Source organism: Pseudooctadecabacter jejudonensis, assembly GCF_900172275.1.
Classification (GTDB): Bacteria; Pseudomonadota; Alphaproteobacteria; order Rhodobacterales; family Rhodobacteraceae; genus Octadecabacter; species Octadecabacter jejudonensis.
In genome coordinates, this window is record NZ_FWFT01000001.1 from 962,193 (window position 1) to 1,043,057 (window position 80,865).

The following is an 80,865-nucleotide window of genomic DNA, read 5'->3' on the forward strand; positions in this document are numbered from 1 at the left end:
CCGGGGCGGCAGCCAAAGGTCTCCAGCGAATAGGCGATGTCTTCGTCGTTTTCCGCCAAATGCGTGTGCAGCATGACACCTTTGTCACGCGCCAGGGCGGCCGCATCCCGCATCAGATCACGGCTGACGGAAAACGGCGAACACGGTGCCACACCCACCCGCACCATCGCCCCCTCCGACGGGTCGTTATGGGCGTCGATGACGCGAATGCAATCCTCCAGAATATCGGCCTCCCGTTCCACGAGGCTGTCGGGCGGAAGCCCCCCGTCGCTTTCGCCAATGCTCATCGCACCGCGTGTGGGATGGAACCGCAATCCCACCTCTTGGGCGGCTGCGATCGTATCATCCAACCGCGCCCCGTTGGGATACAGGTACAGGTGATCCGACGTCAGCGTACAACCCGACAGCGCAAGCTCCGCCAAGCCGATCTGCGCAGACACAAACATCTCCTCAGGCCCAAACCCCGCCCAGATCGGATAAAGCGTCTTCAGCCACCCAAAGAGCAGCGCATCCTGCCCCCCGGGCACCGCCCGCGTCAGCGTCTGATACAGATGATGGTGCGTGTTCACCAAACCGGGTGTGACCACACAGCCCCGCGCGTCAATCACCCCCCGCGGGCCCTGCGCGGGATACGCCCGCTCAAGGTCCACCCCTACGCCAACAATCACCCCGTCGCGGATCAAAACATCCGCCCCACGCAGCTCTTCGCGGGCCTCATTCTGCGTCAGAATATAATCCGCGTTCCGGATCAGTGTCTCGGCCATACGCCCGATCTCCTCTTCCCCGTTCGGTCTACAAAAACGTGTCGCCAGAACGGAAAAAAGGACGCGACAGACCAATCATACGTCACGTCCATTGACGGGCTCAAGCCCCCGCTTCTTTGGGTCAAAAATACCTAAAACCGCGCGCTCTGCGCGCGCGGATCGGATCGGGCGCAGCCCGATCCGATCGCTAATGCCGCGCCAAAATCTCCAAGGCCTGCGCATGGATGGAGGCATTGGCCGCCGCAATGACCTGCCCCCCCTCATGGGCTGGCCCGCCGCCCCAATTGGTCACGATCCCGCCTGCGGCCTGAACCACGCTGATGGGCGCCTGAATGTCATAGGCGCTCAGCCCTGCCTCGATCACCAGCTCCACCTGTCCTGCCGCCAAAAGCGCGTAGCCATAACAATCCATGCCATACCGCGTTAGCTTGCAGCCTCGTGCCACCGCATGAAACGCCGCCCCCTCCCGTGCTGACCCCACTTCGGGAAATGTCGTCAGGATCGTGGCCTCGGCCAGATCCTCAACCCGTGACGTCGCAAGGCCCCGCGCGCCCAGCGGCCCCACCATGTCAGCTTGCCCGAAACCGCCCTCAAACCGCTCCCCGATATAAGGCTGATCAATGATGCCATAAACCGGCCCCCGCGCGTCCCGCAGGGAAATCAACACCCCCCACGTAGGCGTCCCGCTGATAAACCCACGGGTGCCGTCAATCGGGTCCAGCACCCACTGCAACCCACTCGTCCCGTCCGAGATGCCAAACTCTTCGCCAAAGATCCCATCCAGTGGCCTGCGGTCTGCCAGAACGGCGCGCATGGCCTGCTCTGCGGCGCGGTCCGCCTCCGTGACCGGATCAAACCCGTCTGCATCCTTGTTGTCTGACGCAAGGCCCATCCGAAACAGCGGCAAAATGACCGCCCGCGCCGCATCGGCCATGGCATGGGCACAGGCCCGCACCTCGGCCGCAGACGTGGGATCAAGATCAACTTCACGCAAAGACATCAGCGCACCTCACAAAGAAACATCGCCCCGCGGTAGCGGGGCGATGCCATAGACGTCAAGGTGCGATCGTGGCCGTCAGGCAGCGTCGCTCAGCACGCGGGCCAGATCAAACAGGCGGCGGCGCTGGTCTTCAGGGATGGAATAATAGCTGCGCAGCAGCTCCAACGCCTCTTTGTCCGTCATGATATCGCTGGGCATGCCGTTCAGGTCCGCAGGCATGCTGTCTTCGTTCAGACCTTCAAAGAAGAACGCGATATCCACGTTCAGCGCATGGGCGATATCCCACAAACGGGACGCGCTGACGCGGTTCATCCCCGTCTCATATTTCTGGATCTGTTGGAATTTGATGCCAACCTGCTCAGCGAGCTGTTGTTGCGTGGTTCCGCTGACCCAACGGCGATGGCGAATGCGTTTGCCAACATGTACATCTACTGCGTGTTTCATAAGTGTTCCCAAATCTGCTGTCCTCGCACGTTGCCTGTCTGACCCTGAGTGAAGGGGTCGACAACGGGCGCTATCGGCGATTGGTATTCCGCGCGCTCCAGCGACACGCAAGGGTTGTAGGACGGGTCCTGTCCTAAAGTGCAGGTCCAAAACACCTTTGCGTCATTTGGAGCGGCGAAAATTTGTGCATCCGACGCGGCGGCAAACCTGCGATGACCTTGCCAATTCAAATGCCCCCCTGCTATGGCCACCCATATTTTCTCCTTGTCGCCCCTTGCCCAGAAAGCCCTGCCAAATGCGCGCCTTTACGGTCACAGACCACGCCCAAGCCCCCACCCTGACACAGATTGAGGCCCCAACCCCCGGCCCCGGCGATGTGCTGCTTGAGGTTGAGGCCTGCGGTCTGAACTTCGCCGATCTGTTGATGGCAAAGGGCACCTACCAAGACACCCCCACCCCGCCCTTTACACTGGGAATGGAGGTGTGCGGCAAAGTCATCGGCCACGGCGACGGCGTCACAACCCCGCCCCTCGGGGCGCGGGTGGCCGTGTTCGGCGGCCAGGGCGGCCTGGCCGAGGTCGGCACATTTCCCGCAGCCCTTTGCCGTGTGGTGCCCGATGCCATGTCCGCGGCGCAGGCGGCGGGGTTTCAGGTGGCCTATGGCACGTCCCATCTGGCGCTGACGCGGCGGGCGCGGCTTCAGGAAGGGGAGACGTTGTTGGTGCTGGGCGCTGCGGGGGGTGTGGGACTGACCGCCGTTGAAATCGGCAAAGCCATGGGCGCGCGGGTCATTGCCGTGGCGCGCGGGGCCGCCAAGCTCGATATCGCCCGCGCCGCAGGGGCTGATCATGTGCTGGACGCCAGCGCCGACATCACGGCTGAGGTCCGCGCCCTCGGGGGGGCCGATGTGGTCTATGATCCTGTAGGCGGGGACGCCTTCACCGCCGCCTCCCGTGCGACCAACCGCGAGGGCCGGATCATCGTCATCGGCTTTGCCAGCGGCGATCTTCCGCAGGTGCGCCCCAATCATCTGTTGGTCAAAAACATCGACCTGATCGGGTTCTATTGGGGCGGCTATCTTCAGTTCAACCCCGCGGCCCTGACCGACAGCATGGGCGAATTGCTCGATTGGTATGCCGAAGGCCGCCTGAAACCACATGTCAGCCATGTTCTGCCGCTGGATCAGGCCGCCGATGCGTTGGATCTGTTGCGCAGCCGCAAAAGCACCGGCAAGGTTGTCGTCACCCCCTGATTGCGGTGCGCTGAACGGGCCGGATAAGCGGGCCGAGCCGGACAGGCCGCGTCGCGCCCCCTATGCCGTCCGCCGCCGCCCTCCGTTCATCCTCGCGTTCATCCCCGCACTCATCGCCGCCCATTCCGCCATATAAGACTGACGGATCAGGTCCTGCAGCGTGCTCTGCACCGCGTCGTCCCTGTTTTGCATATACAGCACGATCTGCGTCGACCCCGGATCGGGCAGGTTTGCCTCAGGGGGCAGAACGTCGGTCTGTTCGGGCATGGATCCCTTGATGATCGCGTTCACAGCCAAATCCGCGCTGATCACAGCCTCAACCGCCTTGTCGGCGGCCGATTCAATCACCATCGACCAATCCAGATCCGCGTCATCCAGCCGTTTCAGCACGCCAGACCGGAAAATACAGGACGAACAAAACGCCACCGGAAGGGGGCGCTGTTTCCACGCAGTGCCCCCCTTGGCCCCCACCCAGACCAACGGCAAGGTCACCAACGCCTCGCCCCCCTCGCCGGGGCTTTCTTCGGTGGTCAGGATGGCGTCCAGCTCTCCCTTGGCGAATTGGTCGCGCAGGCTGCGGGTCGGCGCGGACATCAGCCTGATCTGCATGCGCGGGAACAATTGCGCAAATTCACGCAGGACCGGCGGTACGTAAGGGTAGATGATGTCATGGGGCACGCCCAAAAGGATCTCCCCCTCATAGTCTTGTGACGTCAGCCGATGCAGGGCCTCATCGTTCAGCGCCAGCATCCGCCGCGCATAACTGAGAAGGTGTTCCCCCTGCGGTGTCACCGCGATCTGGCGGTTGGACCGGTCCAGCAATCCGATGCCCAAGGCCTCCTCCAGCCGTTTCAACTGCATCGACACCGCCGATTGCGTCAGGTTCAGCACCCCCGCCGCCCGCGTCACACCGCCCGCATCGGCCACCGCCACGAACGACCGCAAGGCCGTCAAATCCAGATTTCTCGCCATATCACAAATCCTGATACCAAATCCATCAATCATTCATTTCCATTATGTCATGGGATGGTCGATACATCAAGATATCGAATGCAATCCGCACTGACTATCACGAAAGGAAATACCAATGACCGCCCTGACCTTCGCACGCCCCCGTCCCTCCTCCGCTGGCCGTATGCGGTCTATTGCCTTGATGATCGCCGTCGTCCACGAACGCCGCGCCCTGCGCCGCCTGACGTCCAGGCAGATGGCAGACATGGGGGTTTCGGCCGCTGATATCGCACGGGAAATTCAACGCCCGTTTTGGGATTTTCCCACAAATCGCCCATAAAACAGGCGCTCCCGCAGGCCCCCGTGACATTCGCAACAATTTGACAAAGGCAAACCGGCGCACCTTGCCGGTTTCCCTTGAAAAACGGGGGCAACATGACAATATTCACCCCAAGGGAGTTCCGGCAGCCCACCTTGGGTTGGCCCTGGGGCCCGTGTAAATGACACACCACGCCATACACGATCAACCTTGGAGGGAATTCATTCATGGCTGACTACCGCAACCCGCAGATGACCGCCGCAACAGGCGCGCGGACTGCACACATTGACGAGGGCCTGCGCGCCCACATGAACAAAGTCTACGGGCTGATGTCCGGCGGCCTGTTCCTGACATTTTTGGCCGCCTGGGCCATCGGCACAATGACCGTGTCCGCCACACCCACCGAATACACATTGGGCGGCGGCCGTTACCTGACCGATCTGGGCGCCACACTGTACCTCAGCCCGCTGCGCTGGGTGCTGATGTTCCTGCCGCTGGTGATGGTTTTTGCCTTTGGCGCCATGATCAACCGCATCTCATCCGCCGGCGCGAACCTGTTTTTCTACGTGTTCGCCGCTGCAATGGGCGTTTCGATTTCGTGGATCTTCGTGGCCTTCACAGGCACTTCCATCGCGCAGGTGTTCCTGATCACCTCGATCGCCTTCGCCGGTCTGTCCCTGTGGGGCTACACCACCAAACGTGACATCTCCGGTTGGGGCAGCTTCCTGATCATGGGCGTGATCGGCCTGATCGTGGCCTCCATCGTCAACATCTGGCTGCAGTCTGATGCGCTGGGTTGGGCCGTATCCGTGATTGGCCTGCTGATCTTCGCGGGCCTCACCGCCTACGATACGCAGCGGATCAAGAATGAGTACGTCGCCCACGCGGCACATGGCGATCAGGAGTGGTTGGACAAATCCGCGATCATGGGATCGTTGAGCCTCTATATCAACTTCATCAACATGTTCATGTTCCTGCTGCAGTTCCTCGGCAATCGAGAATAGCCGCTGTTGGAGTGAGACATTTGGGGTCGCCTTCGGGCGGCCCTTTTTCGTTTGCCGTCAGGCCATACGAAAAAGGCGGATCGGATGGGCTTCGCCCATCCGATCCGTTGTCTGTGTTGAGAGGACTGAATGGTGGGGTATCCCTGCACCTGCCCATGTCAGACAAATTGGCTGGGACGGATTTTGCATATTTTTGAAACAGCGAAACGGGATCACAAGGCGCGCGACATTTCCACGGCCGGAAAGTCGATACCGGGTCCAAGGGGGACAGTGACCTTTGTCCCTGTTTCGAACCCCATTGCGGTGTAGAAGGGCTCGGCGGTTCGCGTGGACAGGCACATCATGCGGCGCAGGCCCTGGGCCTGTGCAGTCGCAAGGATATGATCCATCAACGCACGTCCCACACCCTGCCGTGTGGTGTCTGGATCGGTCGCGACGTGGCGGATGTGGCCCACGCCGCGCGTCACCGCCCCGCCCCCAGGTGCGGCGACCGTCCAGCCCCCTGCCCCCAACAGCCGGCCTGCGTGTTCGACACCATAATAGGTGCCACTCGTGATCAGATCAGGCTGGGCGCGACTGATCAGCGGCAGAGCCATCACCAAGATAGACGCCGGATAATCCCCCTTGAGGAGCCGCGGATAGGACCGCGCCAAAAGGGTGTCGACCTGTCCAATATCTTTTGACGTTGTTGGTCTGATCGTGAACATCGCGCCCTCCTTCCCAAACGAAAACGGGCCACCCGATGGGTGACCCGCTGTCTTGTTCAAAGTCAGGCAGACTTACTTGATCTTGCCTTCTTTGTATTCGACATGCTTACGCACCACGGGGTCATACTTCCGGACCACCATCTTTTCGGTCATGGTGCGTGCGTTTTTCTTGGTCACGTAGAAGTGGCCAGTGCCTGCGGTGGAGTTCAGGCGGATCTTGATCGTGGTTGGCTTCGCCATAGGCTCTCTCCGATTGCGCGCAGCCCGCGGCCACGCGTGAATTCATAATGAACCCGCCTTCTACGGGGTTTGTGGCGTGAGTCAACAGCCAAAGGATGGATTTCCGTGGGCGCAGAAAATTGGCCGCAAAAGCGCCCTGCGCACCCGCACGACTGCCCCATTGGGCAAACGTGCGCGGAGGGTCTATAAGCCGGATTTTGTTCCTTTGGGGCCGTGACCCCAAATTCGATGACCATTCATCTCAGACGTCTGTTGCCAGACGCCCTCTAGCTGCCAACCCGGACCTGCTCGGATCAAGGCGATCCTGGGGTTGCCCCCACGCGGTCCCTATTTGGCATTGCTCCCGGTGGGGCTTGCCATACCGTTGGTGTTGCCACCCCCGTGGTGGGCTCTTACCCCACCGTTTCACCTGTGACCGCGCGTGCGCGGCTGACTGTTCTCTGTGGCGCTGTCCGTCGGGTTGCCCCGCCCAGGCGTTACCTGGCACCGTGCCCTGATGGAGTCCGGACTTTCCTCCACGGCGCATTTCGCGAAGCGAATGCGCCGATCGCGGCAGTCGTTTCAAAGAAACGATGAGAGCGAACGTCGTCTACGCCGTGCAAAACAAGCCGCGGCGGTCATCCGACCCTCCGCGCGTCTTCGCCCTACGAGGTGGCGGACATTTGCGCAAGACCAAAGCGCGCGGCCAGATCAGCGGCCAGCGCGCAATCTGTCCCATCCAGCGGGCCAAGATAGCCCGCACGGTGACGCAGGCGGAAGGCGTCCAGCAGGACCTCAAACGCCACATCCGCCGTATATCCAAAGGCCGCCGCATCGCGCCGGAACGCCGCCTCGGTCGCGGCGCAAGGCGCGGTTGGGGCGGCGGTGATGGCAAGGTCTTGCCGCGCCAGTCGGGCCCAATCAAATCGCGGCCCCGGGTCGATCTTGCGCCCGGGCGCCAGATCGGAATGGGCGATAACGCGGTGGGGCGGGATGGTCCAGCGGCCCATGATGCCCCGCATCAGCCCCTCAAGCGCGTCCATCAGGGGCGCGGCAAAAGGGGACGCGCCGTCGTTCGACAGCTCAATCCCGATGGAGCGTGAATTGACGTCCGTGACATCACCCCACCGCCCTGCCCCCGCGTGCCAGGCGCGCATGTCTTCGTCCACCAAAGACACGACGTCCCCTTGGGGGGAGATGATGTAATGCGCCGACACCTCGGCCTCCGGGGCGCACAGCCAGTCGCGCGCGCGGGTCCAATCGGGCATCGCGGTATAGTGCAGCACGATCAGATCAGGCGTCGCCCCATCGCGCCGCGGGCCAAAGTTGGGCGAAAGGCCCATACCGGTTTAGTTGCCGGAGGCCAGCGTGCGGAACGGTTGTGGATCCCAACCGCAGGCGAACCCGTCCCCATCGGGGTCAAGGCCCAGCCGGTCGCGCTGTGGGCCGCCCCGGCTGATGAAATCGCGCTGCGCCTCATCCGGTGTGCGGTACTTGGCGCAATTGCGGGCAAAGCGGTTCGCCGCGTTGAAGCCAGTGCGGTTGAACACAGACTCGCCCAGATTGTTGGGCGCTTGCAGGGCATATTGCACGATGTTGGGGCCAGTGTTGCCATTGCGATCCGGCAGATCCGTGACCTCGATCAACTGATAGGCCGCCGCCTGCCGTTCGCGCCGCTGGGCATCGCTCTCGATGCTTTCGCGGGCTGACACGGCGCCAAAATCCTGCTCGTCCGAGATATCGCCATTAGACCCTGACTGAACGGGCAAAGCGCCGCCGCCTGCCGCCACAGGTCCGCCGCCGATGCCCGCCGCCGCCAGATCAGAGGCATCCACCCCGCCAGTCGCGGCAGGGCCAGTTCCCCCAGTCGGCCCAATTCCGGAAGCGTTTGGCGTTACGATTGCGCCATTAGGGGCCACGGTCGGGCCAACCTGTCCGCGCAACTCAGCCTCACGGCGGGCGCGGTCCAGCTCAAATTCAGCAAAGTCGTTGAAGCCCACGCCCTGCCCGCTGTCAGGCACCTGCGATGCACATCCTGCCAGAACCAATGCAAAGGTTCCAAAAATCACTGTCTTTTTCACGGGCTTGCCTGCCTATCTTGTCATCTGAACCGGTGTCGCTGGGCGGTTTACCACCAGCGACCCGGTTTTGCTACAAATTGCGCGGCCTGTTCCAACGCGTAGGCAGTATTCAGCAAATCGCCTTCTTCCCACGGACGGCCAATCAGCTGCAGACCAAGGGGCAGCCCCGCCGCATCCACACCCGTCGGCACCGCAATCCCGGGCAAGCCCGCCAGATTCACCGTCACGGTGAACACGTCGTTGAGATACATTTGCACCGGATCATCGAACTTTTTGCCAAGTTCAAAGGCCGCGGACGGCGTGGCAGGTGTCAAAATCGCATCCACCCCTTGGGCGAACACGTCGTCAAAATCGCGTTTGATCAGGGCACGGACCTTGCGGGCACGATTGTAATAGGCATCGTAAAAGCCTGCGGACAGCACATAGGTGCCGATCATCACGCGGCGTTTCACTTCGTTACCAAAGCCCTCGGCCCGCGTCTTTTCATACATCTCAGTGATGCCATCGCCCGCGTCCAGTTTGGCGCGGTGGCCGAACCGCACGCCGTCATAGCGCGCCAGGTTCGATGATGCCTCAGCCGGGGCAATCACGTAATAGGCCGGCAGCGCGTATTTGGTGTGCGGCAACGAAATATCGACAATCTTCGCACCTGCGTCGCGCAACATCGCCGTGCCATCTTCCCACAGCTTTTCAATCTCCGCCGGCATGCCGTCCATGCGGTATTCCGATGGAATGCCAATGGTCTTGCCCCGAATGTCGCCCGTCAACGCGGCCTCAAAATCCGGCACAGGCAGATCAGCACTCGTGCTGTCCTTTGGGTCATGGCCACACATGGATTTCAGCATGATGGCCGCATCGCGCACGTCTTTGGTCATCGGCCCCGCCTGATCAAGCGAGGACGCGAAGGCCACGATGCCCCAGCGCGACACACGGCCATAGGTGGGCTTGATGCCCGTAATGCCGGTAAAAGCCGCAGGCTGGCGGATGGACCCGCCGGTGTCGGTGCCCGTGGCCCCCAGACACAAATCCGCCGCCACGGCAGAGGCGGACCCGCCGGAGGACCCACCCGGTGTCAATTCAGCACCGCCCGCTTTCCACGGGTTCACGGCGTTGCCATAAACAGACGTCTCATTGGACGATCCCATGGCGAATTCATCCATGTTGAGCTTGCCCAACATCACCGCGCCGTCGTTGAACAGCTGCGTGGTGACGGTGGATTCGTATTCCGGCTTGAACCCGTCCAGAATGCCCGACGCCGCCTGCGACGCCACACCCTTGGTGCAGAACAAATCCTTGATGCCCAGCGGAATGCCGTTGAGGTCCCCGCCATCCTTGCGCGCGTCTGCGGCCTTCGCCTGCTCCATTGCGATCTCTGGCGTTTTGTGCACAAACGCGCCCAGCGCATCCGCGCCTTCGATCTGGGTCAGACAGGCCTCGGTCAACTCAACAGAGGTCACATCGCCCTTCTTCAGCGCATCGCGTGCGGCGGCGATGGTCAGTTTGTTCAGATCAGTCATTATTCCACCACCTTCGGCACGGCAAAGAACCCTTCGCGGGCATCGGGTGCGTTTTTCAAAACCGCCTCCGCCTGATCGCCGTCGGTCACAACGTCGTCGCGGCGTTTCAGGCGCTGCGGGGTTACGGATGTCATGGGCTCCACGCCCTCCACATCGACCTCATTCAGCTGTTCGATAAAGCCAAGAATGGCGCTGAATTCGCCAGCCAATTCAGGCAAATCAGCCTCTTCCACCTTGATGCGGGCCAATTTGGCCACGCGGCGTGCGGTTTCCGTGTCGATGGACATGGGATTCTCCGTTTGAACGTTTGGCGCTGCTTTACGCGTTTGGGCGGGGCGCTTCAACCGTGTGGCGGCGGTAAACCTCGATCATCCAGGCCAGCATAACCCCATTCAGGATGTGCCAGAAAATATGGGTGCCCACGGGGAAGACGTCACACAGCGGCATATCAAGGCTGCGCAGGGTGATCGACAGCGACAGGATCGCAGCCCCTATCACGAACCCACGCGCCGTGGCAGGCATCTGGCGGCGGTAGATCGCGGCATAGGCCAACAGCAAAATGGGCACCGACCAGTAGAAGTTCGAAATCCCGAAAAAGGGGACAGGGTCCAGTGCAAGGGTGACACCGGCGGCAAAGGGCGCAAAGCCCAACGTCCCAATCAGTGCGGCCCACAACGGCCAGCCCACCATGTGCCGGTTGACCACAAACAAATAGACGAGGATGAAAATGCCAATGGGGGCCACATCCGCCAACGCAGCCCAGGCCGTGGCGTGGGTGTGAAACAGGTAGCTGCCGACCCCGATGGCGAACAGAACGACGCACAGAACGCGGCCCCAAAACAGATGTGACACGCGGGTCCACATCAAAATGGCCGCGATGATGAATGACGCATTGGTCAGCGCGTTCAGCGGCTCCGACCAATAGGTGAAATCGGTGCGTTCGCAGTAGCCGTCGAAGTGTTCAAACCAGTCCATCGTTGGTCCTTTTTCTGTCCTGGCCACATCTTGGTCCCAACCGAGGTTGGCACAGCTGCCATACGCCAGCCATACGCGAGCCATACGCAAACCATACCGCTATTTTCAGCGTTTGGCGGCGAAAAAATCGAGAAGCAAAGCCTGCGCCTCTGCCTCTGCCAGCCCGTCATAGACCTCGGGTTTGTGGTGACATTGGGCATGCGAAAACACCCGCGGCCCCTGTGCCACGCCGCCCGATTTGGGATCGGCCGCGCCGTAATAAAGCCTTTGAATTCGGGCGTTTGAGATGGCAGCGGCACACATGGGACAGGGTTCCAACGTCACGTACAAATCGCACCCCGTCAGCCGTTCCTGGCCCAGTTCTGCACACGCCGCCCGAATGGCCAAAACCTCCGCATGGGCGGTCGGATCCTTGAGTTCCCGCGTCCTATTCCCCGCCGCGGCGATGACCTCGCCCAAGGGCGAAACCACCACCGCACCCACCGGCACCTCACCGCGAAGGGCTGCGGCGCGGGCCTCTGTAAGGGCCTGATCCATATGGGTTTTAAAGGTCATGGGTGTTTTCATGGCGGGCGTGGCGCTGTTTGGCAAGCGCGAGATTTAGGTATTTTTGACCCAAAGAAGCGAGGGCGCGCGCGATTGGATGCCCATTGCAAGCCGCGCGCGCAAGGCTTAGGCGGCATACATGACTGATGAGACCGAAAAAACACCGCCGGGCGACCGGATCGCCAAGGTTCTGGCCCGCGCAGGCGTGGCCAGCCGCCGCGAGGCCGAAAAGATCGTCGAGGCGGGCCGCGTGAGCGTGAACGGCAAGACCGTGCTGACGCCTGCGTTGAATGTGACCCCAAAGGACCGGATCTTACTGGATGGCGCCCCCTTGGCCACGCCTGAGCCGCCGCGCATGTGGTTGTATCACAAGCCCGCAGGTTTGGTCACAACCGAACGGGATGATCAGGGCCGTGAGACGGTGTTTGACGCGCTGCCCAATGACATGCCGCGGGTGATGTCTGTGGGGCGGCTTGATCTGAATTCCGAGGGCCTGTTGGTTCTGGTCAACGATGGCGACCTCAAACGCAAGATGGAGCTGCCCGCCACAGGCTGGCTGCGGCGCTACCGTGTGCGCATCAAGGGCAGCCTGAGCGAGGCCAAGCTTGATGTCTTGCGCAAAGGCATCGAGGTGGACGGGGTCCGTTACGCCCCGATGGAGGTCACATTTGACCGCCAACAGGGGGCCAATGCCTGGCTGACCGTTGGCCTGCGCGAAGGCAAAAACCGCGAGATCCGCCGCGTGATGGAAGCGTCAGGCGTCATCGTGAACCGCCTCATCCGCATTTCGTACGGGCCATTTCAGCTGGGCAATCTGAAGGCCGGGGACGTGGAAGAGGTCAAGCAGCGCATCGTCAAAGACCAGATGGGCCTGCGTGAGCGTCCCAAGCCGCAACGCACCCGCAAAGCGCCTCCCAAGGGCAAGCGTCCGACCCGCGCTGGCAAACCTACGGGGAAAACGCCGCCCAGATGACCCTTGCCCCGCCTTGACAGGTCTTGCATGGTGTTTTGAGCCGAAGATGGGGACCAAATGGCCGAAAGTGTGGGATATTTTGCCTGTTTCATGGCGGTTTTGACCGCTTTGACGGCTGTGGCCCCTAAAAACCGGCCGGCCCTTGGCTTACGTATGAGAGCATCTGAAACAGCGGATGCCCTGCGCAATGGCCCGTTTTATCATCTTTTTGGCCGTTCTGGCCGCTGTGATCGCTGTGATCACCGCCGTTCGCCGCGCGTGGCGAACCGCGTTGACCCACGCTGAGGACCCGAATTTGCCGAAATCCATGCAAACCCTGACCTATATCCTTTTGCTGCTTTTGATGCTGGGCGTTGTCACCGGCTGGCTGGAGGGGCTGTAGCGCATGGCCCAGAAGTTTGGTGGTAAATTCAGCCCCAATGCGACGTCGGGCGCGTCTGCGAACGCATCTGCCCCGGTTGCCCCTGCCCGCACGCCCGATGCCGCGGGCGCCAAGGCCAACATCCTGTTTTTGCCTGGGCTGTTGTTGGCGTTTTTGTCTCTGAATGAGGGGGCAGTTGGTTTGGCGATGGGCCTTGGCGGGGCGGTGTTGCTGGTTTTCGCGGCATGGCTGACGCGGGACGGCATTCGCGCCCAGGCGGCCTATGATGCGCGCAAGGTGGCGCGGCGTCCGGCCATTCCGCGCAAAGCCTTCGGGTCGGTCCTGACGGGCGCGGGGATCACTTTGGCGTCGCTTATGAATGACGGATCGGTTGTGGCGGCGGTGATCTACGGCGTGGTCGCAGGCGCACTGCATCTGACGTCGTTCGGCATGGATCCGCTGCGCGACAAACGCATGGAGGGGATCGACACCTTTCAACAAGACCGTGTCGCCAAGGTTGTGGATGAGGCCGAGGCGCATCTTACCTCCATGCGCGATCACGTCGCCCGCATCAACGACCGTGACCTGACCGCCCGCGTGGACCAGTTTCAGGCCGCTGCCCGCAAGATGATCCGCACGGTCGAAGAAGACCCGCGCGATCTGACCGGCGCACGCAAATTTCTGGGGGTCTACCTGATGGGCGCGCGGGATGCCGCCGCCAAGTTTGCCGATCTTTACAAACGTCAGCGGGACGCGGGCGCGCGCGCTGATTTTGAGGCCTTGTTGGCCGATCTTGAGCAGAACTTCGCCGCCCGCACCGAAAAATTGTTGCTCGATGACCGAAGCGACATGGATATTGAAATCAAAGTGTTGCGGGACAGACTGCAACGAGAAGGCCTGTAAGACAGGCCAAACGAAGGGGACATTATGTCAGATACAGTCGCAAAAAACATGCAAGCCGCGCAAACCCAGCTGGCCGAGGTTGAAAAGGTCACCGCCGTTGTGCTGGCCGAACCCAAGGGCGAACTGGTCACGCTTGAGGCCGCCGATGCGCCCACCAGCGCCGAAATCACCAAACGGATCGCGGAATTGAACATGGAAGACACCAATTCCATCATCTCGTTCGGGTCAGCCGCGCAGGCGGAATTGCAGGAAATCTCTCAATCCATGCTGCAGGGCGTGCGCAACAAGGACGTGGGGCCCGCGGGCGACAGCCTGCGCCAGATCGTGACAACCATTCGCGGCTTTAACGTCAGCGAATTGGACGTGCGTCGCAAACGGTCGTGGTGGGAAAAGCTGCTGGGCCGTGCGGCCCCTGCGGCCAAATTCGCCGCCCGCTTTGAGACGGTGCAGGGCCAGATTGACAAGGTCACCGATGATCTTCTCAAGCATGAACATGTGCTGCTAAAAGACATCGAAAGCCTTGATGTTCTTTATGAAAAGACCCTCGATTTTTATGATGAGCTGGGCCTTTATATCGCCGCAGGTGAGGCCAAGCTGGCCGAGATGGACTCCACCGTCATCCCCGCCAAAGAGGCCGAAGTCGCCGCAGCGCCTGAGGATCAAGGCGTGATGAAAGCGCAAGAATTGCGTGATCTGCGCGCCGCCCGTGACGATCTGGAACGCCGCGTGCATGACCTGAAACTGACCCGTCAGGTCACGATGCAGTCCCTGCCCTCCATCCGTTTGGTGCAGGAAAACGACAAATCACTGGTGACCAAGATCAACTCCACCCTGATCAACACCGTGCCCTTGTGGGAAACGCAGCTGGCGCAGGCCGTCACCATCCAACGCTCCGCCGAGGCGGCAGAGGCCGTGCGCGACGCCAATGACCTTACGAATGAGTTGTTGATGGCCAACGCCGAAAACCTGCGTAACGCCAACAAGGTCATCCGCACTGAAATGGAACGCGGCGTCTTCGACATCGAAGCGATCAAAAAGGCCAATGCCGATCTGATCGGCACGATCGAAGAAAGCCTTCAGATCGCTGACGAAGGCAAGGCCAAGCGCGCCGAGGCCGAGCAAGAGCTGCAAACGATGGAGGCTGAGCTGAAAACCACCCTCGCCGCCGCCAAAGCCCGCAGCACGGGCACCGGTGATGCCATCGGCACGGCCACAGGGGCGTAAGACCTTTTGGACCACACAGGCGGCATTTCGGGGACCCTTCGGTTGTCCAAGGCACTGGGCCTTTGGGCCCTGCTGTCCCTTGCCGCCTGTGACCTCATCCCACAAACGGCGACCTCTCCGGTGCCGCAGGCCCGGCCAGAGGTCGCACCGCCCCCACCGCCGCCTGTGGTCGCCAGCAACGCACAAAGATCTGACGCCAGCCGCGCCTTGTCGGTCCATTATCAGCGGGTGCAAAACGATCTGGTCGCGCGCGGGCTGCTGCGCACCGATGGGGGCGGGCCTGACACGGCCTTCACCGACACGGTTCTTGGGCGCAATTTCGTGCGCATCGCCTTGTTCGATGAATTTGTCGCCACCCCCACAGGGCTAGAGGCCCGGCCAACGATCAGCCGCCTGCGCCGCTGGGAACAGCCCATCCGGTTCACCATCGAACACGGGGCCACAGTGCCCGACGATCAACGCACCCGTGATGCCAATTCCATCACCAGCTATGTGAACCGGCTGGAACGTGTCACAGGCCACCCGATGTCCGTGGGCGCCGCCAACCCCAATTTCCACGTGCTCGTGCTGAACGAAGACGACCGTCTGGACTACGGCCCCCGTCTGCGCGCCCTTGTGCCGGGCATTGATGAAACCTCTCTGCGGGCCTTCCTTGATGTGCCCCGCGATACGCTTTGTCTTGTGCTTGCGTTTTCCGTCGATGGCAGCCCCAACTACAGCCAGGCCGTTGCGCTTATTCGCGGCGAACACCCTGATCTGATGCGGCTGGCCTGCGTGCACGAAGAACTCGCCCAAGGACTGGGGCTGGCCAACGACAGCCCGCGGGCACGGCCCTCCATCTTCAACGATGACGAAGAATTCGCCCTGCTCACCACCCATGATGAGCTACTGCTTCAAATGCTCTACGACAGGCGCCTGCAAACCGGCATGACCGCCGCCGAAGCGGCCCCCATCGCCCGCACCATCGCCACTGAATTGATGAACACGGGGCCAAGCTAGCCCCCCGCACGACTGACCCACCAAAGGAGGACCCCATGGGGATCTTGGATTTTCTCTCCGGCCAATTTATCGACGTCATCCACTGGACAGACGACACCCGCGACACCATGGTCTGGCGGTTCGAACGCGAAGGCCATGAAATCAAATACGGCGCAAAGCTGACCGTGCGCGAGGGTCAGGCAGCAGTATTCGTGCACGAGGGCCAGCTGGCCGATGTCTTCACGCCGGGTCTGTACATGTTGGAAACCAACAACATGCCGATTATGACGACGTTGCAACATTGGGATCACGGGTTCAAATCCCCCTTCAAGTCCGAGATTTACTACGTCAACACCACGCGCTTCACCGACCTCAAATGGGGCACCAAAAACCCCATCATGCTGCGCGATCCCGAATTCGGTCCCACCCGCATCCGCGCCTTTGGCACCTACACGGTCAAGGTCACTGATCCGCGGCTGTTCCTTACTGAAATCGTCGGCACCGACGGCGAATTCACAATGGATGAGATCAGCTTTCAGGTCCGCAACATCATCGTGCAGGAATTCAGCCGCGTGATTGCGGCCTCAGGCATTCCGGTCCTCGACATGGCTGCGAATACACGGGATCTGGGCAAGCTGGTCGCAGGCGCCATTGCCGATACCGTGGCCGCATACGGCATCACGATCCCTGAATTCTATATCGAAAACATCTCGCTCCCCCCCGCGGTAGAGGCCGCCTTGGACACCCGCACCTCACGCGGGCTGACCGGCGATCTGGACGCCCACATGAAATACGCCGCCGCCGAGGCATTGCGCAAAGGTGGCGAAGCCTCAGGCGCTATGGGTGCTGGCCTCGGGGCCGGCATGGGCATGGCCATGGCACAACAGATGGCCAACCCGTGGGGCAGCGCCCCAACGGCTGCCGCGCCCATGGCCCCCCCGCCCCCACCGGTCGAACACGTCTGGCACATCGCCGAAAGCGGCCAAACCAAAGGCCCGTTTTCCAAGGCAGACATGGGCAAAATGGCCGCCGACGGCAGCCTCAGCCGCGACACCCATGTCTGGACGCCCGGCCAAGACGGTTGGAAAACCGCAGATGAGGTCGATGAGCTGGCGCAGCTCTTCACCGTCATGCCCCCACCCCCGCCACCAGCATAACAGGGCGACACTTCCGACATCTCTTTCCACTCAGCAGATGAACACCACCTGAGTGGAAAGCAGCGATCTGCGTGAGATCGACGCTGATTTCACCGAACTCAGACGCGAACTTATCGCCACCTTCACCAAAAATCCGCCCTCCTTGTCCCGCCTTGACGTCCGAACCGACTGGCTTGGGACGCCCAACCTCTCACCCCAAAAACGGTCGCCGAGGACACAGAAAAGGACCTGTTTCTTTGGGTCAAAAATACCTCGGGGGTGAATTGGCGAAGCCAAGAGGGGGCAGCGCCCCCCTATATCTCTGGGGGCAGCGCCCTCGTCATCTCTGGGGGCAGCGCCCCCAGACCCCCCGGGGGCAAAACCTCCCATCACCCGGCGCGCGCAGCGCGCCCCCCCGCCCGCAGCATGCGCCGACCGTAGGTCGTCCCTTGCTCTGACACCCGCGCCACCTACTTCATCATCATGACACGCCGCCGCCTGCACATTGTCCTGCACTGGACCATTTTCATGCTGATACTTGCCATGGTTAAAGGCGGCACTTCCGCTGATTGGGTGCGCTGGGCTTTTGTCATCGCAACCGCCCTCTGGGTTGCGATTGCGATGGTCAAAGGGCTCATCGGCAAACCAGGCCCGAAACTGGGGCCTGCCACGCGCGCGGCCTACCCTTGGATGCACCGCGCGCTTTATCTGGCGCTCGCCATATCAGCGGTCCTCAACGCAGGTGAATTGACAGCCCTCATCGCGCCCGGCCCCGCGTGGACATCCCTTCTCGTGCTCTTGGGCCTTGGCGCCCTGCACGGGCTGTTCCACTTCTGGCGCCACACGGCCCTCTATGACAACGCCCTGCGGCTGATCACACCGCGAGCCTTTCACGGGCTGTTGTGAAACTCTAGGCCCCGCTTTCGCGTTACTCTCATATGCGCCACTTAATCCCCACCCGCCGCACCGCCCTCAAGGCCCTCCATTGGGGCATCATCCCCTTCTTTGTCTGGTTCATCTTCGCGGATCCCGACGCCCTGCGCCGCATGGGGCCACGGGTATTTCAATTCCATTCGATGATGGGGCTGATCTTCGTCACTCTGGCCCTGATCTGGACGGCCTGGATGCTGCGCGCGGGCCTTCTCAGCCGCCCCGGCCCCAAACTGCAAGGCTGGCCGCGCCGCCTCTTTCGCCCGCTGCACCTCACCCTTGTCTGGGGGCTGTTCCTTGTGGCCTTCGGCGGCTTGCTGCTTGGGCTGACAGCCTCGTTTCAGATGAAAGCTGGCGGGATTATCCCTATTGGCGTCCCCCTCAACAAACCCGCCGCCCACCACTGGATCGGGCTCGTGCACACCTATCAATTCTACGCGCTGGCCGCTGTCGTGGCCTTCCACGCGGGCTTTCACATCTGGCGTCACCTGAAATTGCGTGACAATGCCCTTCGCATCATGGCGCCCCGCATCTTTCACCGCTATCTATAGGGCATGACTGACACGACGACTGATCCCGCCCCAACCACAGACGACCACCGCTTCCCCTGTGATGCCTGCGGGGCCGACATGCGGTTTGATCCCGGCGAAAACCGCCTGATCTGTGAGCATTGCGGCAACACCCACGCGGTATCCGAGGATCCTTGGCGCGGCGGTGCATTGAGAGAGCTTGATTTCCGCCGCGCGGTCTCGGGCGATCTGGCCGCAGAAGAGATCGAGGAAACCCGCGTCAGCGCCTGCCCCAACTGCGGCGCACAAGTGGAATTCGACGCGGATCTGCACGCGACCGAATGCCCTTTTTGTGCGACCCCCGTGGTTACCGACACAGGCACCCACCGCCACATTAAACCCAAAGGTCTACTGCCCTTTGCGCTGGACGAAGGCCGCGCGCGCGCCGAGATGACAGACTGGCTCGGCAGCCTGTGGTTTGCGCCAAACGGCCTGCAGGATTACGCCCGCAAGGGCCGCGCCATGTCGGGCATCTATGTCCCCTACTGGACGTTCGACGCCGACACCAAAAGCCAATACACCGGATCGCGCGGCACCCATTACTACGAAACCCGCACTGTTGTGCGCGACGGCAAACTCAAACAAGTCCGCGTGCGCAAAACCCGCTGGCGGCCAGCATCAGGCCGCGTGGCGCGGTTCTTTGACGATGTGCTGGTGCTCGGTTCCAAATCTCTGCCCAAATCCTACACCGACGCGTTGGAACCTTGGGATCTTTCGGAAATGGAACCCTATCAGCCGCAATACCTCGCTGGCTTTCGCGCCGAAGGCTATCAGGTCGAACTTGAAGATGCCTTCGTCGAGGCCCGCGCCTACATGGACCGCATCATCCACCGCGATGTCAAATTCGACATCGGTGGCGATGATCAACGGGTCAACTCCGTCGATACCCAGCTCGGCACGTTGACGTTCAAACACGTGCTGCTGCCCGTCTGGCTTGCTGCTTACAAATACCGCGGCAAGACCTACCGCTTTGTGGTCAACGGCCGCACGGGACGCGTGCAGGGCGAACGCCCCTATTCCGCCATCAAGATCACCATCGCCGTGATCATCGGCCTGATCATCGCCGCCACAATTGGGTTTGTGATGGCCGCAAGCCAGTGATACACCGCCCCCAACTTTACGCGCGTAAACTTATTTGGAGGACACGATGATCTTAACCTGTGGCGAAGCCCTGATTGACATGCTGCCCCGCACAACGGAGGCAGGCGAACAGGCCTTTGTTCCTGTTTCAGGCGGGGCGGCCCTCAACACTGCGATCGGGTTGGGTCGGCTGGGCGTCGACACACAGCTCTTTTGCGGGATGTCCTCGGATTTTCTCGGCGATGTGTTGCGCAACGCCCTTGAAAACGCGGGCGTTGATCACAGCCCCTCCCCCCGGCTGGCCGCGCCGTGTACCGTAGCCTTTGTCAAGCTGGTCGACGGTCAAGCAACCTACGCGTTCTATGACGAAAACTCGGCCATGCGCACCGTGGGGGCTGCCCCTCAGACGCAGGCCGATGCACTTTTGTTTGGGGGAATTTCGCTCGTGGCCCCCGGCTGCGGTGACGTCTATGAGGCGATGATGCTGGATCACGCCGAAACCCGCGTCACCATGATCGACCCGAACATTCGCCCGTCCTTTATCTCGGACGAGACCGCCTTTCGCGCGCGGATTGCGCGCATGATGGGGGCCGCCGACATCATCAAACTCAGCGACGAAGACCTGCACTGGCTGCAAGGCAATGGCGATCTGGCCGATCTCGCCCGTGGTCTGGTGGCCAAGGGCGCCAAACTGGTCTGCATCACCGAAGGCGCCAAAGGCGTCACCGGATACAACGCAAACCATGAGGTCTTCGTGCCCGCCCCGAAAACCGAAGTCGTGGACACCGTGGGCGCGGGCGACACCTTCAACGCGGGCCTTCTGGCAGGCCTCGACCGTGCGGGCTGCCTGACCAAAGACCGCATCACCAACCTGACCGAAGACGAAATCCGTAATGCCCTGACCTTGGGCGTCACCGCCGCCGCCATCACCGTGTCGCGCGCTGGCGCCAACCCGCCTTGGGCCCACGAAATATGAGGGCGCTGATCCAACGGGTCACCTCTGCGCAGGTTCATGTGGACGGTGCGCTGGTGGGGGAATGTGGCGCGGGCATGCTCATTCTGGTGTGCGCCATGCAAGGCGATACGGAAGATCTGCCCGCCAAACTGGCCGCCAAAATCGGCAAACTGCGGATCTTCAAAGATGACGAGGGCCGCATGAACCGATCCCTGACCGACATCGGCGGCCAAGCTCTCGTCGTCAGCCAATTCACGCTGGCCGCCGACACCCGTCGCGGCAACCGCCCCGGCTTCTCTCAGGCCGCGCCCCCCGCCGAAGGCGAACGGCTCTACGCTGCCTTCGCAAAAGAAATGGCCGCCCTCGTGCCCACCCAAACCGGCCAGTTTGGCGCGGACATGGCTGTCAGTCTGGTCAACGACGGGCCTGTCACCCTCTGGCTCGACACCGACGCCTGACGCAGCACCTGCCAACAGCGCGCGCGCCCTGTTTCTTTGGGTCAAAAATACCTGAAAACGGCCCTCAGCCGCGCAAACGACCGGCAGCGGCTGTGACACAAAACAACGCCGCCGCTGCCACAATAATCGACGGCCCCGCAGGCGTGCCCACAAACCGCGCCGCATAAAGCCCCCCGGCAGAGGCCACAATCCCGATGCATGTGGCCCACACCGCCATCGCCTCAGGTCCGCGGGCGATCATGCGGGCGGCGGCGGCAGGGATGATCAACATCGCGGTGATCAACAAGGCGCCCACCACCTTGATCGACACCGCAACAACCATCGCCACCAGCAACGTCAAAAACAGCCGGTCGCGCGCTGGGTGCAAACCGGCAGCATGGGCCAAATCATTGGACAACACTTCAGCCAACAGCGCCTGCCAGCGCCACGCCAACACCGCCAGAACAACAGCCGCCCCGCCCCAGATCACGATCAAATCCATGCGCGACACCACCAGAATGTCGCCAAACAAATACGCATCCAGATCAATCCGCGTGCCCGGCATCAAAGACACCGCCACAAGCCCCAGCGCCAGCGCCCCGTGGGACAACACGCCGAGCAGGCTGTCCGGCGTGATCGTCGCCCCCGACAATGACCCCACCAACAGCCCCATGGCCAGCGCCACAATCAGCACGCCCAAGGGCACCGAAATGGAAAACATCAACGCCAGCGCCACACCCAAGATTGCCGCATGGGCCGTCGCATCCCCGAAATAGGCCATGCGCCGCCAAACGATAAAACACCCCAAGGCCCCGCAGGCCAGCGCCGTGCCCACGCCCGCCAGCAGCGCGCGCACCATAAAATCATCCAATAGGCTCAAGAGACGGGGTCTTCCGCTGAAAGGACCGATGCAGGATCATGGTCACAGCCATGCTCATGATGATCGTGATTATGTTCGTGCCGGTAAAGGGCCAAGGCGCCCCCCGTGCCCGTGCCAAACAACTCCCGATAGGCGGGGGCGGCGGTGACAACCTCAGGCGTGCCTTCGCAGCAGATGTGGCCGTTCATGCAAATGACGCGGTCTGTGGCAGACATCACTACGTGCAATTCATGGCTGACCATCAACACAGCACAGCCCAATTCATCGCGCAGCGCCTCAATCAGGCGGTAAAACGCGGCAGAGGCTGGCTGATCAAGGCCCTGCGTCGGCTCATCCAACACCAGCACCTGTGGCCTGTTCAAAATCGCCCGCGCCAAAAGCACCCTCTGCAACTGGCCCCCCGACAGTCCAGCCAATTGACGTTTCTCCAGATGATCCACGCCAGTGCGGGCCAGCGCCTCACGCGCTTTGGCCGTGGGCACCCGTTTGGGCAGGTTCAAAAACCGTCGCACGGTCAAAGGCAACGTGGGATCGATATGCAGCTTTTGTGGCACATAGCCGACCCGCAACCCCTCAGCCGCCTTGATCGTCCCACCATCCACCGGAACGGCCCCGATCAACGCGCGCAGCAAGGTCGATTTGCCGGACCCGTTGGGGCCGACAATCGTGACGATTTCCCCTGCCTCAAGCGTCACATTCACACCCTGCACCGCATGGGTCGCCCCATGGCGCACATCAATATGGGTGGCTTGGATCAAACTCATTTCGGCAAACTCATGCGGGATCCTGACAGGCCGGGCAGACGCCCGTGGCCTCTACCACCGTGCGGTCAATCTGAAAACCAGTGGCTGAGGCCGCAGGGCTCATCGCGTCGCCCGCCTCCCCTTCGGCCACAATGCCACACCTGTTGCAAATCAAAAACGCAGGGTCATGCACTTCGTCAGGGCGCGCACAGGCCACAAAGGCGTTCAACCGTTCGATCCGGTGCGCCAAACCGGCCTCAACCAGAAACGTCAACGCGCGGTAAGCGACGGGGGGTTTTGATCCGAACCCTTCCGCATCCAGCCGCGCCAGAACATCATAGGCCCCCAAGGCCTCATGCGCCTCTAACAAGATCTCAAGCGTGCGGCGACGCACAGGGGTCAGCCGCAGGTTTTGCGCCGCACAGGCCGCATCCGCTGCACTTAACGCAGTCGCAACACATTGGTCATGATCATGGTCATGAAAACTGGAAGGCTGATCAGCCATCGGAATACGTCCGCCCTTCGAAAGAGGAGTTGTAATGTTATAACATATCTATTATGCCATCCCACGAACACGCCGACAAGGAAGAATCCCATGCGCCTCCCCCTCGCCGCCACCCTGACCGCCCTGCCAGTCTTTGCCTATGCCGAACCGCCCAAAGTCGTGACAGACATCGCGCCTGTGCACTCCCTCGTGGCGCAGGTCATGGCGGGTGTGGGCGACCCGGATGTGTTGGTCGCAGGTGGCGCCTCTCCGCACGATTTCCAGTTTGGCTTTGATCAGGCCGCAAGTTTGCAAAACGCCGATCTGGTGATCTGGGTCGGCCCTGCCCTGACCCCATGGCTGGATGAGGCCGTGTCGACCTTGGGCGGCGACGTCAGCCAGCTGGTCCTGCTGGAGGCCGAAGGGTGGGAGCCCTTGATGCTCCGCACAGACGCCGCCTTCGATGACGGGCACGACCACGGGTCGCACGGCCACGGACATGATGACCACGATGAGCATAGCGAGCACGGGCATGACGATCACGGGCATGACGATCATGAAGAAAAGCATGATCACGATGAGCATGATCACGGGGACCATGACGAGCACGAAGAACACGGGGACCACGACGATCACGGCCACGAAGACCATGACGATCACGCCCACGAAGACGATCACAAAGACGAAGCCCGCGTGGATCCCCATGCCTGGCTTGACCCACAAGTCGCTCAAGATTGGGTCGTGATCATCGCCGAAGACCTCGCCGCGATCGATCCCGAAAACGCAGCCCTCTACGGTGCAAACGCCGTCGCCGCAGTGGCCGACCTGCAAGCCCTTGAGGCTGAGATCACAGCGACGCTGGCCGACGTCCCGGCCGGTTCGCTTGTCGTGCCCCACGACGCCTACCAGTACTTTGGCGCACGCTTTGATCGCCCCGCACTGGCCGCCATCGCCCTCGACGACGCCTCAATCCCGGGCCCCGACCGGATCGCGGAACTGCAGGACAGGGTCACCGCTGATGATGTCGATTGCGTGCTCTCCGACAACCAGACGCGGGCCGAATGGTCCGACCTGATCCGCGAAAACACCGACGCGGGCACCGCCGTAGCCGATCCCATGGGTGGCGCGTTTGAGGTGGGCCCCGCCCACTACCGCGCAACCCTGACAGCCCTCGCCGCCTCCTACGCGGCCTGCTTAAACGAGTGATCGAAACGCGGGCCGTTCAACCCGCAAGGCTTGCGGCCCCGTTTCCTACGCCAATGACTTGGCAAACAGATGCAGGCGGTGCATCCGCGTGCTGCCCGCCTTCTCCGCCTGCGCCAGGCTCATGGGGTTCACATCCGCAACCCATGTGTTGCCCACCGATGTGTATCCGGCGGCCTTGGCGCGTGTCAGCACATGATCCAGAATAACCGGATTGACCCCGCGCCCCTGAAGATGCGGCATGACGCCCGCAAAGATCAGCACCGCCCGCGTGTTGCTCCTGCGATGGCGCAGAAAATGCCACGGCGTGGACAGCCCGAGGCGAGACCGGATGCGCCGCAAAAACGGGTTCATATCCGGCACACAAATCACACAGCCCGCCGGCGCGCCCTTATGATGCAAAACCGCCGAGATGCGCTTGTCCATGACCCACTTCATGTCCTTGGCCTGAAAATGAAATTCCTCCGCGCTCACCGGCACAAACATCGGATTGTCTGCAAAGGACGCATTCAGGATCAGCCGCGCCTCCTCCAACCGCTGGGCCAGTGTGCGGCGCGTAATTGGCGCAAAGGCAAACTCCGGATCCTCTGAAATGGCGCGGTTCTTGTCCGACAAACGCACCGACGGGGCCTCTTGCACCCCCCGCACCTCCATCGTGGCCATGGGAAAGGTCGCAATGTAGCCATTGGCCTCCAAAAGCCGCGCAATATGGGGCGGTGACCAGACCTGATCCAGATACGGCGCATGGTCAAACCCATCCGTCACCACGCCAATCTGCTGCATGGCCGTCAGGTTGAAATTGCCCGCAATCTCGCGCAATCCCCGCGCGCGGCACCAGGCCTCAGCCGCCCGCAACAGCGCAGCCGCAACCGCATGGTCATCGACACAATCGAAATATCCGAAATACCCGCGCGACACCTCATGCAACCTGTTTGACGCCCCATGCACATGGGCCGTAATCCGCCCCAAGACGCGGGCCCCGCGATGGGCCGTGAAATAGGTCAACGCCCCGTCCCCGGCACCCGAAATCAGCGGATTGCCGTCCCCCAATAACCGCCGCAGATCCCCCTTCAGCGGTGACACATAAGGGCTGTCCGCGCCGTAAGCCTCAAATGGTGCCGCAAAAAACGCGTCAAAATCGCCGACCCGTATCTCCACCGTCACGCCACACCTCCTGCCTCACCCGACAGTACGCACCCCAGCTGACGCGTCCACACCAATCCAACGCCGCCGATCAACGACCCTGTTTCGCTGTTTCAAAAATATGCCAGGGGGACGCCGCGCAGCGGCGGGGGGACAGCGTCCCCCTCCCTCTTCCCTCTCATGCCGGATCGGTTTTCGAAGAAAACCGATCCCCCCGCCCGCCGCAGGCGCAAATTCTCAGAAATCGGTGGGCGCGCCGCCCTCGGCCTTCCGGCGCGCCACAAAATCCTCCAGCTCTGATCGGATCGCAGCATCCATCGGCGGCTCTTCGAAATTGGCGATGATGTCCTTGAACATGTGATGGGCGCGTTCAGCGGTCCATGTGCCACCCGCGACCTCCCAGGCCTCAAAGTTCCGCCAATCCGACACAAACGGCGAATAGAACGCACTCTCGTAGCGCTCTTGCGTGTGTTCAATGCCAAAGAAATGCCCGTTGGGGCCCACTTCCTTGATCGCATCAATGGCAATATCGCCAGGGCTCGTCGCGCTGATGGCAGGCTCCATATACCGCTGGATCATCTGCAACACTTCGCAATCCATGATGAACTTCTCAGGGCTGGCGATCAGCCCGCCCTCCAACCAACCGGCCGCATGATACACCATGTTGGTGCCCGATTGCACCGCCGCCCACAGGCTGTTCGAGGTCTCCCACATGGCCTGCCCGTCAGGCACATTGGCCGCGCACACGCCAGAGGACCGCATGGGCAATCCGTAAAACCGCGCCATCTGGCCGGTCATCTGTGTGGCGCGCATATATTCCGGCGTCCCAAAGGCAGGTGCGCCGGATTTCATGTCGACGTTGCTGGTGAACGTGCCGATCACACAGGGCGCGCCAGGGCGCACGTATTGAAACAGCGCAATCGCCGACAGCGCCTCGGCAATCGACAAGGTCACAGCCCCCGACATGGTCACCGGCGCCATGGCCCCCGCCAAGGTAAAGGGCGTCACAACCACCGCCTGCCCCCGCCGCACACAGCGCAAACAGCCGTCAATCATCGGCACGTCGTGTTTGAGCGGAGAGGTCGAGTTGATGTTGGTGTACATCCGCGGCGCCGCCTCGAAGTCCTCATCGCTCAGCCCGCCCGCGATGCGCACCATCTCCATCACATCCTCAACCCGCTCCTTGCCCAGCGAATAGGCGTGTCCAACCTTGTCGGTCAGGGTCATCTTGTCGAAGACCACATCCAGATGCCGGACAGAGGCATGCACATCCACCGGCTCCACCGGATAGCCGCCCGCAAAGTGGATACAGTTGAAATATTGGGTCAGCCGCAAAAGATCCGCACACTGCTTCCGGTTGCCCGCCACCTTTTTGCCGATCTCAAGGTCATAATAATTGGGCGGAGACGACACATTCCCGAACAGGATATGACCCCCGCCCAGCGTGATCGTCTTGTCTGGGTTGCGCGGAATTATGTCAAATTGTGCGGGCGCTTGCCCGATCATCTCCATCACCCAATCGCGGCCCATCTTCACATTTGTTCCGTCGACGGTACAGCCGGCCTGCTTGAACAGGGCAATCGCCTCTTCGTTCAGAAACTCGATGCCGATCTCTTCCAACACCCGCATCGCGCCATCATGGATGGCCTGCACGCCGCCTTCGTCCAACGGCTCCGTCGGGCGGTCGGTGTTGACGGGCACCCGCCACGGCATCTGGTTGATGCCGGCCGTCTGACGTTTTGCGGTGTTGGCAGCGCGCCCGCCAGAGCGGCGGCGTTTGGGGCTGGGTTGGGACATCCATCTGACCTTTCGACTTTTGTCCAAGGTGACAGCACCCCGTCGGCGCGCCCTGCAAACTGCGACATCTTTTGTCGCAAACCGCGTGCGATGGGCTTCAGACGCCCAACCAGTCGGGCAAATCCGCAATCGACGGCAGGACCACGTCGGCAAAAGGCGCCAGATCCCCCCGGCCAGCGATCCCCGTCAGGACGGCAACACAGGTCATCCCCGCCGCGCGGCCTGCGTCCAGATCATGGGTGCTGTCGCCGACCATTACGCAATGCGCAGGGTCCAGCCCCACAGCCTCGCAGAACGCCAGCAACTGGCCCGGCGCGGGTTTGCCCCCAAACCCGCTGTCGGACCCAGCCACAAAATCGAAACGGTCCAAGACACCGGCCGCCGCCAGATGCGCCCGCGCGGGGGCCTCGCCGTCGTTCGTGGCCACCCCCAAAGACACCCCTGCATGTTTCAGCCTTTCCAAGAACGGCCCCAACGGGGCCGCCTCGACCTGAGGGGCGGCGGCGGCCATGGCATTCAACCGCGCCAACAAGACGTCCACATCGGTTTCCTCCACATAGGGCAACGCCGCCTGCGCAATCTCGCGCGCGGTGCTGGCGATCACCAGCGATGTGGGGGCAAAGCGCAGGGTGTCCAGATCAAATCCCAACGCCCCCGCAAGGGCCGAACGGCGCGCGCTGTCGCCTCGGGTTTCGGCCTCCAACACCCCCTGCATCCACACAGCCCAGGTTGCGTTGAAATCAAAAAGGGTCCCGTCTTTGTCGAATACGACCCCGCGGATCTGCCGCGCGCTCATGTCCAGTGGACCGCTTCCGCGCCGGGCAAAGCATAACGCGCCATTAGGGGATCTTCATACTTTAGGCCCTCAGCGTCGCAAAACGTCATCACCCAAGTGTCATCCATCGTGATAAATTCCAGCACAGACGCCAGGAAAGCGGGGCTTTCCGCCTGGGCCCTCAAATCCTGCGCTGAGGCCCCTGAAGACCCAAGAAAAACAGGCAAAAGCTCTTCGTTGGTGGACAGCCAAATCAGGGCTGCAATGGCGATATGTTCGGCACGGTCTGGGGACATGATTTATGATTACCGATGTGGAAAGGGTTTCTTAACTATTTTAGCGCCAAACTAAGGTTAATCGAGATTGGGGGAAAGCTCGGAAGGAAGCAAGAATGGCTGGCGATATTCTTATCGTAGACTGTGTCGCAACAAATCGGATCGTGCTGAAGGTGAAACTTCTGGCCGCGCAATATCGCGTGCGCCCGTGTGCGTCCGTCTGCGAAGCCCGTACGGAGATGGAAGTTTCTCAGCCCGACCTCGTCATTGTAGACACCAGCAAAGACTGCGCCGACGCCTTGCAATTTTGCCGCGATATGAAGGCCAACAGCCGCACCGAACTGATCCCCCTGATCGCAACCGGCGGATTTGCGACCCCGCAAGACCGCGTCAACGCGCTTGAGGCGGGGGCCGACGACATTCTGACAACCCCCTTTGACGATCACATCCTGCAGGCGCGCATCCGCAGCCTGCTGCGCGCCCGTGATGCACGGCAAGAACTGCACATGCGGGAAGGCACGCGGACGGCCTTGGGCTTTGCGGAGGCCGTGGGCGGATTTTCAGCGCCCTCGCAACTGGTTTTGGTGTCACCGGCCAGCGAACAACGCACCCTGCACCATCTGCCCGGGATGATGGAAAACGTCCGAGCCCGCGTGGCAGACGTGCACCAGATCATCAGCGGCAGTCTTGAGGGCGGGACGAACGATCTGTTCGTGCTCGATTTCCGATCCGGGCTGAACGATCACAACACGCTTTACCGCTTGCTGTCCGAACTGCGCAGCCAATCGGCCACCCGTCATTCCGGCATCCTTGTTTTATTGTCCAATCAACACAATCATGCCGCCGCTATGGCGCTTGATCTTGGCGCCAATGACGTCGTTTTGTCGGACATCAACATTCTTGAAATCCGCCATCGGTGTTCGGTGTTGCTTCAGGCCAAACACGAGGCAGACGCGTTGCGGCGCACGGTCGAAACCGGCCTGCAGGCGGCCATTACTGATCCTTTGACCGGCCTGTTCAACCGCCGCTATGCGCTGCCGCATCTGGGCCGTCTGGCCGAGGACAGCACCCGCTCGGGGCGTCAATTTGCGGTCATGGTGCTTGATATCGATCACTTCAAGGCCATCAACGACACCTATGGCCATGCGGCCGGTGACGACGTCCTCAAACAAGTGGCCCGACGGCTGCAGGACAATCTGCGCGCCGTTGACCTGCTGGCCCGCATCGGGGGCGAAGAATTTCTGGTGGCAATTCCCGACAGTGATGTGGTGCACGCCCGCACGGCTGCGGAACGTCTGTGCGCGCTGATTGGCGCCTCCCCCTTCTATGTCATCGGGGGGATACGCATTGATGTGACGGTCTCCGTCGGGGTCAGCCTGAACGGAAGCCGTGAGCCGGACGTCTTCTGCGACGATCTGGGGGAGCTTGTAAACGCGGCGGATCTGGCCCTGTATCAGGCCAAATTGACCGGGCGCAACAAGGTCAGTCTCGCGGCGGCTTAGCCGACGATCTGGCGGCCTTAGTTGTTTGCGTTGCGGTCGCCGCCACTGCGCTCACCCCCGCCACGCTCACCCCCGCCACGCTCACCCCCGCCACGGCGTTGCAATTGCTCCTGAATCCGGTCCGCAAAGGCCTCACGCTCGTCCGCCGACATATCGGCGACCTGCACGGATACGGCCCGCAACACTGTTTGCTGCCCCTGTTGCAGGCGCGACAGCTGCCGCGACATTACAACCTCAAACATCTGTGCATCAAAGGTCTCAGCGCGGATCGTCTCGACCAAAACCTGCAGATCTTCGCGGATCAACCGGCGGTCCGCTGGCCGAAAGGCACCACTGTCGCGCAGGGCATCGCGCACCGCGGCGCGGCGGGGCTCGTCCATGGCGCGGGTCAGCACGCCGGATGTCAAATCAAGGCGCGGCGGGCCACCCCGCCCCCCGTCAGACAGCATAAAACCCACGCCCGCCCCCAAAATCAGCAGGTTCAGGGCCAAAGACACCACCAGCAAGCGTGACGTCCATCTGCCGCGTTTGGGCGAAGGTGTGGGATGTGAAGTCTGGGTCATGTCTTATCCTTCCAACGCGCTGAGCAAATCGCCATCCAGCAAGGGCACCTCGATCATGCTGCCGCCCAAGCTTTCGGTCAGGGGCGACAACGCAGCGGGCGGTGACACGCCCAGCCAGACGCCCGCCACCGTGGCCGCCGCCAACCCGCCAAACGCGGGCCAACCGCCAATCGCCTCCAGCAGCATCGCCCCCAAACCTTGTGCCACCGGCGCGGGCGCCTGCGGGGCGGATGCTGCCAAAACCGCGTCAGCATCCATCATCACACGGTCCAGCAGCGCGTCCGAAACGGGCACGTCCTCGGCGGCAAGGTCTGCGAAAAGGTCGTCCAGATCGTTTTCAGTCTCAGGTGTCATCTTCAAACCCCAGTTCCGCCTTGCGACCCGACAATCGGGCGACCAAGGCGCGTTTCCCGCGCGCGATCAGACTTTCGACCGTCCGCACGCTGGTGTCCATAATCTCCGCAATCTGCGGATTGCTTAAATCTTCAAGGTGGCGCAGCGCCACCGCCTGCGCCTGCCGCTCAGGCAGATCGCCCAAAGCCGCCTGCACCGCATGTGCGCGCGCCTGCGTTTGCATCCGGTCCGTGGCGGAGGGCGCATCATCTTCAGGCTCGGCCACGGCCTCAAGATCAACCCCCCGACCGGATTTGCGCAGCCGGTCCGTGCACAGGTTGGCCACGATCCGGTAGAGCCACGTGGTCACCTTGGCGCGGTCCGCGTCCCAATTCGGCGCGATCTTCCAGAGCTGCATCATTGCCTCTTGCGCGACATCTTCGGCCTCGGCGCGGTCGCCCAGCATCCGGTAGGCCTGCCCCATCACCCGTGGGGTCAACCGATGGGTCAAAACCAACGCGGCCTGACGGTCCCCTAGGGCAAAGGCTGACAGCAAAACCGCATCGGGCCTATCATCATTCATGTGGGCATCATTCATGTGGAACGGCGGGGTGTACATCTTACGGCGCAGTTATCCATTGCGGAGGGGGCCCTCGCAAGGGTGCAGTAAACGGGGTGGTCTGGTCGGGGCGGTCTGGTCGGGGGCCATCTGCCCCCGACCGCAGCACCCTAGTTGTCGCGGCGCGATCCGCGTTCCTGCATCCGCTCCAGTGCCAGCTGGAATTCTTCCGCGCTCAGGCTGCCGTCCTCATTGGCATCCGCACGCTCAAACATCCGCTCCGGCGATGCACCACGGCGCCCGCCGTGCCCGTCGCGGTCAGCACGGGCCGCTTGGATTTCACTTTGCTGCAACAGGCCGTCGCCGTTCGTGTCTGCCTTTTCGATCCGGTCCGCAATGCGCCGCGCCAGTCGCTCCGCCCGGGCACTGTCGGCTTGGGCCAACATCTCGTCCGCCGACAACGCACCATCGCCGTTTGCATCGGCCGCCGCAAAACGGGCCTGCGCCTGTGCTTCAATATAGGCCGCGACTTCAGCCTGTGTCACGCCACCGCTGGCATCCGCATCCAGCTGCTCAAAGCTTGGCAAGGACATCCGGTCACCACGCCCGTCACGGGCCTCAGCCGTGGCCGCCATGGTCAGACCCGCAGCAATCGTAACAATCAGGAGGGGAGTTTTCATCTCAGTGTTTCCTTTGTTTTCATTCATCTGTGATGGGCCAGCCCAGCCGGTCCAATGCACTTTAAACGGGCGGCCCCGCACTTTCCGTCGCTGAAAATGGAAAAAATCCGCAAGGATCGTCCCCGCGACACTTTCACCCCTGTCCTTTCAGGCCGCACAGGCGCAAAAGAGCCATGACGCTCTGTGCTCCACGCCCACATGTTTGAGGCCCCAGATGACCCACGCCAATTCCGCCCCCGAAGAGGATCGCCCCACCAAGCCCGCCCTGATGCGCGGGCTGCGCCGGCGCTGTCCCAACTGCGGCGAAGGGATGCTGTTTGACGGCTATCTTAAGGTCAAAGACACCTGCCCCGTGTGCCACGAAGAACTGCACCACCACCGCGCCGATGACGGCCCCGCCTATCTGACCATCCTGTTGGTGGCCCATATTCTAGGCTTTGTGATGCACATTGTCTGGGTGCACTTGCGCCCTGATCCGTTTGTGATGGCCACTGTGCTGACCATTCTTTGTGTTGCGCTTTGTCTGTATTTGTTGCCTCGTCTCAAGGGCATGATCGTGGGCATCCAATGGGCGCGGCGCATGCATGGATTCGGGGGCACCAGCTGACCCCTCACCGGGGGGACAGGCCGATCACCAACCACCAGAACACACCCGCCATCCGCGATGCGGCCACGGTCATCATCGTCCGTGACACCGCAACAGCCCCGCGTATCCTGATGGGACAACGCGGCGCAAACGCGGCCTTTATGCCCAATAAATTCGTCTTTCCGGGCGGGGCAGTCGATGACGGGGACACGGATGTACCCCTGCAGAGCCCTCTGCGGGCTGATGTCGCCACAGCCCTGACCCAAGACAGCCACCTGCCGCCCCACGCCCTTGCCGCCGCTGCCGTACGTGAGGTCTGGGAAGAAACCGGCCTGATCATCGGCGACCCTGCGCTGTGGCCCGATGCGCCCGCAGACTGGCAGGATTTCGCAGCGCACGGATACCGCCCCAGCGCAGCCCACTTCGATTTCATCTTTCGCGCGGTGACCCCCCAAGGACGCCCCCGCCGCTTTGACGCGCGCTTCTTTTGCCTGGATGCCCGTCATATCCGCACCGATCTTGACGATTTCTCACGCGCAGAAGACGAACTGTCTCACCTGCAGTGGGTCCCCCTGCCGGACGCCCGCTCGCTTGATCTGCCGTTTATCACCGAGGTCGTTCTGGCCGAACTCTCCGCCCGGCTTCAGGGGCGAAAGACGCCCGACATCCCGTTTTTTCGCAACGAGGATGAGGCCCATCTGGTCACCCGTCTGGCAGGCAAACGCCCGCTTGATCCTTAGGTCACCAACACCAAAACAACCACCGACAGCAACACAAGGCCGCCGCCCAGAATTTCGCGCGCCACCACTTTTTCGCGGAAAATAAAGACGGACATGGCCAAGGACATCAGCATTTCCACCTGCCCCACCGCGTTGACATAGGCGACCGTCTGCATCGTAAAGGCCACGAACCAGCAGGTCGATCCGATCATACTGGTGATCCCGACCAGACCCGCCGTGCGCCATGCCGCCAAAACACGGCCAATCTCACCGGCTTCAAACAAACGCATGTATAGGGCCATGGCGAGGCTTTGGCCCATTGTGACGCAGGCCAAGGTCAGCGTTGCCCGCAAAAAGACATCGCCCCCCTCAAGCGACAACGACGCTCCGCGATAGCCCACGCCCGAACACCCAAACAGAACGCCTGACATAAGGCCAAGCCCAACCGCGCGGTTGAAAATGCGCCGGTGCCATGGTTGCGCCGACCTCTCTGGCGGGTCCGACAGAACAACCGTGCCCACAAGGCCGATCAGGATCGCAACAATCGCCCAAACCGTCACCCCTTCGCCCAAGATCAACAGGCCAACGCCCACGGACATCAACACTTCAGTCTTCTTGAACGTGATCCCGACAGCAAAGTTGCGATAGGCAAACAATGCCACCACACACATAGTGGCCAAAATTTGCGCCGCGCCCCCAAAGGCGGCATAGGCCCAAAACTCAGCCGGAATGGCAGGCAAGGCCTGCGCCGTGACGCTGGCATAGATCCAGACCCCGGCCACAACCAACGGCGCAGAATACATAAACCGCGCAAAGGTCGCGCCCGCCGTGCTCAACCGTGAGGCCGATAGGTGACGTTGCAACCCAAACCGCACCGCCTGCGCGGTGGCGGCCAACAGCGTGACATAAATCCAAGGCTCCATGCCCCCTCATGGCTCAGAACGCTGCCAGTTGCCAGCCGCCCGTTTCTTTGGGTCTCAAATACCTTCGGGGTCTGGGGCAGCGCCCCAGTCCGTCACCGCCTCAAGCCTCAAGGCTTCGGGTCGGGGTTCTCCGTATGACCATCCACCGAAATCACCTGCCCCGATACGCGCCCCGCCCCGTCCGAGGCCAAGAACACCGCCATCTGCGCCACATCTTCAGCCCGCACAAAACACCGCATCGACGTGCCAGAGGCATAGCCCCGGAACACCTCGTCCCGCGTCATGCCCTTCGCCTCCGCCTCGCGCTCCATGACGCCCTCCATGCGCGGGCCCTCAACGGCTCCGGGGCAAATCGCATTGGCGCGCACGCCGAAGGGGCCCAATTCCATCGCCAGTGTTTTCATCAACCCGATGACCCCCCACTTGGCCGCTGCATAAGGCGCGCGATTGGGATAGCCGTTCACTCCGGCCGTCGATGACGTCAGCACAATCGCGCCAGCCCCCGCCGCTTTCATCAAGGGGGCTGCATATTTCGCCGTCAGAAACGCACCGCCCAGTGTAACGTCGACGCAAGCCTGCCAGTCGGCCCAGCTGACGTCCTCCACCAGGGCCGTGGGCCCCGCCACGCCTGCGTTGGCGCAAACCACATCGACACCGCCCGCCGCGGCGATCTCGGCGAAAAACGCCTTCATCGCCGCGTCATCCGACACATCCACCGGGCGCGTGGTCCAGCGGGCCGGACAGGCCGCCAAGGCCGCCTCATCCACATCTGTCACCCAAACGTCGTCGCCGGCCGCGTCAAACGCCTCCCCCATCGCACGCCCGATGCCCGAGGCCCCGGCGGTGATCAAAACCCGTCTCACCCGCGTTTGCCCACCGCAGCACCCGCGCCGTCAGGCTGCGGCAAGGCCGCATGGGCTGCGGCCAAACGCGCCAGCGGGTCCGCGACACTTGGCGCGGGATCGCTGGCGCGGCGGGTCTCAAGGCTCACGTGGATCAACATATGCTCACCCGTGGCCAACAAACGGTCCCCTTCGAACATACGATGAAACAGATGCATCTTCTTGCCCGCCCCCTCCAGCACTTGGCTCTCGATCCGGATGCGCGCGCCTGCGTGGACCTCATCCAGATGGCGGATATGGGTCTCGGCGGTGAAATAACTGCCGCCCTGTTCGATATAGTCAGGCGTGCAGCCCACAATCAGCATCAACCGGTCTGTGGCATCACCAAAGGCCTGCAAATACCGCGCCTCGTTCATGTGGCCGTTGTAATCTGTCCAATCAATCGGCACCGCGCGATCGACAGTCAAAACCGGCGCGCCCAGATCGGCCAGGTCTTCCAACGTTTCAGCAATCGCACCACGGGCCGCCAGCGCGCGATCATGCTGCGCCATGACCGCCCCTGCCCCCCAATCGCGCGCCTTCAGGCTGCGCATCATGCCCACCAGATTGGCGTCGCGGTGGCGCTCCAATTCGCGGATCGAATACTGACCCGATTGCGCGTCGGACTGATCCGCGATCTGATCGATCAGATCCTCCGTCAACTCTGGCACATCCATCAGCTTCGTCCAGGGCCAGCTCAGGCACGGGCCGAATTGTTCAATGAAATGCCGCATCCCTGCTTCGCCCCCCGCAATGCGGTAGGTCTCAAACAGCCCCATCTGCGCCCAGCGCAGACCAAACCCCATGCGGATCGCCTCGTCGATCTCCTGCGTGGTCGCCACCCCGTCACGGACCAACCACAGCGCCTCGCGCCACACGGCCTCAAGGAACCGATCGGCAATATGTGCGTCGATCTCCTTTTTGACGTGCAACGGATACATCCCGATGCTCTCCAGAACCTTTTGCGCCCAGGCCACAGCACGGGCGTCATGGGCCTCCCCCGGCACCAGCTCAACCAAGGGCAACAGATACACGGGGTTGAACGGATGGGTCACGACAATTTGGCTGGGGTCCTTGGCCCCCTGCTGCAACTGGGACGGCTTGAACCCCGACGTGGAAGACCCAATCACGGCCTCTGCGTCCAGATGCGCCTGCACCTCAGCGAACACGCGGTGCTTGATCTCCAGCCGCTCCGGCACGCTTTCCTGCACCCAAGACGCCCCCGCAACCGCCTCCTTGATCGTGTCGTGAAACGTCAAGGTCCCCTCGTCGGGCAGCGCCATATCATAAAGCCCCGGCAACGACGCGCGGGCATTGTCCAAAACCTCCCCGATCTTGCGCGCGGCCTCTGGGTCGGGGTCAAACACCCGCACATCCCACCCGTTGAGAAGGAACCGGGCCGCCCAGCCGCCGCCAATCACCCCACCGCCAATGATCGTTGCAATCCGTGTCATCGTTTATCCTTACTGTTCCGCCAGTTGGCCCAAATCGTAGCCATACCAGTCTAAAATCTCCCGCGCCGCCGCGATGCGGTCCGTCCCACCTGTTGCCGAACGGTCAAGAATGGCCACAAACGTCCCATCCGGATCCCCAAGAGCGACCGTCCGGCGGTCGAAATCCATCCACAGTACCCAGAAAAACGTGTCCGGTTCCGTGGAATCCAACAGCGAAGATCCAGCCCAGCGTCCCGGCCCCACTTGGTCAAATGCAAAGCTTATAAAGAAGGGCAGATCCCCTGGCGCCAGCCCATCTGCCGGCGGGATGGGGGACAATATCAACTGGTCATCGCGAACACCGAAATTCACAAGCATACCAGTCGCCAGGAAATTCCCCACGGACTGACGCACCCGCCATGATCCGTCCAAATCCTGGGCCGTCACATCCACCTGAGATGCAAAAGGCGCGGTCGGATTGCGCAACAGGGACACGTCGGCGGGCGGCGGCGCAGCCTCCGCACAGGCCATCAGCCCCGCAAACGCCACGATGATCAAAGGTCGCAAAACGCACCCTCCTCAGCCACGACGATCCGTCCACCGTTCCCAATGCAGGTCGTTTCCTCAACCATGGTCACGCCAAACACTTCTGGCAGCGGCGGCGCGTCCGTCGCCACAGCGCAGGCCGACAACATGGCAACGGCGGCCACCGCCCTCACCCCTTGGGCGCCCGTTTGGTCAGCCCCAGTTTGGTCCGCACCTCCTCTGGGCCGATGACTCGCGCGCCCAGGTTTTCGATGATCCCATGGGCGCGTTCCACAAGCTGGGCATTCGTGGCCAAAACCCCGCGATCCAGCATCAGGTTGTCCTCCAACCCCACGCGCACATTGCCCCCCGCCAGCACCGACGCCGCGACATAAGGCATCTGTGACCGCCCCAGACCAAAGGCCGAGAACGTCCAGTCGTCGGGCACATTGTTCACCATCGCCATAAAGGTGTTCAGGTCATCAGGCGCGCCCCAAGGCACCCCCATGCACAGCTGCACAAGGGCGTTAGGCTCCAATATGCCCTCCGCCACCAACTGCTTGGCAAACCACAAATGGCCCGTATCAAAGGCCTCAATCTCGGGCTTTACGCCAAGGTCTGTCATCATCTGCCCCATGGCCCGCAACATGCCCGGCGTGTTGGTCATGACGTAATCGGCCTCGGCAAAGTTCATGGTGCCGCAATCCAGTGTGCAGATCTCAGGCAGGCATTCGGCCACATGGGCCATCCGTTCGGTCGCCCCCACCATGTCGGTGCCCTCCACAACAGGCAAAGGGCTTTCCACGCCACCAAAAACGATGTCGCCGCCCATGCCCGCGGTCAGGTTCAACACCACATCCACATCCGCCGACCGGATGCGGTCCGTAACCTCTCGGTACAGCGCCAACGCCCGCGACGGCACACCGGTTTCGGGGTCGCGCACATGGCAATGCACCACAGCAGCCCCCGCCGATGCCGCATCAATCGCACTGTCTGCGATCTGTTGCGGAGACCGCGGCACATGCGGACTGCGGTCTTGCGTACTGCCCGAACCGGTCACAGCGGCGGTGATAAAAACCTCTCGGTTCATGGCAAGTGGCATGACGGCCTCCCTCATCTGATGTCACAGTCCCTCGGCGACCTTACCCCGACGCACTTGACACGCAAGCCTTCAAAGGCGACGTTCCGCCCCATGAAAACCGACGCCTGTACATTGTACTTTAGCACCGCCCCCTAACGGCGGCTGGTTTTCTGCACCCCTATGATTTGCAAACCAACCCCGCCGCACCGGCGTGGTAAGACATGCGCGGTTGCCGCCAAAGGACCAACCATGCCCCTCCCTGACCTCACCGTGCGCTGCGCCAAACCGTCCGACCTGCCCGATATCCTGTCCATGATCAAAGCGCTCAGCGCCTTTCACGGCGACACGGCATCCGTCACCCTATCCGCCCTGCAAGAGATTTTCTTCGGACCAGCAGACCAAGGCCACGCCCTCATCGCCTGCCAACATGGCACCCCCCTGGGCTACGCGGGCCTTACGCCCACAACGGTCCTGCACGAAGGCAAAATCCGCCTCGACATTCACCACCTCTACGTGAGCGAACCCGCCAGATCCCAAGGGGTCGGCACAGCCCTGATCGCCGCCGCCAAACGCCACGCCATCGCCAGCGGCGCCACACGGCTGACAATCGGAACCGACCCCGGAAATGCCACCGCCATCGCCGCCTACCGCGCCATGCCCGCCTTGAGCGAAATCACCGGCGCAGGCCCGCGCTTTGCCATCAATCTTGGCGCGCCCTAGGCTTCTTTGGGTCAAAAATACCTTCGCCGAAGGCCAGAGTTTTGCAAAAACTCTGAACCCAAAATCTGTCACAGATTTTGGCCCGCTCAATACGGCATCGGATGCGCGCGGTGGGCAAGGTCGATATCCTCGAGAACCTCCTCGCTCAGCTCAAGGTCCTTACCGGCCAGCAAATGGGACAGCTGATCACTGGTCGTGGCCCCAAAAATCGCACTGACCGCAAACGGGCGCGACCTTTGCCAAGCCATGGCCATATGCGCCAAATCAAGCCCGTGTTTGTCCGCCACCGCCGCATAGGCTTCAACCGCTTCATGTGCGCGGTCGGTGCGACGTCCGCCCAATGTGCCGCCGATATCCATCCGCGATCCGGCAGGCACCTGACCGCCGCGATACTTGCCGGTCAGCAAGCCTGCGCCCAAGGGCGAGAACGAAAAACACACCACGTCTTCGTTGTGCGACACCTCTGCCATATCCGTATCATACAGCCGGCACAGCAGCGAATATTCGTTCTGCACGGACGCCACCCGCGGCCCGCCCACCTGTTCGGCCACATCAATCCACTTGGTCGTGCCCCAGGCACTTTCGTTGCTCAACCCAAAGGCGCGGATCTTGCCCGCCTTTTGGGCCTGACCCAGCTTTTCCAAAATCCCCGCCATGTGATCCAAGGTCGCCGCACGGTCCTGACCGCGCGGATCAAACGTCCAGTTCTTGCGGAACATGTAAGACCCCCGCATCGGCCAATGCAGTTGGTAAAGGTCAATGTAGTCGGTGCCCAAACGCTGCAAATTGGCATCCAGAAGCGTCAAGATGTTGTCGGGGCTAAACCCTTCCCCGCCGCGCGCCATGGGCGTATCACCGGCAGCCTTGGTGGCGATCACAACCTCGTCGCGCCGCCCCGAACTGCGCAGCCAATCCGCAATGCACCGTTCCACATCGCCCACCGTTTCCGTGCGGATCGGGTTCACCGGATACATCTCAGCGGTGTCCAGAAAGTTGATCCCCGCCTCCAACGACATATCGATCTGGCGGTGCGCATCTTCGGCCGGGGTCTGACGGGTGTAGGTCATCGTGCCCAGGCACCAATCGCTGACCATGATCCCCGTGCGCCCCAATTCAATCCTCTTCATCCGCCAACCCTTTCGATGTGTCTATTTCGCCGTCAGCGTGACAATAGCGGGGCCGCATCGCTTCACAAGGGGCGAGGACGCTGTAGACTGGGGCCATGTCGGATGATCTGGACAAAATACTGCGCGACGAAGACCGTGAACGCGCCCGCATGGGGCTCCGCGATGTGGGCGTCTGGGGCGGTTGGGTCGTGCTGATCGGCACCGTGCTGGCCGTGGCAATTTTCGTGGCCAACGGATCCCAGAACACCCACCATGTGGTGGGCGTTGTTGAGCAATCGCTCCCCCCATCCGCGCCGGATGCAGGCACCGTACACCTGCGCGTCCTTGTTGACGGCACGCAGATCACCCTCGCCCTGCCCACCCAGATCGCCCCGCCAGACCCGGGCGACACGCTGTGTCTGCGCGCCGCCGACCACCGGCTGACGGGCCACAGATCCTACGTGAATGTCGACGACAGTTTTTGCAGCTGATCGCGCGCTTCGCCCTTGCTGATGTCGTTTCCCGCTAGACGCGCGCGGCTTTTGCGCGGCTTATGGGGACATGCGCCTGCTGTTGTCCTTTGCCGCCCTGTTCCTCTCTGCCCTGCTGTTGCAGCTGTCTTCAGGCGGGGTTGGCCCGCTGGATGCGCTCACGGGGTTGGACCAAGGCTTCACCCGGGGCGAGGTCGGCGTCTTGGGCTCAATGCATTTCTTAGGCTTCTTCATCGGCTGCTGGTGGGCCCCGCGGCTGATGGGCGACGTGGGCCACAGCCGCGCCTTTGCGGTCTTCACCTCCATGGGGGCGATTGGGCTTGCGGGGCACATCCTGATCATCGACGCCACGGTCTGGGCGTTTCTGCGCATCGGATCCGGCATCTGTATCGCAGGCTGCTACACCGTCATCGAAAGCTGGCTGCAAGCCAAAGTCACAAACGAAAACCGGGGCCGCGCCATGGGCACTTACCGTGTGGTGGACATGGGCGGTTCGCTGGTGGCGCAGCTTATGATCGGATCGCTTGCCTCTCTGGAAACCTATGTGGCCTATAATCTGCTGACGATCCTGTGTTGCGCCTCCCTTCTTCCCCTTGCGCTGACCCGCGTTCCCCAGCCCGAAACGCCCTCCGCCCCGCGCCTGCGCCCTGGCCTTGCATGGCATATGTCACCCCTCGCCGTGGTGGGCGTGCTGGTGGCGGCCCTGTCCAGCGCATCGTTCCGCATGGTGGGCCCGATCTACGGGCAAGAGGTCGGCCTGGCCGCCAGCCAGATCGGTCTGTTTTTGGCGGCATTCGTGGCAGGCGGCGCCATCGCGCAATATCCCACAGGCTGGCTGGCCGACAAATACGACCGCCGCTGGGTGCTGGTGTGGCTGTCGGTGGCCTCTGTGGTGTCCTGTGCGGTCACCGTGGCCTCTGCGGGAATGGGCACCGCGGGCATCATGGCGGCGGCTGCGTTCTTTGGGTTCACGACGTTTCCCGTGTATTCGGTCGCGGCCTCCCACGCCCATGACTTCGCAACCTCCGACCAACGGGTCGAGCTTTCCGCCGCGCTGATGTTCTTCTACGCCGCAGGCGCCATCGCCGCCCCCTGGGCCACATCGCGCCTGATTGACGCCTTCGGGCCGGGGGCGCTGTTCTACTTCATCTCGGCGGGCCATGTCGCACTGGTTGTCTACGGCCTCAGCCGTATGAAAGTTCGCGACACCCCCGAAGACCGGACCCCTTACGTCTACGCCCCGCGCACGTCCTTCACCATCGGTCGGTTGCTCAGACGGGCGCGGGACAGATAGTTACAGACCAGAGGTCGCGGCGATCGCAATGACACCGACACACACCAAGATGATCTGGCACAGCGCGTTTTGAACACTGCGCGACAGCGGAATGCGTCGCATACATGTTGCAATCAATAGCCCCAAGCAGACGATACACACACCAGACAACAGAACGACCAAACTCATCATTTCATACATCCTTTCAATAAAGTTGATGTATAAAATATCGTTTATTTTCAGATACTTATAAAGAAATCACGTCGTATCGACGGATTTACCCGGCACGGTAATCAAACCGCACGACCCGATACATCGATCCGCCTAATATCATCAGATAACAAAGTGTAGCGAGATAGAATTTGCTATGATACAGTCGCAGACGGGAAGGATTCCTTAATGGAATCAAACGACAGGCATTCGATACGAATTTATAACAAATTAACAGGGATCATACACTAAGACACCGCACCATAGGACATACCACTCAATCATACGATCAAATGGCAAATCCTGCGATTATGCAGGCTATAATTGCGTGTTCAAACGGATCGGAAACTAGGCTGCTAAATGGGACAGAACAATGACAACGCGAAAAAGCCGCTCGGAGAGCGGTTAAGCCACGCTTTGGATAGCGTGGAAAATGCGCGTGCATTGGTAACTGAACTCAACAAAACTGCCTCATCGCCTGACGTTCTTAAGCCGTCTGAACGCATATTGCTTAACAGTCTTCAGGCCGCGCTGCAAGGCCCGCCTGTGGATAACGGCACGCCTCCGCCTAACGTTGCAGCAAAGACTCCAGACAAGCTACCCCCTGAAAACACAGGAAAATCCAACGATATGCAGACAGCAAACCCCCGCCGGAAGGCCAATCCGAATTTTGACGCTTTGTTGATGATGGGCATCAAATACTCTGCCACACAAGGCCGTACCATCAGTCAGGACCAGCTGTTCCAACTGGGTCAAGCTTACGATGCAAATACCAAACGGGCCTCGATCATCGCGAAACTCAATCGTTGGAAGAATGAGAAAGATTTATTGAAGTGGACAAAACCGCAGATGATCGACCTTACCGAACTCGGACAGGCCGAAACCGCCGACCTTGAAAAGATGGCCGCCACCACTGGCGATCTGAACCGATTGAAAGCCCTAATCACAGACGTCCTCAAGATCACGCCCCACGTCTAACCCTCTGGTCCTACCCGCATTGGTCCGCTAAATGCCTTCGCAACACCCCGCGTGAAGGAACCGCACCCATGGCCCGCCACCTTATTACCTCCGCCATTCCCTACATCAACGGGATCAAGCACTTGGGCAACCTCGTGGGCAGCCAATTGCCTGCTGACCTCTATGCCCGCTACCTGCGCGGGCGCGGGCATGAGGTGCTGTTTCTGTGCGCCACCGACGAACACGGCACCCCCGCCGAACTCGCCGCCGCCAAAGCGGGCAAACCGGTTGAGGAGTATTGCGCCGAGATGTGGCAGGTGCAGGCAGATCTGGCCGAGGGGTTCGGGCTGTCCTTTGACCACTACGGGCGCTCCTCCTCGGATCAAAACCGCAAGCTGACCCAGCATTTCGCCGGTGTTCTGGCCGACAACGGCCTTATCGAAGAACGGTCCGAGGCGCAGATGTATTCCCACGCCGATGGCCGTTTCCTGCCCGACCGCTACATCGAAGGCACCTGCCCCAACTGCGCTTTTGAAGACGCGCGCGGGGACCAATGCGACAACTGCGGCAAGCTGCTGGACCCTGTTGACCTGATCGAACCCCACTCGACCATCTCAGGCTCCACCGACCTTGAGATGCGCGAGACCAAGCACCTTTACCTGCTGCAATCCAAGCTGAAAGACGACATCGACGCCTGGATCGACAGCCAAGACGGCTGGCCGGTCCTCACGACCTCCATCGCCAAGAAATGGCTGCATGACGGCGACGGGCTGCAAGACCGCGGCATCACGCGCGACCTCAGCTGGGGCGTGCCTGTCAAACGGGGCGACGAAGACTGGCCCGGCATGGAAGGCAAAGTCTTCTACGTCTGGTTCGATGCCCCCATCGAATACATCGCCTGCGCGCAGGAATGGGTCGATGCCGGAAAGGGTGACGATTGGGCCCGCTGGTGGCGCACCGACAAAGGCGCGGACGATGTGCGCTACACCCAGTTCATGGGCAAGGACAACGTGCCCTTCCACACCCTCAGCTTCCCCGCAACGATCATCGGCTCGGGGGAGCCTTGGAAGCGCGTCGATTACCTGAAATCCTTCAACTACCTGAACTATGACGGCGGCCAATTCAGCACCTCGCGCGGGCGCGGCGTGTTCATGGACCAAGCCTTGGACATCCTGCCCGCCGACTACTGGCGCTGGTGGCTGTTGTCCCGCGCGCCTGAAACGTCCGATTCCGAATTCACATGGGAGGCGTTCCAGACAGATGTAAACAAGGACCTTGCTGATGTGCTGGGCAATTTCGTCAGCCGCGTGACCAAGTTCTGTCGTTCCAAATTCAGTGAAGACGTCCCCGCAGGCGGCACATTTGGCGATGCGGAACACACCCTGATCGCCGATCTGCAAACCCGCCTCACCGCCTATGAAACCGCCATGGACAACATCGAAATCCGCAAAGCCGCGGCAGAGTTGCGCGCCATGTGGGCCGCGGGCAACGAATACCTTCAATCCGCCGCTCCCTGGGCCGTCTTCAAAGAGGACCCCGAGCAGGCCGCTGCCCAAATCCGCCTCGCCCTCAACCTGATCCGCATCTATGCCGTGCTGTCCGCGCCCTTTATCCCCACAGCATCGGCCAAGCTGCTGTCGGCGATGAACACCCTCGACACGGACTGGCCCTCGGACATGAAAAAGGCTGTCACGGCCTTGGGTGAAGGCCATGCCTTTACCGTGCCGGACAACCTTTTTGCGAAAATCACCGACGAACAGCGAGACGAGTGGTCTGCCCGGTTCGCCGGAAAACGCGACTAGCTCGCTGCGCGATCAATCCTCGGCGTCGGCGTCACCCTCGGCTGGCGCCGTGCCCGTCTCGGCGGCCTCATCCATGTCGTCATCAAGCGCGCGGTCAGCCTCAATGGCCTCTGGCGTGGCCTCCATATCATCTGCCTGCTCCATCACCGCTTCGGGCGTGCCATCCGGATCAGCTGCATCCCCTTCAACGGGCGGGGCGGCAAAGAAATAGACCCCCGCTGCAACGGCAGCCAAAACAGCAATGGTAATCCCGCCCAAGGATCCCCAATGACGTTTTTCTTGTTTCTCAAGGTTGGTTTGCGGCGCACTCATTGTCTTTCCTTTCGTTCGTTGCGGACCCAACGGCCTCAACGCGTGCAAAGTTCCACATCGAAAGCGAAGAACGATCCGCAAACGCCCCCCTTCGCCCCCGCTCCCAAGCGCTTAAGACGCAGACAGAACGCATTCCCCAGCGCCGCGTGTCAGAGGTCCGCAAATCCTGACTTAACAGCCTGCGCAATCATGGTAGAGTCAGGCCAAGACATACACACTGGGAGACTTCATCAATGCGTTCGATCCTTGCCTCAGCCCTTATCGCCCTCGCCGCCACCCCAACCCTCGCCGCGCAATGCGGCAACGACGGGTCGGGCTTTGCCGCGTGGAAACAGGCCTTCGCACAAGAGGCCGCAGCCGCCGGTGTGGGGCAGGCCGGGCTGAACGCACTGGCCAACGCGCAATATTCCACCTCCACCATCCGCGCCGACCGCAATCAGACCGGCGTGCGCTACGCATTGGATGATTTCATCCGCATCCGGCTTGGCAGCCTCGACAGCTTCGCCAGCCAGATGCGCCGCGAACGCGACCGCAACGCAAGCTTCTACGCCAACCTTGAACGGGCCTACGGCGTACCCGCAGGCATCTTGCTGGCGATCCACGGCATGGAAACCGGCTTTGGCCGCACCATGGGCAGCACGCCCGTGGTCGACAGCATCACCACCGTCGCCTACGACTGCCGCCGGTCCGATTTCTTCACGCCGCACGCCATTGCAGCCCTCGTATTGGTTGATCGCGGCGGGCTCAGTCCCAACCAACAGGGGGCAGCCCACGGCGAAATGGGCCACACCCAATTCCTGCCCGGCAACGCCCTGCGCTATGGTGTCGATGCCGACGGCAATGGCCGCGTCGATCTCTATTCCGTGGCCGACAGCCTCGCCTCAACGGCCAACTTCCTGCGCCAGAAAGGCTGGCAGCCCGGCCAGCCTTTCCAGGAAGGCACCGCCAACTTCCGCGTGCTGAACGACTGGAACGCGGCCACCGTCTACCAACAGGCCATCGCACTCAGCGCCGCCCGTTTGCAATAACCCGTGCCGCGCGGGGCAGACCGCCCCCTGCCCCGTTGCACCCTGTCTTCATCTGACCCGAAAAACTCCCGCCGGAGGCTCCGACCGCGCGTCTGCGCGATGATGTCGCTTATTTGGCGCCGCAAGCTCTCATCGTTTTCTTCAAAAACGACTGCTGCTTGCACCTTGGCGAAAACACCGTCGCTTTTGCGGCGCAAAAGCCAAATTGGTCGCACGAAAGACCTGCGCGCGTGGCTCCGCAAGCTCTCATCGTTTTCTTCAAAAACGACTGCCGCTTGCACCTTGGCGAAAACATCGTCGCTTTTGCGGCGCAAAAGCCAAATCGGTCGCACGAAAGACCTGTGCTCGTGGCTCCGCAAGCTCTCATCGTTTTCTTCAAAAACGACTGCCGCTTGCACCTTGGCGAAAACACCGTCGCTTTTGCGGCGCAAAAGCGACTTGGTACCCGCGGCCGGACTCGAACCGGCACGGCACTAAGGCCAAGGGATTTTAAGTCCCCAGTGTCTACCATTCCACCACGCGGGCACGTGGGTGCGCAGACCATAGGGAAATCGCGGGCGACGTCCAGTCAGATATCGCGCTCCAACGGGCCCTCCAGAAGGGCGCGCTCCGCCAGCCATGGGTTGATGTCCAAGGCCCGACGCAAAACCTCCTGCGCCTCGTCGCCGCGCCCCATCTCAATCAAGGTCAACGCTTTGCCGGTCAACGCTCCCAAATGCTGCGGGCGCAGGTCAATCGCGCGGTCTAGATCCACCAGTGCCGCCTCATAATCGCCCGACAAAAAAGCCGCAAACGCCCGTTGGTTGTACCCTTCAGCATATGCACCGCAATATGCGATCAATTCTGTCAGCGCCGCACGGCTCGCCCCCATGTCGCCCATCCGCAACAGCGCCATGCCCTCATCCAGCATGGACTGCGCCAAGGCATCGGGCGCATCCAACCAAATCTCCCACATCTGCGCGGCCAAACCGCGTGCGGCCTGCTCGTCGGGGGCCACCTGCAACTGCGCCACCAGCGCATCAATCTGGGGCGCAAAATCTGGCCCCACCGGACAATCCGCCGAAGCGTGGGATGCAAAAACAGGGACCAGCGCACAGGCCAATAGAAATCTACGTGTCATGGCCAAAAAGGTGGCGCAGCATCCCCGCAGGTCAAGCCAACCGCCCGTCAGGGGCTTTGCGGGTCCGTCACATCTTCTTTGACAGCTTGCATCGCCACATAGGTCGATGTGTTGGCCACATGGGGCAACGTCGAAATATGTTCAGCCAATACAATGCGGTAGGACGTCATCCCACTGGTCCGCACCTTCAAAAGGTAGTCAAACGCCCCGGCGATAAGATGGCACTGCTCAATCTCGGGGATGCGCCGCACGGCGGCATTGAACGCAGCCAGGGCCGCCTCTCGCGTGTCTGTCAGCTTCACCTCAACAAAGGCCACATGATCGCGGCCCAGCTGGATCGGATCAAACAGCGCGCGATACCCCTTGACCACGCCCGTCTCTTCCAGACGGCGCAGGCGCGCCTGCGTGGGCGATTTCGACAAACCAATCCGCCCCGCAAGCTCCGTCACCGTGATTCTGCCATCCACAGCAATCACATCCAGAATCTTGCGATCAAACGGATCAAGATCAAAAGGCTGATCGGCCAACCAAACCCCACTTTTCAAACCATCCGACTGTCATTTTTCAAAACAGCGGAAAAAAGACTGCATAAACATACGATATGCTAGCCATACGTCCCACACAAGACGTCTCCCATACGCAAAGGTGCTCTCATGGCCAAAGACACGACATTCCCCCTGCGCGCCGCCATCGACGCGGCCTATCTGGCAGACGAAGACACCACCGTCCGCCGCCTTGTGGACATGGCCGATCTGTCCCAGCATGACCGCATATCCATCGCCAAGGCGGGCGCGGATCTCGTCACCCGCATCCGCACCGCCGCCGATCCGGGGTTGATGGAGGTCTTTCTGGCCGAATACGGGCTGAGCACCGACGAAGGCGTGGCCCTCATGTGTCTGGCCGAAGCCCTGCTGCGCGTGCCCGACGCCGACACCATTGATGCGCTGATCGAAGACAAAATCGCGCCCTCTGATTGGGGCAAACATCTGGGTCAGTCTTCCTCCAGCCTTGTGAATGCCTCCACATGGGCGCTGATGCTCACCGGCCGCGTGCTGGATGATGACCGCGGCCTCGCCCAGCCCCTGCGCCGCGCGGTCAAACGTCTGGGCGAACCCGTGATCCGCAGCGCCGTCGCCCGCGCCATGCGCGAAATGGGGCGTCAGTTTGTACTGGGCGAAACCATCGACACCGCCATGACCCGCGCCGCTGGCATGGAAAAACTTGGCTTCACCTACAGCTATGACATGCTGGGCGAAGCCGCGCGCACCGATGCTGACGCCCGCGCCTATCATCTGGCCTATTCGCGTGCCATCTCCGCCATTGCCGCGCGCTGCACCCACGCCAGTGTTGCGGAAAACCCCGGCATCTCCGTCAAACTCAGCGCGCTGCATCCCCGGTACGAAGACACCCAACGTGACCGTGTCATGGCCGATCTTGTCCCGCGTCTGCGCTCGCTGGCCATGCTGGCCAAATCCGCGGGCCAGGGCTTCAACGTCGACGCAGAGGAGGCCGATCGCCTCGCCCTCTCCCTCGATGTGATCGAGGCCGTGGTCACGGACCCCGCCTTGAGCGGCTGGGACGGCTTCGGCGTTGTGGTACAGGCCTTCGGCCCCCGCACCAGCGCAACCATCGATTGGCTCGCGGATCTGGCCCGCCGCTCCGGTCGGCGCATCATGGTGCGTCTGGTCAAAGGCGCCTATTGGGATGCAGAGATCAAGCGCGCGCAGGTCCTCGGGCTGCCCGGCTTTCCCGTCTTCACCGCCAAAGCCCACACCGACGTCAGCTATATCGCCAACGCGCGCAAACTGCTGGGCCTCACGGATGTGCTCTATCCGCAATTTGCGACCCACAACGCCCACACCGTCGCGGCCATCCTGCACATGGCGCAAGACACGCCCAAAGATGCGTTTGAATTCCAACGTCTGCACGGCATGGGTGAGGCGTTGCACAAACTGGTCATGGCCGACAACGCCACCCGCTGCCGCATCTACGCCCCCGTGGGCGCCCATGAAGATCTGCTGGCCTACCTCGTTCGTCGCCTGCTGGAAAACGGCGCAAACTCCAGCTTCGTCAACCAGATCGTAGATGAAGACGTCCCCGCTGCAGTCGTTGCCGCCGATCCATTCGACCAGATCGGCACCACCCCCGACATCGCCACAGGCCCCGATCTCTTTGCGCCCCACCGCGCCAATGCCAAAGGCTGGGACATCACGCACCGGCCCACCCAAGACGCCATCGACACCGGTCGCAACGGGTTCAAGACCCACCAATGGCGCGCCACTCCCCTGCCTTCATCTGACCCAAAAAACTCAAATCCAACGGCGCAGCCCGTCCTGAACCCCGCCAATCCAGACGACACCGTGGGCCACATCACCTGCGCCACTCCAAAGGACGCGACCTCCGCCATCGCCCGCGCGACCCCCTGGGCGGTGCCCGCCCAGACCCGCGCCGCCCTTCTGCGCCAAATCGCCCATACCTTTGAAGATCACGCCGAAGAATTCTTCGCCCTCCTGCACCGCGAAGCCGGAAAAACCCTGCTCGACGCCGTGGGCGAAGTGCGCGAGGCCGTCGATTTCCTCCACTTCTATGCGGCCGAGGCTGAGGCCCAATCCCCCACCCCCCGTGGCCTCTGGACCTGCATCAGCCCGTGGAATTTCCCGCTGGCCATCTTCACGGGCCAAATCGCTGCCGCTCTGGCCGCGGGCAATGCCGTCTTGGCCAAACCTGCCGATCAAACCGGCCTCATCGCGCACCGCGCCGTGCAGCTTATGCATGCTGCCGGGGTGCCGCACACCGCCCTGCAGCTCCTGCCCGGGGGCCCCGACATCGGGGCCGCGCTTACCTCTGACGCACGGATCAATGGCGTGGCCTTCACGGGCTCCACCGCCACCGCGCTTAAAATCCGTGCCGCCATGGCCGACCACTGCGCGCCCGGCACGCCGCTGATTGCCGAAACCGGCGGGCTCAACGCCATGATCGTTGACAGCACCGCCCTGCCGGAACATGCCGTGCGCGACATCGTTCAATCGGCCTTTCAATCCGCAGGCCAACGCTGCTCCGCCCTGCGGTGTCTGTATGTCCAAGAGGACATCGCAGACACCGTCACCCAAATGCTCAAGGGTGCAATGGATGCGCTGCACATGGGCGACCCGTGGCATCTGTCCACGGACGTAGGCCCTGTGATTGATGACGCCGCCCGCGTCTCCATCCAGTCCCACATCGACACCGCCCGCGCCGAAGGCCGCCTGATCCACAGCCTGCCCGCGCCCGCCACGGGAACCTACGTGGCCCCAACCGTGCTGCGCGTCAACGGCATCGCAGACATCGAACGAGAGGTCTTCGGCCCCGTTTTGCACATCGCCACTTACCGCGCCGAGGATCTCGACCGCATCATCGACGACATCAACGCCACCGGCTACGGCCTTACATTCGGCCTGCACACCCGCATCGACGACCGCGTGCAACACATCGTGGATCGCATCGCGGCGGGCAATATTTACGTCAACCGCAATCAGATCGGCGCGGTCGTCGGCTCCCAACCCTTTGGCGGCGAGGGCCTGTCCGGCACTGGCCCCAAAGCTGGTGGCCCGATGTATCTGCCCCGCTTTGCCCATGCACTGGACACCCCATACAGGACCGCGCCCACCGTCGACTTGCCCGGCCCAACGGGCGAAAGCAACCGGCTCACCACCCACCCCCGCGGCCCCATTGCCTGCCTTGGCCCGGATGCTCAGGCGCAAGCCAAAGCGGTGCGCGCCTTGGGCGGGATAGCGGTGATACCGAACGGGGCATTGCCGCTCGATCCCGCTGCCCTCGAAACCCTCGATTGCGCAGGCGTGGTCTTTCACGGCGACGCGACCCTTGCGCGCCAATATGAACAGGCGCTGGCCCGCCGCGCAGGCGCCATCGTCCCACTCATCACCAACGACGTGGCACCCGTGCATGTGCTGCACGAACGCCACGTCTGCGTCGACACCACCGCCGCCGGTGGCAACGCCGCCCTTTTGGCCGAAGTCGGCAACGACACCGTTTTGACCAATGTCGGGGGCCACGCGACAGATTAACCGCTTGACCGTCCGTCCCCAAAGACGGACGGTCAGCGCATGTTTCCTATTCGCGATCACAACCCGTCCCGCCGCACGCCCTTCGTCACCTATCTGTTCATCGCGATCAACGTGGCTGTTTTCATCTGGCAATACAGCGGCCTGCACGACGTGCGCGCATCGAACCAGTTTCTTTATGACTATGCCTTCTGGCCCATCCTGTTTCAAAACGGCGAAGGACTGACCGGCTTTTTCACCCATATGTTCCTGCACGGCGGCTTTATGCATCTGGCCGGTAACATGCTGTTTTTGTGGATTTTCGGCGACAATATGGAGGACGAGCTGGGCCACTTGCCCTTCGCCCTCTTCTATGTGCTGTCGGGCTTTGCGGCCGCCTACATCCAGTATTTGCCGGACCCGTCATCGACCATTCCAATGGTCGGTGCATCGGGGGCCATTGCGGGGGTCATGGGTGGGTATCTGTTGATGTTCCCGAAGGCCAAGGTGGATGTGTTCATCTTCCTTGTGATCTTCATTCGCATCCTGCCCATCCCGTCGTTCATCGTGCTGGGCGTGTGGATGGCGCTGCAGGTCCTTAACGGATTGGGCAGTGACCTCAACGGCGGCGGCGTGGCCTATTGGGCGCATGTGGGGGGCTTTGCGGCGGGCTTCGTGATGGCCATCCCGCTGTGGCTCAGACGTGGGGCGATGGCCTTCTGGGATCGCACCCATGGCCACCCACCCCACCCTGAAACACGCTACCCCACGTCCAATGTCCCCCTGATCCGGCGGCGCCGATGACCCGCGTCAGCTGTCATTGCGGCGCGGTTGAACTGCGCGTAACCCTGTCCGAACCGCTGTCAAATGCGCGACGGTGCGATTGTTCGTTTTGTGCAAGACGCGGCGCTGCTGTGCTGTTCGTGGCCATAGGTGACCTTGAAATAGTGCAAGGCCAAGATGCGCTCACCTGCTACCAATGGAACACGATGCAAGAAGAACATTTCTTCTGCAAACACTGCGGCCTCTACACCCATCACCGCCACGCCGACCCCACCGCAGGCTACGCCGTGAACTTCGGCGCAATCGAAGGCGTGAACCCACGCGAATACGGCCAGCTGCCATGGCTCGACGGGCGGTCGTATCAGCCCGCCGATTATTCGGGGGACACCCGATGACCAAAGTCGCCTGCCATTGTGGCGCGGTTGAACTGCGCGTGACCCTGGCCGAACCCATCGCCCAAGGCCGCCGCTGTGACTGTTCGTTCTGCCGCAGGCGCGGGGTTCCAGCGGTCACCGTTAAGCGGCCCGATCTTGAGGTCGTCAAAGGCGCGGACAAACTCAGCGTTTACACATGGGGCACCGGCACCGCCAAACATCACTTCTGTTCGGTCTGCGGCATCTACACCCATCACCAACGTCGCTCAAACCCCAATGAATACGGGGTCAACATGGCCGCCATCGACGGCGTCCATCTGCCCGACTACGATCCAATCGGCTGGTTTGACGGTGTAAACCATCCCTCAGATGCGGGGTAAACCAGACTTTTCCAAAAGTCTGACATCAAAGTCTTTTCAAGACTTTGACGACCGTCGCACCAGCTTGGCGAACTGATCGAAAATAGGCTCGGCACCGGCGAGGATATGTCCGTCGCCCAGCAGATCTCCGCCCTCGAACAGCGGCTCTACGAACGCGCCCGCCTCTTGAGCGATGATGATGCCCGCCGCGATGTCCCAGGGTTTCAGATTGTATTCCCAAAACCCTTCAAAGCGCCCCGCGGCCAACCAGGCCAGATCCAACGACGCAGCCCCGTTGCGACGCATGCCGGAACACGCAGGCATCAAACGGGCCAAATCGCTCAGCATTTCGGGCAAATAACGCCCCCCATCCGGTGGCAGTCCGGCGGCGAACACGGCATCGGCCAGCCGATTGCGGCCTGACACGCGAATGCGCGTTTCGTTCATCCATGCGCCTTCGCCCTTTTCGGCAAAGAACAATTCATCCTTGGCCGCGTCGTACACGACACCCGCGACGATCTTGCCCTTGTGTTCCAACGCGATGGACACCGCCCAATGGGGCATCCCGTGCAGGTAATTCGTCGTTCCATCCAGCGGATCGACGATCCAACGACGCGTGGGATCCTCGCCTTCAATCTCGCCGCCCTCTTCGCCCAGAAACCCATAGGTCGGGCGGGCCTCCATCAGGGCCTCACGGATGATCTGTTCGGCATTGCGATCTGCACGGGTCACAAAATCCCCAGGACCCTTCTTGGAAACCTGCAGGTTTTCGACCTCCATGAAATCCTTGATCAAAGCACGGCCCGCACGACGCGCCGTCTTCATCATCACATTCATGTTCGCACTGGTCACCATGTCGGTCTCCTTTTCGCGGGACGTTCGAAAATCACGCCCCTTTATCGCTAGGGCGTATAGGCGAGGTGTGATAGACCGACAAGAGGTGGCAGTAGGCCGCATCCCCAACTCAGGCTGCATCTCCTGCGGGGGAACTTCGATTTAAGCCATCGATGGGAACAAACGGGAATAATTTCTGATGCTGAACTCCGCCGCTCAAGGCCTCAGACCCTATTTTGCAACCGTCGAATCTCTGGTTCTGCGCGACATGCACCTGAAAATCGCGGCCATTTTTCTGGGCTACGGGGTGATCATTTGGCAGGGCGCCGTCGGGGCTGTCCTCGGCGGTCTGACGCTCTTGCTGGTGCTTGAGGTGGTCATCTGGCGCATGTTTACGGGCGGCGCGGAATTCCGGTCGCTGGGAAAAACACAGATCTTGCAGGTTTCGCTGGTCATCACCACGACGAATGGCCTGCTCTATGCGATGCCTGCCCTGTTCATGGCGGCGTCTGCATCTTTGGCCATCAAGGTGTCGGGGGTCATCTGGGTGCTTGGCATCCAGATCTACGCCTTTAACACGTGGTCGCGGTTTGCCGCTTTTCTTTATGCGTTCTTGGTGCCGCTGGTCATCATGCTGGTGCTGACGGTGTTTCAGCTGGCCACCACGCCCCCCGTGGCCGGCACCATGACGGAATGGGCCGTGACGTTCTTGTGCGTCATCTTGCTGATCTATGCCTGCATCGAAAGCCTGCGCCACAGTGTGCAAACCGAAAAGGACCTGATCGCGGCGCGGGCGGAATCGGCCCGGCGGCTGGCACAATTGTCAGCACATCAGCGGCTGGACGGGCTGACGGGCTTGCTCAACCGGCCCGCCTTTGATGCCTCGCTGCACGCCATGCTCGAAGATCGGCTGCACTTGGGCGGGGACATCGCCGTTCTTCTGATCGATCTGGACAGCTTCAAACCCATCAACGACACCTACAGCCATGATGCAGGCGACCAAGTCTTGCAGCACACCGCCCAGCGCATCCAACGTCGCGTGGGGGAAAACGGTATCGTGGGGCGCATGGGCGGGGACGAATTCATCTGCGCGGTGTCTGACCTGCCAAACACAAAGGCCGCCGTCGATCTGGCAAAGGATCTGGCCGCCGCCATCGCCAGCCCCGTGCACTGGAACGACAAGGCCCTGCGCATCACCGCCAGCATTGGCCTTGCCGTCACAGGCGACAACCGGCAATCGCCAGATGCGGATGTGGCCGCGTTGTGCACCGCCGCCGATCAGGCGATGTTTGCAGCCAAAACCTCGGCCAATCGCGAACCGGTGCTGTTTGAGGCCGAACGCTTCGCCCCGCGGATGTCGACCGAGGAACGCCAAGCCCTGATTGAGGGCCTGTCAAACGGCACCGTCTGCCCCCACTACCAGCCCAAAATCGATCTGGGTTCGGGCCGGGTCATCGGGTTTGAGGCCTTGGCCAGATGGCACCACCCCGACGGAAGCCTCCGCCGTCCCAGCGAATTCATCAGCCAAATCGAAGAGCTCGGCCTGCAAGGCACTTTCATGACCCAAACCGCACGATTGGTGGTGAAAGACGTGCAAACCATGCTCGATCAAGGGCTTGATCCGGGTCAGGTGTCGTTCAATGTGCCCGAAATTGCCCTGGCAACGACCAGCGGTCGCAAGGATTTGCAAAATATCGTACTGGCGCACCCTCAGGTCGCCAAACACCTCACGTTTGAGATCACCGAAGACGTGTTCATCTCCCGCGCGGCGGAGGCCATCCAGACGTCAATTGCGCTCTTTCGCCAGATGGGCGTGCGCATTTCACTGGACGATTTCGGTACCGGCTTTGCCTCCTTTCATCACCTCAACCAACTCGACATTGATGAAATGAAAATCGACACAACCTTCGTAGCCGGTCTGGGCGTCAAACCCACGGCCGACGTTCTCGTGCGCGGCTTTCTCAACATCGCAGCGGGTCTGGGGGTCGATGTCATCGCCGAAGGGGTCGAGACAGACTATCAACGGCGCGAATTGATCAACATGGGCTGCACCACCGCGCAGGGGTTCTTGTTCAGCGCCACAATGGATGTGCAAGGCGCCATTCAAAAGTTGATCGATCAGACACCCGCCGCTTCGCGCTGAAGTTTCACAGCCTCTTGGCGGGCATGGCGCACCAGATGCGCCATATACGGCAGATCAACCTCATTATCGCGCACCGCCGCATAAAGCCTGCGGGTGATGCCCCCTTCGGTCAGCGGGCGCGTCACATAATCTGACCCATAGGTCGTCTGCCGCACCACCCAATCGGGCAGAACAGCCACCCCGCGATTGGACGCGACCAACAACAAGATCACCGCCGTCAACTCCACTTGGCGGACGTCCTTGGGCACGACTTTCGCAGGGGTCAACAGCTGAGAAAACACATCCAGCCGCGCGCGGTCCACAGGGTACGTGATCAGCGTCTCATCGCGGAAATCTTCGGCCGTCACAAAGGGCTTTTGCGCCAGCGGGTGCTGGCTTGCGGCGACAAAAACAGGCTCATAATCGAACAGCGGGATGAACGTGACACCCGGCATGTCCTCGGGGTCGGACGATACCACCAGATCTACCTCCTCCTTGCGCAGCGCAGGCAGCGCGTCAAACGCGAGGCCGGGGCGAATGTCCACATCCACGTCGGGCCAGGCCTTGCGGAACCCTTCGAGAACCGGAAACAGCCATTCAAAACAGGCGTGACACTCGATCGCGATGTGCATGCGGCCCGCGCGGCCCTGCACCAGCCCCGAAAACTCCGCCTCCAAGGCTGCGACCTCCGGCAGGATCCGGTTTGCCGCCGCCAACAGACGCATCCCCGCCGCGGACAATTTCAGGGGCTTGGATCTGCGCACAAACAGCTCAACCCCCGCTTGGTCTTCGATGCCCTTGATCTGATGGCTCAACGCGGATTGCGTGATGCCCAGCGTGTCCGCCGCCCGCGCCAACCCGCCCGTCTCATGGATCGCCTTGATCGTGCGCAGGTGTCGAAATTCGATATGCATATCAAAGAAACCTCATGTTCATCGTGAGAGTTATGAATTTGCTTCATCTATGACATGGACCGATATTGAGGCAAGACCAAATGGAGTTTCCCCATGCCTGCCCCGTCCGTATCCTTCGAATTCTTCCCGCCCAAATCCCTGCCCGCGTCGTTCCGTCTGTGGGATTGCGTGCAAACCCTGGCGCCCCTGCAGCCGCGTTTTGTATCGGTGACCTACGGGGCGGGCGGCACCACGCGCCAACTGACCCACGAAGCGGTTGAGGCTTTGACCAAAAACGCCGACCTGCCCGTGGCGGCCCACCTGACCTGCGTTGACGCCACCCGTGCCGAAACTCTGGCCATCGCGGACACCTACAAACAGGCAGGCGTGTCCCACATCGTGGCCCTGCGGGGTGATCCACCCAAGGGTGCCACCTCGTTTCAACCCAACCCTGATGGCTTTGCAGGCAGCATTGAACTGACGCGCGCACTGGCCGATCGCGGGTTCGACGTCACCGTAGGCGCCTATCCCGAAACCCACCCCGATGCGACGTCCCAACAGGCCTGTATCGACCACCTCAAGGCCAAGATCGACGCCGGTGCGACCCGCGCCATCACCCAGTTTTTCTTTGAGGCCGACACCTTCCTGCGCTTCCGCGACATCTGCGTCGCCGCAGGCATCGCAGCCCCCATCGTGCCCGGCATCCTGCCGGTCGAAAGCTGGACAGGTGTGCAGAAATTTGCGGCCCTTTGTGGCGCAACCATCCCCGCCCTGCTCCACGACGCCTTCGACAACGCCCAAGGCACAGACTCCGCCGATCTGATGGCCACCGCCCACGCGACGGAACTGTGTGATACCTTATGTTCCGAAGGGGTCGAGGATCTGCATTTCTACACCCTCAACAAACCCGAACTGACCCGTGATGTCTGCCACGCCCTTGGTGTGCTGCCCAAAATGGATCTTCAGAACGTCGCCTGACCGCGCGCGGATCAAGCCCGCGTCGCCTGCCCCGCGCCCGTGGGCTGGCCCGCGCGGCGGATGCTCACGCTGTCATGCACCCGCTCTGACCGGCAGACCCCTACGGGGCGGGCCCGGCGCGTCAAAAACAGCTTGGCCCATCCCCGCCATTTGCCCGTGGATGGGGCATGGGGATCGGTTTCAAACCGCGCGATTGCACCGTCGGGCAGGGGCAATCCGCAGGCGCTGAGCCTCTGTAGCATCCAAACCATCGACAAATTCGCCATTGGCCGCGCGGGTTCATACCCTTCAAGCTGGCCGCCCACATCCCCATGGGTGCCCGGAAACCAGACCTGTTCCATATGGCCCGCCCAATCTGGCGGGCAGGCCCACATCACCGGCGCATAGGCCACGCGGGTCTCATCGACCGCGAGCGCATGAAACCCGTTGCGCACGGATGCGCCCAGCGCGTGGTTGTGAAACGTATGGTCCTCTTTTGACCAGCGCCAGATCACCGGCAACCGCAGCCCCAAGGCCTTGACGGTGTCCCAGACGGCCACGGCCGCAATCTCAACCTCGCTGTGACACATCTTGCGCCGAAACGCCGCCGCAGCAGGGCCTTTCCCGCCCCGACGATAATGGCGATAGGCCAGTTGTACGTTGCGTTCGGTCGCCTGATCGGGGCGGATCAGCCCCACCATATCAATAACCCCCGCAAGGGACCGCACCGCATAGGCCCCGCGCGAATAGCCCGCCAGCACGATCTCATCGCCTGGCCGATACCGCGACGCCAAAGCGCCATAGGCGCGTTTGATCTGTCGATTGATGCCGCGCCCTTTCATCACGCCAACGGTGCCGCGCCAGTTTGTCCACTGGATGCCCTGCTCATAATAAACTGTCAGGTTTTCACGCGCGCCCGCCTCCAACAGCAACTTGTACAGACGGCCCGCATGGGTTTCGCACCCGTCCGACAAGGACGACATCGTCCCATCAAGGATCACCACATGGGTCGCGGGTCCGCGCGTCCGCGGGGGGCTTGGCTCAGGCGCGGGGGCGCGCCTGAACAGGGATCGCAGGACGTTAAGCAGCGGCCTGCCGCAGCATCTGCCACACCCGATGCGGCGTGAACGGCATCTGCACCTCGCGGATGCCCCGCGACCAGACGGCATCCTGCACCGCATTGGTGACAGCGGCCAACGCCCCCACCGTTCCGGCCTCCCCACAGCCTTTCATACCCATGGGGTTGTACAGGCTCGGCGTGGCTTCTGTGTCAAAATACATCATAGGCACATCATCGGCCCGCGGCATCCCGTAGTCCATAAAACTCGCCGTGAGCAATTGGCCATCCTCGTCGTACACAACCCGCTCTGTCAGGGCCTGTCCAAGGCCCTGAACCACGCCCCCATGGACCTGGCCCTCGGCCAGCATCGGATTGATAAGATTGCCAAAATCATCAATCACCGTGTAGCGTTCTACAGTCACGACGCCAGTCTCGGGATCAATCTCCACCTCTGCAACATGGGCGCCATTTGGGAAACTGCGGTTGTCCAGTTTGGTGCGTTTTGACACGCTGAGAAGGTCATCGCGGCCCGCGGCGCGCGCCATGTCCGCGACCTCCAGCATCGTCGGCGTCAGATTCGATCCGGCGATGCGGAAGCGTTCATCATCAAAGCCCACGTCGCTGGCGGGCACGCCTTCAGCGTCCGCCAGAAAGGCGGTGAACCCCTCCACCATCGCCGCGACCGTGGCCAAGGTGGCCGTGTTTTGCACCGTCACAGACCGCGACCCACCAGTGCCCCCGCCCTTGGCAATCAGGTCACTGTCGCCCTGCACCACGCGAATGCGGTCCGCCGGAATGCCGGTGTGATCGGCCAGAAACTGGGCGAACACGGTCTCATGGCCCTGCCCGTTGCTTTGCGTGCCCACATAAATTGCAACGCGGCCGTCCTCTTCGAAATCGACCCGTGCTGTCTCCGCCGGATCGCCCAGGATACTCTCGATGTAATAACACAGCCCCAATCCGCGCAGCTTGCCGCGGGCCGCGGCCTCATCGCGCCGCTCTTCGAAACCCGCGACCTTGGCCTCGGCCATCACGCGAGTCAAAACGCGGTCAAAATCCCCAACGTCATAGGGTTGGCCCGTGGCCGACGTATAAGGAAACTGATCGGGACGGATGAAATTGATGCGCCGCAGCTCAAACGGATCAACGCCCATCTCGCGGGCGGCGGCATCCATGGCCCGCTCCAGCACGAAAATCGCCTCCGGTCGGCCCGCCCCGCGATAGGCATCCACCTGAGTGGTGTTGGTATAAACGCCACGGGTGCGCATGTAGACCGCCTGCAGATCATACACGCCGGGCAAAACTTTGCTAAACAGTTCCGTCTGGATGGGTTGGGCGTATTCCGAATTATACGCGCCCATATTGGCAATCGTATCAACACGGTAGGCCACCAACCGGTGGTCCGCATCAAAGCCCAAGGTCGCGACAGAGTTCAGATCACGGCCCGCATTGTCGCTTTGCATCGCCTCGGACCGGTCCGACATCCACGCCACCGCACGCCCCAAGGCGCGCGCCGCATAGGCGGTCAGCAGGGTTTCTGGATAGTCCATCGCCTTCATGCCAAACCCGCCGCCAACATCGGGATTGGTCGCCCGCACCTGCGCCTTATCCAGCCCAAGCATCGCGGCCACTTTGTCCCGCGTCCCCCAAACGCCCTGCCCGTTGACCGACACATGCAACCTGTCCGCCCCCTCAGGTTCGGCATAACAGCCGCGCGGTTCCATCGAATTGACGATCACGCGGTTGTCGTCCACGGGCACTTTGATAACGTGGGCGGCCGTGTCCAAGGCCGCCGTCACCGCATCCTCATCCCCAAGCCCGAAATCAAAGGCGAGGTTGTCCGGCGCCTCCGCATGCAACATCTCGCCCCCCGGCTCCACCACGACGTGGGCTTCAAGATCGGCGATCTCAAGCTCGATCATCTCGGCCGCATCGCGGGCCTGCGCCAGTGTATCGGCCACAATAAAGGCAACCGGTTCGCCCACAAACCGCACACGGTCCCGCGCCAAGAGCGGGCGTTCAGGCTCTGCGCCTTTCGTCCCATCTCGGTTTGTCACGACGGTGGCCTGCAGGGCCACGCCCACGCCCGCAGCCTCAAGATCGCCAAGCGTAAGGACCATATGTACCCCGTCTGCCGCACGCGCGTCCGCGACATCCAAAGCCTCGATCACCCCATGGGCGATCGTTGACCGCAGGACATAAGCCCGCAACGCACCATCCGGGGCGATATCATCCACATATCGGCCATGACCCGTCAGAAAACGAATATCTTCAACCCGTTTCACAGACTGTGATTTGCCAAACTTTTCCATGAGCGCACCTCCGGTTTGTTTCAGCGGACCTTAGCCTGACCATATCGGACGTCCACCCCATAGATGGGCAAAGGCCCCAGCGATCCATCCCGCACCGAAGGCGCCCGACCCTACGGTTGGATTTTGCATATTTTTGAAACAGCGAAACAGGGCGGTGCGCCCCGCCCCCATGCTCAGCTCTGTCGACTGGTAGGACGGGGCGGCTTCGCCGTTTACGGCCATCGGCATGCCTGCCTGTACCGCCCCAGAACAATCCAATGATTTGGTTAAAGCGCCGTTACCCGTTTCGCTGTTTTCCAAATATGCAAATCCGACATCGCCCCTTTCGATTGGCCCGTTCATTGGCTAAACGGTTGCGCAAACCCAAACAGGATGTGTCCCATGACCATGGAAAAGAAATTCGACGCGGCAGAGGCCGAGGCCCGCATCACCCAGCGGTGGCTGTCCGAAAAAGCCTTCGCCGCTGGTGCCAATGCGACGCGGACCGACACCTATTCCGTGATGATACCCCCGCCCAATGTCACGGGCGTGCTGCACATGGGCCATGCCTTCAACAACACCCTGCAGGACATTCTGGTCCGCTGGCACCGGATGCGCGGGTTTGACACGCTCTGGCAGCCCGGCACGGACCACGCGGGCATCGCCACACAAATGGTTGTCGAACGCCAGCTGGCCGAAACCCAGCAACCGGGTCGCGCCGAACTGGGCCGCGACAAATTCCTAGAAAAAGTATGGGAGTGGAAAGCCACCTCGGGCGGGACAATCATCAACCAGCTCAAACGTCTTGGCGCATCCTGCGACTGGGACCGCGAGGCCTTTACCATGTCCGGCGCCCCCGGCGCGCCTGCAGGCAATGACGGCAACTTCCACGACGCGGTCATCAAGGTCTTTGTTGAGATGTACAACAAAGGCCTCATTTACCGCGGCAAACGTCTGGTCAACTGGGACCCGAAATTTGAAACCGCGATCTCTGACCTCGAAGTCGAAAACATCGAAACCGACGGCCACATGTGGCACTTCAAGTACCCCCTCGCAGGTGGCGCGACCTACACGTACGAGGAGAAGGACGAAGACGGAAATATCATACTTAGCGAAGAGCGTAACTATATCTCAATCGCCACGACCCGTCCCGAAACCATGTTGGGCGACGGAGCCGTTGCGGTTCACCCATCAGATGAACGTTACGCTCCAATTGTCGGGAAACTCTGCGAAATTCCCGTTGGCCCGAAAGAACATCGTCGTCTGATCCCGATCATCACGGACGAATACCCTGACCCTGACTTCGGCTCAGGTGCGGTGAAAATCACCGGTGCGCATGACTTCAACGACTACCTCGTCGCCAAACGCGGCGGCATCCCCATGTACAACCTCATGGACACCAAGGCGGCCATGCGGGCGGACGGCAAACCCTATGCGGAAGAGGCCGAAGCGGCGCAGAAAATCGCCAATGGCGAAATCCCCCTGCCGGATGAATCTGTGATCGCCGCCATGAACCTCGTCCCAGACGCCTATCGCGGCATGGACCGGTTCGAGGCCCGCAAAGCTGTCGTCGACGACATCACCGCCGAAGGCCTCGCCGTCATGGTTCCCGCCCACGACCCTCGTCTGGGCAAGGCTGCTCTCAAACCTCTTGCCCCCGAAGAAGGCGGCGAGGCGCGGGAGGATCAAGAGGTCCCGCTGGTGGAGGCCAAAAAGATCATGCAGCCCTTCGGCGACCGCTCCAAGGTTGTCATCGAACCCATGCTGACGGACCAATGGTTCGTCGACACCGACAAAATTGTCGGCCCTGCGCTCGACGCCGTCCGCGACGGCACTGTCAAAATTCTGCCGGAAAGCGGCGAGAAGACGTACTACCATTGGCTCGAAAACATCGAGCCCTGGTGCATCTCGCGCCAGCTGTGGTGGGGGCACCAAATCCCGGTTTGGTTTGACGAAGACGGCAACCAGTTTTGCGCCGCGACAGAGGCGGAAGCGCGCGCGCAAGCGGGCGATGGCGCCGTTCTGACCCGCGACCCCGACGTCCTCGACACCTGGTTCTCCTCCGGCCTCTGGCCCATCGGTACGCTGGGCTGGCCCGAGGACACGGAGGCGCTGCAAAAGTACTTCCCCACGTCCGATCTCATCACCGGTCAGGACATCCTGTTCTTCTGGGTCGCGCGGATGATGATGATGCAGTTGGCCGTGGTGGACGACATTCCGTTCAACACGATCTACCTGCACGGTCTTGTCCGCGACGCCAAGGGCAAGAAAATGTCGAAATCGACGGGCAATGTCATCGACCCACTCGACATCATTGACGAATACGGCGCCGACGCGTTGCGGTTCACCAATGCGGCGATGGCGTCCCTTGGCGGCGCGCTGAAACTCGACACAAGCCGCATCGCGGGCTACCGGAACTTCGGCACTAAACTCTGGAACGCGGCCCGTTTTGCGGAAATGAACGACGCGTTCAAGCCAGCTGCCAGCCATACGCCAGCCATACGCTTGCCATACGACAGCCAGCCGACCAAATCCGTCAACAAATGGATCATCGGGGAAACCGCCCGCACCCTGGCCGACGTCAACACAGCCCTTGACGCCTACCGCTTCAATGACGCCGCCGACGCGCTCTATAAATTCGTCTGGGGCAAGGTCTGCGACTGGTATCTTGAACTCAGCAAACCGCTGTTGATGGACGGCACCGACGCCGAGAAAGAGGAAACCCGCGCGACCCTGTCATGGGTCCTCGATCAATGTCTGATCCTGCTCCACCCCATCATGCCCTTCATCACAGAAGAGCTGTGGTCGCTCAAAGGCCATACCACCCTTCTGGCTCATACCGACTGGCCCGACTACGGCACAGATCTGGTGGATGAGGCAGCGGACCGCGAACTCAACTGGACGGTCCAGATCATCGAAAACATCCGCTCTACGCGGGCGCAAATGAACGTGCCTGCAGGTCTCTATGTGCCGCTGGTGCAGGTGGAGGCCGACGCCGCCGCCACCGCCGCATGGGCCGCGAATGAGGCGCTGATCAAACGGCTCGCCCGCGTCGATACACTGACCGTGGGCGCAGCCCCCAAGGGCTCGATGATGGTCGGCACACGCGGCGCGACCTTCGCCCTGCCTTTGGCGGACATTATCGATGTGGACGCGGAAAAAGCCCGCATTTCCAAATCTTTGGCCAAAGTCGAAAAAGAGGCAGGCGGGCTGCGCGGACGGCTGAGCAACCCCAAATTCGCCGCCAATGCCTCGGCGGAGGTGGTGGAAGAAGCACAAGCCAACCTCGCGCTCAGAGAAGAAGAAATCGCCCAGCTCACAGCCGCCTTGGCCCAGTTGAACGAAATCTAACCCCACATCAGGGGCGCGCACACCTCACCCACCGCGCCCCTGTTTCGCTGTTTCACAAATATGCCGGGGGAGGCCGCAGGCCGGGGGCAGCGCCCCCAGCGGATCGGATTGGCGAAGCCAATCCGATCCAAACCCTTCACGGCACCACACGCTCCACCGCGCGCATCATGCCAAGCGATTTGTCGTAGACCAGCGTCAGGATCCGCCGCCCCCCGCCGGACCGTGCGAGGGGGGCCGCTGCCCGTATGCCGAGGGCCGCACCTGTCGCTCCCAAAAATCCCCGTCGTGTGAAATTTACCATAACCATCCTCCTGACCATCACGTGGGGACCACCTGCCCCTTTTCAACGGGGAACCTGCGGCGCAAACTCCCCACCATGACGGACAAAACCACCCACAGCCCGCACCTCACCCCACTGGCCGCCAGCCTGCCCGCCACCGTGCCCTTTATCGGGCCAGAAGCACAGGAACGGGCCAATGGCACAGCTTTCAAGGCCCGTCTGGGGGCCAACGAAAGCGTCTTTGGCCCGTCCCCCAAAGCGGTCCAAGCCATGGCGGATACCGCGGCGGACGCTTGGATGTACGGCGACCCCGAAAGCCATGATCTGCGCCACGCCCTGAGCGCGACGCACGGGATTCCGGCGGAAAACATCGTCGTGGGCGCAGGCATTGACGGGTTGCTGGACAGCATTGTGCGTCTGACGGTGACGCAGGGTGATCATGTGGTCACCAGTGCAGGCGCCTATCCGACATTCAACTATCACGTCACAGGCTACGGCGGCACGGTTCACACAGTGCCCTACACCGCCGACCATGAAGACCCCGAACGCCTGATCGCCAAGGCGCGGCAGGTCGGCGCAAAACTTGTGTACATCTCAAACCCTGACAATCCGATGGGCACCTGTCACGATGCCCAGACCATCCTGCTGATGATCCAGAACCTGCCCGAGGGCTGCCTTCTGGTTCTGGATGAGGCTTATGTCGAACTGGCCCCCGACGGCACAGCGCCCGCGTTCAACATCCATGATCCCAAGGTGATCCGCACGCGGACGTTCTCCAAGGCCTACGGTCTGGCGGGCGCACGGGTCGGCTATGCGGTGGGGCATGTTGATCTGATTTCGGCCTTCAATCGCGTGCGCAATCACTTTGGGATGTCCCGTGTCTCACAGGCTGGGGCCTTGGCCGCTTTGGCCGATGCTGAGTGGCTTACTCATGTCCGCAGGCAGGTGCAGACGTCCCGCGCCGCCCTCACACAGATTGCCGAAGACAACGGCCTGACGGCCTTGCCCTCTGCCACAAACTTCGTCGCGATAGACTGCGGCCAGGACGGCGCCTTCGCCCGTGCCATGCTGACGGGCCTGACGGCGCGGGGCATTTTCGTGCGGATGCCTTTTGTGTCCCCCCAAGATCGCTGCATCCGTATCTCGTGCGGATCGCCACAGGATATGGCGCTTGTCGCCGCTGCCCTGCCTGAGGCCTTAACGGAGGCATCGGCCGCAGCCCCTGCGACATCTCGGAACCTTTAGGTGATTTTTCACGCCCCAATGCTAGGATCAAACGGACCAACCCAAAGGAGTGCTGCATGAAACGATACCCCGGCCGCGTTGAAGACTACACAAATGCCTTTCTGGTGACCGCTTTCGGGATCCTGTTCATGGCATTTTTCACCATCGCAGCCACCTTTGGAATCGTTTGGGTCATGTTATCCGCAGCACTGATCGACGGCCTGATCCGCCTGCGTGCGGCCCGCATCAGCGACGGCTAGATCCGCCAACTTACGCGCCGCGGCCTCGATCGCGCCTGCGCCGTGGGGGATGCCCAGCGCCTTGAGACCCGCATCGATCGTGCCAAGGAACCCCAATACCATTTGGCCATTCACATGCCCCATATGACCCAGCCGGAAATAGGCGCTGGCAGGGGTGCGGCCAAGGCCAATGCCCAACGTGACGCCCATCTTGTCTTCGCACCACGCCCGCAGGGCATCGCCTTGCCCTTCGTCCAACTTCAATGACGTCACCGCCCGCGACCGCGCGTCCTTGTCGGCCACGTTGATCTGCATCGGCCCGGCTGAGGACCAGACGTCAATGGCCGCCCAGATCGCCTCGGCCAGCCCTGCATGGCGTGCCCACACGGCCTCTAGCCCCTCTTGTGCGATCATGTCCAACGCTTCGCGCAGGCCGTAGATGTGGTGGGTGGGCGCTGTGCCGTCAAAGTATTTCCAGTATTCATCGGCCTCCACCCGCGGGCGCCAATCCCAATAGCGCGACACACGTGGCATGGCCTCACGCACGGCATCGGCGCGGTCGTTGAACCACACAAACCCGATGCCGGGTGGGGTCATCAGACCTTTCTGGCTTGCCGCCACGGTCACATCGACGCCCCAGTCGTCCATCCGGTATTCATCGCACCCCAAAGACGCAATGCAATCACACATCAAAAGTGCTGCATGCCCCGCCGCATCCATTGCCGCCCGCACACCTTTGATGTCATTCAGCACCCCGGTCGACGTGTCGACCAAACAGGTCAGCACCGCCTTGATGCGCCCGCCGGTGTCGGCGCGCAACGCAGCCTCGACTTGGGCCAGATCAATCGCGTCGCTGTTGCCAAAATCAATCGTTTCAACGTGCGCGCCAAGGCCCTCGGCCATCTCCCCCCAGCCGATGCAAAAACGCCCCGTGGCCAGAACCAACACCGTATCGCCTTCGGCCACGACGTTTGACAACGCGGCCTCCCACACGCCGTGACCATTGGCGATGTAGATGGCAACGGAATGATCTGTCTGCGCCACCGACCTAAGATCGGGGATCAGGCTGCGGGTCACATCATGCAATTCCCCGGTGTAGATATTGGGGGCCGCACGGTGCATGGCCCGCAACACACGGTCCGGCATGACCGACGGACCAGGGATTGCAAGATAGGACAGACCATTGGCAAACATGCGCGCATACCTTTTTCGTGGGACACCTTTGGCAGAGACCCTAACGCGCCCCGTCATGCCGTCAACCAGACATCAGCGCCAGCTTGAAAGACGCAATGATCTTCCCCCCCTTGCCAAAGCCGCGTAAACGGGGGGCAGACCAACGGATGAACCTTATGTCAGACACCCCCAACCCTGAACGCCGATCCAGCATAATGATTGGATGGCTATGGCGCCGCTACCTCAGCCGCCATTGGCCGCTTTTGGCGGTGGCCTTGGTGCTGATGATCATGGAAGGCGGCACGTTTGGCGTGCTTAGCTACATGATGAAGCCGATGTTTGACGATGTCTTCATCGGCGGGCAAAGCGGCGCGATCTGGATCGTGGGGGCCATCATCTTTGGGCTGTTTCTGACACGTGCGGTCACCTCGGTGGCGCAACGGGTGATCCTGAAACGCGTGGCCGAACAATCCTCCGCCGACATCCGCACCGATCTGCTGCGCCATCTGATGCAACTGGACACGGCGTTCCACCAACACAATCCGCCCGGGACCCTGATTGAACGGGTTCAGGGCGATGTGCAGGCCCTGGGCCGTGTCTGGACAGGCATCATCACGGGCTTGGGCCGTGATTTGATCGCGGCGATCTCTTTGTTTTCGGTGGCACTTTATATCGATTGGGTCTGGACGCTGATCGCGCTGGTGGGGATCCCTGTGATGATCCTGCCGTCCCTGTTGATCCAGAAATTTGTGCGCCGCAAAGCCCGCGCCGCCCGTGAGGTGGCCGCGAGCATGTCGACCCGCCTTGATGAGGTGTTTCACGGCATCAACCCCATCAAACTCAACCGGCTGGAGGAGTATCAGGCCCGCCGCTATGACGGCCTCACGGGGCACCGTGTGCGCGCCGAGACCGAGGCCGCCTTCGGCCAGGCCCTGATCCCCAGCTTCGTGGATATCATGGCGGGCGTCGGGTTTCTGGCGGTGCTGACCTACGGCGGCAGCCAGATCATTGACGGTGAAAAAACGGTGGGCGAATTCATGGCGTTCTTTACGGCCATGGCCATAGCGTTTGACCCCTTGCGCCGCCTGGGCAACCTAAGCGGGCTGTGGCAGGCCGCCGCCGCCGCAATTGACCGCCTTCTGGATCTGTTCGAAACCGAACCCACCTTGCTGTCGCCTGCCACGGTGCAAACCCCACCAGACGGCGCCCCCGAAATTACCTTCGACGACGTCCAGCTGAGCTATGGCGATCTGCCCGTGCTGCGCGGCACCACCTTCACCGCCAAGGCCGGTCAAACCACCGCGCTGGTGGGCGCATCGGGCGCGGGCAAAAGCACGATCTTTAACGTGCTGACACGACTGGTAGAGCCGCAATCAGGCGCCGTCACCTTGGACACCATCGACATCAGCAACCTCGATCTGGACGCCCTGCGCGGGCTGATTTCCACGGTGGCCCAAGACGCCGCCCTTTTTGACGAAACCCTGCGTGACAACATCCTGTTGGGCCGGACGGACGTGGACGAAGACGCGCTGCGACAAACCCTTGAGAACGCCCATGTGTCCGATTTCCTGGACAAGCTGCCCGCAGGGCTCGACAGCCCCGCAGGGCCGCGCGGGTCCAACCTATCGGGCGGGCAACGCCAACGGGTGGCTATCGCTCGCGCCCTGCTGCGCGACACGCCCATCTTGCTGCTGGATGAAGCCACAAGCGCGCTGGACACCAAATCAGAGGCCATCGTCCAATCCGCCCTTGACCGTCTGGCCAAAGGCCGCACGACCCTCGTGATCGCCCACAGGCTTTCGACGATCCAGTCGGCCCACAAGATCATCGTCATGGACAAAGGCCGTGTGGTGGACGAAGGCACGCACGAGGATCTGCTGGCCCGCGGCGGGCTTTATGCGGATCTCTACCGCTTGCAATTCCGTGACGGCAAACAGGTGGTCGATGGCACAAACCGCCCAGAGACGGCAAAAATCGCACCCACCGTCACGTCAGCACCCCTCAGTTGGATGGCACGCCTTTTCGGGCGCGATCGCCGTTCCTAGATACTCCGTATGACACAGCGCACCCTCCTCCGCCTCTTTGGCCCCGATGCCCGCGATTTCCTGCAAGGTCTGATCACCAACGACATTGCAAAGACGGATCAGGGGTTGGTCTACGCCGCCTTGCTGACACCCCAAGGCAAATACATTGCCGACTTTTTCGTGGCCGCACATGAAGACGGCTATCTGGTCGATGTGGCCTCTTCCCATGCGCCGACCCTCGCCCAACGGCTCTCCATGTACCGCCTGCGCGCCAAGGTGGACATTGAGGAAAGCACTCTGCAGGTCTCCCGCGGCACCGGCCCCGCCCCTTCAGGCGCCATGGCCGATCCGCGCCACACCGCCCTGGGCTGGCGGGCCTTTAGGGCATCACAAACTGAGGATTCAACAGATTGGGACACCCTGCGTGTGGCCCACCTGATCCCCGAAACGGGCGTGGAATTGACCCCCGACACCTATATTCTCGAAGCTGGGTTTGAACGTCTGAACGGCGTCGACTTCCGCAAGGGCTGCTACGTCGGCCAGGAAATCGCCGCACGCATGAAACATAAGACAGAGCTGAAAAAGGGCCTCGTCCAGCTCACCATCACCGGCACCGCACCCGTGGGCACAGAAATCACCGCGAACGGCAAATCGGTCGGCACCCTTTACACCCAATCAGACGGTCTGGCCTTGGCCCACGTCCGCTACGACCGCGCCACAGGCCAAATGCAGGCAGAGACCGCAACCTTGCGCGCCGTCCCCCCTTCATCTGACCCAAAAACTCCCGCCGGAGGCGCAGCTAACACCCAAAGCTGACCCAACCGCGAAGGGCTCACCCCTCAACCCGCACCTATAAAATCTACAAAAGCCGACCCCGTCAGGGGCCGGCTTTTTCAATTTTCCAACGCCGGTTCCTCAGGCGCCTTCGGCGTACTCCATCGCGCTTTTAGGCGCGTTCGGCATATTCCATTGTCTCGGTATTCACGATGATGTCCTCGTCTTGACCAACGAACGGAGGCACCATGACGCGCACGCCGTTGTCCAGAATGGCGGGCTTGAATGAATTGGCGGCGGTCTGGCCTTTGACGACCGGCTCGGTCTCGACGATCTTGCAGGTCACTTTCTGCGGCAGGGACGCGTTCAGCGCCTCGCTTTCGTAGTATTCAATCACCGCAATCATGCCGTCTTGCAGGAAAGGGCGGCGTTCGCCCAGCAGTTCAGCGGGCAGTTCGATCTGCTCATATGTCTCGGTGTCCATGAAAACCAACATCCCGTCGGTCTCGTAAAGGAATTGTTGATCTTTCTGCTCCAGACGGACCTTCTCGACCTTGTCGGCGGACCGGAAGCGTTCGTTCAACTTTGACCCGTTGCGCAGATTGCGCATCTCAACCTGCGCAAATGCGCCCCCTTTTCCAGGCTTTACATGATCGACCTTTACCGCAGCCCACAAGCCTCCGTTGTGCTCCAACACGTTGCCGATTCTGATCTCATTGCCATTGATTTTTGCCATCGTTCAATTGTGTCCAAAAGTTGTCGAAAGGTTGAAGAAAAGTTAAGGACGCCTATATCCGGTGGTGAGAAGCCGCGCAAGCCAACCATAAGGTGTTGGTGATGCGGCGAAGGTATGCCATAAACGCATGGCTGCCATTCCAAATGAAGAACCCCGAATCGGGCTGAAATAGGCATATTGCCCCTCACGCTCGATACAAGACTAAAAACAACAACGACCCAAACTAAGGACCGAATATGCGAGATTTCGTCGACGGCACAGCGTTTAACAACGAACAAGGCAACCGCGCCCGTAAGCTCTTTGCGGCTGTTGTGTTGGCTGCTTTGGATGACGCCATTGCTGATGACAAAAAGTACGGCAACGGCCCCGAACAGATCGCCCGCTGGGCGCGCTCTCGTGATGGCCGTGAAGTTCTGTCTTGCGCAGGGATCGACCCGAACGAACGTGTTGTTCAGGGTCTGATGGATTTCGTGGGCAAAGGTGTTCGCACCTCCGTCGCCCTCTCCCGCGAGGAGAGTGAGCGTCGTGCCGTGGCAGAAGCCGCGGAGCAAGAAGCCCGCGCAGCCTAATCCTTCCGCACTGTTATCAGATCGTGAAAACGCGGCCCTCTGCTCGGGCCGCGTTTTTCTTTTGGGGCCCGTCAATGCACGGGGTCAGCCGCTAAAGACAAACATCCAGATCAGACCGGGAGCCGCCTCACCCAAGGCCAGGGCCACGATCAGGCCCCGCATAAGCCAGCCCTGAAACCTGCGCCACAACACCGCACACAGGATCAGTGACACCGCGATCTCAAGCGGGGCGACTATGCTGGCATAGTGATTGCGGTCCCAATAGCTGACGGGGCTTTCGAACACCCAGTTCGACAGCGGCCAAAAGTGGGCGCGGCCATCGTCATGGTGCAGCGGAAAGTCCAGTCCGATGTGCAACAAGGCGGCCCCGCACAGGGCAATGCCCCACCCGCTGCGGAACCACCCTGCCACCGCCAGCGCAATCCCCCACAACACCGCCGAATTGTCGATCTTGAAAATTGTCTGCCACAGGTCCGAGAAATAAAGCTCTCCGAACACCACCTGCGGGTCGGTGCCCAGTACGACCAAATGAAACCCCGCCAGCAGGTACAGTGACAAATCCGGGATCAACGCCCCCGCGAAGGCCGCCGCCGTCACGACAGCTGCGTCCCGTTTGCCGAATGCGGCAAGGCCGAAAATCAGATGGGCGGGCGTGTTCATGTCTTTCCTCATCGGGCGGGGCTGTTAGACATGCAGCGTGGAGGACGGCCATGGCAAAGGCAATCATGATTCAGGGCGCAGGGTCCAACGTGGGCAAATCCATGTTGGTCGCAGGGCTGTGCCGTGCCGCCCGCATGAGGGGGCTAACCGTCGCGCCGTTCAAGCCGCAAAACATGTCGAACAATGCCGCAGTCACCACCGATGGCGGCGAGATTGGCCGCGCGCAGGCGCTGCAGGCATTGGCCTGTGGGCTTGATCCGCACACGGATATGAACCCTGTCCTGCTGAAGCCCGAAACCGATGTGGGCGCGCAGGTGATCGTGCAGGGCAAGCGTTTTGCCACCATGAAGGCGCGCGAATACGGTACGCGAAAGGGAGATTTGATCCCGCGTGTGCTGGACAGCTACCACCGGCTTGCGGGCGCATACGACCTGATCTTGATTGAGGGCGCAGGCTCCCCCGCCGAAATCAACCTGCGCGCCGGTGACATCGCCAACATGGGCTTTGCGGAGGCCGCGGATTGCCCCGTGGTGCTGATCGGCGACATTGATCGCGGCGGCGTCATCGCGCAATTGGTCGGCACGGATGTGATCCTGCCGCCCGAGGACCGCGCCCGCATCAAAGCCTTTGCGATCAACAAGTTTCGCGGCGACACCACGTTGTTTGACGACGGTATGACCGCCATCGCCCGCCACACGGGCTGGGCCCCGCTGGGGATCGTGCCGTGGTTTGCCGATGCGTGGAAACTGCCTGCTGAGGACGTCATGGATGTGGCCAGCCGCAAAGGCGGCGCCATCAAGGTGGCGGTGCCGCGCCTGAACCGGATTGCCAACTTTGACGATCTGGACCCCCTCGCCGCGCAACCCGATGTGACGGTCGAAATTGTCGAAGCGGGCCGCCCCCTGCCCGGCGATGCAGACCTCGTCCTGATCCCGGGGTCAAAATCTACCATTGCGGATCTTGCGCATTTCCGCGCGCAAGGGTGGGACACCGATCTGTTGGCACACGTTCGGCGCGGAGGGCACGTTCTGGGCATCTGTGGCGGATATCAGATGTTGGGGCGCGAAATTTCCGACCCTGACGGTATCGAGGGGCCCGCGACCCGCGTGCGCGGGCTGGGGCTGTTGGATGTCACAACGGTCATGGCCCAGCACAAACGACTGGCCCTGTCCGAGGCGCGCTATGACGCAACGGGCGATCCTGTCACGGGCTACGAAATCCACATAGGTGAGACGGTGGGCCCTGATCGCACAAACGGATGGCTGACGTTGGACGGCCGGTCCGAAGGGGCAGCCAGCGCGGACGGACGCATCAAAGGCTGCTACTTGCACGGGTTGTTTGCATCCGACGGGTTTCGCGCCGCCTATATGGAGGGCATTGGCGCGCCTATTCAGACACTGAACTACGATGCAGGGGTCGAGGCGACGCTAGATACCTTAGCGCATCATTTGGAAGCCACGTTGGATGTGGATCGGCTTCTTGGTCTGGCTGAGGATGTCCCCCAGGCCTGACCCCAACACACGATGATCTGGCCAAATTGCCTATCGGGCGGATCAGTCGAATTCCTGACTGTTCAAAATGCGGTAGATTTCACGGCGGACCAGTTTACGCACGTTGCGTGTGATCCGTTCGCCCATCGGGCCGGTCAGTTCCTCGCGCACGACCTCTGACACCAAAGCGCGCAGGGCCTCTTCGTCGATCGTGCCATTACCAGCCATGATCTCATCCAGATCATCGTCCAACTCATCATCATAATCGCCAGCGTCATCGACCCTTACATCGACCCTTGCAGCGGCGGGATCACGGTGAGTGAATTGTGCCGCTTCATCTGCCGCACCTTCCCGGTCAGGCGCGACAGCAGCGGCATCACTCCCCTGATGTCCGGTTTCGCCGGCCTCGATGGTTTCAGCCTCAGGCGTATCCTCGCTGAGCTGCCGAACGATGGTGCCAGGCCACGCTATGGTTTGCGCGACAATCTCGCTGCCGTCCGGTTCGAACTCTTGCGCTTCGTTGCTGACCGCGGCCTCAAGCTCAGCGATTTGGGCAACGAGTGCGGATCGGTCTGGAACGTCGGCGGTGACACCCGCCTCAACCGGCGTGTCCTCCCCCGCCTCCCCGTCCGAGGCCTCAACGCTCTGCGGTGGCTCTTCGACGATGCGGTTGGTCAGCTCAAGTGGGGCGACATCGGGTGGCGTATCATCCACCTCAGTTTTGCCTGTTGCGACCTGATCCTCGGACATGTCTGTCCAGTCGTCATTCTGTTCGTGGTCCTGCACGAGATCGGCATTTTCATCAGGGTCGACAGCCCAGTCCACGGCGTGGTCCTCATGATCCTCATCCGCGGGCTGCTGGCCCTCATCCACAACGAGAAACGCAGGCGTCAAAACAAACTTTTCGGGCTTGTCGTCCGGCGCGGTCGCCTCAGCCTGTGTCGAGACGGCGGTATCATCTTGTGCGGGTTGGCTGTTTTGATCGGGTGCATCAAACCAACCTCGATCCGCAGCAGACCCTTCGGGCACATGGTGCTGTGCCGCGTCCTCATCCCCTACGCCCTCATTGATCTGGGACGTGCCCCCGTCCTCAGACGCGTTCGCGCGCGACGTGTCGCCATTGCTCACAAGTCTGCGGATAGAGGACAGTACATCCTCAATTTCTACGTTGGTCACCGGGTCGGACATTTTGTTCCTGCTTTCGCCTCAAGTCCGGATGATAACCGCCCCACTGATTCCAAACAACCGATAGTCGGCTTTTGAAGTATTATTGGAGAGATTCCAGCACCCGATCCAGCGCCTGACCCTGTTCAGACACCCGCGATGGGGCTTCACGGACCAGATTATAATAGGCAGCGGGATCATAGCTTTGCACGCCGAGGTTCAAGTGATCTGCCGTCAACAAGCCCATCGCGGCCAAGACGCCATAGCTGGCCACGACCTCATTGGCCTGAGCGTCGATCATGTTGGCCTGCGCATCCAGCAATTCCTGTTCCGCGTTCAGGACGTCCAGCGTTGTGCGGGCGCCCAATGTGGCCTCTTCGCGGACGCCGCGGAAGGCTGTGCGGGCGGCACGAATCTGCAGATCAGAGGCCTCGCGGCTGGCCCGTGCCACCGCCAAAACGGCATAGGCATTGCCCACTTGCTGATTGATCCCTTGGGTGGTGATCAACAGACCAGCGCGGGCTGCATCGCGGTTGGCCTGCGCCTGACGGATGATCGATTGCAGCTGTCCACCTTGATAAATCGTGCCTCCGTAGGTCAGGGCCAAGCGCTGTGTTGTGTCACCTTCGTCTGTGAGGCCCAGCGTGCCGGACAGGTTCAGACGGGGGTTCAACGCGGCCTCTGCGCGGCGAATGTTCAACTCGGCGGCGGTGACGGCATGTTGGGCGGCGCGGATATTGGGGTGGTTGCGCACGGCAAAGGCGCGGGCGGCCTCCACGTCATGTTGCAAACGTGCAGGGCTGACTACGGCCAGGCGGCCCGGACCACGGCCCACGGCGGCGCGGAATTCTTCGTTCGCTTGCACAAGCGCGCCTTCGGCTGAGGCCAAAAGGCTGCGGGCTGCGGCCAAACGGGCCTCCGCCAGGGACACATCTGTTCGTGTAACCTCTCCGACTTCGAACCGGTCACGGGCCGCCCGCAACTCCTGCTGGATCAGACCGACATTGTTGCGCCGCAGGGCCAAAAACTCGGACGCGCTGCGCACGGACAAATAGGCCTGTGCGGCGCGGAACAGCACGGATTGTTCGACATCAATCAGGCCCTGACGCGTCTGCAAAACCAGCTCTTTTTGGACATCGGTGGCCAAAGCGCTTGCCCCGCCATCGGCCAACAACAGGCTGGCTGTGACTGTCGCTGTGGCCGATAGATTGTCAGAAATGCTGCCCGTGGACCGCAACGCCGAGCTGTCTTGATACACCGCCTGCGTCTGCCACGTCACAACAGGGCGCAGGGACGCCAGCGATTGCGCCACATCTTCGTCAGCCGCCCGCAAGACAGCACGGTTTTGGTCCAGCAACCCCGAATTGTGGTAAGCATCGCGCAGGGCATCGGCAAGGCTATCTGCCCGTACGGGTCCCGTCATCACACCAGCCGCCAGTGCAGCCATCGCAAAGATATGTCGCATTCTCATCATCAAATCCTTCGCAAGTGACTGATATACGGACCGTTTTGTCATTTAGATTGGTTAAAGCGAAAAGGCGGCCTCTTTCGCGAAACCGGCCAGCACCGGGGCGCCTGCATTAAAGGACATCCGCCAGTTCATCACACCGTCAATCTTGCGGCCCACACGGACTTCTCCCAACGCGCCGTCTGCAAAAATGGCCACCATCCGGCCCCCCTCGCGCAGCTGATCGACAAGGCTGTCGGGCATCACCTCAATGGCGCCTTGCAGGATGATCACATCGAAAGGGCCGCTTTTGGCGTTGCCGTCGGCCAGGGCGCCTTCGAACACGGCGGCATTATCCACCCCTTGGGCGGCCAATATAGCCTCTGCATCCGCCGCGCGGGAGGCATCGTCTTCAAGGGCCACCACAAATTCGGCCATATGCGCCAGCACGGCCGTGGAATAGCCCAGACCACACCCCAGATCGAGGATCACATCCGTCGGCTGCACATCAACCGCATCCAGCATTTTGGCCAGCGTCCGCGGCTCAAGCACCACGCGGTCCTCGCCCAGCGAGATATTTTCACCGATATAGGCCGCATCCCGCTGACCATCGGGCACGTATTCCTCACGCGGGACGCTGAGAAGCGCATCAATAATCGGGAATTTGGTGACATCTGAGGGGCGCACCTGTGTGTCGACCATCAATGTACGGCGGGAGGTATAGTCTGCCACGAGCTAAACTCTTTCGTTCAGGTTGGATTGCCTATTCATGCCACAGCCCCCGCGCTCTCGCAACGTCCCTTTGCGTGCCAAAACGAACTGAATGGTGTCAGCCTGCCCCGCCGGCCGACGGATGCTTTGAACCACGCAAAAAGGCCCGCCAAACCCGCCCAGATTTGCCCCGTGGCGCACTGGCGGGAACCGGCCTGGGCTGACGCCTTCGACCCGCCTGACACACTGGGCACATATCCAGCGTCGGTCGTGTCCTGCCTTGGTGTATGGCGCCTCAGCTGCATTGAAAAATGTAAAGGCTTGCACGAATCGATTGTAAACGCTTACAGTTTTAGTGAATCAGCCGATATGAGGCCTGAATGTTCTTACTTATCTCATTCGTCGCTTTCGCGATTTTCTTTCTAAATGTTGCCCTTGGGGCATTCGCAGACAGCGCATTCCTTGGGGATGTGGGAGAGATGCTGGTTCTGTTTTGCGCGACCGTTCTGTTTGTCGTCGCGATTCTCAAAAAAGAAGCTGATCGGAATGACAACGACAGCACATAAGTCCAACGGGAGGAGAACCAAATGGATTACAAAGACCGCGAAGAACTGGCGTCAACGGAACGCCGGAATTTCCTGAAGATCGCATCAACGGCCGGCTTTACCGCAGCATTGGTCGCAGGCGCGGCTGGCACGTTGTGGTCAACACAAGCAGCCGCACAATCGGCCAACGAAGAGCGCGAGCGGGAGGCCGCAGCCGAGCACACGATGACGATCGCCACCGCCTACGTTCTGGGCGCGTCGCGCAGCTACCCGATTATGCAGCTGGACCTGAAAGAGAACATCCAGAACGCCACGAACGGCAAAGTCTATGTCAAACTGGCACCTGGTGGTCAGCTGGGCGCAGGTGGCGCGTTGGTTCAGGCGGTTCAGGGTGGCACCATTCAGGCCGCGCAGCATTCGCTGTCCAACTTTGCCCCGTTTGCATCCACTGTCGACCTGATCAACATGCCGTATCTGTGCGGGTCCAACCAGCGCTTTACGAACCTTGTGAATTCCGATTTCTGGAACAGCACTGTTACGCCCAAGATCGAAGAAAACGGCTTTAAGCCCTTGTTCTACGTCAACATCGACCCTCGCGTCGTGGCCGTGCGCAAAGGCGGCGCCGGTGCGGTGATCACGCCGGGCGATCTGGACGGTGTGAAGTTCCGCGTGCCAGGGTCTGCCATGTTGCAGCAATACTACCGTCTGGTTGGTGCGAACCCGACACCTGTGGCCTGGGGCGAGACACCATCGGCAATCCAGCAGGGTGTGGCTGACGCGCTTGACCCGTCTGTGGGCGCGCTGTTCGTATTCGGCTTTAAGGACATCCTGTCCCACGTGACCTTCACGCAGGCTGTGCCGGATTCTCAGGTCTATTCGTGTAACCTTGAGTGGTTCAACTCCATGCCCGCCGACGTGCAGGAAGGCATCATGTGGGGCTCCGAGATGACGGCGCACCAGAACCTCGCCAAAGTCCCATCCGCACGGGCCCATGCCATGTCGGAGCTTGCGAAAGCAGGCGTCGAATTCCACAGCCTTAGCGACGATCAGCTGGCCGAGTGGAAAGAGGCCGGTGGCTATCAGCGCTCCGAATGGGATGAGTTCAAGGTCGAACTCGCCGGATCCATGGACGCCTTCGCGCAGATGGAAGAAGCGGCCGGCACGCAGGGCAAATACTACGTCCACGACGCCTAAAGCGACCTTCGGGGGCCCTGTTTGCGGGGCCCCCAATGCCCTCTTCGCCATGACGGATGCACCGCGCAAACCTTGCGCTGTCTTGTGTCATGCAAGCCAAACGGGACCACCCATGACCCTGCTTCGTAAAATTGACCAGAACGCCGAGCGCTGGCTGCTTTTGACCTTTTATGTGATGCTGGTCATCACAATGGCGGTCGAAGTGTTGCGCCGCGAGATCTTTGCCTATTCGTCCATCTGGGGCGAAGAGATCGTGCGCTATGCCTTTATCTACCTTGCCTGGATCGGCGCGGCCGCTGCTGTAAAAGAACGGGCGCATATCCGCATTGATGTGATCATGCACTACTTGCCCCCACGACCCAAAGCGCTGCTGTATATGTTTGGCGACGTTGTGATGATGGTTGTGGCTGTGATTGCCCTCTACTGGTCTTACGAAGCCGTTCACGTGTCTTGGAAGTTTGGCTCGGTGACCGATGGCCTTCGGGTGTCGAAGGTGTGGTTCTTGATGGCTGTGCCGACCGGTTTTGCCCTGATGATTTGGCGCCTTTTGCAATCCATGCGCCGTGATTTCACGACCCTTCGGACAGGGAAACCTGTCTACGAAGGCGATACATTGTTTGATTAAGGAGCGCGATTGATGCTTTGGACGACTGTCGCGCAAACGGTTGAGCTGGGATGGGATTTCTACGTGCCCGTCATCCTGTTCGTCGCCCTTATTGCCTTGGCCGTGCCTGTCTGGGCTGCCATCGGATCTGCTGCTATTTTGATGCTGTTGATGTCCGGCGATCTGCCGCTGTCGCTGGTGGGGGAGCGTTTGTTCACCGGGATCGACGCCTTTGCCCTGACGGCCATCCCTTTGTTCATCCTGACCGGCGACGTGCTGGTGCGCACCGGCCTCAGTCGGAAATTTCTGGACGTGGCCGAAGCGTTGACCTGCTTTACCAAAGGCGGGTTCGGATCTGCAACGGTTCTGGTCTGCGGCATGTTCGCCGCGATCTCAGGGTCTGATGCGGCGGGTGCGGCGGCCGTTGGACGTATGACAATCGCCCGTCTGGTTGAGGCAGGATACCCCCGCCCCTATGCCTGTGCGCTGGTTGCAGCAGGTGCCTGTACCGGCATCCTGATCCCGCCCTCTATTGCCTACATCATTATCGGTTTGGTGTTGGGCATATCCGCATCCACCCTGTTTCTTGCGGCACTGATCCCGGGCCTGTGCATTCTCTTTGCGATCCTGATCACCAACCTGATCGTGAACCGCATTTATGCCTATGAGGGCGGCGGAGATCTGTCGTTCAGCGAATGGCTGGGCAATCTGGGTCGGTCGCTGAAATCCGGCTGGTATGCCTTCATCGTGCCGGGCATCATCTTTTACGGGATCTTCTCGGGCCGTTTGACCCCGACCGAGGCAGGCGCCACGGCTGTTGTTGTCACCATCATGATGGGCTTCTTGCTGGGCACGTTGAAATGGGCTGATTTCCCAGCGATGTTGGTCAGCTCTGCCAAGGTAAACGGGGTCATCTTGCCGATCATCGCATTCTCTGCCCCGCTGGCAGAGGCGCTTGCGATCATGGGTGTCCCACAAGGTTTTGTGACCTCAGCCACCGGCCTGACCGAAGAGCCCTGGCTGCTGATCCTGTTGATGATCGGTATTCTCGTGGCCGCCGGTTGCGTCATGGAGACGACACCAAACATCGTCATTCTGGCACCGATCCTGATGCCGTTGGCCGAAAACATCGGCATGAATGAAATTCAGTTCTGCGTGATGATGATCACCGCGTTGGGTGTGGGGTTTATTACGCCGCCTCTTGGGCTGAACCTGTTTGTTGTCTCGGGTATCACGGGGGAATCCATCCTCAAGATCGCAGCGCGCGCTATTCCATTCGTGCTGAGCATGTTTGTTGTGGTCCTCTTTATTGCCTACGTCCCTGCGGTGTCGACGACCCTTCTTCCGGACATCTACAAATAGGATTGCGCCGCAATGACCCGCGATTATCTTAAGAAAGCGACCCTTACAGCCGCCTCTGGCGCCTCGGATGTGCATGATACGGTGGTTGGCATCCTCAATGATATTGAGGCGGGCGGGGACGCCAAGGCGATGGAATATGCCGCCAAGTTTGACCGCTACGAGGGCAACGTGATGCT

The 80,865-nt window shown here is 61.4% G+C and carries 87 protein-coding genes, 1 tRNA gene, 1 other RNA gene and 1 pseudogene (1 of these 90 cut by a window edge); 43 read left to right on the forward strand and 47 right to left on the reverse strand.

Going from position 1 to position 80,865, the window contains the following annotated elements; translation table 11 throughout:
• From PSJ8397_RS04590 to PSJ8397_RS04600, 3 genes are all read right to left on the reverse strand, one after another.
• On the reverse strand, nucleotides 1–764 hold the 5' portion of the coding sequence (locus PSJ8397_RS04590; RefSeq protein WP_085863340.1) for an 8-oxoguanine deaminase. It extends 589 nt beyond the left edge of the window; the window shows 764 of its 1,353 coding nt (coding positions 1–764); its start codon is at nucleotides 762–764; its stop codon lies off the left edge, out of view.
• 187 nt (nucleotides 765–951) lie between these two features.
• Nucleotides 952–1,764, reverse strand: coding sequence for a histidinol-phosphatase (hisN, locus tag PSJ8397_RS04595; RefSeq protein ID WP_085863341.1), 813 nt, complete (start codon nucleotides 1,762–1,764; stop codon nucleotides 952–954).
• Nucleotides 1,765–1,839: 75 nt separating this feature from the next.
• On the reverse strand, nucleotides 1,840–2,208 hold the full coding sequence (locus tag PSJ8397_RS04600; RefSeq protein WP_085863342.1) for a helix-turn-helix domain-containing protein: 369 nt from the start codon (nucleotides 2,206–2,208) through the stop codon (nucleotides 1,840–1,842).
• 295 nt (nucleotides 2,209–2,503) lie between these two features.
• On the opposite strand from PSJ8397_RS04600, the gene PSJ8397_RS04605 reads away from it, so the two are divergent.
• Nucleotides 2,504–3,460: an NADPH:quinone oxidoreductase family protein gene (locus tag PSJ8397_RS04605; protein WP_085863343.1), complete on the forward strand. Its 957-nt coding sequence runs from the start codon at nucleotides 2,504–2,506 to the stop codon at nucleotides 3,458–3,460.
• Nucleotides 3,461–3,520: 60 nt separating this feature from the next.
• Here the strand turns inward: PSJ8397_RS04605 and PSJ8397_RS04610 are convergent, their stop codons facing one another.
• Nucleotides 3,521–4,432, reverse strand: a complete 912-nt coding sequence (locus tag PSJ8397_RS04610; RefSeq protein WP_085863504.1) for a LysR family transcriptional regulator — start codon at nucleotides 4,430–4,432, stop codon at nucleotides 3,521–3,523.
• 115 nt (nucleotides 4,433–4,547) lie between these two features.
• Here PSJ8397_RS04610 and PSJ8397_RS04615 point away from each other — a divergent pair, with 115 nt between their 5' ends.
• Nucleotides 4,548–4,751, forward strand: a complete 204-nt coding sequence (locus PSJ8397_RS04615; RefSeq protein ID WP_085863344.1) for a DUF1127 domain-containing protein — start codon at nucleotides 4,548–4,550, stop codon at nucleotides 4,749–4,751.
• Nucleotides 4,752–4,957: 206 nt separating this feature from the next.
• Complete coding sequence (locus PSJ8397_RS04620) at nucleotides 4,958–5,734, forward strand: Bax inhibitor-1/YccA family protein (protein ID WP_085863345.1); 777 nt, start codon at nucleotides 4,958–4,960, stop codon at nucleotides 5,732–5,734.
• Nucleotides 5,735–5,946: 212 nt separating this feature from the next.
• Here PSJ8397_RS04620 and PSJ8397_RS04625 read toward each other — a convergent pair whose 3' ends face one another.
• From PSJ8397_RS04625 to PSJ8397_RS04665, 9 genes are all read right to left on the reverse strand, one after another.
• Nucleotides 5,947–6,441 carry a GNAT family N-acetyltransferase gene (locus tag PSJ8397_RS04625; protein ID WP_085863346.1) on the reverse strand — a complete coding sequence of 165 codons (495 nt, stop codon included), beginning with the start codon at nucleotides 6,439–6,441 and terminating at the stop codon, nucleotides 5,947–5,949.
• A 72-nt stretch (nucleotides 6,442–6,513) separates the two neighbouring features.
• Nucleotides 6,514–6,681: a 50S ribosomal protein L33 gene (gene rpmG / locus PSJ8397_RS04630; RefSeq protein WP_007814563.1), complete on the reverse strand. Its 168-nt coding sequence runs from the start codon at nucleotides 6,679–6,681 to the stop codon at nucleotides 6,514–6,516.
• A gap of 178 nt (nucleotides 6,682–6,859) precedes the next feature.
• Nucleotides 6,860–7,249: RNase P RNA component class A (rnpB, locus tag PSJ8397_RS04635), an RNA gene on the reverse strand.
• A gap of 76 nt (nucleotides 7,250–7,325) precedes the next feature.
• Nucleotides 7,326–8,003, reverse strand: coding sequence for an N-acetylmuramoyl-L-alanine amidase (locus tag PSJ8397_RS04640; RefSeq protein WP_085863347.1), 678 nt, complete (start codon nucleotides 8,001–8,003; stop codon nucleotides 7,326–7,328).
• A gap of 6 nt (nucleotides 8,004–8,009) precedes the next feature.
• Nucleotides 8,010–8,741, reverse strand: a complete 732-nt coding sequence (locus PSJ8397_RS04645) for a hypothetical protein (RefSeq protein ID WP_085863348.1) — start codon at nucleotides 8,739–8,741, stop codon at nucleotides 8,010–8,012.
• A gap of 47 nt (nucleotides 8,742–8,788) precedes the next feature.
• Nucleotides 8,789–10,258: an Asp-tRNA(Asn)/Glu-tRNA(Gln) amidotransferase subunit GatA gene (gene gatA / locus PSJ8397_RS04650; protein WP_085863349.1), complete on the reverse strand. Its 1,470-nt coding sequence runs from the start codon at nucleotides 10,256–10,258 to the stop codon at nucleotides 8,789–8,791.
• Complete coding sequence (gene gatC, locus PSJ8397_RS04655; protein WP_085863350.1) at nucleotides 10,258–10,545, reverse strand: Asp-tRNA(Asn)/Glu-tRNA(Gln) amidotransferase subunit GatC; 288 nt, start codon at nucleotides 10,543–10,545, stop codon at nucleotides 10,258–10,260. The genes gatA and gatC overlap by 1 nt, the downstream gene beginning before the upstream one ends.
• A 31-nt stretch (nucleotides 10,546–10,576) precedes the next feature.
• Nucleotides 10,577–11,233, reverse strand: coding sequence for a ceramidase domain-containing protein (locus PSJ8397_RS04660; RefSeq protein WP_085863351.1), 657 nt, complete (start codon nucleotides 11,231–11,233; stop codon nucleotides 10,577–10,579).
• A 105-nt stretch (nucleotides 11,234–11,338) separates the two neighbouring features.
• Nucleotides 11,339–11,788, reverse strand: coding sequence for a nucleoside deaminase (locus tag PSJ8397_RS04665; RefSeq protein ID WP_085863352.1), 450 nt, complete (start codon nucleotides 11,786–11,788; stop codon nucleotides 11,339–11,341).
• Between the two features lie 130 nt (nucleotides 11,789–11,918).
• Here PSJ8397_RS04665 and PSJ8397_RS04670 point away from each other — a divergent pair, with 130 nt between their 5' ends.
• From PSJ8397_RS04670 to dtd, 11 genes are all read left to right on the forward strand, one after another.
• On the forward strand, nucleotides 11,919–12,752 hold the full coding sequence (locus PSJ8397_RS04670; protein WP_085863353.1) for a pseudouridine synthase: 834 nt from the start codon (nucleotides 11,919–11,921) through the stop codon (nucleotides 12,750–12,752).
• Nucleotides 12,753–12,939: 187 nt separating this feature from the next.
• Nucleotides 12,940–13,134: a hypothetical protein gene (locus PSJ8397_RS04675; protein ID WP_085863354.1), complete on the forward strand. Its 195-nt coding sequence runs from the start codon at nucleotides 12,940–12,942 to the stop codon at nucleotides 13,132–13,134.
• A 3-nt stretch (nucleotides 13,135–13,137) separates the two neighbouring features.
• Nucleotides 13,138–14,016 (forward strand): 5-bromo-4-chloroindolyl phosphate hydrolysis family protein, encoded by an 879-nt coding sequence (locus PSJ8397_RS04680; protein WP_085863355.1) that lies wholly within the window; start codon nucleotides 13,138–13,140, stop codon nucleotides 14,014–14,016.
• 24 nt (nucleotides 14,017–14,040) lie between these two features.
• The gene (locus PSJ8397_RS04685) at nucleotides 14,041–15,240 is read left to right on the forward strand and encodes a toxic anion resistance protein (RefSeq protein WP_085863356.1); all 1,200 of its coding nucleotides are present in this window, start codon (nucleotides 14,041–14,043) and stop codon (nucleotides 15,238–15,240) included.
• Nucleotides 15,241–15,282: 42 nt separating this feature from the next.
• A complete protein-coding gene (locus PSJ8397_RS04690) occupies nucleotides 15,283–16,239 on the forward strand; it encodes a DUF2927 domain-containing protein (RefSeq protein WP_235000570.1) in 957 nt (318 codons plus the stop codon).
• Nucleotides 16,240–16,274: 35 nt separating this feature from the next.
• Entirely contained in the window at nucleotides 16,275–17,375 is a 1,101-nt protein-coding gene (locus PSJ8397_RS04695; protein WP_085863357.1) for an SPFH domain-containing protein, read from the forward strand.
• Between the two features lie 462 nt (nucleotides 17,376–17,837).
• The gene (locus tag PSJ8397_RS04700; RefSeq protein WP_085863358.1) at nucleotides 17,838–18,260 is read left to right on the forward strand and encodes a hypothetical protein; all 423 of its coding nucleotides are present in this window, start codon (nucleotides 17,838–17,840) and stop codon (nucleotides 18,258–18,260) included.
• A gap of 32 nt (nucleotides 18,261–18,292) precedes the next feature.
• The gene (locus PSJ8397_RS04705) at nucleotides 18,293–18,835 is read left to right on the forward strand and encodes a cytochrome b/b6 domain-containing protein (protein ID WP_085863359.1); all 543 of its coding nucleotides are present in this window, start codon (nucleotides 18,293–18,295) and stop codon (nucleotides 18,833–18,835) included.
• A 3-nt stretch (nucleotides 18,836–18,838) separates the two neighbouring features.
• Nucleotides 18,839–19,954, forward strand: a complete 1,116-nt coding sequence (locus PSJ8397_RS04710) for a TFIIB-type zinc finger domain-containing protein (protein WP_085863360.1) — start codon at nucleotides 18,839–18,841, stop codon at nucleotides 19,952–19,954.
• A gap of 46 nt (nucleotides 19,955–20,000) precedes the next feature.
• Entirely contained in the window at nucleotides 20,001–20,909 is a 909-nt protein-coding gene (locus PSJ8397_RS04715) for a carbohydrate kinase family protein (protein ID WP_085863361.1), read from the forward strand.
• A complete protein-coding gene (gene dtd, locus PSJ8397_RS04720) occupies nucleotides 20,906–21,346 on the forward strand; it encodes a D-aminoacyl-tRNA deacylase (RefSeq protein WP_085863362.1) in 441 nt (146 codons plus the stop codon). The genes PSJ8397_RS04715 and dtd overlap by 4 nt, the downstream gene beginning before the upstream one ends.
• Nucleotides 21,347–21,410: 64 nt before the next feature.
• Here the strand turns inward: dtd and PSJ8397_RS04725 are convergent, their stop codons facing one another.
• The 3 genes from PSJ8397_RS04725 to PSJ8397_RS04735 are packed head-to-tail and all read right to left on the reverse strand — an operon-like array spanning nucleotide 21,411 to nucleotide 23,453.
• Entirely contained in the window at nucleotides 21,411–22,184 is a 774-nt protein-coding gene (locus PSJ8397_RS04725; RefSeq protein WP_085863363.1) for a metal ABC transporter permease, read from the reverse strand.
• A gap of 17 nt (nucleotides 22,185–22,201) precedes the next feature.
• The gene (locus tag PSJ8397_RS04730; RefSeq protein ID WP_085863364.1) at nucleotides 22,202–22,969 is read right to left on the reverse strand and encodes an ATP-binding cassette domain-containing protein; all 768 of its coding nucleotides are present in this window, start codon (nucleotides 22,967–22,969) and stop codon (nucleotides 22,202–22,204) included.
• 10 nt (nucleotides 22,970–22,979) lie between these two features.
• Complete coding sequence (locus PSJ8397_RS04735; RefSeq protein ID WP_085863365.1) at nucleotides 22,980–23,453, reverse strand: Fur family transcriptional regulator; 474 nt, start codon at nucleotides 23,451–23,453, stop codon at nucleotides 22,980–22,982.
• Nucleotides 23,454–23,543: 90 nt separating this feature from the next.
• On the opposite strand from PSJ8397_RS04735, the gene PSJ8397_RS04740 reads away from it, so the two are divergent.
• Entirely contained in the window at nucleotides 23,544–24,638 is a 1,095-nt protein-coding gene (locus PSJ8397_RS04740) for a zinc ABC transporter substrate-binding protein (RefSeq protein ID WP_085863366.1), read from the forward strand.
• Nucleotides 24,639–24,683: 45 nt separating this feature from the next.
• Here the strand turns inward: PSJ8397_RS04740 and PSJ8397_RS04745 are convergent, their stop codons facing one another.
• From PSJ8397_RS04745 to PSJ8397_RS04760, 4 genes are all read right to left on the reverse strand, one after another.
• Entirely contained in the window at nucleotides 24,684–25,799 is a 1,116-nt protein-coding gene (locus PSJ8397_RS04745; RefSeq protein ID WP_085863367.1) for a GNAT family N-acetyltransferase, read from the reverse strand.
• Between the two features lie 216 nt (nucleotides 25,800–26,015).
• Nucleotides 26,016–27,575 (reverse strand): trimethylamine methyltransferase family protein, encoded by a 1,560-nt coding sequence (locus PSJ8397_RS04750; protein ID WP_085863368.1) that lies wholly within the window; start codon nucleotides 27,573–27,575, stop codon nucleotides 26,016–26,018.
• Between the two features lie 97 nt (nucleotides 27,576–27,672).
• Nucleotides 27,673–28,371 carry an HAD family hydrolase gene (locus PSJ8397_RS04755; RefSeq protein WP_085863369.1) on the reverse strand — a complete coding sequence of 233 codons (699 nt, stop codon included), beginning with the start codon at nucleotides 28,369–28,371 and terminating at the stop codon, nucleotides 27,673–27,675.
• On the reverse strand, nucleotides 28,368–28,646 hold the full coding sequence (locus PSJ8397_RS04760) for a DUF3572 domain-containing protein (protein WP_085863370.1): 279 nt from the start codon (nucleotides 28,644–28,646) through the stop codon (nucleotides 28,368–28,370). Before PSJ8397_RS04760 ends, PSJ8397_RS04755 begins: the two co-directional genes overlap by 4 nt.
• 95 nt (nucleotides 28,647–28,741) lie before the next feature.
• On the opposite strand from PSJ8397_RS04760, the gene PSJ8397_RS04765 reads away from it, so the two are divergent.
• On the forward strand, nucleotides 28,742–30,127 hold the full coding sequence (locus PSJ8397_RS04765) for a diguanylate cyclase (RefSeq protein ID WP_085863371.1): 1,386 nt from the start codon (nucleotides 28,742–28,744) through the stop codon (nucleotides 30,125–30,127).
• Nucleotides 30,128–30,144: 17 nt separating this feature from the next.
• On the opposite strand, the gene PSJ8397_RS04770 is transcribed toward PSJ8397_RS04765, so the two are convergent.
• The 4 genes from PSJ8397_RS04770 to PSJ8397_RS04785 all read right to left on the reverse strand — a co-directional run bounded on the left by PSJ8397_RS04770 (nucleotide 30,145) and on the right by PSJ8397_RS04785 (nucleotide 32,262).
• A complete protein-coding gene (locus PSJ8397_RS04770; protein ID WP_085863372.1) occupies nucleotides 30,145–30,690 on the reverse strand; it encodes a periplasmic heavy metal sensor in 546 nt (181 codons plus the stop codon).
• A 3-nt stretch (nucleotides 30,691–30,693) separates the two neighbouring features.
• Nucleotides 30,694–31,044 (reverse strand): hypothetical protein, encoded by a 351-nt coding sequence (locus PSJ8397_RS04775; RefSeq protein WP_085863373.1) that lies wholly within the window; start codon nucleotides 31,042–31,044, stop codon nucleotides 30,694–30,696.
• On the reverse strand, nucleotides 31,034–31,606 hold the full coding sequence (locus PSJ8397_RS04780; RefSeq protein WP_235000571.1) for a sigma-70 family RNA polymerase sigma factor: 573 nt from the start codon (nucleotides 31,604–31,606) through the stop codon (nucleotides 31,034–31,036). The genes PSJ8397_RS04775 and PSJ8397_RS04780 overlap by 11 nt, the downstream gene beginning before the upstream one ends.
• A 146-nt stretch (nucleotides 31,607–31,752) precedes the next feature.
• Nucleotides 31,753–32,262, reverse strand: a complete 510-nt coding sequence (locus tag PSJ8397_RS04785; protein WP_085863374.1) for an EF-hand domain-containing protein — start codon at nucleotides 32,260–32,262, stop codon at nucleotides 31,753–31,755.
• A 214-nt stretch (nucleotides 32,263–32,476) separates the two neighbouring features.
• Between PSJ8397_RS04785 and PSJ8397_RS04790 the strand changes: the two genes are divergently transcribed.
• On the forward strand, nucleotides 32,477–32,869 hold the full coding sequence (locus PSJ8397_RS04790; protein WP_085863375.1) for a DUF983 domain-containing protein: 393 nt from the start codon (nucleotides 32,477–32,479) through the stop codon (nucleotides 32,867–32,869).
• Entirely contained in the window at nucleotides 32,830–33,588 is a 759-nt protein-coding gene (locus PSJ8397_RS04795) for an NUDIX hydrolase (protein WP_143515340.1), read from the forward strand. The genes PSJ8397_RS04790 and PSJ8397_RS04795 overlap by 40 nt, the downstream gene beginning before the upstream one ends.
• On the opposite strand, the gene PSJ8397_RS04800 is transcribed toward PSJ8397_RS04795, so the two are convergent.
• From PSJ8397_RS04800 to PSJ8397_RS04820, 6 genes are all read right to left on the reverse strand, one after another.
• Entirely contained in the window at nucleotides 33,585–34,490 is a 906-nt protein-coding gene (locus PSJ8397_RS04800; protein WP_085863376.1) for an EamA family transporter, read from the reverse strand. The genes PSJ8397_RS04795 and PSJ8397_RS04800 overlap by 4 nt on opposite strands.
• A 107-nt stretch (nucleotides 34,491–34,597) precedes the next feature.
• Nucleotides 34,598–35,353: an SDR family oxidoreductase gene (locus PSJ8397_RS04805; RefSeq protein ID WP_085863377.1), complete on the reverse strand. Its 756-nt coding sequence runs from the start codon at nucleotides 35,351–35,353 to the stop codon at nucleotides 34,598–34,600.
• Nucleotides 35,350–36,825 carry a carnitine 3-dehydrogenase gene (locus PSJ8397_RS04810; RefSeq protein ID WP_085863378.1) on the reverse strand — a complete coding sequence of 492 codons (1,476 nt, stop codon included), beginning with the start codon at nucleotides 36,823–36,825 and terminating at the stop codon, nucleotides 35,350–35,352. Before PSJ8397_RS04810 ends, PSJ8397_RS04805 begins: the two co-directional genes overlap by 4 nt.
• A 9-nt stretch (nucleotides 36,826–36,834) precedes the next feature.
• Nucleotides 36,835–37,371, reverse strand: a complete 537-nt coding sequence (locus tag PSJ8397_RS04815; protein ID WP_143515341.1) for a lipocalin/fatty acid-binding family protein — start codon at nucleotides 37,369–37,371, stop codon at nucleotides 36,835–36,837.
• The gene (locus PSJ8397_RS16990; RefSeq protein ID WP_159453088.1) at nucleotides 37,359–37,514 is read right to left on the reverse strand and encodes a hypothetical protein; all 156 of its coding nucleotides are present in this window, start codon (nucleotides 37,512–37,514) and stop codon (nucleotides 37,359–37,361) included. Before PSJ8397_RS16990 ends, PSJ8397_RS04815 begins: the two co-directional genes overlap by 13 nt.
• 5 nt (nucleotides 37,515–37,519) lie before the next feature.
• Nucleotides 37,520–38,431 (reverse strand): BKACE family enzyme, encoded by a 912-nt coding sequence (locus PSJ8397_RS04820; RefSeq protein WP_085863380.1) that lies wholly within the window; start codon nucleotides 38,429–38,431, stop codon nucleotides 37,520–37,522.
• Between the two features lie 228 nt (nucleotides 38,432–38,659).
• Between PSJ8397_RS04820 and PSJ8397_RS04825 the strand changes: the two genes are divergently transcribed.
• Nucleotides 38,660–39,130 carry a GNAT family N-acetyltransferase gene (locus PSJ8397_RS04825; RefSeq protein ID WP_159453089.1) on the forward strand — a complete coding sequence of 157 codons (471 nt, stop codon included), beginning with the start codon at nucleotides 38,660–38,662 and terminating at the stop codon, nucleotides 39,128–39,130.
• Nucleotides 39,131–39,216: 86 nt separating this feature from the next.
• On the opposite strand, the gene PSJ8397_RS04830 is transcribed toward PSJ8397_RS04825, so the two are convergent.
• Nucleotides 39,217–40,257, reverse strand: coding sequence for an aldo/keto reductase (locus PSJ8397_RS04830; RefSeq protein WP_085863382.1), 1,041 nt, complete (start codon nucleotides 40,255–40,257; stop codon nucleotides 39,217–39,219).
• A 95-nt stretch (nucleotides 40,258–40,352) separates the two neighbouring features.
• Between PSJ8397_RS04830 and PSJ8397_RS04835 the strand changes: the two genes are divergently transcribed.
• Complete coding sequence (locus PSJ8397_RS04835) at nucleotides 40,353–40,727, forward strand: hypothetical protein (protein ID WP_085863383.1); 375 nt, start codon at nucleotides 40,353–40,355, stop codon at nucleotides 40,725–40,727.
• A 70-nt stretch (nucleotides 40,728–40,797) separates the two neighbouring features.
• Nucleotides 40,798–42,021 (forward strand): MFS transporter, encoded by a 1,224-nt coding sequence (locus tag PSJ8397_RS04840; protein WP_085863384.1) that lies wholly within the window; start codon nucleotides 40,798–40,800, stop codon nucleotides 42,019–42,021.
• Here PSJ8397_RS04840 and PSJ8397_RS16995 read toward each other — a convergent pair whose 3' ends face one another.
• Nucleotides 42,022–42,192, reverse strand: coding sequence for a hypothetical protein (locus PSJ8397_RS16995; RefSeq protein WP_159453090.1), 171 nt, complete (start codon nucleotides 42,190–42,192; stop codon nucleotides 42,022–42,024).
• Nucleotides 42,193–42,570: 378 nt separating this feature from the next.
• Here PSJ8397_RS16995 and PSJ8397_RS16795 point away from each other — a divergent pair, with 378 nt between their 5' ends.
• Nucleotides 42,571–43,188: a hypothetical protein gene (locus tag PSJ8397_RS16795; RefSeq protein ID WP_143515342.1), complete on the forward strand. Its 618-nt coding sequence runs from the start codon at nucleotides 42,571–42,573 to the stop codon at nucleotides 43,186–43,188.
• 68 nt (nucleotides 43,189–43,256) lie between these two features.
• Entirely contained in the window at nucleotides 43,257–44,969 is a 1,713-nt protein-coding gene (gene metG / locus PSJ8397_RS04850; RefSeq protein ID WP_085863386.1) for a methionine--tRNA ligase, read from the forward strand.
• Nucleotides 44,970–44,981: 12 nt separating this feature from the next.
• Here metG and PSJ8397_RS04855 read toward each other — a convergent pair whose 3' ends face one another.
• On the reverse strand, nucleotides 44,982–45,281 hold the full coding sequence (locus PSJ8397_RS04855) for a hypothetical protein (protein WP_085863387.1): 300 nt from the start codon (nucleotides 45,279–45,281) through the stop codon (nucleotides 44,982–44,984).
• 233 nt (nucleotides 45,282–45,514) lie between these two features.
• Here PSJ8397_RS04855 and PSJ8397_RS04860 point away from each other — a divergent pair, with 233 nt between their 5' ends.
• Complete coding sequence (locus PSJ8397_RS04860) at nucleotides 45,515–46,309, forward strand: lytic murein transglycosylase (protein ID WP_085863388.1); 795 nt, start codon at nucleotides 45,515–45,517, stop codon at nucleotides 46,307–46,309.
• A 99-nt stretch (nucleotides 46,310–46,408) separates the two neighbouring features.
• Entirely contained in the window at nucleotides 46,409–46,786 is a 378-nt protein-coding gene (locus PSJ8397_RS16800; RefSeq protein WP_143515343.1) for a hypothetical protein, read from the forward strand.
• Here PSJ8397_RS16800 and PSJ8397_RS04870 read toward each other — a convergent pair.
• The 3 genes from PSJ8397_RS04870 to PSJ8397_RS04880 all read right to left on the reverse strand — a co-directional run bounded on the left by PSJ8397_RS04870 (nucleotide 46,749) and on the right by PSJ8397_RS04880 (nucleotide 47,956).
• Nucleotides 46,749–46,834, reverse strand: a tRNA-Leu gene (locus PSJ8397_RS04870). The genes PSJ8397_RS16800 and PSJ8397_RS04870 overlap by 38 nt on opposite strands.
• A gap of 43 nt (nucleotides 46,835–46,877) precedes the next feature.
• Complete coding sequence (locus PSJ8397_RS04875) at nucleotides 46,878–47,429, reverse strand: tetratricopeptide repeat protein (protein WP_085863390.1); 552 nt, start codon at nucleotides 47,427–47,429, stop codon at nucleotides 46,878–46,880.
• A 47-nt stretch (nucleotides 47,430–47,476) separates the two neighbouring features.
• Nucleotides 47,477–47,956 carry an Lrp/AsnC family transcriptional regulator gene (locus PSJ8397_RS04880; RefSeq protein ID WP_085863508.1) on the reverse strand — a complete coding sequence of 160 codons (480 nt, stop codon included), beginning with the start codon at nucleotides 47,954–47,956 and terminating at the stop codon, nucleotides 47,477–47,479.
• A gap of 126 nt (nucleotides 47,957–48,082) precedes the next feature.
• Between PSJ8397_RS04880 and putA the strand changes: the two genes are divergently transcribed.
• From putA to PSJ8397_RS04900, 4 genes are read left to right on the forward strand one after another with little or no spacing between them, the layout of a single operon-like run.
• On the forward strand, nucleotides 48,083–51,493 hold the full coding sequence (putA, locus tag PSJ8397_RS04885) for a bifunctional proline dehydrogenase/L-glutamate gamma-semialdehyde dehydrogenase PutA (protein WP_085863391.1): 3,411 nt from the start codon (nucleotides 48,083–48,085) through the stop codon (nucleotides 51,491–51,493).
• Nucleotides 51,494–51,532: 39 nt separating this feature from the next.
• Nucleotides 51,533–52,273 (forward strand): rhomboid family intramembrane serine protease, encoded by a 741-nt coding sequence (locus PSJ8397_RS04890; RefSeq protein ID WP_085863392.1) that lies wholly within the window; start codon nucleotides 51,533–51,535, stop codon nucleotides 52,271–52,273.
• Entirely contained in the window at nucleotides 52,270–52,647 is a 378-nt protein-coding gene (locus PSJ8397_RS04895) for a GFA family protein (RefSeq protein ID WP_085863393.1), read from the forward strand. The genes PSJ8397_RS04890 and PSJ8397_RS04895 overlap by 4 nt, the downstream gene beginning before the upstream one ends.
• The gene (locus PSJ8397_RS04900; protein WP_085863394.1) at nucleotides 52,644–53,006 is read left to right on the forward strand and encodes a GFA family protein; all 363 of its coding nucleotides are present in this window, start codon (nucleotides 52,644–52,646) and stop codon (nucleotides 53,004–53,006) included. The genes PSJ8397_RS04895 and PSJ8397_RS04900 overlap by 4 nt, the downstream gene beginning before the upstream one ends.
• Before the next feature lie 36 nt (nucleotides 53,007–53,042).
• Here PSJ8397_RS04900 and PSJ8397_RS04905 read toward each other — a convergent pair whose 3' ends face one another.
• Entirely contained in the window at nucleotides 53,043–53,840 is a 798-nt protein-coding gene (locus PSJ8397_RS04905; RefSeq protein ID WP_085863395.1) for an inositol monophosphatase family protein, read from the reverse strand.
• 247 nt (nucleotides 53,841–54,087) lie between these two features.
• On the opposite strand from PSJ8397_RS04905, the gene PSJ8397_RS04910 reads away from it, so the two are divergent.
• Nucleotides 54,088–55,962, forward strand: a complete 1,875-nt coding sequence (locus tag PSJ8397_RS04910) for a putative bifunctional diguanylate cyclase/phosphodiesterase (RefSeq protein WP_159453091.1) — start codon at nucleotides 54,088–54,090, stop codon at nucleotides 55,960–55,962.
• Here PSJ8397_RS04910 and PSJ8397_RS04915 read toward each other — a convergent pair.
• Nucleotides 55,938–56,855, reverse strand: coding sequence for a LysR family transcriptional regulator (locus PSJ8397_RS04915; RefSeq protein WP_085863397.1), 918 nt, complete (start codon nucleotides 56,853–56,855; stop codon nucleotides 55,938–55,940). The genes PSJ8397_RS04910 and PSJ8397_RS04915 overlap by 25 nt on opposite strands.
• Before the next feature lie 93 nt (nucleotides 56,856–56,948).
• Between PSJ8397_RS04915 and metF the strand changes: the two genes are divergently transcribed.
• Nucleotides 56,949–57,812 (forward strand): methylenetetrahydrofolate reductase [NAD(P)H], encoded by an 864-nt coding sequence (gene metF, locus PSJ8397_RS04920; protein WP_085863398.1) that lies wholly within the window; start codon nucleotides 56,949–56,951, stop codon nucleotides 57,810–57,812.
• Nucleotides 57,813–57,823: 11 nt separating this feature from the next.
• Here the strand turns inward: metF and PSJ8397_RS04925 are convergent, their stop codons facing one another.
• Together PSJ8397_RS04925 and PSJ8397_RS04930 are read right to left on the reverse strand one after the other, a co-directional pair.
• Nucleotides 57,824–58,879, reverse strand: a complete 1,056-nt coding sequence (locus tag PSJ8397_RS04925) for a DUF2235 domain-containing protein (protein ID WP_407691737.1) — start codon at nucleotides 58,877–58,879, stop codon at nucleotides 57,824–57,826.
• A complete protein-coding gene (locus PSJ8397_RS04930) occupies nucleotides 58,872–61,163 on the reverse strand; it encodes a xanthine dehydrogenase family protein molybdopterin-binding subunit (protein WP_085863400.1) in 2,292 nt (763 codons plus the stop codon). The genes PSJ8397_RS04925 and PSJ8397_RS04930 overlap by 8 nt, the downstream gene beginning before the upstream one ends.
• A gap of 381 nt (nucleotides 61,164–61,544) precedes the next feature.
• Between PSJ8397_RS04930 and PSJ8397_RS04940 the strand changes: the two genes are divergently transcribed.
• Nucleotides 61,545–64,493, forward strand: coding sequence for a valine--tRNA ligase (locus tag PSJ8397_RS04940; protein ID WP_085863402.1), 2,949 nt, complete (start codon nucleotides 61,545–61,547; stop codon nucleotides 64,491–64,493).
• A gap of 136 nt (nucleotides 64,494–64,629) precedes the next feature.
• On the opposite strand, the gene PSJ8397_RS04945 is transcribed toward PSJ8397_RS04940, so the two are convergent.
• The gene (locus PSJ8397_RS04945) at nucleotides 64,630–64,794 is read right to left on the reverse strand and encodes a Tat pathway signal protein (RefSeq protein ID WP_085863403.1); all 165 of its coding nucleotides are present in this window, start codon (nucleotides 64,792–64,794) and stop codon (nucleotides 64,630–64,632) included.
• 75 nt (nucleotides 64,795–64,869) lie between these two features.
• On the opposite strand from PSJ8397_RS04945, the gene PSJ8397_RS04950 reads away from it, so the two are divergent.
• Both PSJ8397_RS04950 and PSJ8397_RS04955 read left to right on the forward strand, forming a co-directional pair.
• Complete coding sequence (locus PSJ8397_RS04950; protein ID WP_085863404.1) at nucleotides 64,870–66,018, forward strand: pyridoxal phosphate-dependent aminotransferase; 1,149 nt, start codon at nucleotides 64,870–64,872, stop codon at nucleotides 66,016–66,018.
• Nucleotides 66,019–66,074: 56 nt separating this feature from the next.
• Nucleotides 66,075–66,257: a hypothetical protein gene (locus tag PSJ8397_RS04955; protein ID WP_085863405.1), complete on the forward strand. Its 183-nt coding sequence runs from the start codon at nucleotides 66,075–66,077 to the stop codon at nucleotides 66,255–66,257.
• On the opposite strand, the gene PSJ8397_RS04960 is transcribed toward PSJ8397_RS04955, so the two are convergent.
• The gene (locus PSJ8397_RS04960) at nucleotides 66,195–67,430 is read right to left on the reverse strand and encodes a pyridoxal-phosphate-dependent aminotransferase family protein (RefSeq protein WP_085863406.1); all 1,236 of its coding nucleotides are present in this window, start codon (nucleotides 67,428–67,430) and stop codon (nucleotides 66,195–66,197) included. The genes PSJ8397_RS04955 and PSJ8397_RS04960 overlap by 63 nt on opposite strands.
• 146 nt (nucleotides 67,431–67,576) lie before the next feature.
• On the opposite strand from PSJ8397_RS04960, the gene PSJ8397_RS04965 reads away from it, so the two are divergent.
• Nucleotides 67,577–69,454, forward strand: a complete 1,878-nt coding sequence (locus PSJ8397_RS04965) for an ABC transporter ATP-binding protein (RefSeq protein ID WP_085863509.1) — start codon at nucleotides 67,577–67,579, stop codon at nucleotides 69,452–69,454.
• Between the two features lie 9 nt (nucleotides 69,455–69,463).
• Nucleotides 69,464–70,249: a CAF17-like 4Fe-4S cluster assembly/insertion protein YgfZ gene (ygfZ, locus tag PSJ8397_RS04970; RefSeq protein WP_085863407.1), complete on the forward strand. Its 786-nt coding sequence runs from the start codon at nucleotides 69,464–69,466 to the stop codon at nucleotides 70,247–70,249.
• 130 nt (nucleotides 70,250–70,379) lie between these two features.
• On the opposite strand, the gene efp is transcribed toward ygfZ, so the two are convergent.
• On the reverse strand, nucleotides 70,380–70,943 hold the full coding sequence (efp, locus tag PSJ8397_RS04975; protein WP_085863408.1) for an elongation factor P: 564 nt from the start codon (nucleotides 70,941–70,943) through the stop codon (nucleotides 70,380–70,382).
• Between the two features lie 236 nt (nucleotides 70,944–71,179).
• Between efp and PSJ8397_RS04980 the strand changes: the two genes are divergently transcribed.
• Nucleotides 71,180–71,512, forward strand: a complete 333-nt coding sequence (locus PSJ8397_RS04980; protein WP_085863409.1) for a DUF6280 family protein — start codon at nucleotides 71,180–71,182, stop codon at nucleotides 71,510–71,512.
• Nucleotides 71,513–71,596: 84 nt separating this feature from the next.
• Here PSJ8397_RS04980 and PSJ8397_RS04985 read toward each other — a convergent pair whose 3' ends face one another.
• Entirely contained in the window at nucleotides 71,597–72,172 is a 576-nt protein-coding gene (locus PSJ8397_RS04985; RefSeq protein ID WP_085863410.1) for a cobalamin biosynthesis protein CobQ, read from the reverse strand.
• A 50-nt stretch (nucleotides 72,173–72,222) separates the two neighbouring features.
• Between PSJ8397_RS04985 and PSJ8397_RS04990 the strand changes: the two genes are divergently transcribed.
• Nucleotides 72,223–73,683 carry a cobyric acid synthase gene (locus tag PSJ8397_RS04990; protein ID WP_085863411.1) on the forward strand — a complete coding sequence of 487 codons (1,461 nt, stop codon included), beginning with the start codon at nucleotides 72,223–72,225 and terminating at the stop codon, nucleotides 73,681–73,683.
• Between the two features lie 42 nt (nucleotides 73,684–73,725).
• On the opposite strand, the gene PSJ8397_RS04995 is transcribed toward PSJ8397_RS04990, so the two are convergent.
• The 3 genes from PSJ8397_RS04995 to PSJ8397_RS05005 form a co-directional block, all read right to left on the reverse strand.
• Nucleotides 73,726–74,850 (reverse strand): hypothetical protein, encoded by a 1,125-nt coding sequence (locus PSJ8397_RS04995; protein ID WP_085863412.1) that lies wholly within the window; start codon nucleotides 74,848–74,850, stop codon nucleotides 73,726–73,728.
• A 79-nt stretch (nucleotides 74,851–74,929) separates the two neighbouring features.
• Complete coding sequence (locus PSJ8397_RS05000) at nucleotides 74,930–76,297, reverse strand: TolC family outer membrane protein (protein ID WP_143515374.1); 1,368 nt, start codon at nucleotides 76,295–76,297, stop codon at nucleotides 74,930–74,932.
• A gap of 54 nt (nucleotides 76,298–76,351) precedes the next feature.
• Entirely contained in the window at nucleotides 76,352–77,005 is a 654-nt protein-coding gene (locus PSJ8397_RS05005; protein ID WP_235000573.1) for a protein-L-isoaspartate O-methyltransferase family protein, read from the reverse strand.
• A gap of 359 nt (nucleotides 77,006–77,364) precedes the next feature.
• Between PSJ8397_RS05005 and PSJ8397_RS05010 the strand changes: the two genes are divergently transcribed.
• The 5 genes and pseudogenes from PSJ8397_RS05010 to PSJ8397_RS16805 all read left to right on the forward strand — a co-directional run.
• Entirely contained in the window at nucleotides 77,365–77,550 is a 186-nt protein-coding gene (locus PSJ8397_RS05010; protein WP_085863413.1) for a hypothetical protein, read from the forward strand.
• Between the two features lie 21 nt (nucleotides 77,551–77,571).
• Nucleotides 77,572–78,723: a TRAP transporter substrate-binding protein gene (locus PSJ8397_RS05015; protein ID WP_085863414.1), complete on the forward strand. Its 1,152-nt coding sequence runs from the start codon at nucleotides 77,572–77,574 to the stop codon at nucleotides 78,721–78,723.
• Between the two features lie 112 nt (nucleotides 78,724–78,835).
• On the forward strand, nucleotides 78,836–79,348 hold the full coding sequence (locus tag PSJ8397_RS05020) for a TRAP transporter small permease (RefSeq protein WP_085863415.1): 513 nt from the start codon (nucleotides 78,836–78,838) through the stop codon (nucleotides 79,346–79,348).
• A gap of 12 nt (nucleotides 79,349–79,360) precedes the next feature.
• The gene (locus PSJ8397_RS05025) at nucleotides 79,361–80,689 is read left to right on the forward strand and encodes a TRAP transporter large permease (protein WP_085863416.1); all 1,329 of its coding nucleotides are present in this window, start codon (nucleotides 79,361–79,363) and stop codon (nucleotides 80,687–80,689) included.
• A 12-nt stretch (nucleotides 80,690–80,701) separates the two neighbouring features.
• Nucleotides 80,702–80,865: pseudogene (locus PSJ8397_RS16805) on the forward strand (histidinol dehydrogenase); the annotation flags it as partial.

Excerpts from the sequence above, each read along its gene's own strand:
- PSJ8397_RS04840 (WP_085863384.1), top strand. The coding sequence starts at position 40,798 with ATGCGCCTGCTGTTGTCCTTTGCCGCCCTGTTCCTCTCTGCCCTGCTG.
- PSJ8397_RS04950 (WP_085863404.1), top strand. The coding sequence starts at position 64,870 with ATGACGGACAAAACCACCCACAGCCCGCACCTCACCCCACTGGCCGCC.
- PSJ8397_RS04725 (WP_085863363.1), bottom strand. The coding sequence starts at position 22,184 with ATGGTGCGCGCGCTGCTGGCGGGCGTGGGCACGGCGCTGGCCTGCGGG.
- PSJ8397_RS04825 (WP_159453089.1), top strand. The coding sequence starts at position 38,660 with ATGCCCCTCCCTGACCTCACCGTGCGCTGCGCCAAACCGTCCGACCTG.
- PSJ8397_RS04770 (WP_085863372.1), bottom strand. The coding sequence starts at position 30,690 with ATGACCCAGACTTCACATCCCACACCTTCGCCCAAACGCGGCAGATGG.
- PSJ8397_RS04750 (WP_085863368.1), bottom strand. The coding sequence starts at position 27,575 with ATGTCCCAACCCAGCCCCAAACGCCGCCGCTCTGGCGGGCGCGCTGCC.
- PSJ8397_RS04685 (WP_085863356.1), top strand. The coding sequence starts at position 14,041 with ATGTCAGATACAGTCGCAAAAAACATGCAAGCCGCGCAAACCCAGCTG.
- PSJ8397_RS04755 (WP_085863369.1), bottom strand. The coding sequence starts at position 28,371 with ATGAGCGCGCGGCAGATCCGCGGGGTCGTATTCGACAAAGACGGGACC.
- PSJ8397_RS04610 (WP_085863504.1), bottom strand. The coding sequence starts at position 4,432 with ATGGCGAGAAATCTGGATTTGACGGCCTTGCGGTCGTTCGTGGCGGTG.
- PSJ8397_RS16995 (WP_159453090.1), bottom strand. The coding sequence starts at position 42,192 with ATGATGAGTTTGGTCGTTCTGTTGTCTGGTGTGTGTATCGTCTGCTTG.
- PSJ8397_RS04800 (WP_085863376.1), bottom strand. The coding sequence starts at position 34,490 with ATGGAGCCTTGGATTTATGTCACGCTGTTGGCCGCCACCGCGCAGGCG.
- PSJ8397_RS04670 (WP_085863353.1), top strand. The coding sequence starts at position 11,919 with ATGACTGATGAGACCGAAAAAACACCGCCGGGCGACCGGATCGCCAAG.
- PSJ8397_RS04705 (WP_085863359.1), top strand. The coding sequence starts at position 18,293 with ATGCGCCACTTAATCCCCACCCGCCGCACCGCCCTCAAGGCCCTCCAT.
- putA (WP_085863391.1), top strand. The coding sequence starts at position 48,083 with ATGGCCAAAGACACGACATTCCCCCTGCGCGCCGCCATCGACGCGGCC.
- PSJ8397_RS04625 (WP_085863346.1), bottom strand. The coding sequence starts at position 6,441 with ATGTTCACGATCAGACCAACAACGTCAAAAGATATTGGACAGGTCGAC.
- PSJ8397_RS04830 (WP_085863382.1), bottom strand. The coding sequence starts at position 40,257 with ATGAAGAGGATTGAATTGGGGCGCACGGGGATCATGGTCAGCGATTGG.
- rpmG (WP_007814563.1), bottom strand. The coding sequence starts at position 6,681 with ATGGCGAAGCCAACCACGATCAAGATCCGCCTGAACTCCACCGCAGGC.
- PSJ8397_RS04910 (WP_159453091.1), top strand. The coding sequence starts at position 54,088 with ATGCACCTGAAAATCGCGGCCATTTTTCTGGGCTACGGGGTGATCATT.
- efp (WP_085863408.1), bottom strand. The coding sequence starts at position 70,943 with ATGGCAAAAATCAATGGCAATGAGATCAGAATCGGCAACGTGTTGGAG.
- PSJ8397_RS16800 (WP_143515343.1), top strand. The coding sequence starts at position 46,409 with ATGATGTCGCTTATTTGGCGCCGCAAGCTCTCATCGTTTTCTTCAAAA.
- PSJ8397_RS04895 (WP_085863393.1), top strand. The coding sequence starts at position 52,270 with ATGACCCGCGTCAGCTGTCATTGCGGCGCGGTTGAACTGCGCGTAACC.
- PSJ8397_RS05025 (WP_085863416.1), top strand. The coding sequence starts at position 79,361 with ATGCTTTGGACGACTGTCGCGCAAACGGTTGAGCTGGGATGGGATTTC.
- PSJ8397_RS04985 (WP_085863410.1), bottom strand. The coding sequence starts at position 72,172 with ATGAACACGCCCGCCCATCTGATTTTCGGCCTTGCCGCATTCGGCAAA.
- PSJ8397_RS04695 (WP_085863357.1), top strand. The coding sequence starts at position 16,275 with ATGGGGATCTTGGATTTTCTCTCCGGCCAATTTATCGACGTCATCCAC.
- PSJ8397_RS05020 (WP_085863415.1), top strand. The coding sequence starts at position 78,836 with ATGACCCTGCTTCGTAAAATTGACCAGAACGCCGAGCGCTGGCTGCTT.
- PSJ8397_RS04820 (WP_085863380.1), bottom strand. The coding sequence starts at position 38,431 with ATGCCACTTGCCATGAACCGAGAGGTTTTTATCACCGCCGCTGTGACC.
- PSJ8397_RS04700 (WP_085863358.1), top strand. The coding sequence starts at position 17,838 with ATGACACGCCGCCGCCTGCACATTGTCCTGCACTGGACCATTTTCATG.
- PSJ8397_RS16795 (WP_143515342.1), top strand. The coding sequence starts at position 42,571 with ATGGGACAGAACAATGACAACGCGAAAAAGCCGCTCGGAGAGCGGTTA.
- PSJ8397_RS04740 (WP_085863366.1), top strand. The coding sequence starts at position 23,544 with ATGCGCCTCCCCCTCGCCGCCACCCTGACCGCCCTGCCAGTCTTTGCC.
- PSJ8397_RS04810 (WP_085863378.1), bottom strand. The coding sequence starts at position 36,825 with ATGACACGGATTGCAACGATCATTGGCGGTGGGGTGATTGGCGGCGGC.
- hisN (WP_085863341.1), bottom strand. The coding sequence starts at position 1,764 with ATGTCTTTGCGTGAAGTTGATCTTGATCCCACGTCTGCGGCCGAGGTG.
- PSJ8397_RS04900 (WP_085863394.1), top strand. The coding sequence starts at position 52,644 with ATGACCAAAGTCGCCTGCCATTGTGGCGCGGTTGAACTGCGCGTGACC.
- PSJ8397_RS04930 (WP_085863400.1), bottom strand. The coding sequence starts at position 61,163 with ATGGAAAAGTTTGGCAAATCACAGTCTGTGAAACGGGTTGAAGATATT.
- PSJ8397_RS04905 (WP_085863395.1), bottom strand. The coding sequence starts at position 53,840 with ATGGTGACCAGTGCGAACATGAATGTGATGATGAAGACGGCGCGTCGT.
- PSJ8397_RS04620 (WP_085863345.1), top strand. The coding sequence starts at position 4,958 with ATGGCTGACTACCGCAACCCGCAGATGACCGCCGCAACAGGCGCGCGG.
- PSJ8397_RS04660 (WP_085863351.1), bottom strand. The coding sequence starts at position 11,233 with ATGGACTGGTTTGAACACTTCGACGGCTACTGCGAACGCACCGATTTC.
- metF (WP_085863398.1), top strand. The coding sequence starts at position 56,949 with ATGCCTGCCCCGTCCGTATCCTTCGAATTCTTCCCGCCCAAATCCCTG.
- PSJ8397_RS04945 (WP_085863403.1), bottom strand. The coding sequence starts at position 64,794 with ATGGTAAATTTCACACGACGGGGATTTTTGGGAGCGACAGGTGCGGCC.
- PSJ8397_RS04890 (WP_085863392.1), top strand. The coding sequence starts at position 51,533 with ATGTTTCCTATTCGCGATCACAACCCGTCCCGCCGCACGCCCTTCGTC.
- PSJ8397_RS04760 (WP_085863370.1), bottom strand. The coding sequence starts at position 28,646 with ATGTCCCCAGACCGTGCCGAACATATCGCCATTGCAGCCCTGATTTGG.
- PSJ8397_RS04965 (WP_085863509.1), top strand. The coding sequence starts at position 67,577 with ATGAACCTTATGTCAGACACCCCCAACCCTGAACGCCGATCCAGCATA.
- PSJ8397_RS04835 (WP_085863383.1), top strand. The coding sequence starts at position 40,353 with ATGTCGGATGATCTGGACAAAATACTGCGCGACGAAGACCGTGAACGC.
- PSJ8397_RS04735 (WP_085863365.1), bottom strand. The coding sequence starts at position 23,453 with ATGGCTGATCAGCCTTCCAGTTTTCATGACCATGATCATGACCAATGT.
- PSJ8397_RS04780 (WP_235000571.1), bottom strand. The coding sequence starts at position 31,606 with ATGAATGATGATAGGCCCGATGCGGTTTTGCTGTCAGCCTTTGCCCTA.
- metG (WP_085863386.1), top strand. The coding sequence starts at position 43,257 with ATGGCCCGCCACCTTATTACCTCCGCCATTCCCTACATCAACGGGATC.
- PSJ8397_RS04915 (WP_085863397.1), bottom strand. The coding sequence starts at position 56,855 with ATGCATATCGAATTTCGACACCTGCGCACGATCAAGGCGATCCATGAG.
- PSJ8397_RS04795 (WP_143515340.1), top strand. The coding sequence starts at position 32,830 with ATGGGCGCGGCGCATGCATGGATTCGGGGGCACCAGCTGACCCCTCAC.
- PSJ8397_RS04785 (WP_085863374.1), bottom strand. The coding sequence starts at position 32,262 with ATGAAAACTCCCCTCCTGATTGTTACGATTGCTGCGGGTCTGACCATG.
- PSJ8397_RS04855 (WP_085863387.1), bottom strand. The coding sequence starts at position 45,281 with ATGAGTGCGCCGCAAACCAACCTTGAGAAACAAGAAAAACGTCATTGG.
- PSJ8397_RS05010 (WP_085863413.1), top strand. The coding sequence starts at position 77,365 with ATGTTCTTACTTATCTCATTCGTCGCTTTCGCGATTTTCTTTCTAAAT.
- PSJ8397_RS04775 (WP_085863373.1), bottom strand. The coding sequence starts at position 31,044 with ATGACACCTGAGACTGAAAACGATCTGGACGACCTTTTCGCAGACCTT.
- dtd (WP_085863362.1), top strand. The coding sequence starts at position 20,906 with ATGAGGGCGCTGATCCAACGGGTCACCTCTGCGCAGGTTCATGTGGAC.
- PSJ8397_RS04995 (WP_085863412.1), bottom strand. The coding sequence starts at position 74,850 with ATGTCCGACCCGGTGACCAACGTAGAAATTGAGGATGTACTGTCCTCT.
- gatC (WP_085863350.1), bottom strand. The coding sequence starts at position 10,545 with ATGTCCATCGACACGGAAACCGCACGCCGCGTGGCCAAATTGGCCCGC.
- PSJ8397_RS04730 (WP_085863364.1), bottom strand. The coding sequence starts at position 22,969 with ATGAGTTTGATCCAAGCCACCCATATTGATGTGCGCCATGGGGCGACC.
- PSJ8397_RS04955 (WP_085863405.1), top strand. The coding sequence starts at position 66,075 with ATGAAACGATACCCCGGCCGCGTTGAAGACTACACAAATGCCTTTCTG.
- PSJ8397_RS04875 (WP_085863390.1), bottom strand. The coding sequence starts at position 47,429 with ATGACACGTAGATTTCTATTGGCCTGTGCGCTGGTCCCTGTTTTTGCA.
- PSJ8397_RS04765 (WP_085863371.1), top strand. The coding sequence starts at position 28,742 with ATGGCTGGCGATATTCTTATCGTAGACTGTGTCGCAACAAATCGGATC.
- PSJ8397_RS04990 (WP_085863411.1), top strand. The coding sequence starts at position 72,223 with ATGGCAAAGGCAATCATGATTCAGGGCGCAGGGTCCAACGTGGGCAAA.
- PSJ8397_RS04715 (WP_085863361.1), top strand. The coding sequence starts at position 20,001 with ATGATCTTAACCTGTGGCGAAGCCCTGATTGACATGCTGCCCCGCACA.
- PSJ8397_RS05015 (WP_085863414.1), top strand. The coding sequence starts at position 77,572 with ATGGATTACAAAGACCGCGAAGAACTGGCGTCAACGGAACGCCGGAAT.
- PSJ8397_RS04615 (WP_085863344.1), top strand. The coding sequence starts at position 4,548 with ATGACCGCCCTGACCTTCGCACGCCCCCGTCCCTCCTCCGCTGGCCGT.
- PSJ8397_RS04710 (WP_085863360.1), top strand. The coding sequence starts at position 18,839 with ATGACTGACACGACGACTGATCCCGCCCCAACCACAGACGACCACCGC.
- PSJ8397_RS04980 (WP_085863409.1), top strand. The coding sequence starts at position 71,180 with ATGCGAGATTTCGTCGACGGCACAGCGTTTAACAACGAACAAGGCAAC.
- PSJ8397_RS04675 (WP_085863354.1), top strand. The coding sequence starts at position 12,940 with ATGGCCCGTTTTATCATCTTTTTGGCCGTTCTGGCCGCTGTGATCGCT.
- PSJ8397_RS04665 (WP_085863352.1), bottom strand. The coding sequence starts at position 11,788 with ATGACCTTTAAAACCCATATGGATCAGGCCCTTACAGAGGCCCGCGCC.
- PSJ8397_RS04790 (WP_085863375.1), top strand. The coding sequence starts at position 32,477 with ATGACCCACGCCAATTCCGCCCCCGAAGAGGATCGCCCCACCAAGCCC.
- PSJ8397_RS04960 (WP_085863406.1), bottom strand. The coding sequence starts at position 67,430 with ATGTTTGCCAATGGTCTGTCCTATCTTGCAATCCCTGGTCCGTCGGTC.
- PSJ8397_RS04600 (WP_085863342.1), bottom strand. The coding sequence starts at position 2,208 with ATGAAACACGCAGTAGATGTACATGTTGGCAAACGCATTCGCCATCGC.
- PSJ8397_RS04680 (WP_085863355.1), top strand. The coding sequence starts at position 13,138 with ATGGCCCAGAAGTTTGGTGGTAAATTCAGCCCCAATGCGACGTCGGGC.
- ygfZ (WP_085863407.1), top strand. The coding sequence starts at position 69,464 with ATGACACAGCGCACCCTCCTCCGCCTCTTTGGCCCCGATGCCCGCGAT.
- PSJ8397_RS05000 (WP_143515374.1), bottom strand. The coding sequence starts at position 76,297 with ATGAGAATGCGACATATCTTTGCGATGGCTGCACTGGCGGCTGGTGTG.
- PSJ8397_RS04860 (WP_085863388.1), top strand. The coding sequence starts at position 45,515 with ATGCGTTCGATCCTTGCCTCAGCCCTTATCGCCCTCGCCGCCACCCCA.
- gatA (WP_085863349.1), bottom strand. The coding sequence starts at position 10,258 with ATGACTGATCTGAACAAACTGACCATCGCCGCCGCACGCGATGCGCTG.
- PSJ8397_RS04605 (WP_085863343.1), top strand. The coding sequence starts at position 2,504 with ATGCGCGCCTTTACGGTCACAGACCACGCCCAAGCCCCCACCCTGACA.
- PSJ8397_RS04640 (WP_085863347.1), bottom strand. The coding sequence starts at position 8,003 with ATGGGCCTTTCGCCCAACTTTGGCCCGCGGCGCGATGGGGCGACGCCT.
- PSJ8397_RS04940 (WP_085863402.1), top strand. The coding sequence starts at position 61,545 with ATGACCATGGAAAAGAAATTCGACGCGGCAGAGGCCGAGGCCCGCATC.